The organism is Saccharopolyspora thermophila (assembly GCF_014646075.1).
GTDB lineage: Bacteria > Actinomycetota > Actinomycetes > Mycobacteriales > Pseudonocardiaceae > Saccharopolyspora > Saccharopolyspora thermophila.
This window is the reverse complement of sequence record NZ_BMMT01000006.1, coordinates 56,959-172,301: the sequence shown is the minus strand read 5'-3', so window position 1 is coordinate 172,301 and position 115,343 is coordinate 56,959. Positions and strand designations below refer to the sequence as shown.

Annotated in this window: 80 protein-coding genes and 1 riboswitch (2 of these 81 only partly in view); of the genes, 45 read left to right on the top strand and 35 right to left on the bottom strand. The window is 72.0% G+C overall.

The features are described 5' to 3' along the window. Both IEY17_RS11045 and IEY17_RS11040 read left to right on the top strand, forming a co-directional pair. On the top strand, positions 1 to 173 hold the 3' end of the coding sequence (locus IEY17_RS11045; RefSeq protein ID WP_188987242.1) for an LLM class flavin-dependent oxidoreductase. 745 nt of this gene lie to the left of the window's left edge; 173 of the gene's 918 nt are visible here — the last part of the coding sequence; its start codon lies beyond the left edge, outside the window; its stop codon occupies positions 171 to 173. A gap of 176 nt (positions 174 to 349) precedes the next feature. Then, complete coding sequence (locus tag IEY17_RS11040; RefSeq protein WP_188987241.1) at positions 350 to 805, top strand: DUF4442 domain-containing protein; 456 nt, start codon at positions 350 to 352, stop codon at positions 803 to 805. Positions 806 to 870: 65 nt separating this feature from the next. Here IEY17_RS11040 and IEY17_RS11035 read toward each other — a convergent pair whose 3' ends face one another. The 3 genes from IEY17_RS11035 to IEY17_RS11025 all read right to left on the bottom strand — a co-directional run bounded on the left by IEY17_RS11035 (position 871) and on the right by IEY17_RS11025 (position 3,121). After that, a complete protein-coding gene (locus IEY17_RS11035) occupies positions 871 to 1,068 on the bottom strand; it encodes a hypothetical protein (RefSeq protein ID WP_188987240.1) in 198 nt (65 codons plus the stop codon). A 311-nt stretch (positions 1,069 to 1,379) separates the two neighbouring features. After that, positions 1,380 to 2,219: a class I SAM-dependent methyltransferase gene (locus IEY17_RS11030; protein WP_229680034.1), complete on the bottom strand. Its 840-nt coding sequence runs from the start codon at positions 2,217 to 2,219 to the stop codon at positions 1,380 to 1,382. Then, on the bottom strand, positions 2,216 to 3,121 hold the full coding sequence (locus IEY17_RS11025; protein WP_229680033.1) for an NAD(P)/FAD-dependent oxidoreductase: 906 nt from the start codon (positions 3,119 to 3,121) through the stop codon (positions 2,216 to 2,218). Before IEY17_RS11025 ends, IEY17_RS11030 begins: the two co-directional genes overlap by 4 nt. A 65-nt stretch (positions 3,122 to 3,186) precedes the next feature. On the opposite strand from IEY17_RS11025, the gene IEY17_RS11020 reads away from it, so the two are divergent. The 3 genes from IEY17_RS11020 (at position 3,187) to IEY17_RS11010 (ending at position 5,800) form a co-directional block, all read left to right on the top strand. Beyond that, entirely contained in the window at positions 3,187 to 3,753 is a 567-nt protein-coding gene (locus IEY17_RS11020) for a helix-turn-helix domain-containing protein (protein ID WP_188987238.1), read from the top strand. A gap of 121 nt (positions 3,754 to 3,874) precedes the next feature. After that, positions 3,875 to 4,369 (top strand): GNAT family N-acetyltransferase, encoded by a 495-nt coding sequence (locus IEY17_RS11015; protein ID WP_188987237.1) that lies wholly within the window; start codon positions 3,875 to 3,877, stop codon positions 4,367 to 4,369. Positions 4,370 to 4,525: 156 nt separating this feature from the next. Then, positions 4,526 to 5,800: an SLC13 family permease gene (locus IEY17_RS11010; RefSeq protein ID WP_188987236.1), complete on the top strand. Its 1,275-nt coding sequence runs from the start codon at positions 4,526 to 4,528 to the stop codon at positions 5,798 to 5,800. A 123-nt stretch (positions 5,801 to 5,923) separates the two neighbouring features. Here IEY17_RS11010 and IEY17_RS25340 read toward each other — a convergent pair whose 3' ends face one another. The 3 genes from IEY17_RS25340 to IEY17_RS11000 all read right to left on the bottom strand — a co-directional run bounded on the left by IEY17_RS25340 (position 5,924) and on the right by IEY17_RS11000 (position 7,138). After that, a complete protein-coding gene (locus IEY17_RS25340; RefSeq protein WP_229680032.1) occupies positions 5,924 to 6,280 on the bottom strand; it encodes a hypothetical protein in 357 nt (118 codons plus the stop codon). A gap of 42 nt (positions 6,281 to 6,322) precedes the next feature. Then, positions 6,323 to 6,763 carry a hypothetical protein gene (locus IEY17_RS25335; protein ID WP_229680031.1) on the bottom strand — a complete coding sequence of 147 codons (441 nt, stop codon included), beginning with the start codon at positions 6,761 to 6,763 and terminating at the stop codon, positions 6,323 to 6,325. Between the two features lie 69 nt (positions 6,764 to 6,832). Further along, on the bottom strand, positions 6,833 to 7,138 hold the full coding sequence (locus tag IEY17_RS11000; protein WP_188987235.1) for a glycine-rich domain-containing protein: 306 nt from the start codon (positions 7,136 to 7,138) through the stop codon (positions 6,833 to 6,835). Positions 7,139 to 7,209: 71 nt separating this feature from the next. Here IEY17_RS11000 and IEY17_RS10995 point away from each other — a divergent pair, with 71 nt between their 5' ends. Then, positions 7,210 to 7,740 carry a hypothetical protein gene (locus IEY17_RS10995; protein WP_229680030.1) on the top strand — a complete coding sequence of 177 codons (531 nt, stop codon included), beginning with the start codon at positions 7,210 to 7,212 and terminating at the stop codon, positions 7,738 to 7,740. 97 nt (positions 7,741 to 7,837) lie between these two features. Here the strand turns inward: IEY17_RS10995 and IEY17_RS10990 are convergent, their stop codons facing one another. Continuing rightward, on the bottom strand, positions 7,838 to 8,677 hold the full coding sequence (locus tag IEY17_RS10990) for an endonuclease/exonuclease/phosphatase family protein (RefSeq protein WP_373289867.1): 840 nt from the start codon (positions 8,675 to 8,677) through the stop codon (positions 7,838 to 7,840). A 222-nt stretch (positions 8,678 to 8,899) separates the two neighbouring features. On the opposite strand from IEY17_RS10990, the gene IEY17_RS10985 reads away from it, so the two are divergent. The 4 genes from IEY17_RS10985 to IEY17_RS10970 all read left to right on the top strand — a co-directional run bounded on the left by IEY17_RS10985 (position 8,900) and on the right by IEY17_RS10970 (position 11,763). Beyond that, a complete protein-coding gene (locus IEY17_RS10985) occupies positions 8,900 to 9,145 on the top strand; it encodes a hypothetical protein (protein ID WP_188987233.1) in 246 nt (81 codons plus the stop codon). Between the two features lie 111 nt (positions 9,146 to 9,256). Continuing rightward, complete coding sequence (locus IEY17_RS10980; RefSeq protein WP_188987336.1) at positions 9,257 to 9,706, top strand: DUF4396 domain-containing protein; 450 nt, start codon at positions 9,257 to 9,259, stop codon at positions 9,704 to 9,706. A 221-nt stretch (positions 9,707 to 9,927) separates the two neighbouring features. Next, complete coding sequence (locus IEY17_RS10975; RefSeq protein WP_188987232.1) at positions 9,928 to 10,827, top strand: sigma-70 family RNA polymerase sigma factor; 900 nt, start codon at positions 9,928 to 9,930, stop codon at positions 10,825 to 10,827. A 63-nt stretch (positions 10,828 to 10,890) separates the two neighbouring features. Continuing rightward, the gene (locus IEY17_RS10970; protein WP_188987231.1) at positions 10,891 to 11,763 is read left to right on the top strand and encodes a universal stress protein; all 873 of its coding nucleotides are present in this window, start codon (positions 10,891 to 10,893) and stop codon (positions 11,761 to 11,763) included. 70 nt (positions 11,764 to 11,833) lie between these two features. On the opposite strand, the gene IEY17_RS10965 is transcribed toward IEY17_RS10970, so the two are convergent. The 4 genes from IEY17_RS10965 to IEY17_RS10950 form a co-directional block, all read right to left on the bottom strand. Beyond that, positions 11,834 to 12,853 carry an asparaginase gene (locus IEY17_RS10965; RefSeq protein WP_229680029.1) on the bottom strand — a complete coding sequence of 340 codons (1,020 nt, stop codon included), beginning with the start codon at positions 12,851 to 12,853 and terminating at the stop codon, positions 11,834 to 11,836. 6 nt (positions 12,854 to 12,859) lie between these two features. Continuing rightward, entirely contained in the window at positions 12,860 to 13,573 is a 714-nt protein-coding gene (locus IEY17_RS10960; RefSeq protein ID WP_188987230.1) for a Clp protease N-terminal domain-containing protein, read from the bottom strand. Positions 13,574 to 13,702: 129 nt separating this feature from the next. Further along, entirely contained in the window at positions 13,703 to 15,367 is a 1,665-nt protein-coding gene (locus IEY17_RS10955) for an FAD-binding dehydrogenase (RefSeq protein WP_188987229.1), read from the bottom strand. Positions 15,368 to 15,550: 183 nt separating this feature from the next. Beyond that, complete coding sequence (locus tag IEY17_RS10950) at positions 15,551 to 15,793, bottom strand: hypothetical protein (protein WP_188987228.1); 243 nt, start codon at positions 15,791 to 15,793, stop codon at positions 15,551 to 15,553. A gap of 51 nt (positions 15,794 to 15,844) precedes the next feature. Here IEY17_RS10950 and IEY17_RS10945 point away from each other — a divergent pair, with 51 nt between their 5' ends. The 8 genes from IEY17_RS10945 to IEY17_RS10910 all read left to right on the top strand — a co-directional run bounded on the left by IEY17_RS10945 (position 15,845) and on the right by IEY17_RS10910 (position 22,175). Next, the gene (locus IEY17_RS10945) at positions 15,845 to 16,219 is read left to right on the top strand and encodes an MmcQ/YjbR family DNA-binding protein (RefSeq protein ID WP_188987227.1); all 375 of its coding nucleotides are present in this window, start codon (positions 15,845 to 15,847) and stop codon (positions 16,217 to 16,219) included. A gap of 88 nt (positions 16,220 to 16,307) precedes the next feature. Then, entirely contained in the window at positions 16,308 to 17,057 is a 750-nt protein-coding gene (locus tag IEY17_RS10940; RefSeq protein ID WP_188987226.1) for a type VII secretion target, read from the top strand. Positions 17,058 to 17,075: 18 nt separating this feature from the next. After that, on the top strand, positions 17,076 to 18,149 hold the full coding sequence (locus tag IEY17_RS10935; RefSeq protein ID WP_188987225.1) for a CHAP domain-containing protein: 1,074 nt from the start codon (positions 17,076 to 17,078) through the stop codon (positions 18,147 to 18,149). Beyond that, positions 18,146 to 18,430, top strand: coding sequence for a YbaB/EbfC family nucleoid-associated protein (locus IEY17_RS10930; RefSeq protein ID WP_188987224.1), 285 nt, complete (start codon positions 18,146 to 18,148; stop codon positions 18,428 to 18,430). Before IEY17_RS10935 ends, IEY17_RS10930 begins: the two co-directional genes overlap by 4 nt. Beyond that, positions 18,430 to 18,846, top strand: coding sequence for a hypothetical protein (locus tag IEY17_RS10925; RefSeq protein ID WP_188987223.1), 417 nt, complete (start codon positions 18,430 to 18,432; stop codon positions 18,844 to 18,846). Before IEY17_RS10930 ends, IEY17_RS10925 begins: the two co-directional genes overlap by 1 nt. Positions 18,847 to 19,093: 247 nt before the next feature. Next, positions 19,094 to 20,710, top strand: a complete 1,617-nt coding sequence (locus IEY17_RS10920) for an AMP-binding protein (RefSeq protein WP_188987222.1) — start codon at positions 19,094 to 19,096, stop codon at positions 20,708 to 20,710. A 262-nt stretch (positions 20,711 to 20,972) separates the two neighbouring features. Continuing rightward, a complete protein-coding gene (locus tag IEY17_RS10915) occupies positions 20,973 to 21,464 on the top strand; it encodes a hypothetical protein (protein WP_188987221.1) in 492 nt (163 codons plus the stop codon). 51 nt (positions 21,465 to 21,515) lie between these two features. Beyond that, entirely contained in the window at positions 21,516 to 22,175 is a 660-nt protein-coding gene (locus tag IEY17_RS10910) for a response regulator (protein ID WP_188987220.1), read from the top strand. Here the strand turns inward: IEY17_RS10910 and IEY17_RS10905 are convergent, their stop codons facing one another. Beyond that, the gene (locus IEY17_RS10905) at positions 22,176 to 23,186 is read right to left on the bottom strand and encodes an Acg family FMN-binding oxidoreductase (RefSeq protein ID WP_188987219.1); all 1,011 of its coding nucleotides are present in this window, start codon (positions 23,184 to 23,186) and stop codon (positions 22,176 to 22,178) included. A gap of 169 nt (positions 23,187 to 23,355) precedes the next feature. On the opposite strand from IEY17_RS10905, the gene IEY17_RS10900 reads away from it, so the two are divergent. Continuing rightward, positions 23,356 to 25,032, top strand: a complete 1,677-nt coding sequence (locus IEY17_RS10900) for a sensor histidine kinase (protein WP_229680028.1) — start codon at positions 23,356 to 23,358, stop codon at positions 25,030 to 25,032. A gap of 116 nt (positions 25,033 to 25,148) precedes the next feature. On the opposite strand, the gene IEY17_RS10895 is transcribed toward IEY17_RS10900, so the two are convergent. From IEY17_RS10895 to IEY17_RS10885, 3 genes are all read right to left on the bottom strand, one after another. Beyond that, positions 25,149 to 26,792 (bottom strand): pyridoxal-dependent decarboxylase, encoded by a 1,644-nt coding sequence (locus IEY17_RS10895; RefSeq protein ID WP_188987218.1) that lies wholly within the window; start codon positions 26,790 to 26,792, stop codon positions 25,149 to 25,151. 23 nt (positions 26,793 to 26,815) lie between these two features. Then, a complete protein-coding gene (locus IEY17_RS10890; protein WP_188987217.1) occupies positions 26,816 to 28,171 on the bottom strand; it encodes a M20/M25/M40 family metallo-hydrolase in 1,356 nt (451 codons plus the stop codon). 282 nt (positions 28,172 to 28,453) lie between these two features. Further along, positions 28,454 to 29,191, bottom strand: a complete 738-nt coding sequence (locus IEY17_RS10885; RefSeq protein WP_188987216.1) for a hypothetical protein — start codon at positions 29,189 to 29,191, stop codon at positions 28,454 to 28,456. A gap of 266 nt (positions 29,192 to 29,457) precedes the next feature. Between IEY17_RS10885 and IEY17_RS10880 the strand changes: the two genes are divergently transcribed. Further along, entirely contained in the window at positions 29,458 to 29,694 is a 237-nt protein-coding gene (locus IEY17_RS10880; RefSeq protein ID WP_188987215.1) for a hypothetical protein, read from the top strand. A gap of 39 nt (positions 29,695 to 29,733) precedes the next feature. Here the strand turns inward: IEY17_RS10880 and IEY17_RS10875 are convergent, their stop codons facing one another. Then, on the bottom strand, positions 29,734 to 30,594 hold the full coding sequence (locus IEY17_RS10875) for a LuxR C-terminal-related transcriptional regulator (RefSeq protein ID WP_229680027.1): 861 nt from the start codon (positions 30,592 to 30,594) through the stop codon (positions 29,734 to 29,736). A gap of 185 nt (positions 30,595 to 30,779) precedes the next feature. Next, positions 30,780 to 31,136, bottom strand: a complete 357-nt coding sequence (locus IEY17_RS10870; RefSeq protein ID WP_188987214.1) for a MerR family transcriptional regulator — start codon at positions 31,134 to 31,136, stop codon at positions 30,780 to 30,782. 242 nt (positions 31,137 to 31,378) lie between these two features. Here IEY17_RS10870 and IEY17_RS10865 point away from each other — a divergent pair, with 242 nt between their 5' ends. Further along, entirely contained in the window at positions 31,379 to 31,837 is a 459-nt protein-coding gene (locus tag IEY17_RS10865) for an Hsp20/alpha crystallin family protein (protein ID WP_188987213.1), read from the top strand. 103 nt (positions 31,838 to 31,940) lie between these two features. Here the strand turns inward: IEY17_RS10865 and IEY17_RS10860 are convergent, their stop codons facing one another. The 6 genes from IEY17_RS10860 to IEY17_RS10835 all read right to left on the bottom strand — a co-directional run bounded on the left by IEY17_RS10860 (position 31,941) and on the right by IEY17_RS10835 (position 39,761). Continuing rightward, a complete protein-coding gene (locus IEY17_RS10860) occupies positions 31,941 to 32,879 on the bottom strand; it encodes a DnaJ C-terminal domain-containing protein (RefSeq protein ID WP_188987212.1) in 939 nt (312 codons plus the stop codon). Between the two features lie 101 nt (positions 32,880 to 32,980). After that, positions 32,981 to 35,266 carry a 5-methyltetrahydropteroyltriglutamate--homocysteine S-methyltransferase gene (gene metE, locus IEY17_RS10855; RefSeq protein ID WP_188987211.1) on the bottom strand — a complete coding sequence of 762 codons (2,286 nt, stop codon included), beginning with the start codon at positions 35,264 to 35,266 and terminating at the stop codon, positions 32,981 to 32,983. Positions 35,267 to 35,395: 129 nt separating this feature from the next. Then, positions 35,396 to 35,642, bottom strand: a riboswitch (cobalamin riboswitch). A gap of 111 nt (positions 35,643 to 35,753) precedes the next feature. Next, entirely contained in the window at positions 35,754 to 36,107 is a 354-nt protein-coding gene (locus tag IEY17_RS10850) for a universal stress protein (RefSeq protein WP_188987210.1), read from the bottom strand. Between the two features lie 15 nt (positions 36,108 to 36,122). Further along, a complete protein-coding gene (locus tag IEY17_RS10845) occupies positions 36,123 to 37,547 on the bottom strand; it encodes a sugar porter family MFS transporter (protein WP_188987209.1) in 1,425 nt (474 codons plus the stop codon). Positions 37,548 to 37,622: 75 nt separating this feature from the next. Further along, positions 37,623 to 38,642, bottom strand: coding sequence for a Gfo/Idh/MocA family protein (locus IEY17_RS10840; RefSeq protein WP_188987208.1), 1,020 nt, complete (start codon positions 38,640 to 38,642; stop codon positions 37,623 to 37,625). A gap of 363 nt (positions 38,643 to 39,005) precedes the next feature. Continuing rightward, the gene (locus IEY17_RS10835) at positions 39,006 to 39,761 is read right to left on the bottom strand and encodes a GntR family transcriptional regulator (protein ID WP_188987332.1); all 756 of its coding nucleotides are present in this window, start codon (positions 39,759 to 39,761) and stop codon (positions 39,006 to 39,008) included. Between the two features lie 161 nt (positions 39,762 to 39,922). On the opposite strand from IEY17_RS10835, the gene iolC reads away from it, so the two are divergent. The 7 genes from iolC to IEY17_RS10800 all read left to right on the top strand — a co-directional run bounded on the left by iolC (position 39,923) and on the right by IEY17_RS10800 (position 47,267). After that, on the top strand, positions 39,923 to 40,879 hold the full coding sequence (iolC, locus tag IEY17_RS10830; protein WP_188987207.1) for a 5-dehydro-2-deoxygluconokinase: 957 nt from the start codon (positions 39,923 to 39,925) through the stop codon (positions 40,877 to 40,879). A 21-nt stretch (positions 40,880 to 40,900) separates the two neighbouring features. Then, positions 40,901 to 41,782: a Cgl0159 family (beta/alpha)8-fold protein gene (locus tag IEY17_RS10825; protein ID WP_188987206.1), complete on the top strand. Its 882-nt coding sequence runs from the start codon at positions 40,901 to 40,903 to the stop codon at positions 41,780 to 41,782. A gap of 25 nt (positions 41,783 to 41,807) precedes the next feature. After that, entirely contained in the window at positions 41,808 to 42,704 is an 897-nt protein-coding gene (gene iolB / locus IEY17_RS10820; RefSeq protein WP_188987205.1) for a 5-deoxy-glucuronate isomerase, read from the top strand. Further along, positions 42,701 to 44,566: a 3D-(3,5/4)-trihydroxycyclohexane-1,2-dione acylhydrolase (decyclizing) gene (iolD, locus tag IEY17_RS10815; RefSeq protein WP_188987204.1), complete on the top strand. Its 1,866-nt coding sequence runs from the start codon at positions 42,701 to 42,703 to the stop codon at positions 44,564 to 44,566. The genes iolB and iolD overlap by 4 nt, the downstream gene beginning before the upstream one ends. A gap of 88 nt (positions 44,567 to 44,654) precedes the next feature. Further along, positions 44,655 to 46,148 (top strand): CoA-acylating methylmalonate-semialdehyde dehydrogenase, encoded by a 1,494-nt coding sequence (locus IEY17_RS10810; protein WP_188987203.1) that lies wholly within the window; start codon positions 44,655 to 44,657, stop codon positions 46,146 to 46,148. A gap of 43 nt (positions 46,149 to 46,191) precedes the next feature. After that, a complete protein-coding gene (locus IEY17_RS10805) occupies positions 46,192 to 46,503 on the top strand; it encodes a hypothetical protein (RefSeq protein ID WP_188987202.1) in 312 nt (103 codons plus the stop codon). Between the two features lie 227 nt (positions 46,504 to 46,730). Continuing rightward, positions 46,731 to 47,267, top strand: coding sequence for a hypothetical protein (locus IEY17_RS10800; RefSeq protein ID WP_188987201.1), 537 nt, complete (start codon positions 46,731 to 46,733; stop codon positions 47,265 to 47,267). Between the two features lie 19 nt (positions 47,268 to 47,286). On the opposite strand, the gene IEY17_RS10795 is transcribed toward IEY17_RS10800, so the two are convergent. Further along, positions 47,287 to 48,261 (bottom strand): SDR family oxidoreductase, encoded by a 975-nt coding sequence (locus tag IEY17_RS10795; protein WP_188987200.1) that lies wholly within the window; start codon positions 48,259 to 48,261, stop codon positions 47,287 to 47,289. Positions 48,262 to 48,369: 108 nt separating this feature from the next. Here IEY17_RS10795 and IEY17_RS10790 point away from each other — a divergent pair, with 108 nt between their 5' ends. Continuing rightward, positions 48,370 to 48,921, top strand: a complete 552-nt coding sequence (locus IEY17_RS10790) for a hypothetical protein (protein WP_229680026.1) — start codon at positions 48,370 to 48,372, stop codon at positions 48,919 to 48,921. Between the two features lie 11 nt (positions 48,922 to 48,932). On the opposite strand, the gene IEY17_RS10785 is transcribed toward IEY17_RS10790, so the two are convergent. Next, entirely contained in the window at positions 48,933 to 49,835 is a 903-nt protein-coding gene (locus IEY17_RS10785; RefSeq protein ID WP_188987199.1) for a LysR family transcriptional regulator, read from the bottom strand. Positions 49,836 to 49,916: 81 nt separating this feature from the next. Between IEY17_RS10785 and IEY17_RS10780 the strand changes: the two genes are divergently transcribed. After that, positions 49,917 to 50,897 carry a DMT family transporter gene (locus tag IEY17_RS10780; protein ID WP_188987198.1) on the top strand — a complete coding sequence of 327 codons (981 nt, stop codon included), beginning with the start codon at positions 49,917 to 49,919 and terminating at the stop codon, positions 50,895 to 50,897. Between the two features lie 53 nt (positions 50,898 to 50,950). Continuing rightward, positions 50,951 to 51,508 (top strand): class I SAM-dependent methyltransferase, encoded by a 558-nt coding sequence (locus IEY17_RS10775; RefSeq protein WP_188987330.1) that lies wholly within the window; start codon positions 50,951 to 50,953, stop codon positions 51,506 to 51,508. Positions 51,509 to 51,532: 24 nt separating this feature from the next. Here IEY17_RS10775 and IEY17_RS10770 read toward each other — a convergent pair whose 3' ends face one another. Next, positions 51,533 to 53,029, bottom strand: a complete 1,497-nt coding sequence (locus tag IEY17_RS10770; RefSeq protein ID WP_188987197.1) for an FAD-dependent oxidoreductase — start codon at positions 53,027 to 53,029, stop codon at positions 51,533 to 51,535. A gap of 180 nt (positions 53,030 to 53,209) precedes the next feature. Here IEY17_RS10770 and IEY17_RS10765 point away from each other — a divergent pair, with 180 nt between their 5' ends. Then, entirely contained in the window at positions 53,210 to 54,304 is a 1,095-nt protein-coding gene (locus IEY17_RS10765) for a DUF2267 domain-containing protein (protein ID WP_188987196.1), read from the top strand. Positions 54,305 to 54,477: 173 nt separating this feature from the next. Next, positions 54,478 to 55,002 carry a hypothetical protein gene (locus tag IEY17_RS10760; RefSeq protein ID WP_188987195.1) on the top strand — a complete coding sequence of 175 codons (525 nt, stop codon included), beginning with the start codon at positions 54,478 to 54,480 and terminating at the stop codon, positions 55,000 to 55,002. Between the two features lie 28 nt (positions 55,003 to 55,030). Here the strand turns inward: IEY17_RS10760 and IEY17_RS10755 are convergent, their stop codons facing one another. After that, a complete protein-coding gene (locus tag IEY17_RS10755) occupies positions 55,031 to 57,760 on the bottom strand; it encodes a sensor domain-containing protein (protein ID WP_188987194.1) in 2,730 nt (909 codons plus the stop codon). Positions 57,761 to 58,181: 421 nt separating this feature from the next. Between IEY17_RS10755 and IEY17_RS10750 the strand changes: the two genes are divergently transcribed. Further along, the gene (locus tag IEY17_RS10750; protein ID WP_188987193.1) at positions 58,182 to 59,789 is read left to right on the top strand and encodes an ABC transporter substrate-binding protein; all 1,608 of its coding nucleotides are present in this window, start codon (positions 58,182 to 58,184) and stop codon (positions 59,787 to 59,789) included. Between the two features lie 148 nt (positions 59,790 to 59,937). Further along, the gene (locus IEY17_RS10745) at positions 59,938 to 61,638 is read left to right on the top strand and encodes an NB-ARC domain-containing protein (RefSeq protein WP_188987192.1); all 1,701 of its coding nucleotides are present in this window, start codon (positions 59,938 to 59,940) and stop codon (positions 61,636 to 61,638) included. Here IEY17_RS10745 and IEY17_RS10740 read toward each other — a convergent pair. Further along, entirely contained in the window at positions 61,589 to 62,323 is a 735-nt protein-coding gene (locus IEY17_RS10740) for a helix-turn-helix transcriptional regulator (protein ID WP_188987191.1), read from the bottom strand. The two genes, IEY17_RS10745 and IEY17_RS10740, sit on opposite strands and share 50 nt — an antisense overlap. Before the next feature lie 160 nt (positions 62,324 to 62,483). Here IEY17_RS10740 and folE point away from each other — a divergent pair, with 160 nt between their 5' ends. Beyond that, positions 62,484 to 63,083: a GTP cyclohydrolase I FolE gene (folE, locus tag IEY17_RS10735; protein ID WP_188987190.1), complete on the top strand. Its 600-nt coding sequence runs from the start codon at positions 62,484 to 62,486 to the stop codon at positions 63,081 to 63,083. A gap of 101 nt (positions 63,084 to 63,184) precedes the next feature. On the opposite strand, the gene IEY17_RS10730 is transcribed toward folE, so the two are convergent. Continuing rightward, a complete protein-coding gene (locus tag IEY17_RS10730) occupies positions 63,185 to 64,015 on the bottom strand; it encodes a PhzF family phenazine biosynthesis isomerase (RefSeq protein ID WP_188987189.1) in 831 nt (276 codons plus the stop codon). A 157-nt stretch (positions 64,016 to 64,172) separates the two neighbouring features. On the opposite strand from IEY17_RS10730, the gene IEY17_RS10725 reads away from it, so the two are divergent. Continuing rightward, the gene (locus IEY17_RS10725; protein WP_188987188.1) at positions 64,173 to 65,114 is read left to right on the top strand and encodes an ornithine carbamoyltransferase; all 942 of its coding nucleotides are present in this window, start codon (positions 64,173 to 64,175) and stop codon (positions 65,112 to 65,114) included. A gap of 38 nt (positions 65,115 to 65,152) precedes the next feature. On the opposite strand, the gene IEY17_RS10720 is transcribed toward IEY17_RS10725, so the two are convergent. Continuing rightward, complete coding sequence (locus IEY17_RS10720; protein WP_268240323.1) at positions 65,153 to 67,027, bottom strand: AfsR/SARP family transcriptional regulator; 1,875 nt, start codon at positions 67,025 to 67,027, stop codon at positions 65,153 to 65,155. 307 nt (positions 67,028 to 67,334) lie between these two features. Between IEY17_RS10720 and IEY17_RS10715 the strand changes: the two genes are divergently transcribed. Next, positions 67,335 to 68,849, top strand: coding sequence for an amidase (locus IEY17_RS10715; protein WP_229680024.1), 1,515 nt, complete (start codon positions 67,335 to 67,337; stop codon positions 68,847 to 68,849). Between the two features lie 288 nt (positions 68,850 to 69,137). Here IEY17_RS10715 and IEY17_RS10710 read toward each other — a convergent pair whose 3' ends face one another. Then, positions 69,138 to 69,368 (bottom strand): hypothetical protein, encoded by a 231-nt coding sequence (locus IEY17_RS10710; RefSeq protein WP_188987185.1) that lies wholly within the window; start codon positions 69,366 to 69,368, stop codon positions 69,138 to 69,140. Positions 69,369 to 69,538: 170 nt separating this feature from the next. Between IEY17_RS10710 and IEY17_RS10705 the strand changes: the two genes are divergently transcribed. The 5 genes from IEY17_RS10705 (at position 69,539) to IEY17_RS10685 (ending at position 106,325) form a co-directional block, all read left to right on the top strand. Next, on the top strand, positions 69,539 to 91,366 hold the full coding sequence (locus IEY17_RS10705) for a non-ribosomal peptide synthase/polyketide synthase (protein ID WP_188987184.1): 21,828 nt from the start codon (positions 69,539 to 69,541) through the stop codon (positions 91,364 to 91,366). Between the two features lie 106 nt (positions 91,367 to 91,472). Beyond that, complete coding sequence (locus IEY17_RS10700; protein ID WP_188987183.1) at positions 91,473 to 101,447, top strand: amino acid adenylation domain-containing protein; 9,975 nt, start codon at positions 91,473 to 91,475, stop codon at positions 101,445 to 101,447. Between the two features lie 109 nt (positions 101,448 to 101,556). Further along, positions 101,557 to 102,318 (top strand): thioesterase II family protein, encoded by a 762-nt coding sequence (locus IEY17_RS10695; RefSeq protein WP_188987182.1) that lies wholly within the window; start codon positions 101,557 to 101,559, stop codon positions 102,316 to 102,318. A 14-nt stretch (positions 102,319 to 102,332) separates the two neighbouring features. Beyond that, on the top strand, positions 102,333 to 106,091 hold the full coding sequence (locus IEY17_RS10690; protein WP_188987181.1) for an SDR family NAD(P)-dependent oxidoreductase: 3,759 nt from the start codon (positions 102,333 to 102,335) through the stop codon (positions 106,089 to 106,091). Positions 106,092 to 106,115: 24 nt separating this feature from the next. Continuing rightward, the gene (locus IEY17_RS10685) at positions 106,116 to 106,325 is read left to right on the top strand and encodes an MbtH family protein (RefSeq protein WP_188987180.1); all 210 of its coding nucleotides are present in this window, start codon (positions 106,116 to 106,118) and stop codon (positions 106,323 to 106,325) included. A 188-nt stretch (positions 106,326 to 106,513) separates the two neighbouring features. On the opposite strand, the gene sbnA is transcribed toward IEY17_RS10685, so the two are convergent. The 4 genes from sbnA to IEY17_RS10660 form a co-directional block, all read right to left on the bottom strand. Next, the gene (sbnA, locus tag IEY17_RS10680) at positions 106,514 to 107,491 is read right to left on the bottom strand and encodes a 2,3-diaminopropionate biosynthesis protein SbnA (protein WP_188987179.1); all 978 of its coding nucleotides are present in this window, start codon (positions 107,489 to 107,491) and stop codon (positions 106,514 to 106,516) included. A gap of 116 nt (positions 107,492 to 107,607) precedes the next feature. Next, positions 107,608 to 108,642, bottom strand: coding sequence for a 2,3-diaminopropionate biosynthesis protein SbnB (sbnB, locus tag IEY17_RS10675; RefSeq protein WP_188987178.1), 1,035 nt, complete (start codon positions 108,640 to 108,642; stop codon positions 107,608 to 107,610). Positions 108,643 to 108,689: 47 nt separating this feature from the next. Continuing rightward, positions 108,690 to 112,889, bottom strand: a complete 4,200-nt coding sequence (locus tag IEY17_RS10665; RefSeq protein ID WP_229680023.1) for an amino acid adenylation domain-containing protein — start codon at positions 112,887 to 112,889, stop codon at positions 108,690 to 108,692. A gap of 153 nt (positions 112,890 to 113,042) precedes the next feature. Next, a complete protein-coding gene (locus tag IEY17_RS10660) occupies positions 113,043 to 114,026 on the bottom strand; it encodes a clavaminate synthase family protein (RefSeq protein WP_188987177.1) in 984 nt (327 codons plus the stop codon). A gap of 221 nt (positions 114,027 to 114,247) precedes the next feature. Between IEY17_RS10660 and IEY17_RS10655 the strand changes: the two genes are divergently transcribed. After that, positions 114,248 to 115,228, top strand: coding sequence for an ATP-binding cassette domain-containing protein (locus IEY17_RS10655; RefSeq protein WP_188987328.1), 981 nt, complete (start codon positions 114,248 to 114,250; stop codon positions 115,226 to 115,228). Continuing rightward, positions 115,228 to 115,343 carry the 5' end (the start) of an ABC transporter permease gene (locus IEY17_RS10650; protein ID WP_229680022.1) on the top strand. The gene runs 874 nt beyond the window's last position, so only the first 116 of its 990 coding nucleotides appear in the window; its start codon is at positions 115,228 to 115,230; the stop codon falls past the right edge of the window. Before IEY17_RS10655 ends, IEY17_RS10650 begins: the two co-directional genes overlap by 1 nt.

Sequence of the window (115,343 nt, the reverse complement as noted above, 5' to 3'; positions counted from 1 at the left end):
GGCGTTCGGAGACGATCGAAGCCGCGGCGATCGTCGGAACCCCGGACCACTGCATCGCCGAACTGCGCGCGGTCGCCGAAGCGGGCGCGGAGATGATCCTGTTTAGCCCCCTGTTCGACCACTCGCACCAGGCAGCACAGCTGGCAACCCACGTCATGCCGTACATCTCCTAGAACTGCTCGGGTCGTTCCCGGTGACCGTGCCGGTAGCGGAACCTCAGACGCCTTCTCGATCCGGGGCCCCGGTATGACCCGTTGGGAACGGCGCGTGTCGGTTTGCCTGTGTAGCCGCGGGCTCCTGCAGGATGGCCCGTTGCCGGCGATGTTACTTGTGAGTAACATCGCCGGGCATGAGTGCTGACTACAGCTGGGTGGCTGACGCGATGACGAAGGCCGTGCCGTGGGTGACCACAGCCGGGATCGAGTTCCGCGAGGTCGAGGCGGAGCGCGTCGTGTGCTCCCTGCCCGACCTGGAATCCCAGCGCAACCACGTGGGCGGGCCGCACGCCGCGGTGATGTTCGGACTGGCGGAGACGGCTTCCGGTGCGGTCGGGCTGGCCGCGTTCGCCGAGCAGATGGAGCGCGCCACGCCGCTGGTGGTCAACTCCGAGGTGCACTACCGCAAGCTCGCGGTCGGGCCGCTCACGGCCGAGGCCGTGCTGGACCGCCCGGCCGCTGAGGTCGTCGCCGAACTCGACTCCGGCAGCCGCCCCGAGTTCCCGGTGCGCTGCACGATCCGCGACTCCGCAGGGGAGACGACCGGCGAGGTCGTCGTCCGCTGGACGCTGCGCCCGAAGAAGTCCTGATCAGCGGTCAAACCTCGGCCTGGCCGGTGCGCTGCTGCTGTTCGGGGTGCTCGGCGTGGCGCAGCTCAGGGACTCGCCTGGTGCGGTGTCGCCTGGGGCGCGACGAGCGGCCAGGTCAGGGGTGCCTGGACGACGTCGGACCGCGCGGCGGCATCGGCCAGTTCCCGGTAGATGGCGCGCCGCAGGCTGCCCACGGTGCTGGCCCTGCGGCGCGAGGTGCGCGCCTGCGGGGTGCGCTCCGGTGGCGGGTCGTCTCGGAGCATTGCGGGCCCCTTCCTGTCGTCGCGCTGGCGGCCTCCGGTCAACTCCGCCGAACCCCGGATCGTGAACAGTTTTCGCAGGTCGGCGGTGTGTTGCAGGCCACCATGCACGCCGCGAGCCCCGTTTTCAAGGCACCTCGTGTAAACGCCCTGTTTCACGCCCTGCCGCCCGGATGACGGTGTGCACCGTCAGTTCGCAACGCTCGCGGCTTCGTGCCCGGCGCGGCTGCCATCCAGATGGTGCCGCGGTCAGGCGGGCTGGGGCGCCCCGCACCGAGCGACTCGGTGCGGGGCGCCTTCCGGTAAGGCGGGCGTCATGACCGCGGTTTGCGTCCGAAGTGGACCGTTTTGGCGGTCAGGTGGAACAGGTCCGCGCGGTGGTCGACGCCCGTCGGGTCGGCAGGGTCGAGCAGGCGGTCCAGTGTCGCGATGTCCTCGGCCGCCAGCTCGTCGGCGAGCATCGCCCGCTGCCGCTCCAGACAACGCCGAACCCAGCGCCTCGGTGCCCCGGCGAGCGGTGCCGGGTGGTCCACGAGGAAGGTCCGACTGCGGGCCTCGGTGAGACCGGCGGCGCGCAGCATGCCCGGCCAGTCCTCGACCACCCGCACCGAACCGGGCAGCTCCGTGCGCATCCGCGCGAAACGGTCCGCCATCGCCGCGTCCAGCCGCTCCTGCAGGCCGGGGCGGCCGAAGCCCACGTCCCGCGGCAGCCACCGGGCGGGCAGGCCGCCTTCGACGATGGCCAGCACACCGCCGGGTTCGAGCAGCGCGGCCAGCTGCTCCAGGACGGCCTGCTGGTCGCCCACATGGTGCACGACCTGACCCGACCACACCAGGTCCGCCGACGGCAGGTCGGCCAGCCCCGCCGGGAACTCCGCCACCCGGGTGTGCAGCCGGACTCCGAGCCGCCGGGCGCGTTCCTCGGCCCGGGCCAGCAGTTGCGGTGTGCCATCCACCGCGATCACCTCGGCGGCCGGGAACTCCGCCGCGAACCGGCACGCCGCGACGCCCGGCCCGCTGCCGATGTCCAGCACGCGGCGCGGGACCAGGTCGGCGAGTTCGGCGACGGCCTGCCGCACGTAGGGGCTGTGCGTCTCGCCTTCCAGTTCCAGCAGTTCCGCCATCGCTGCCCAGTCGACGCCGTCGTGGTTCACGCCGCACCCTCCAGCAGGTCCGCTTCGATCAGATCGGCGTTCAGCGCGATCGCCGCCTTGGCGCCGGCCGCCGCCGCGTTCACCACCTGCTCCGCGGGGTCGACGACGTTGCCCGCCGCCCACACCCCGGGCACGCTGGTCCGCCCGGTCGGGTCCACTCGGACCCAGCCGTTGTCGCGTTCGCAGCCCAGGTCGGCCAGCAGCGCGTCGTTGGGCCTGAAGCGGGGCGGGACGAACAGCGCGGAGCGGGCCGCGGTGGTGCCGTCCGCCAGCTGCACGCCGCGCAACGCGTCGTCCTCGACGACCAAGCCGCGGACCTGCCCGTCGACCACCGCCACACCGCGCGCGGCGAGCCGGGCACGGTCGGCGTCGGCCAGGTTCTCGGCGAACAGCACCACGTCGTCGGACCATCCCCGCAGCAGCAGCGCCTGGTGCACCCCGGCAGGTTGCCATCCCAGCACGCCCAGCGGCTGGTCCCGCACCTCCCAGCCGTGGCAGTAGGGGCAGTGCAGCACGTCGCGGCCCCAGCGGTCCCGCAGACCGGGCACGTCGGGCAGGTCGTCGCGCAGCCCGGTCGCCACGACCACGCGGCGGGTCCGCACCGCGCGGTCGGCCAGCTCGACCGCGAACCCGTCCCCGACGCGGCGCACCGCGAGTACCTCGCCCGGCTCGATCCGCCCGCCGTACCGCTCGACCTCCGCCCGGCCGGTCGCGCGCAGGTCCGCGGGCGCGATCCCGTCGCGGGAGAGGAACCCGTGCACGCCCTCGGCCGGGGCGTTGCGCGGCCGCCCGGAGTCGACCACCAGGACCCGGCGGCGGGCCCTGGCCAGCACCAGCGCGGCGGACAGCCCGGCCGCCCCGCCCCCGATCACCAGCACATCCACGTGTGTCACGTCGCTCATGGCCTCGACCATGCGCACCCGTACGCCGGATTGACAAACTTCTTTGCCGAAACTGCAATAGGGGCATGGATGAGGTACTGGCCGCTGTCGGCCCCCGGCTCAGGCACATCCGCCAGCAGCGCGGGTGCACCCTCACGGCGCTGTCGGAGAGGACCGGGATCTCGGTCAGCACGCTGTCCCGGCTGGAGTCGGGACAGCGCCGGCCGAGCCTCGAACTGCTGCTGCCGATCGCTCAGGCACATCAGGTCCCGCTGGACGAGCTGGTTGGCGCGCCGCCGGTGGGTGATCCGCGGGTGCGGCTGAAGCCGATCCGGCGCGGGGACGCCACCGTGGTGCCGCTGACCCAGCAACCCGGGGGGTTGCAGGCGTACAAGATGATCATCGGCACCACCCGCAGCGAACCCGATCCGCGCACCCACGAGGGCTACGAGTGGCTTTACGTGCTCAGCGGTCGGCTGCGGCTGGTGCTCGCCGACCACGACGTGGTGCTCAAGGTGGGGGAGGCCGCGGAGTTCGACACCCGCCTGCCGCACTGGTTCGGCAGCACCGGGGACGGCCCGGTGGAGATCATCAGCCTGTTCGGCCCGCAGGGCGAGCGCATGCACGTCCGCGCCAAACCCCGCGACCGCTAGGAGAAACGCCGCTGGAGATCCGCTGAGGACACCCCGCGACAGGACCGGGTCGAGCAGCGATAACGACCCTGATGCGGAAATCCGGCTGCCCGGCCGGCGCTCGCGCCGTAGCATGCCCGGCATGCGCGTCCGGGACTACGTCGAAGCCGACTGGCCGCGGGTGTGGCCCATCGTCCGGGAGGTGATCCGGGCGGAGGAGACGTTCCCCTACGACCCAACCATGACCTCTGAGCAGGCCCGCGACACCTGGGTGGTGGGGCCGCCGGGCGCCACGGTGGTCGCTGTCGAGGACGACCGGATCGTGGGGACCGCGCACATGCAGGCCAACCGGGAGGGACGCGGCTCCCACGTCGCCACCGCAAGCTTCATGGTCGCCTCCGGCGCACGCGGGCGCGGGGTGGGGACGGCGCTGTGCGAGCACGCCCTGGACTGGGTGCGGCGCCGCGGGTTCGCGGGCATGCAGTTCAATGCCGTGGTGGAGACCAACCACGCGGCCGTCGACCTCTACCGACGGCTGGGGTTCCAGATCGTCGGAACCGTGCCCGGCGCCTTCGACCATCCGAGGTTCGGCCGCGTTGGCCTGCACGTCATGTACCTCGAGTTCGGGCGTCCCTGACCGGACCGACGGGTCAGTGGCTGAACCAGTTCGCCAATCGAGGCTTGACTTCGGGCGGCTGCTCGCCGAAAGTGGACTGGCCAATCAGCCACTATGCCGCACGTCACACCGCTGGTCGGGGCGGGGAGGCGGCCTCGCGCGGGCAAGGAGGCAACGGTGCCGCCCGAGTTGATCTCAATCCTCGTACTGGTCGCGGCGTTCGCCGTGGCCACGACGCTGTCGGTGAACATGGGGGTGCTCGCGTTCGCCGCGGCGTTCCTGGTCGCCACCCTGGTCGCAGGGCTGTCCGAAGACGACATCTTCGCCGGGTTTCCGGGCGATCTGTTCGTCGTCCTGGTCGGCGTGACCTACCTGTTCGCCATCGCCCGGGCCAACGGCACCACCGACTGGCTGGTGCGGCAGGCGGTGCGCCTGGTGGGCGGGCGGATCGCGCTCGTCCCCTGGGTGATGTTCGGTATCGGCGCGGTGCTCACCGCCATCGGCGCGGTCAGCCCCGCCGCGGTCGCCATCGTCGCCCCGATCGCGCTCAACCTCGCCGCGCAGTACCGGATCAACCCGCTGCTGATGGGCGCGATGGTCGTGCACGGGACGCAGGCGGGCGGGTTCTCGCCGATCAGCATCTACGGCACCATCGTCAACGGCGTGGTGGCCCGCAGCGGCCTGCCGTCGAACCCGGTGGTGCTGTTCCTGGGCAGCTTCGCGGTCAACGCGGTGATCGCCGCGGTGGTGTTCGTGGTGCTCGGAGGACTCAAGCTGGTGCGCGCCGAAGCCCGCCAGCCCGCGCTGGTCGGCGGCGGAGCGGACGTCGTCGTCGACGAGACCGAGAACGTGCGGCTCGACCGCGACCGGGTGCTCACCCTGGTGGGACTGGCGATCCTGGTGGTCACCACGCTCGGCTTCGGCCTCGACGTCGGCCTGGTGGCCATGTCCGTCGCGGTGGTGCTCAGCCTCGTGTCGCCGAAGACGGCCCGCCAGGCGCCCGGCGAGGTTGCCTGGCCCACGGTGCTGCTGATCTGCGGTGTGCTCACCTACGTCGGTGTACTGGAGAAGATGGGCACCATCGACTACGTCGGGCACTCCGTGGCGGGCATCGGGATCCCGCTGCTGGCCGCGCTGCTGCTCTGCTACATCGGGGCGGTCGTGTCGGCGTTCGCCTCCTCGGTGGGACTGATGGGCGCGCTCATCCCGCTGGCCGTGCCGTTCCTGCTGCAGGGCAGCATCGGCCCCGTCGGCATGATCACCGCGCTGGCCGTGGCGTCCACCGTGGTCGACGTGAGCCCGTTCTCCACCAACGGGGCTATCGTCCTGGCCAACGCCAAGGGCGTGGACCGCGACGCGTTCTTCCGGCGGCTGCTGGTCTACGGAGCGATGATCGTCGCGATCGTCCCGGCCGCCCTGTGGCTGGTGCTGGTGCTGCCGAACCTCGGTTGACCCGGAATGCGACACCGCGCTCAACGCGGCGTTGCTGGCTCGCGCCGCGGGGCATCGGTGGCGGTTGCCGCACGTTGCTACTCCGAACGCCGGGTCTCGCGCCGGCCGTGGGGTTCGGAAGCGTCAGACGTGTATGTGGTGGCGGCTGGCGTTGGTGACGCAGTGCGCGGCGTAGTCGCGAGCGATGCGGGCGCGTCGGTGGGAGTGAGGGATCTGGCCGCTGGCGGCTCGGTAGGTCCACAGTCCGGCCACGTAGGAGGTGAGCGCGGCGAGGTGATCACGGGAGGTGGTGGAGAAAGATGGGACGGTGTGTGCCCATGCTTCGGCTTCGGCTGGGGTGTGTCCGGCGAGGATCAGGCGGATCACCAACAGGGCGGTGTCCACCCATGCGGCTCCCGCTGACGGCCAGCCCCAGTCGATCACGCGCACACAGTGGTCGTTGCTGATCAGGAATTGATCGACGTGGAGGTCGGTGTGCACCAGACGGTCACCGTCGACGCGGGCAGCGATCAGCCCAGCGGGTCAGGGTCTCGATATCGAGCCCTGGTCCGGGTATTCGGCGGCGGTCTTCGCCCACCAGTTCCCGCCGGACCATCGGTTCCGCAGGGGGCGTAGACCGGTTGCGGGTAGGGCAGCGATCTTGTCGACGGTGGTGGCCACCAGCGGCAGGTCCACCGAACCGGGGGTGAGGTCGGCCGGGCGTCCGCAGACGTGCTCGAATCCCACGACCAGCCAGTCACCGACATCAGCGGCGAACACGACGTCAGGAGCGATGCCGGCGGCGAGTTTCCCGGCGGTGATCTCGTTGCGCAGCCACCGCATGCGTAGGCTGACGCCCTTGACGCCCTTGCAGAAGAGGGTGCGTGGGTGCTCGGTCGAGTCCTGGTCCCGGTGGAGTATGGCGGCGAAGTCGTTGTTCTGGCCCCCCGGTGACCGGTGTGGCGGAGGCGATGGGGCCAACATTCCCCTGCACAGCGGCGCGAACCTGCTGCGGTAGCTCCTGCCAGGTGATCATGTTGGCCCCCGAGCGAATCAGCCGGTACGGGTCTCGGTGTTCTCGTTGCCGTCAACGCCGCTGGCGGTGCAGATGCCGTCCTCGTGGCAGCTGCCGCAGCTCGGAGCGTAGTCCTCGACCGTCCACAGATCGGGGTCCACCACGTACCCGGCCTGCTGGATTGCCTCGACCGTGGTGTCACGCACCATTACCGGGGTCTTGGCGTGCGTGGGCGCGCCGGGTTCGTCCTCGGGGACGTGGTGGATGAAGTGGCCCGCGACCTGATCGCAGAACGCGCGGTACTCACGGGTGTAGAGCAGGAACTGGTGCCAGCCGGTGTCCACGGTCGGCGACGGCGAGAGCTTGCGGCCCGGGAACTTCCCGCAGGCGGCCAGAAACGCCAGCGCCTGGGCTGGTGGAGCACTCCCTGGACCTGCTCGGTAGCAAGACTGATTCAGAAGGCGTCGTCGCACTCAGCGGGGCGGCACACCTTCGCGGGGCGATCATAAGTGCCCGTCACGGCAAAGCTGATCGGGCCTGTGAACACATCAAGGAGGCCCGCGAATCTGGTGCGCTTATTGGTCGCGAATCGCATGCTTACGACACCAGTTTCGGTCCTGGCAACGTCGAAATACACGATGTTGCGGTCTCGCTGGAGTTGGGTGATCCGGGTCGCGCTGCGCGGAATGGCTCGTCGTTGCGAATTCCATCTGACGTAACCGCTACCCGTGTGGGCCACCACTGGCAGGATGTCGCTCGGGCGTGGGTGCTCTCCGGTGAGCACTCCAAGGCGCTTGCCGCGCTGAACCGGGCCCGCCGAGTTGCTCCCCAGCTGACACGCTATCACCCGCAGGTGCATGAGACAGCGCGTGCGATCGCTCTTGCTGAGCGGCGGGAGTCTGGCAGTATCGCACACTTCACGGCGTGGCTCGGAATCCGTGTGTGATGGCGTCAAACCCTGACGCTCCGTCCGGAACGAGCGGGGCGTCTTGTTATGCGGGTCGGGGTGGCGGTTGGCTTCGGCCTGACTTCGGGGAGGACCGCTACGCGGGTTGAGTGGTGACCACCACCAGCACGGGCAGGTGGTCGGATGCCGGGGAGTCGAGCACGGCCGCGCGGGTGGGGCGGAGGGCGTCCGAGCACGTTACGTAGTCGATGCGCTTGACGGGTTCGGGCGCCGGGTAGGTATGGCCGCCCTGCGGCCCGTTGGCGGCGGACCAACCGTCGCGGACGCGGGCCAGCTCCGGGGCGTCGGGCTCGGCGTTGAAGTCGCCGAGCAGCAGCTGCCGGGCGCCCGCGCGGTCCTGGTCCAGGACGTCGATCGTCTCGGCGACCTGGATGCGTCGCACGGCCGGGTCGGGGCGGTAGTCGAGGTGGGTCACGTAGACGTGCACCGGGCCGCCGGGCACCGCCACGACCGCCTCGGCGAACCCCGGCATCGGCCGCGGAACCGGATTCTCCTCCACAGTGGACAGTCGGGTGAGCAGGTGGTTCTCGGTGCGGATCATGGGGAACCGGCTCAGCACGGCGACGCCGTAGCGGCGGCGCTCGATGCGCCCCGGTTCCGGGTCGAGGTCGTAGATGGGCGCGAAGAAGGTGTGCATCCCGGTCCGGCGGGCGAGCTCGGCGACCTGGTCGGCGTACCGGCTGCGCGCCGACCAGTGCACGTCGACCTCCTGTAACCCGACCACGTCCGCGCCGGAGGCGGTGATGGCGGCCGCGGTCCGCGCCAGGTCGAGCTGCCCGTCGACGCCGATCCCGGCGTGGATGTTGAAGGTGAGCGCCGAGAACCGGTGACCGGGGTCGGCGTGCGCGCTGCCGGGCAGCAGTGACGCCAGCACGGCGAGGACAACAGCGGCAACAGCGCGGCGCGAGGTGCTCACGAGTTCCGGAGCATACGGGCACCGGGTGACGCAGCGGTGGCGATCAGCTCCCCGCGCGGAGTCCATCTGGTGTCCGGCCACGTCACCGGAACGGCCTGCCTGCGGAGCTCGGGTGCGGATCCCCGGGTCGTGCACGGACCGGGACTTTTCGCCCTGCCGATCCGGGTGCGCCGCTGCGAGGATGGCGGTCTGCGGCTGGTCCGCACTGGGGAGGTGGGGACGGTGTCTCCCACATCGTTGGAGCTCAATCACCGGGAACGCGCGGCGCTGCGCGCTGTCGCGGCGGGGCGGGTGGAGATCACCTGCAGCAGCGAACCCGATCTCTACATCGACGGGGTGGCGTTCTGCGACCAGCAGACGGCCCACCGGCTCGCCCACGACGGCCTGCTGCGCCCGGTGCGGGACGGCAGGCTGGGTGACGTCGTGCTGGCCGAGTTGACCGGAGAGGGCACCGCTCAGCTCGACTGACGCCTTGCATGGTTTACCCCCTAGGGTATAAAGGGCGCGGCGGTGGCGCTCGCCACCGGCAGCCGACCGAGGGGGTACCCGGTGACCGAACACGTGCCCCACAGCCACCACATGACCAGCGGGCGCGCGCTCACGCGTACCGCGATCAGGGCCACGGCGCACTGCCTCACGGGCTGCGCCATCGGCGAGATCCTGGGCATGGTCATCGGCACGGCACTCGGCCTGTCGAACGCGGTCACGATCGTCCTGGCCGTGGTCCTGGCCTTCGTGTTCGGCTACAGCCTGACGATCCTGCCCGTGCTGCGCGCGGGCGTCGGCCTCGCTGCCGCCCTCGGCATCGCCCTCGCCGCCGACACGGTGTCGATCGCGGTGATGGAGATCGTCGACAACCTCGTCATGGTGCTGGTACCCGGGGCCATGGACGCCGGGCTGACCAGCCAGTTGTTCTGGGGTGCGCTCGCGTTCTCCCTGGCTGTGGCGTTCGTGGTGACCGTGCCGGTCAACCGCGTCCTGATCCGCCGCGGCAAGGGCCACGCGGTGGTGCACAAGTACCACCACTGACAGGACCTCCGTCACCCACCGGCGTGCCTTGTCCGAAGTGGACGATGTCATGTGCTGCGCAGGGAGTTCGCCCGACCCACTCTGTTCGCGCTGGAGTACGTGCCTCATGCAGGCACTGCCGCCGGACGGCATGCCCGCGGTCCGCGACAGCGACCGCGAATCCAGTTCGGTCACGCGGGCGCGGCCGGGTTCGTCAATGCTGGTGACGAACGGAGGACCTGATGGACGGACATGACTGGCTGGCGCAGCGGTTCGAGGAGCACCGCGGACACCTGCGCGCGGTGGCCTACCGCATGCTCGGCTCGACGAGCGAAGCCGAGGACGCGGTGCAGGAGGCGTGGCTGCGGCTGAGCCGCTCGGACACCAGCGACGTAGCGAACCTGGGCGGCTGGCTGACCACCGTCGTCGGCCGGGTGTGCCTGGACATGCTGCGCTCGCGCCGGTCGCGGCGCGAGGAGCTCGTGGGCGCACACCTGCCCGAGTCGACCGCCGACGACGGCGCCGCCCCCGAGGACGAGGCGGTGCTGGCCCAGTCCGTCGGCGTCGCCATGCTCGTCGTGCTCGACACCCTCGACCCGGCCGAACGCATCGCGTTCGTGTTGCACGACATGTTCGCGGTGCCGTTCGACGAGATCGCGCCGGTCGTCAGCCGAACCCCGGCGGCCGCTCGGCAGCTGGCCAGCCGGGCCCGCCGCCGGGTGCAACGCGCGGACGCCGCACCCGATGCCGATCCGGCCCGCCGCCGCGAGGTCGTCGACGCGTTCCTCGCCGCGGCCCGCGGCGGCGACTTCGAGGCGCTGCTGTCGGTGCTCGCGCCCGACGTCGTGCTGCGCGCCGACGATGTGGCGGTGCGGGCGGCGCAAGCGGACCCGTCGCACGCCGCACCACCGCTGTCGAAGCTGTTGCGCGGCGCGTCGGCCGTCGCCAACACCTTCAAGGGCCGCGCGCAGGGCGCCCGCCCCGCGCTCGTCGACGGTGCGATCGGAGCGGCGTGGGCACCGGACGGCAGGCCGCGGTCCGTCTTCGACTTCACCATCGTCGACGGCCGGATCACCGCGATCGAGGTCTTCGCCGACCCGGACGCGCTCGCCCAGCTGGAGGTGGAGATCCTCGACGCCTGACCGCGCGGATCGGCGGGTGCGGTCGTACGGTCGGCCCACGGGGCTTCTCGTGGTGGTGATCGGATGCGCAGGAGCGATGTGGTCGGCGTCGACGGCTCGGAGACCGCGTTGGAGGCTGTGCGGTGGGCCGCGGCGGACGCCGCCGCACACCGCGTTCCACTGCGGCTGGTGTGCGCTGTGCCGTTCGGCGGCACCGCGTCCGCGGAACTGCCACCAGGACGCGGCCTGGAGATCGTCCAGGCCGAACGGCAGCGCTGGCTGCTGCAGGCGGCCAACGCGGCCCGCGACGCGGCCGAGGGCGTCGAGGTCGAGCAGGAGCTGCGCCACGGCAAGCCGGCCCAGGTCCTGCTCGACGAGTCCGAGCGCGCGTGGCGGGTGGTGGTCGGCACCCGCGGGCTCGGCGAGTACACCGGCGTGCGGCTGGCGTTGGGCTCCACCGCGGAGCAGGTGGCGATGCGGGCCAGCTGCCCGGCGGTCGTCGTGCCCGGCGGCACCGAACCCGTCGAGGCCCTGCGGGGCCGCCCGGTCATCGTCGGCGTCGACGGCTCCCCGGTCGGCGAACAGGCCCTGGCGACGGCCTACGCGGAGGCCGCGATCCGGCGGGTCCCGCTGGTCGCGGTGCACGTGTGGAGCGACGTCGTCAGCGACGAGTGGCTGTCGCCGGATGTGCGGGACTGGGAGTCGATCAAGCAGGCCGAGGACCTGGTGCTCGCCGAGCGGCTGGCGGGCTGGCAGGAGAAGTATCCCGACGTGGCGGTGCAGCGCGTGGTCGTGCGGGACCGGCCGGTGCGGTTCCTGGTCGAGCACGGTGCCCTGGGCCAGCTCATTGTGGTGGGCAGCCGCGGTCGCGGCGGCCTCACCGGCATGCTCCTCGGCTCCACCAGCCGAGCCCTGCTGCACAGCGCGCCGTGCCCGGTGATGGTGGTGCGGGCCTGAGGCGCTCCGCTGAGGGGGGCGATGACCGTGGTAGGGCGCATCCCTGAACGCCCGAAGAGGCCCCGCTCCGTCACAGCGAGTCGAACCACTTGCGGGCGGCTTCGACCCCGCCGTCGGCCAGCGCGACCATCAGCGCGCTGCGCGCATGCGTGGCCGTCAGCCCACGCGCGCTGATCGCGCCCACGTCGAGCGCCAGCGCCGCGCCGATCGGGGCTTCGCCCGGTGCGGTCCGGGTGCGACCGGCGATCACCACCGGGATGTCCCAGTCGGTCAGGTCGCTGATCGTGGTGAGCAGGTCCACGGGCACGTTTCCCGCGCCGGTGCCCTCCAGCACCACCCCGCGGGCACCGGCGTCCACCGCGGTGTTCAGCAGCGCGGCGGGCATCCCCGGAAACACCCTGATCAGCGCGACGTCCGACTCGGGCTCGCCGGAAACCCGCGGCGGGCGGGCAGGAGGTGCGGCCGACACGAGCACCTCGTCCCCGGTGACGCGGCCCAGAACCGGTTGCGGCGCCGAGGAGAATGCCGCACGACCGGCGTCCGCAAGGGTCGCCCAGCGGGCGGCGTGCAGTTCGCCGTCACAGCACACCACGGCACCCGCGCCGCGCAGCGCCGGGGCGGCAGCGGCGGTCAACGCCGCGGCGAGGTTGCCGGGGCCGTCGCTGTCCGGGGCGTCGAGAGTGCGGCCAGCTCCGGTGAAGACGACGGCGCCGAGCGCGGCGGCCGGGCCCACCAGAAGATCGGTGAGGAACGCGGTGTCCTCGAGCGTGTCGAGGCCGTGGGTGACCACCACGCCGTCGAAGCCGTCGTCCACCAGCGCCGTACGGACCCGGCGGGCCAACCGCAGCATGGTCGCCGGGGTGGTGTCCCAGCTCGGCTCAGCCAGGACGTCCTCAACGTGCACCGGCAGCGCCGAACCGGACGCGGCCAGCAGGTCGGCGCCGGATGCGACCGCCGAACGCCGCGGCTGGTAGGCGATGGTGTCCCCGGTCGCCAGGAACAACAAGCGGTTCTGCACAGCACCCCCCAACCCGGTCGCCGGCACGACGGCGACCAGCAACGAGACCAGCAGGGATTTCAGGACGGCCACGACGGGTCAACCACCGAGGCCGACGTGCTCCTCCAACCGCGCGATCCGGTCGAGGAGCGGTTGCAGTTCCTGGCGGAGTGCTGCTGCCACCGTTGTCGCCGACTCACCGGCCGCCTGCGCCCGCAGGTGCACGTAGCCGGCCAACGCCGCGACCACGGCACCGCGCGTCGCGCGCAGCTCCGCCCCGGCGCCGCGCAGGGCGTGACCACCGGCGCCGTCGGGTTCGGCGATCAGACCCAGCAGCAGGTGTTCGCAGCCGACGTAGTTGTGCCCGAGCGCCACTGCCTCGATCACGGCGAGTTCCAGGGCGTTCGCCGCCGGACCGCTGAAGTGCGCGGCGGGTGCGTCGGTCGCTTCGGCCTGCCGGGGTGTGTCCAGCCGGGCCGGATCGATCTCCATGGCATGCAGCACGCGCAATGCCAGGTTGGTGCCTTCGGCGAGCATCCCGCGTAGCAGGTGCTCGGTGCCAACCTGCGCGGCACCGTCGTTGCGCGCCTGCTCGATGCCCAGCCGGACTGCCGCCCGGGCGCGATCGGTGAACTGCGACAACCGTTCGGTCGGGTCCGCCTCGTCGAGATCGCCGAGCGCGGCCGCGCGCAGTGCCATCACCCGCTTCGCCGACTGTTCCAGGGCACGCTGGCAGATCGCCGACACCGGCACTCCGGCGGTCCGGACCGCCTCGGCCAACTCGTCAGGCAGGTACACGTTGATCTTCGGCACGCCGCCTCCTCTGCTCTGTAACCCCATATATACCCCCAGTGCGGGGCAGGTGTCCACGACGGGTGTGGTCCAGACGCAGGCGGCGACGCGGTGTCGTGCCCGGAAGGCGCCGGGATTCCGCGACGCGGGTCAGGCGGTGCCCCGGGCCAGCGCGCGACCGGCCTGCCGACCGGAGAACAGGCAGCCGCCGAGGAACGTCCCCTCCAGCGCGCGGTACCCGTGCATCCCACCGCCGCCGAACCCGGCGACCTCACCGGCGGCGTGCAGCCCGGGCACCGGCTGGCCGTCGGCGTCCAGTACCCGGCAGGACAGGTCGGTCTGCAACCCGCCGAGTGTCTTGCGCGTCAGGATGTGCAACCGCACCGCGATCAGTGGGCCCGCGGCGGGATCCAGCAGCCGGTGCGGCGCGGCGGTGCGCACCCGGTCCGGCAGCGACCGGCGCGCGTTGCGGATCGCCATGATCTGCAGGTCCTTGGTGAACGGGTTGGCAAGCTGCCGGTCGCGGGCGACGATCTGCCGCTCCACCTCGGCGAGGTCGACCAGCGGCTCCCCGGTCAGTTCGTTCATGCCCGCGACGAGTTCCGGCAGGGTTCGCGCGACCACGAAGTCGGCGCCGTTGCGCACGAACGCCGCCACCGGTCCCGGCGCCCCCGGGCGCACCCGGCTGAGCGTGAGCCGGACGTTTTTGCCGGTCAGGTCCGGGTTCTGCTCGGAGCCGGAGAGCGCGAACTCCTTCTCGACGATCTTTCGGTTGAGTACGAACCAGGAGTGGTCGTAGCCGGTGGCGGTGATGGTCCGCAGCGCGTTGAGCGTGTCGAAACCGGGGAAGTTCGGCGCCGGCAGCCGTCTGCCGCGCGCGTCGAGCCACAGCGACGACGGACCAGGCAGGATGCGGATGCCGTGCCGCGGCCAGATCGGGTCCCAGTTCTCGACACCCTCGGTGTAGTGCCACATTCGGTCGCGGTTGACCACCCGGCCACCGGCCTTCTCGGTGATCCCGAGCATCCGCCCGTCGACGTGCTCGGGCACCCCGGACAGCATCCGCCGCGGCGGGTCGCCGAGGCGGGCGGGCCAGTTGGCGCGGACCAGCTCGTGGTTGGCGCCGAGCCCGCCGGAGGTGACCAGCACGGCCTGGGCGCGCAGGTCGAAATCGCCGACCGCGGTGCGCGAACTGGGCGTGCCGCGGGCCGCGCTGCTGGGTTCCAGGATCGCGCCGCGCACCCCGTCGACGACACCACCGGTCGAGGTCAGCTCGTCCACGCGGTGGCGGAACCGCAGCTCGACCCGCCCGCGGGCGACCGCCTCCCGCACCCGCCGCACGAACGGCGCGAGCAGCCCTGGTCCGGTGCCCCAGGTGATGTGGAAGCGCGGCACCGAGTTGCCCGGGCCGTCGGCGAGGAAACCACCGCGCTCCGCCCAGCCCACCAGCGGAAACCAGCGCACCCCGAGCGAGTGCAACCAGGCGCGCTTCTCGCCGCACGCGAAGTCCACGTAGGACCGCGCCCACCGGTGGCCCCAGTGGTCGGCGCCGCGCGGATCGTTGACATCGCGGTCGAAACCAGCGCTGCCCAGCCAGTCCTGCCATGCCAGCTCGGGGGAGTCCTCGATGCGCATCCGGCGCTGCTCGGGGGAGTCGACGAGGAACAACCCGCCGAACGACCAGAACGCCTGGCCGCCCAGGCCGGTCTCCGGCTCCTGGTCCAGCAGCAGCACCCGACGACCGGCGTCGGCCAGCTCCGCCGTCGCCACCAGACCCGCCAGCCCGGCACCCACCACGATCACATCAGCGTCCATCGCCCGCTCCACCACGTCCCGGTCCGTCCTGCACCGACCCTGCCAAGAGTGACAAGCTCGGGCAACGGGCAGCACCGTGGATGCCAACCGGGTTCATCACCGGACGACACGTGGAGGTGGTCGCCGTGGGAGCCGCGCAGCGGCAGCAGGTGGTCGAGGTTGCGCTGCTCCCCCTGGTCATGATCAGGCGGCCAGCTGACCGGCGAAGTCGAACTCGCCGTCTGCGGCTCCCGCGAGGAAGGCCGACCACTCGCCCTGGTTGAAGCGCAGTACAACCTCGGTGGCTAACGAGGTGACGAGCGTGTCCGTGCCGATTCTGGTGATGGTGGCGACCCCGTTGGTGGTGTCGGTGCGACCGTTGCGGGCATCGCTCAGGAATGCCGCCCACGCCGGGTGGGGAAAGGTGATTGTGCCTGCGTTGAGCACCCGCGGCGGCAGGTGGGTACTGACGCCGTGTTGGGGGCATAGGGTGGTGGGGTGACGCCTGAGGAGTTGAAGGCCGCCTGCCTGGGGTTCGCCGGGGCGCGGGAGGAGTTCCCGTTCGACGACAGCAACAGCGTGTTCAAGGTCAGCGGGAAGATCTTCGCGATCAGCCGGTTGGGCGCCACGCCGCTGCGGGTCAGCCTGAAGTGCGAGCCCGAGCTGGCCGTCCAGCTGCGCGGCGCGTACCCCGCCATCACTCCCGGCTACCACCTCAACAAGCGGCACTGGAACACCGTCGTCCTGGACGGCTCGGTGCCCGAGCAGCTGGTCCGGGACATGATCGAGGACTCCTACGACCTGGTGGTCGCCGGGCTGCCCAAGCGCGAGCAGGAGAAGCTGCGCTGGAGCACGCTCGCCCGCGAGGAGTGACCCCACCGCGCCGAGCGCGCACCCGTTTCCGTGCGCAAATCGTGAAAAACGGGGTCATGGTGCGGACCTTGGCGGTAATACTGATCGCGTGAGCAAGCTTTCAGCGGAGCAGATCGCCCAGCACGCCTACGACGCAGGCTTCCGGGGCGAGGCCCTGACCACCGCGGTGGCCGTGGCTCTTGCGGAGTCCGGAGGGAACACCCGTGCTCACAACCACGAGGGCCTGGACAACTCCTACGGCCTCTGGCAGATCAACATGCTCGGCGACCTGGGCCCGGCCCGGCGCCGGCAGTACGGCCTTGACTCGAACAAGGACCTGTTCGATCCAGACGAGAACGCCAAGGCCGCCTACCAGATCTGGAAGGACGACGGCGACCGGTCGTTCCGGCACTGGTCGACGTACGAGAACGGGGCCTACAAGAAGCACCTCGACGACGCGCGCAAGGCCGTCAGGCACGTCGGCAAGGGCAAGGGCAACGGCAAGGGCTCCGGGGGCGGCCAGCGCCCCGGCAAGCCCGGCGGCGACGGTTTCACCGTCCAGACCGAGTACCTGCGCACCTACGCCAAGCAGGCCGACGGCGTCGCCGACGGCCTGGAGGCGGTCGGCAAGAAGACCGTCCATGCCGTGCGCGGCATCGCCGAGGACACCTTCGGCCGGGTCGGCAAGGAGACCGGGTTCACCGACGCGCTCGGTGACTTCAGCGACAGCCTGAAGAAGCAGGTCACCGCCACCGGGACGAACGCGCGCAACCTGGGCAAGGCCGCCAGCGAGGCGGCGAGGACCTACGAAGAGGCCGACCAGGCGGCGGTTCGCGAACTCAAGGCCGCTCTGGGCTGACGGACGAGGGAGTCCACAGTGGATGTCTCAGGAATCGCCACGCGGTTCGCCGGCGAGCTGATCGCGCACCGGACCAAGCTCGAGGGCAAGGCCGGTGAGGCGCAGAACGCGCAGACCGCGCTGGAGTCGGCCGCCAAGGCGATCGAGGAGCAGCGCGACGCGCACCGCAAGGCTGCCCAAACCCTGCTGAGCAGGTGGGAGAGCAACGCCACCGCCGGTTTCCAGAAGCGCACCGACAGGTTCGACAGGGATCTCGAACTCACCGCGCAGGCCAGCACCAAGGGCGCCAAGATCGTCGCCGAGGTCTACCAGGCGTTGGAGGGCCGGCACAACACCGTCGGCAACATCGTCGAGGAGTTCATCACCACGGCGACGAAGCTGCTGCAGTCCGGGCTGGCCGCGGCCGGGATCACCGCTCCGGCCGGGCTGATGCGCGCGGTTGCCCAGGTCGCCGACCTCGCCGGCAGCTACATCAAGCAGTCCGGTGGCGAGCTCAAGGACGCCCGTGACGAGATGGTCGAGGCCGCGCGCAAGCTCCGCGCGCTGCAGCGGGACGTCGACTCCGACGGGGTCGCCGACCCCAGATCCGAGGCCAAGCAGCCCGGCAAGGACACCGGCAAGGGCGAGGGCGGCCAGAAGGGCAAGGACGAGCGCAAGGGCTCGGCCAAGGCCGAGAAGATCCTGGAGAACGCGCGCAAGCACCTCGGCTACCACGAGGGCGCCAACAACCGGAACAAGTGGGGGCCGACCGGACAGCCGTGGTGCTCCTACTTCGCCACCTCGATGTGGCAGGACGCCGGGGTGGACATCCCCAAGTACGGCTTCAGCGGCGACGTCTACAAGTGGGGCGAGAAGCACGGCACCGCCTACGACGCCGATGCGCTGGCCAAGCAGGCCCGCCCCGGTGATGCACTGCTGTTCGGCAGCGGACCGGACAGCCCCGCCACCAGCAAGCACATCGGCATCATCGAGAAGGTCGAGGGCAACAAGATCACCACGATCGAGGGCAACTCTGGCGACCAGGTCGCGCGCCGCACCTACACGCTGCCCAAGGACGCCGACAAGTTCTACGGAGGGGTGCACCCGAAGTGACGATCATCGGACGCGCGCAGCGCGACGGCGTGACGATCGCGGTGGCTCCCGGCGGCGCCCTGCGGTCGGTGGAACTGGAACCGGAGGCGCTCCAGCTCGGCGCCGAGCGGCTGGCCGCCACCATCAAGGACGTGGTGCGCCAGGCGGCCCGCGTCGCCAACCAGGCGGCCCGGCAGGCCATGGCCGAGGAGGTCGGCGAGCTCAGCGACGCGGAACTGGCCGTGCTGGGCCTGGACCCGCTGAGCGACGAAGACGACGCGACGGAAGCGGGGAGGGCGTGATGGACGCCGACGAACGGACCATCGACGACCTGATCGCCATCGCCGAGGGGATTCCGGAACGGCCGATGGACCTCGCCGCCAGCATGGACCGGATTCGTGGCACCGCGGAGGGCGAGGGCATCTCGCTGGAGGTGGACCTGCAGGGCATGCTGGTCGAGCTGGAGCTGACCGACCAGGCGCTCGCGCTCGGTCCCGAAGGGCTCGCCGCGGAACTGACCCGGCTCAGCGAGGAGGCGTCCTTCGACGCGCTGCAGCAGGGCCTGGTCGCCATCGAGGTCGGTTGCGGTGCGAAGGTCGCGACCGAGGTCGGCGAGTACCTCAACAGCCTCTTCGAAGAGCAGGAGGCGGAGGCGCCGGATGAATTCCAGGGCGAGGAACCCGCCCCGGAGTCCTGGACCAGGAAGGAATCCTGGTAGTACCGGGCATGCCCGGCGTGCGGAAGCGGACACCGGGCATGCCCGGCGTCATCCTGCGTGGCAGTGGCCGCCCGCGGTGGGCGGGACGTCCAGCTGCGGTCGGACTGGTGTGTGAACACGCCCGCCAACTCGGCCCCCTCCTGGCCTGAATGGGTGCGATACACCCCCTTTCGGGGGTAATCGGGAGGGGCTGGACGTGCCTAGTCTTTCCGCCTACTGCTCCGCACCACTGTTTTCGGGAGGCGACGTGACGTCGGTGCAGCTGTCCTACTCCTCGGGTGTGTCGGATGTGCCGCTGTTGGGCGAGACGATCGGGGCCAACCTCGATCGCACGGCGGCACGGTTCCCGGATCGCGACGCGCTGGTGGAACACGCCACCGGCCGCAGGTGGACCTACCGGGGACTCGTGGCGGACGTCGATGCGCTGGCGCTGGGTCTGCTCGACGCCGGGATCACCAAGGGTGACCGGGTGGGGATCTGGGCGCCCAACCGCGCAGAGTGGGTGCTGCTGCAGTACGCCACGGCGAAGATCGGCGCGATCCTGGTCAATGTCAACCCGGCGTACCGGGTGCACGAGCTGGAGTTCGTGCTCAACCAGGCGGGGGTGCGCCTGCTGGTCGCCGCGCAGCGGTTCAAGTCCTCGGACTACGTGGCGATGGTCGAGCAGGTCCGGCCGAAGTGCCCGCGGCTGGAACGCGTCGTCCACCTCGACAGTCCCGAGTGGACGGAGCTGGCCGCCGGCGGCGGGAACCCCGCCCGATTGACGGACATCCGGCTGTCCGCGGACGACCCGATCAACATCCAGTACACCTCGGGCACCACCGGCTTCCCCAAGGGCGCCACCCTGTCGCACCACAACATCCTCAACAACGGGTTCTTCGTCGGTGAGCTGTGCGGCTACACCGAGCAGGACCGGGTGTGTATCCCGGTGCCGTTCTACCACTGCTTCGGGATGGTGATGGGTAACCTCGCCTGCACCAGCCACGGCGCGGCGATGGTGATCCCGAGCGAGGGCTTCGACCCGGTGACGGCCCTGGCGGCGGTGGCCGCCGAGCGCTGCACGTCGCTGTACGGGGTGCCGACGATGTTCATCGCCGAGCTGGACCTGCCGAACTTCGAGGACTACGACCTCAGCTCGCTGCGGACCGGGATCATGGCCGGGTCGCCGTGCCCGGTGGAGGTGATGAAGCAGGTCATCGAGCGGATGGGGATGGCGGGGGTGGCCATCTGTTACGGCATGACCGAGACCTCGCCGGTGTCCACCCAGACCCGCGCGGACGACTCGCTGGAGCGCCGGGTGTCCACGGTGGGCCGGGTCGGCCCGCACCTGGAAGTCAAGATCATCGACCCGGACACGGGACTGACGGTGCCGCGCGGCACGGCGGGCGAGCTGTGCACCCGCGGGTACTCGGTGATGCTGGGCTACTGGGAGCAGCCGGAGATGACGGCCGAGGTGATCGACGCGGCCCGCTGGATGCACACCGGCGACCTGGCGGTGATGGACGCCGACGGGTACGTGAGCATCACCGGCCGGATCAAGGACATGGTGATCCGCGGCGGGGAGAACATCTACCCGCGCGAGATCGAGGAGTTCCTCTACACCCACCCGGACGTCCTGGACGCCCAGGTGATCGGGGTTCCGGACGCCAGGTACGGCGAGGAGCTGATGGCGTGGGTGCGCCTGCGCGAGGGCGCCGAGCCGCTGACGGCGGAGTCGCTGCGCGAGTTCTGCACGGGCAAGCTGGCGCACTACAAGATCCCCCGCTACGTCCACGTGGTCGACGAGTTCCCGATGACGGTCACGGGCAAGGTCCGCAAGGTCGAGATGCGCGAAGCCGCCAAGAAGCTCCTCGGCCTCGACTGACCCGGACCGGCCCCGGCACCACGCGATCGACGTGACGCCGGTGGCGATGGCGGCCAGTATCTCCTCGTCGACGGCGTGCCGTGATCTGGCTCGCGGATCCCGCCGTGGGGCACCGCGTCGGAGGGCCGGCGGGTTAGGCTCACGCGGATCGGCGTGGCCGGGAACCGTGCACGTCCGTCCGGGGGTTTCTCGCGACGGTGGCCCGGCTGCCGGGTGCAGCAGTCCGCGTCCCTGCCGGGGTGCGGGAGGTGGAGGAGGTCGGGTGGCACGAGTCGCGATCACTGGCCATCGGGGCCTTCCGGAACGGACCGCGACCCTGGTGGAGGAGGCGCTGCGCGCGTCGGTCCGCGCCGTCGGCGCCGATCTCGTCGGTGTGACGTGCCTGGCGGACGGCGCGGACACCCTGTTCGCCCGGGCGGTCCTGGACGCCGGTGGGCGCCTGGAGGTGGTCGTGCCCGCGGCGCGCTACCGGGACGCGCTGCCCGACGACCACCGCCCGGTCTTCGACGCGCTGCTGGCGGCGGCCGTGCGGGTGGTCCGGCTGGACCACGTGCAGCCGACACCGCAGTCCTATTTGGACGCGGGCCTGCGGATGCTGGAGCTGTCCGACGAACTGCTGGCCGTCTGGGACGGCGAACCCGCGCGCGGCCGCGGCGGCACGGCGGACATCGTCGAAGCGGCCCGTGCCAGGGGCCTCCCGGTCACGGTCCTGTGGCCCCCGGGGGCACACCGCGTCCCGCCCGCGGACGGATGACCGCCGCGCGCTCACCGGGACGTCTCGGCCCCCGGCTCCTACGCTGGGGACATGGACCGCAGCCGACCGGCGGGCACGATCCGGGTGTTCCTCGTCGACGACCACGAGCTGGTCCGCGTCGGCCTGGCCGACCTGCTCGACGCCGAGGACGACCTGGAAGTGGTCGGGCAGGCGGGGTCGGTGGCCGAGGCGCTGGCCCGCATCCCCGCGGTGCGGCCGGACGTGGCCGCGCTCGACGTGCGGTTGCCCGACGGCAACGGCGTGGAGCTGTGCCGGGAGCTGCGGTCGCGCATCCCCGACCTGCGCTGCCTGATGCTGACGTCCTTCACCGACGCCCAGGCGAAGTTGGACGCGGTGCTGGCCGGGGCGGCCGGCTACCTGGTGAAGGACGTCAGGGGCATGGAACTGTCGCAGGCGGTGCGCCTGGTCGGCAGCGGGCGGACGCTGTTCGGCGAGAAGGACCCGGCCGCGCTGGTCGAGCGGTTGCGTGCCGACCTGGACTCCTCGGCGGACCTGCCAAATCTGACCAGGCAGGAACGCGTCCTGCTCGACCTCGTCGGCGAGGGGCTGACCAACCGGGAGATCGCCGAACGCATGTTCCTGGCGGAGAAAACGGTCAAGAACTACGTGTCCCGCCTGCTGGCCAAGCTGGGCGTGCAGCGCCGCACCCAGGCCGCGGTCATCGCCACCCGGGCCCGCCGCCAGCGCTGATCACCAGCTCCGCTCGGCCGCGGCGTCGCAGATGACCACATCCGCCAGGCTGCGCCGCGGGGAGGCCGGGACCGGAGAGCCGTAGCCGATGCGCAGCACGGCCTGGGGCCACAGGCCGCCGCCGATGAGGCTGCGCAGCTCCTTGCGGGCTTGCGGGACCTCCACCAGCTGCGACAGAAACGACGCCGCCAGCCCCGCATCGGTGGCGGTCAACAGCACCCGCTGCATCGCCAGCCCCGCCTGCAACTGGGCGAACGTCGAGTCCCGGAAGGAGCCGAGCACGCAGATCAGCGGCTCGGGTTCGAAGTCCTTGCCCACCACCCGCGTCGGCGCGGTGCCGCCGCTGTAGTCCCGCAGCACCCACTCGTCCTGCGGCTCGGGCAGCGGGCCGCTGGTGTGCGCGGGTACGCCCTCGCGGCTGTCGGCGTCGCGACCGGTCCACTGCCGCCACTCGGCGACGAACGCGGGGTCGGCGCGCTGGGCCTCGTGGGCGGAGCGCACCAGGGCCTGCAGCGGGGCCAGCTGGGGGCGTTCGAGGACGGCCAGCCATCCGCGCTCGGCCTCGGCCGCCTGCCGCAGTCGGCTGCGCAGCACCGGGGAGACCGGGGTGGGCAGGAAGGGGCGGCGGTTGGTGCGGCGTCGGTGGATTGCGGCGGCCAGTACCCGGTCCACCGGGGTGGCCGGGTGCGGACCCGCCGGGCGCACGGTCGCCAGCAGGCCGCGCCTGTTGTGGTCGGGCAGCAGACGCACGTCCGGGCGCACCCCGGCCACCCGGACCATCAAGCGGAGGTTCAGCAGGGCTGCCCCGCAGGCGAGCATGAGCTCGCGGTCGTCCGGGTCGGCCGCGGGCAGCGCCCGGGAGAAGTCGGCGTGCAGCTCGATCGCGTCGGGGGTGCAGCGGAACCGCCACGGCTGGCTGTTGTACAGCGAGGGGGCCGCGGTGGCGGCCAGCAGGGCGTCGCGCACCTGGTCGGCCGTCAGCGAGGCCACGGGCGTCAGCTGGAGCTCCATCGCGATCCCTTCGGCTCGTTCCGGGTTCTTGTCAGCCTCGTGCCCGCGGTGGCGCGGCCGGTAGAGCCGATCGTCACCTGGCGGGGCGGTGCGGACGGCCCGGTCGTGTCACAGTGGACCTGTGAGCAGGGCGGACTTGCCGAGTCCGCGGGGGGCGTGGACCGGTCCCGTGGGGACGTCGTCCCTGGTGCGGCTCGGGGAACTCCTGGCGCAGGTCCAGGAGCGTATCGAGGAGATCGTCGGGATCCGCGAGCGGCTCGACGGGCTGCTGGAGGCCGTGCTGACCATCTCCTCCGAACTGGAGTTGGACACGCTGCTGCGCCAGATCGTGCGCTCGTCGATGCGGCTGGTCGACGCCCGCTACGCGGCGATAGGTGTGCTCGCCGAGGATGGTTCGCTGAGCCAGTTCATCTACGAGGGCATCGATGAGGAGACCCGGCGCCGGATCGGGCCGCTGCCCACCGGTGGCGGCGTGCTGGGCGTGGTCATCGAGGAGAGCGCGCCGCTGCGGCTGGACGACGTGAGCAGGCACCCCGCCTCGGTGGGCTTCCCGCCGAACCACCCGCCGATGCGCAGCTTCCTCGGGGTGCCCATCCGCGCGCGCCAGGAGACGTACGGGCGGTTGTACCTGGCCGACAAGCGCGACGGCGCGTTCACCGCGGACGACGAGTCCGTGGTGCAGGCGCTGGCCGCCGCGGCCGGCATCGCGGTGGACAACGCGCGGCTGTTCGACGAGGTGCGGCGGCGGGAGCGGTGGCTGGACGCCACCAGCGAGATCACCACGCAACTGCTGGCGGGCACCGACACGCTGGACGCGCTGCACCTGATCGCCGAACGGGCCCTGGAGCTGACCGCGGCGGACTACACGCTGCTGGTGGTGCCGGACGATGAGGAGAACCCGGCGGCGGCCGAGGAGCTGACCGTCGCGGTGTGCGCCGGGGACGGCATCGGCGACCTGGTGGGGCGCCGCCTCCCGGTCGCCGGGTCGACGTCCGGCCAGGTGCTCCGGGAGCGGCTGCCGCGCAACGTGACGCGGCTGGCGTTCGACTTCACCGGCGGTCTGAGCATCGGGTTCGGTCCGGCGCTGGCGGTGCCGATGCGGGCCGGGGACGGGTTGTCCGGGGTGCTGCTGGCCGTGCGGGCGTCGGGTGCCCAGCGGTTCGACGACCACGCGCTGCAGGTGGTGTCGTCGTTCGCGGACCAGGCGACGCTGGCGCTGCAGCGAGCCGAGGCGCAACTGGCGCGGCGCGAGCTTGACGTGCTGGCCGACCGCGACCGCATCGCCCGGGACCTGCACGACAACGTGATCCAGCGGCTGTTCGCCGTCGGGATGGCCATGCAGGGCACCCACCGGCAGGTGAAGTCGCCGGCGGTGGCCGACCGGTTGGCCGAGCACATCGACCAGCTGCACGAGGTGATCCAGGACGTCCGGGCGGCGATCTTCGACCTGCACGCCGGCCTGGCCGGGGCACGGCGGTTCCGGGACCGGGTGCAGCAGGTCGTCACCGACATGGTCGGGGACTCGCCGTTGCACCTGGCCGTGCGGATGTCCGGTCCGCTGGACGTGCTGCCGCCGCAGCTGGCCGAGCAGGCCGAGGCGGTCGTCCGGGAGGCGGTGAGCAACGTCGTGCGGCACGCCCGGGCGTCGGAGTTGTCGGTCGCGGTGAGCGCGGGGGAGGAGCTGGTGGTCGAGGTGACCGACGACGGCGTGGGCATCACCGAGCAGGTGGCCCGCAGCGGCCTGCGCAACCTCGCCGAGCGGGCGGCCGAGTGCGGCGGTGAGTGCGCGGTCGAGCGGCGCGCGACGGGTGGCACCCGGCTGCGCTGGACCGCACCGGCTCGCTGATCGCAGGCACGTCCGCACACCACACTCCGCAGAGCGACATGGATGCAGGCCCTGCGTCGCGGGATCTCGTCCCGCGACGCAGGGCCTGCCGCTGGTGGCCGTTCAGTTCGAACGGATCACATGAAGCCGCGGTTGGTGCCCAGCAGGACCTGCCACTCGTTGCTCTCCGACGCCTGGTACTCGACCGGCGCGGGCTCCACGCCCATGGCGGCCGCCGGCTCGAAGGCGTCGTCGGCCTTCAGGTCCGCCAGGAGGCTGTCGAGGGCCTTCCGGTCGAGCACGTGCGGCATCACGAACAGGTGACACATCGTGGTGTTCTCGCCGGTCTGCACGCTGGCCAGCGAGTACTTGCGCACGATCTTGTCGTTGGGGCGCGGGAACTGCACGCTCAGCGTGCCGTCCGTGTGCTCCACCTTCGACTCGCCAACCAGCTTCCGGAGCGCCTCGGCGGTCTCCTTGGCCAGCTGCACCGCCTGGACGATGCCCTCGACCTGCTCCTGTTCGGAGAACCTCGCCAGCTGGTTCCACAGCACGATCGAGGAGAACCCGTTGCGGGAACCGGCGAAGGTGGTGTCCGGCGAGGCGACGTAGGCGGCCATCGGCGGCGGCTGCAGCTGGAACTTGCGGCGGGTCATGTAGATCCCGCACGGCCACGGCGAACCCGGGTACTTGTGTCCACTGGTGACGATCGAGCTGACCTGTTCGACACGGAAGTCGAAGTCCGGGATGGTGAAGTCGACCTCGTCGGGCTTCAGCAGCCCGTCCGCCAGCGCCTTCTTGAGGAACGGCAGGTAGGACGCGCCCAGCGCGCCGTCGACGTGGATCCAGAACGCACGCCGCTTGTCCTTGATCGGCGTGCCGCCCTTGGTGTTCACGCTGAACTCGCGCTCGTTCATCGAGTAGCGGTCGAACACCTCGCGCTGCAGGCGCTGGGCGATCTCCCCGACGTTGTCGTAGGCGCCGCGGAAGGTGGTGCCCAGGTTACAGATCAGCAGGATCGGGTGGCCACGGCGGGCGAAGAAGTCGACCGTGGTGACGAGCCGGTCGATGTCGATGGAGCCGTCCCGGTTGGACGGGATCTCGGCGGGCCAGCCACCGGTGTAGCCGCAGGTCTCGTACTCGCCGAACTCGCTGTAGTACTTGGCGCCCACCTCACCGAAGGTGGGGATGGCCAGGGTGTGTGCCGCCTTGGCCACCGAGTAGTGCGTGTCCGCGGAGAAGAACGCCACCGGCTGCAGCGCGTTGGCCCGCTTGGCCGGGGTGTCCAGATAGGGCGCCCAAACCTCGGCCTGCGACATCAGCAACCCCGGGTCGGGGCCCGGGTTGGCCAGCAGGATCTTGCCGGACAGGTAGTCGCGGGCGTTGAGCAGCGCGTAGACGTTGCCCTCCGAGCAGCCCATCGACAACACGTAGCCCCACGCGCTCGTCCAGCCCTGCTCGCTGTTCTCGCTGGTGTAGGGCTTGATTCCCCACAACTGCGCGTACCGCTTGAGCACCGCCTTCTCCAGCGGCTTGGTGTGGGTGGCCAGGTTGGAGTTGACGTACGGGTCGCCGATGTTGTTGGTGTGCACCCCGAGGAACGGCGCGAGGTCCTCGCGGACCTCGGCCAGGTTCTGGTTGACCTGGTAGCCGAGGAAGTTCTGCTGGTAGTGGTCCAGGTATGCCTTGAGCTCCTTCAGGGCGGCCTTGCGGTCCTCGTCGCTGAGCCCCTTGCGGGGCAGTTCGAAGAACTCGTCGTCCAACTTCGGTGCTTTTTCCACGGTTCCTCCTTCTGGCGCGGCGCTCAGAGCTTGGACAGTTCGTCGAGGAAGAGGGCCTCGGCCAGGGTCATCCGCTCCAGCTCGCCGAGATCGACGCTTTCGTTTGGGGCGTGGATTCTGGCTGCGGGTTCCTCGCAGCCCCACAGCAGGACCGGGGCGTTCTCGTTGCGCGCCTGCAGCTTGTGCACCAGCGGGATCGACCCGCCCTGGCCGAGGCTGGTCACGGCGCGGCCGTAGGCGGTTTTCAGTGCCCACTCGGCCATGGCGTAGATCTTCGATCCGGTCTTGACCTCGAACCCCGAGCCGCCACCCCGGTCCACCACGTCGACCGACAGGAACCAGGGCCGGTTCCGGTTGATGTGCTCGCGCAACGCGGCCACCGCGGCGGCGGGCTCCTGCCCGGGCACCAAGCGGATGCTGACCCGGGCCGTGGCCTGCGGGCACAGCGCGTTGACCGAGTCCTTCGTCGTCGGCAGGTCGCTGTCGAGTCCGACCACGTTGAGGGACGGCTTGGTGTAGAGCCGTTGCGCCACGGATTTGGTTCCGATCAGCGGCACACCCGGCAGCACCCCGGCGTTGTGGCAGAAGGTTGTCGCGTCGGGGTAGTCGGCGCCCGTCCACTTCGTGGCCAGCAGGCCCGGAATCGCCACGTCCCCGGCGTCGTCGTGTAGGGTCGCCAGGATCCGGCAGAGCGCCATGAACGCGTCCGGGGCGGGGCCGCCGTACATCCCCGAGTGCACCGGCCCTTCGAGCGTCCGCACGGTGATGTCGGCCTGGGCGATGCCGCGCAGGCTCGTGGTCAGCGCGGGAGACCCGACCGCCACGCCACCGGTGTCGGCGATCACGTAGGCGTCGGCCACGAATCTGTCCTGGTTCTCGGGCCTGTCGAGGTACTCCTCCAGCGACCCGGTCCCGCTCTCCTCCTCGCCTTCGATGAGGAACTCCACATTGACCGGCGGCTTCGTGCCGAAGGCGCGCAGCATGCCGACGTGCATCATGATCCCGGACTTGTCATCGGCGGCGCCGCGCCCGTACAGGCGGCCGTTTTTCTCCTTGGGGTCGAACGCTTCGTCCTCGCTCCAGCTGCCCGGCGGCTGCACGTCGTAGTGGGCGTAGAGCAGGACCGTGGGCTTGATGGGATCGACTGTGATTGATCCGTGCACCAGGGGAGCGCTGTTCCCGAGCGAGATGGTCTGGGCGTTGTGCACACCCGCTTCGGAGAGCAGGGAGACGACCTTGTCCGCGGCCTTCTTCTTCTCCGCGCCAAGGTGGGACCTGATCCTGACGAGCGAGATGAGGTCCTTTTTCAGATCGCCCTGGAGCTGCGCGACTTTCTGCTTGAGATCTTCGACGTTCGAGGTACTGCTCTCGACGTCCATCAAACTCCTTCCGTGGCCACGTGGGACCACCGCACCGGTTCAGGGTGTTGGTAGCACGACTGCATGATCCTGTATCCCACAACGGAAGCGCTGAGGCGAGCCAGGGACGGCATCTTCACCCGCAAGTGATCATCGGGGAACCGAAAAGCGTAAGAGACGTGTACGCAAAGATACTTCGGATCAGCAGTCGAGGCGGATAAACAGAACATAGTGGACTGATCAGGGCTGCTGCGGTGGTGGCGCTGCCACAGCCCCGCGGGGCCGGTGCGGGAGAGAAAACCGTCACCGTCGGCGGTTGTGCGGGTCGCCCACGATCTCGGTGCAGAACAGGCCGTCGCCGGGGCCGGGTTCGCCGGTCAGCAAGTTCGCGGCACGCTGGTCGACCTCGGCGCACCGGACCGGGCGGTCGTCGACCAGCAGCGGCGCGCGCTGCGCGGTGGCGCCGGTGTAGGCGAGCACGTGCCGCGGTTCGCTGCCGTCCTCGAGCCGGATCCGCTCGGGGCCGTGCAGGCATACCAGCCGGTACCGGATGCCGCGGCCCTCGCACTCGTCGAACACCCGGCGCTGGTCCGCGGTCGCCAGCCAGACCGCGTGCCGCTCGACCACTCCCGGGGCAGCGACCAGCACGGCGGGCCGCTGAGCGTCCCTGATGCGCAGGCCGGCCGCCCACACCGCGGCCAGCCCGGTGCAGTCCGCTCGCAGCACCACGGCGGGGCCGCGCAGGCCGAGGTGATCCCGTAACCAGGTGATCTTGGCGGGGCAGGCGTTGGACCCGTAGGCCAGCACGGGGTGCCGGCCCCGGACCGGGGGTGCGCCGTGCTCGGCCAGCCACTGGTCCAGGCATGGCTCGGCGCTGCGACCGTCGCCCACCCGCCAGCCGGAGGGCGCGGTGGCGTCCGGTCGCAGCCGGTGCCCGCAGCCGTTGAGGTGCACGAAGGAGAAGTCCGGGCGGGCACCGGGGTAGGGGTGCTCGCGGTAGTCGGCGTCGGTGAACTGCGTGCCCGGCTCGGGGTGGTTCATGGTGCCTTTCAGGATGCCCCGGCACCGGCCGGGGCGCACCGTCAGCTGGTCGGACTCGTTTCGAGATTGCACTATCAGAAATTCACTTATGGAGGTCTTGCCCCCGCAGAAGAGCCTTGTGAGTCGCTTTGGGTAACTATGATGAAGTCACTTGTTTGTTGACGGACGATCCGCGGTGCGGCTACCGTGCCGTGTGGTGCTGTTGGTGACCGCTCGTCCGCCGGCGGTGCCGGGGGACTGATGCAAGGGCGAGGACGGTGGTGCGGATGACCGTGAAGTCGGGGCGGCCGGTCGGGCGCGGCGGGTCGGCGCCGGACCAATCGGGGTCCGAAGCGGGCTCCTCGCTCACCGGCGTGCTGGCGGCCACTGTCCTGGACGAGATCTACCGCAGGCTTGACGAGACCTACGCGTCCCTGGGGATCACGCGGTGGAACCAGCCACCGGCGGTGGCGTTGTGGCACGCGCGGTGCCTCGACCGGCAACCGCCCGAACCGCGGCGGTGACCCGGCTCGCCGGGCTGCCGGTTCCGCGTGGTGGAGCCGTCAGGGCAGCAGGCCGCAGCGGCGGGCCGCCACGACCGCCTCGTGCCGCGTGTGGACGTCGAGCTTGCGCATCGCGCTGCGCAGGTACGCCTTCACCGTCTCTGGGCGCAGCGACAGGCGCTGCGCGGTTTCGGCGTTGCTGCACCCCAGGGCCACCTGGGCGAGCACGTCCAGTTCGCGGCGGGCCAGCTGCGGCCCACGCCGCGTCGCCGTGCTCGTGAGGGTGGCCAGCCGCTGGCACGCGTCGTGCAGCCGCTCGCGTAACGCCGGGTCCTTGAGATCCTGGGCGATGGCGCGGAACTCGGCGTGCAGCTCCCGCACCTCCTCGATGGCCGCCCGGTCCGTCGGGCGCGGGCCGTCGACCTCCGCCGCACGAAGCAGCTGCAGCCGCCGGTCGACCTCGTCGCGGACGGCGAGCTCACCGGCCAGCTCCCGGGTGACGTCGGCGACGACATCGATCACCCTGTCGCCGAGCGGGGCGAGACCGCGCGCGGCGCCGTAGAGCACACCTCGGACCGCGCCGCGCACCGTCACCGGTGCCGCCACCACCGAGCTGAGCCCCTCGGCGAGCACCACCGCGTCGTAGTCGTGGCTGATCGTCGCCGCCGACGCGTAGTCGCGCACGCCCACCGGGCGGCGCCGGGTCATGACCTGGCCACCGAGTCCTGTCGAGGCCAGGACGCGCAGTCCCTTCAACCCGGTCGTGCGCACCCCCTGGAACTCGGAGAGCAGCAACGAGTCCGCGTCCGCCTGGCCGCCGAACGACACCGGGACCCCGGTCCGCTGCCGCACCAGCCGAACGGCGTGGCGGAACGCATCCCGGTCGTCTGGGCGCAACAACGCGTCGCCAGTGGCTCGCACGACCCCTCCTACCCCTTCCGGGGGTATTGGCGGACTGTGTGGCGCGGAGCATAACCCCGGGCGCAGCCGTGGCAAAGAAGCGCACACGGGCCCCAGGGTCAGGCGAATCTGGAGGACAGCGGACCTCGGTGTCCCACCTGGCTGATCGCGCTCGTTCGGCGGTAGGTCTGGCCGGGCGGTTGCATTCAGCGGGAGCGTCGGCGCGCACCGCCTTCTTTCAGGGCCTTCTCGAGTTCGGCGATGCGCGCCCGGGCGGCGTGCAACTCGCGTTCGAGCTCGACGATGCGGCACGTGGCGGTGAGCACCGTGAGCCCGTCGTCGAGCAGTTCCCGCACCCGCGCGGCGAGGGTCAGCTCAGTGCGGCTGTAGCGGCGGTGCCCGCCGGTGGAACGCTTGGGCGCGAGCAGCCCGGCGGCCTCGAGGCTGCGCAGGAAGTCGGGCGTGACGCCGAGCATCTCGGCCGCCCGGCCCATGGTGTAGGCGGGGTAGTCGACGTCGTCGAACGCGTCGGGCACGCGATGGCTGTTCACGGGACCGGGCATTGCGTCGCGTCCTCCGGTGGGCAGCGGGCCTGACTGGTGCTCACCAATATCTTGGATCCGTTGAACGAGATTTTCAAAGGCCACCGCGGTGGAAATCTTGGATTACCGGTCGCAGAATGAAGGTGTCACCGACCGAGCAATCCTCGTCCGAGGAGGTGAGGTCGAGGCGACGAGGTGTCCGGCCGGGCGGCCGAGCACCCGACCGGACCGCAGGAATTCTCGTTCCATGAGGAGGAGTGAGAATGGTGCTGCAGTTCGACCCGTTCCGTGACTTCAGCCGGTTGGCCAACGAGGTGTTGAGCGCGACGCGAGCACCGCAGGCGATGCCGATGGACGTCTACCGGCTCGGCGACCACTACGTGATCGAGTTCGACCTGCCCGGGGTGGACCCGGACTCGCTGGAGGTGACCACCGAGAACAACACGCTGACGGTGCGCGCCGAGCGGAAGACCCCGGCGCGGGGCAGCGAGCAGCGCGAGCCGAGCTACCTTGCCGCCGAACGGCCCCGGGGCACGTTCAGCAGGCAGCTGATGATGGGCGAGGGCGTCGACATGAGCGGCATCGCCGCCGACTACAAGGACGGCGTGCTGACGGTGACGGTGCCGGTGGCCGAGGAGGCGAAGCCACGCCGGATCGAGGTCGGCCGCGGTGGCGGCGAACCCAAGGTGATCGAGGGCTCCACCGAGCAGGCAGGCAGCTGATCGGTGCGAGCAGCGGCGGGGGCCGTCCCGACGGGGCCGGCCCCCGCTGGTTCGCGACGGTGGCCAAGCGGCTGTGCCGCTCGTTGCGGGTCCGCGCGAGCGCTCAGGAGCGGCGCAGTCGGCGTTCGAGGTCGTCACGCGGCCGCTCCGCCGCGGTGCTGGCCGCGTAGTCGCGCAACGCGCGCCGGGCGTCGCGGTGCAGATGACGCGGGACGGCGATCTCGACGGTCACCAGCAGGTCGCCCTGGCGACCGTCGAAGGCCCGGATCCCCGCACCGGGCACCCGGAACGCCGTGCCGCTGCACGTGCCGGGCGGGATCACCAGCTCGGCGCGGTCGACCAGCGTGGGCACCGAGATCGACGCGCCCAACACCGCTTCCGGGAAGGTGATCGGCACGGTGACGGTCAGGTCGTTGTCGCGACGGCCGAACACCGGGTGCGGCTCGACGTGCACGATTACGTGGAGGTCACCGGGTGGACCGCCGTGGCGGCCCGGCGCGCCGCGCCCCGCCAGGCGGATCCGCTGCCCCGGGTCGACCCCCGGCGGGACGCGCAGCACGACGTCCTCCGGCTCGCGCCCCGGAGCCGGCACCCGCAGCGGTGCCGCACCGCCCAGCGCGGCGGTCTCGAAAGCCAGGTGCAGGTCGACCTCCAGATCGGCGCCGCGTCGCGGGCGCAGCCCGGACGGCCGGTACACCCGTCCGAACACGTCGCCAAGCAGGTCGTCGACGTCGAAGACGTTGCGGCGCAGGCGCGGCCCCGGACCGAAGAAGTCGCCCAGGTCGAAGCCGCCCGCCCCGGGTGCCCCGGCGGAACCGCTCGCGGCCTGCCGCCGGGCCCGGTCGTACTGGCGCCGCCGCACCGGATCGGACAGCACCTCGTAGGCCGCGCGGACCGCCTTGAAGCGGCGTTCCGCCGCGACGTCCCCGGGGTTGGCGTCGGGGTGGTGCTCGCGTGCCAGCCGCCGGTAGGCACGCCTGACCTCCTGAGGCGAGGCGTCGGGGGACAGCCCCAGGTCCGCGTAGAAGTCGTGGTCGGCCATCGGGCACCCCTCCTCCCGGCACCCGGAAGCGGAGGGCTCAATCCCCGTTATACAGCGAGAACCGGGCCCGCGGGCGGTGCCGCTGCCCGCGGGCCCGCGGGTCACGCCAGCGACGCCCGCACCTGCGCGGCCGCGCGTACCAGGTTTTCCAGGGCTGCCTCGACTTCCGGGTAGCCGCGGGTCTTCAGCCCGCAGTCGGGGTTGACCCACAACCGCTCCGCGGGCACGGCCGCCAGCGCCGCGCGCAGCAGCGAGGCGATCTCGTCGACCTCCGGCACCCGCGGGGAGTGGATGTCGTACACGCCGGGCCCCACGCCGCGGGCGAAGCCGACGGCGGCGAGGTCGCCGAGCACCTCCATCCGGGACCGGGCCGCCTCGATGCTGGTGACGTCGGCGTCCAGGGCCGCGATCGCCTCGATCACGTCGCCGAACTCCGAGTAGCACAGGTGCGTGTGGATCTGCGTGGAATCGGCCACGCCCGAGGTCGCCAGCCGGAACGCGTTGACCGCCCACTCCAGGTACCGGCGGTGCTCCGCGGCGCGCAGCGGCAGCAGCTCCCGCAGCGCGGGCTCGTCGACCTGCACCACGCGGATGCCCGCCGCCTCCAGGTCGCGGACCTCGTCGCGGATGGCCAGCGCGATCTGCGCGGCGGTGTCGGCCAGGGGCTGGTCGTCGCGCACGAACGACCACGCCAGGATGGTGACCGGACCGGTGAGCATGCCCTTGACCGGCTTCGTGGTGAGCCGCTGGGCGTGGGTGGCCCACTCGACGGTGATCGGCTCGGGACGGGAGACGTCACCGTAGAGGATCGGCGGTCGCACGCACCGGGACCCGTACGACTGCACCCAGCCGTGGTCGGTGCAGGCGAACCCGCCGAGGTGCTCGGCGAAGTACTGCACCATGTCGTTGCGTTCGGGCTCGCCGTGCACCAGCACGTCGAGGCCGAGTTCCTCCTGCCGCCGCACCACGTGCTCGATCTCGTCGCGCATCCGCTGCCGGTAGGTGGCGCGGTCGATGCGGCCCCGGCGCAGCGCGGCGCGCGCCCGGCGCACCTCGCTGGTCTGCGGGAAGGAACCGATGGTGGTCGTCGGCAGTGGTGGCAACCGCAGGGACTCCTGGGCCACCCGCCTCGTCGCGTAGTCCGCGCGCCGGAAATGCTGGGGCCGCAACGACTTCAGCCGCGCCTGCACGCGGTGGTCGCGCACCAGGTCGGCTTCGGCACGGTCGGCGGCGATGGCGCGCGCGGCGGCCAGGTCGTCGGCCACCGCGTCCCGGCCCTCCCGCAGTGCCCGGCCCAGGACGACGACCTCGCGGACCTTCTGAACGGCGAAGGCCAGCCACGACTTCACTCGCGGGTCGATGCCCGCCTCCGCCTCGACGTCGTAGGGCACGTGCAGCAGCGAGCACGACGTGCTGACGGCGACCGAACCGGCCAGGCCGAGCAGGGTCGCCGCGGTCGACAGGGCGTCGTCGAGGTCGGTGCGCCACACGTTGCGCCCGTCCACCAGCCCCGCGACGAGGGTCTTGTCCTGAAGCCCGGGCAGGCCCGGCAGCCGGTCCACCTGGGACCGCCCGGCGACCAGGTCGACGGCGATCGCCTCGACGGGGGTGACCGCCAGCACGTCCAGGGCCTCGCCGAGGTCGCCGAAGTAGCCCGCCACCAGCAAATCCGGCCGCCGTGCCAGGCCGCCGAGCCGGTGGTAGGCGCGGCGCAGGGCGTCCAGTTCGGCGGGGGAGCGGTCCGCGGCGAACGCCGGTTCGTCCAGCTGCACCCACTCGGCCCCGGCCGAGTGGAGCTCGCCGAGGAGTTCGGCGTAGGCGTCGAGGAGCTCGTCCAGCTTGTCCAGCGGGCGGAACGAATCCGGGCTGCCCGCGGCGGGTTTGGCCAGCAGCAGGAAGGTCAGCGGGCCGACCAGCACCGGGCGCGCGGGCACCCCGGCCGCGGCGGCCTCCCGGTACTGCTCGATCGGGATCCGGTCGGCCACCCGGAACCGGGTGTCCGGCGCGATTTCCGGGACCAGGTAGTGGTAGTTGGTGTCGAACCACTTCGTCATCTCCAGCGGCGCGGCGGAGTCCGCACCGCGCGCCATGGCGAAGTAGGTGTCCAGCGGGCCCAGCCCGAGGGCCGCGTGGCGCTCCGGGACCGCGCCGAAGGTGACCGCGGTGTCCAGCACGTGGTCGTAGAACGAGAACGTGCCGCTGGGTACCGAGTCCAGGCCGGCGTCCCGCAGCGCCCGCCAGGTGTCCGCGCGCAGCTCGCGCGCGACCTCCCGCAGGTGCGCCTCGTCACAGCGCCCGGACCAGTAGTCCTCCAGCGCCCGCTTGAGTTCCCGGTTCGGTCCGATCCTGGGATACCCGAGCACGGTCGATCCGATGGTTGCTGTCAACGCCCTCTCCTCGCGAGCTCGACGACTGCTGCGCCGAGGTCTGCGCAAAAGGCGCGCGACCGACGGGCCCGCCATGGGCCCCTCGTCCGCCAGGTCCTCCCGCGAGACCTCGGACCAGCGCGCACCACCCGGGTGCGCGCACCGGTGGCAGGTCTTCGGACTCGCGGGCACTTCCCGGCACTGCGCCGGGTGTTCCTACTGGCCGTCGCTTCCCAGGCGCCGACGCGCCCAGTGCTGTCCCGGTCTCGCGACCGGTGACGGCGTTCGTTCCCGCTCACCGCTGCGGGGCAGTCCCGGATTCGCACCGGGTTCCCTCTTGCCCCGCCCGCCCCGGAACGCGTCCCGGGGCGGGCGGACCACCAGCAACCGCGAGGTTACCGCCTGGTGACGGCCGGCGGGACCGCGCGGTCGGCGTGCCAAGCCCGCGGCCTCGGGAACCAGCAGGTTCCCGAGGCCGTGAGATCGCACACGTCCGCTCATCAGTGGGCTAACCAGCCGCCTTGACCGCCAGGACCGGGACCTCGGCGTTGAGCAGCAGCCGCTGCGCGATGCTGCCGAGCACGAGCTTGCCCACCGGGGATCGCCGCTTCATGCCGATGACCAGCAGGCCCACCTCCGGGTGCTCGTCGAGCAGGTCCAGCACGTGGTCGGCGACTTCCACCCCGGGGCGGCGCTCCACCACCTGCACGTCGACGTGCTGCGGGAGGTCGTCGGCGGGGATCGGGTCGAGCCGGAGGTTGGCCACCAGCAGGTCCGTGCGGCGCAGCGCGGCCTCGGCCGCCGCGGTCCGCAGTGCGGTGCTGCCTTCCTCGGAATCGGTGACCGCGACGAGAACAGCCATGTCAGTTCCTCCTTGTCACGCCGCGCGGTACCTGGCGCGGGCCTCGTCCTCGAATTCCTCGAGGGTCTTGCCGCGGGTCTCGGGGACCGCGGTGGCCGTGAAGGCGATGCCGAGCAGGCCGATCGCGGCGAAGATGAAGAACGTCGGTGCGATGCCCAGCGCCGCGACGGTCGGAGGGAAGCCGAAGGCGACCCCGGCGTTGGCCGTCCAGAGCACGAACACGCACAGCCCCATCGCGAAGCTGCGGATCTTCAGCGGGAACATCTCGGACAGCAGCAGCCACACCAGCGGGCCGAGGGTGCCCTGCATGGAGAACACGAACGCCACGACGAAGACGAGGATGATGTAGGGCTTGGCGCTGCTGTCCGGCAGGAACATCGCCGAGGCGCCGACCAGCACGTGGAAGATGCTGATGAGCGCGAAGCCGCCGATGAGCATGGCGCGGCGGTTGATCTTGTTGATGAGCATGATGCCGACCGTGATGCCCAGGACGCTGAACAGGCCGTTGGCGGTGTTGGCGATGATCGCGCCGTTGCTGGAGAACCCGGCGGTCTGCAGCAGCTGCGTGCCGTAGTACATGATCGAGTTGATGCCGGTGAGCTGCTGGAAGATGCCCAGCACGGCCCCGATGATGACCAGTCGCCGGATCCACGGCACGGCGAGGTCGGACCAGCCGCCGGTGTGTGCCTGCCGGTCCTCCTCGGCGAGCGCGCGGACCTCGGCCATCTCGGCCTCCGCGCGCTCGGGGGAGCGCAGCTGTTTGAGCACGGTCAGCGCCTCGGCGTCGCGGTCCTGGGCGGCCAGCCAGCGCGGGCTTTCGGGGACGCGGAGCATGCCGAGGAGCAGGGCGATCGCCGGGAGGACGGCCACGACGAGCATGGAGCGCCACACCCCGGGGTGTTCGCCCCACACGTTGATGATGATCGCGTTGACGACGAACGCCGCGAACTGACCGGAGACGATCATGACCTCGTTACGGGTCACGACGCTGCCGCGCCGTTCCACCGGGGCCACCTCGGCGAGATAGACGGGGACGGTGGTGGAGGCGCCGCCGACGGCCAGGCCGAGGATGAACCGGAACAGGGCGAGCACCGGCCACGTCGGTGACAGGGCACAGCCGATGGTGCCGACGATGAACACGCCCGACAGCAGCAGGATGTTGTGCCGCCGTCCGTAGCGGTCGGAGAGCCGCCCGCCGATGGCCGCGCCGATCGCGGCGCCGAAGACCAGGATGCTGACCACGAAGCCCTCGGTGACGGCGGTCAGTCCGAGGTCGGCCTTCATCGGGTCCACCGCGCCGTTGATGACGCCGGTGTCGTAGCCGAACAGCAGACCACCGAAGGTCGCCACGAAGGCGACCATGCCCAGCCGTCGGCTGTGCGGGCCCGGGGTGTTGGCGGGTAGCGGGGTATGTGTGGGTGTCGTTCCGGTGGCGCTCATGGGAAAACCTCCGCCGTTGGAGTTTTCGAAGCTGGGGAAGGAAAATCGAGCTGCACTGCAGCGTCGGGTGTGGCGTCAGGCGTAGAAGTCGGGGCGGTCCACCAGCTCCACTTCGGTGCGCTGTCCGCTGGCCTGCGCCTGCACGCCCGCTTCGCAGGCCGCCGCCGCGGCGTAGCCGTCCCAGGCGCTCGCGGCAGCGCGGTCCACCTCGCCGCGGCGGGCGGCGTCGGCCCAGCGCTGCACCTCCCGGTCGAACGCGGCGCCGAAGCGGTCGCGGAAGTCGGCGGTGATCGCCCCGCCCCACTGACCGCCGCGGTGCAGGACGGGTCCGCGGTCGCCGCCGATGAGCGCGGTGCCCCGCTCACCCACGGCCTCGCAGCGCACCTGGTAGCCGAATCCGCAGTTGACGAAGATTTCCACGTCCACCAGCACGCCACCGGTCGTCTCGATGCTCACCACCTGCGGGTCCACCAGGCCCTCGGCGGCCAGCGCGGTGGAGCGCCCCGCGCGCACCGACACGGCGGTGAGTTCCTGGCCGAGCAGCCAGCGGGTGGCGTCGAACTCGTGCACCACCGAATCGAAGATCATCATCTGGCTGGTGAACCCGGGCGGGGCGGTGGGGTTGCGGTGCGCGCAGTGCAGCAGCAGCGGCCGCCCCAGCTCACCGGTGTCCAGCAGCCGCTTGAGCTCCGCGTACTCCGCGTCGAACCGGCGCATGAACCCCACCTGCACCAGGCGCCTGCCGCGGGCCTCCTCGGCCTCCAGGACCCGCAGCGAGGACTTCGGGTCCGGTGTCAGCGGTTTCTCACACAGCACCGGCACGCCGCGCTCGATGGCCGCCAGCAGCAGCGGTTCGTGCACCACTCCGGGAGAAGCGATCACCACGGCGTCCACATCGGATGCCGCGATGACCTCGAACGGGTCCTGCTGCGCTCGCGCGCCCGCGGTGTCGGCCACCTGCTGCGCCCGGTCCAGGTCCGGGTCGGCCACCGCGACGAGCCGGGCTCCGCTGATCCGCTCGTGGATCCGCAGCGCGTGGTCCGCGCCCATCTTCCCGGCGCCGACGAGACCGACGCGAAGATCCTGATTCGTCATGGGAAAAACCTCCTGTGCCGCGCACGGCATGTGTGGTGGTCAGCGGGCGACGCCGGCATGGTGCGATCGGCGGCGGCGCGCGACGGGGCGCGCCGGACCGGGTGCCGGTGTGAGTGGCGTGGGCCACGCGTCGCTGCTCGGCAGCCGGTAGTTTTCACCGCAGTGACGACCCTGTCAAGGATTAGTCCTGACATATTTACGTACGGATCTAGGTATGCCGGGTGGGCCCAGGAAGGCATACCGCATTCGCGAGCGGGTGCGCACTGGGCGTGACCGCACGCTGGCGTCAGGCAGGCGGCGGCGAACAGGCGACTGAGGTTCCGCCTGCGGGGAATGATCCGTGACCCTGGCGGCGACCGCAGGTCAGGTGTCGCCGCGGAGGGAGAGGTCGAAGGAGTAGCGCGAGGCGCGGTAGACGTGGGAGCCGTACTCGACGACCTTGCCCGCCTGGTCGTAGGTGGTGCGCTGCATGGTCAGCAGCGGCGCCCCGACCGGCTCGTCGAGCAGTTCGGCGTCGGCTTCGGTGGCCACCCGGGCGCCGATGGTCTGGTGCGCGGCGTGCATGCGCACCCCGGCGGCGCGCAGCAGCTGGTAGAGGCCGCGTTCCTCGAGTAGTTCGTCGGTCGGCTCGATCAGGCCCGCGGGCAGGAAGTTCTGCATGCGGGCGATCGGTTCGCCGCGGGCTGAGCGCACGCGTTCCAGGTGCAGCACCTGGTCCTGCTCGGAGATGCCGAGGATGTGCGCGATCTCCGGGGACGGTGTGATCACCTCGTTGGTCAGCACCTTCGTGGTGGGCTGCTGGTCGATCCGCGTCAGGTCGTCGAACAGGCTGCTCAGCTCCAGCGGGCGCTTGACCCGGTTGAACACGACCTGGGTCCCCGCGCCGCGCTTGCGCACCACCAGTCCCTTGTCCACCAGGGAGCCGATCGCCTGGCGGATCGTGGGACGGGACAGGCCCAGGCGGGCGGCCAGTTCGACCTCGTTGTCCAGCCGGGCGCCGACCGGCAGCGCGCCGGAGTCGATCGCTTCCTCGATCTGGCTGGCCACCTGGTAGTACAGCGGGACCGGGCTGCTGTGGTCCACGGTGATCTGCGTGGCGGGGTCCCAGGCGGGTTCCACGGATCGGCGGTTCGTCGAGGTCACGCGCCTACGGTAGCAAGACAACCCGACCTACTTAAGTAAGTATGTACGGACAAACTCTTGACACGGTTGAGGCGGGCCGAGTAGACAGAGAGGGACGACGCGCCCCGCCATCCCGTTTTCCACCGGAGGTCCCTGGAATGAGCAGCCCGTTCGACGTCATCACGATGGGCCGGATCGGGGTTGACATCTACCCGCTGCAAACCGGTGTGCCGCTGCCGCAGGTCGAGACCTTCGGCAAGTACCTCGGCGGCACCGCGACCAACGTCGCCGTCGCCGCCGCCCGGCTCGGCCACCGCAGCGCCGTGATCAGCCGCACCGGCGCCGACCCGTTCGGCGAGTACATCCACCAGGCGCTCAAGGGCTTCGACGTCGACGACCGCTGGGTGACCCCGGTCGCGCAGTACCCCACGCCCGTCACCTTCTGCGAGGTCTTCCCGCCCGACGACTTCCCGCTGTACTTCTACCGGCAGCCCAAGGCACCGGACCTGGAGATCCACGCCGACGAACTCGACCACGACGCCATCGGCAACGCACGCATCTTCTGGATGACCGGCACCGGCCTGGCCGAGGAACCCAGCCGCTCGGCCACGCTGGCGGCGCTGCGGTCCCGCGCCAAGCGCGGCACCACCGTGTTCGACCTCGACTGGCGGCCCATGTTCTGGCCCGACCACGAACAGGCCACGCACTGGTACCAGCAGGCCCTGCCGCACGTCACCGTGGCGGTCGGCAACCTCGACGAGGTCGAGCGCGCCGTCGGCAGCCGCGACCCGCAGGAGGCGGCCGACCGGCTGCTCGCCGCGGGTGTCGAACTCGCCGTGGTCAAGCAGGGTCCGAAGGGGGTGCTGGCCCGCACCCGCGACACCGAGGTCGTCGCACCGCCGGTGCCGGTCGAGGTGGTCAACGGGCTCGGCGCCGGCGACGCCTTCGGCGGGGCGCTGTGCCACGGCCTGCTCTCCGGCTGGGAGCTGGAGCGCACGATGCGCTTCGCCAACGCCGCGGGCGCGCTGGTGGCCTCCCGCCTCGCCTGCTCGTCGGCGATGCCCTACGAGCACGAGGTCGACGACCTGTTGTCCCAGCAGGCGCAGCGCGCCTGAGCGTCCAGGAAAGCGAGAACCGTGTCCACCCTGAGCATCTCCGAACTGACGCACGTCCGCGCCACGCGCCCCGAGGCCATCGCGGAAGCGGCGGCGGCGCGCACCCGACGCCCCCTGCTCGGCGACACCGGCCGCCTGATGATCGTGGCCGCCGACCACCCGGCGCGCGGGGCACTGGCTGCCGGCAGCAACCCGATGGCCATGGCCAACCGCGCCGACCTGCTGGAGCGCCTGTGCACCGCCCTGCAACGCCCGGGCGTGGACGGGGTCCTCGGCACCGCCGACATCCTCGAGGACCTCCTGCTGCTGGGCGCGCTGGAGGGCAAGGTCGTCATCGGCTCGATGAACCGCGGCGGCCTGGCCGGGGCGGCCTTCGAACTTGACGACCGGTTCACCGGGCACCGTGCCGCCGACATCGAGCGGATGCGGTTCGACGCCGGCAAGCTGCTGCTGCGGATGGACCCGGACGACCCCGGAACGCTGAACACCATGTGCGGCGCGGCGAACGCGATCAACGAGCTGGCCGAGCGCGGGCTGATGGCGATGGTCGAACCGTTCCTGTCCCGCCGCGTGGACGGCAGGGTCCGCAACGACCTGTCGCCGGAGGCCGTCGCCCGATCCATCGCCATCGCCTCCGGACTGGGCGGCACCTCCGCGTACACCTGGCTGAAGGTCCCGGTGGTCGACGACATCGACCAGATCGCCCAGGTCATGGAGGCCACCACGTTGCCGACCGTGCTGCTCGGTGGTGAGGTGTCCGCGGACCCGGCCGCCACCCACGAGCGCTGGCACAAGGCGCTGCAGCTGCCGAACGTGCGTGGGCTGGTCGTCGGCCGGACGCTGCTGTACCCGCACGACGACGACGTCGCGGGCGCCGTCGACGCCGCGGTCGCACTGCTGTGAGCGCACCGAGTTTGGAGGATCAGCGTTGACAGACAAGCGCTTCTACCGCCCCGCCGGAACGACCGCGCGCGGCGCGTACACCACCTACGTCGACCCGGAGTCGGCGGGCTGGGGCTACTCGTCCCTGCGGGTGCTCGAACTCGCCGCCGGCGCTGACCATGAGCTGTCCACAGGGGACAGTGAGTGGATCGTGCTGCCGCTGTCCGGCGGCTGCGTCGTCGAGTGCGACGGCGAGGTGTTCGAGCTGACCGGTCGGGAAAGCGTGTTCCGCGGTGTCACCGATTTCGCGTACGTGCCGCGAGACGCGCGGGTACGCATCAGCAGCGCGGCCGGCGGCCGGTTCGCGCTGACCGGCGCGCGCTGCGAGCGCCGGCTGCCCGCGCGCTACGGACCCGCCTCCGGCGTTCCGGTCGAGCTGCGCGGTGCCGGGCAGGCCAGCCGCCAGGTCAACAACTTCGGCGCGGCGCACGTCTTCGAGGCCGACCGGTTGATCGCCGTGGAGGTGCTGACCCCGGCCGGGAACTGGTCCTCGTTCCCGCCACACAAGCACGACGAGGACCGCGAGGGCGAGTCGCGGCTGGAGGAGATCTACTACTTCGAGATCGCCGACTCCCACGGCACCCCGGGCGTGGGCTACCAGCGGGTCTACCCGTCCGGCCCGGACCGCACCACCGACGTGCTCGCGGAGGTCCGCAGCGGTGACGTGGTGCTGATCCCCGACGGCTGGCACGGTCCGTCGATGGCGGTGCCCGGCTACGACATGTACTACCTGAACGTGATGGCCGGTCCGTCACCGGACCGGGCCTGGCTGATCTGCGACGACCCGGCGCACGCGTGGGTGCGCGAGACGTGGGCCGACCAGGAGGTCGATCCGCGGCTGCCGCTCTACCGCGCCCCTGAGACCGCCACGGAGGCACGATGACCACCCGACGGCTGACCGTTGCGCAGGCGCTGGTGCGGTTCCTGGCCAACCAGCACACCGAACGCGACGGCGTGCGCCGCCGCCTGATCGCCGGATGCTGGGGCATCTTCGGCCACGGCAACGTCGCCGGTGTCGGGCAGGCGATCCTGGAGTACGAGCGGGACATGCCGTACCTGCAGGGCCGCAACGAGCAGGCGATGGTGCACGCCGCGGTGGGCTACGCCCGGCAGAGCAACCGGATGTCCACCTACGCGTGCACCACCTCGATCGGACCCGGTGCGACGAACCTGGTCACCGGCGCGGCGCTGGCCACCATCAACCACCTGCCGGTCCTGCTGTTGCCCGGTGACATCTTCGCCACCCGGCCCGCCGACCCGGTGCTGCAGCAGCTGGAGGTCCCGTACGCGCGCGACGTGTCGGTCAACGACTGCCTGCGCCCGGTGTCGCGCTACTTCGACCGGATCTGGCGGCCGGAGGCGCTGATCCCGTCCGCGCTGGACGCGATGCGGGTGCTCACCGACCCGGTCGAGACCGGTGCGGTCACCCTGGCCCTGCCGCAGGACGTGCAGGCCGAGGCGTACGACTGGCCGGAGGAGTTCTTCGCCGAGCGGGTGTGGCGGGTGCACCGCCCGGTGCCGGACCCGCAGTCGGTCGCCGACGCCGCCGCGCTGATCCGCGCCGCGAAACGCCCGCTGATCATCGCCGGTGGCGGCGTGCACCACAGCGGCGCGGAGGAGGCCCTGCGGGTCTTCGCCGAGTCCACCGGCATCCCGGTGTCCGAGACCCAGGCGGGGCGGGGCTCGCTGCGGTTCGACCACGCGTGCGCGCTCGGGTCCATCGGGCACACCGGCACCGCGGTCTCCGACGACATCGCCCGGCAGGCCGACCTGATCATCGGCGTCGGCACCCGCTACTCCGACTTCACCACCGCCTCCCGCACCCTGTTCGCCAACCCCGACGTGCGGTTCGTCAACATCAACATCACCTCGTTCGACGCCCACAAGCAGGCGGCCGTCCCGGTGATCGGTGACGCGCGGGTGGCGCTGGAGCAGCTGACCGGCGCGCTCGAGGGCCACCGCGTGTCCGAGGACCACGTGCGCGAGTACCGCGCGGGTGCGCAGCGCTGGGCCGAGGTGGTGGAGCGCACCACCCGCAGCGCCGCGGGCGACGAGCGACCGGGCCAGGCCGAGGTGCTCGGGGTGCTCGACGAGGTGCTCGACGACCGCGACGTGGTGATCAACGCGGCCGGGTCGATGCCGGAGGACCTGAACAAGCTGTGGCGGGCCAGGGACCCGCAGCAGTACCACGTCGAGTACGGGTACTCCTGCATGGGCTACGAGATCCCGGCCGCGATCGGTGCGCGGCTGGCCGACCCGTCACGGGAGGTGTTCGCGCTCGTCGGCGACGGCACCTACCTGATGATGCCCACCGAACTGGTCACCGCGGTGCAGGAAGGCATCAAGATCACCGTGGTGCTGGTGCAGAACCACGGCTACGCCTCGATCGGCGGGCTCTCGGAGAAGGTCGGCAGCGAGCGCTTCGGCACCGCCTACCGCTTCCGCGAGGCCGACGGCACCTTCACCGGGCAACCGCTGCCGGTGGACCTGGCCGCCAACGCCGAGAGCCTCGGCATGCAGGTCCTGCGGGCCGCCACGGTGGACCAGCTGCGCAACGCGCTGCGCGCCGCCCGGGCGGCCGAGGAACCGACCGCGGTGTACGTCGAGACGGACCCGGCCAAGGCGCAGCTGCCGGCCGAGGCGTGGTGGGACGTCCCGGTCGCCGAGGTCGCGACCCGCGAAAGCACGCAACTGGCCCGTAAGAACTACGAAGACCAGGTACGCACCCGGCGCCACCACCTGTAGGGGTTGTGCACGCGGCGTGAGCCGCTTCCCGCGCCGCGACGCACACCGTCCGGAAAACTTCAGCCGACTCCGATCGCGAGGGAACGACGTGAGGACGATTCAGCATTTCATTGATGGCAAGCCTGCCGATGGCGCTTCGGGCCGTTTCGGTGTGGTGACGAATCCGGCGACGGGTGAGCAGACCGCCCGGGTTCCGTTCGCCGGCATTGACGAGGTGGACGCCGCGGTGGCCGCGGCGGCCAGGGCGTTTGAGTCCTGGAGCAGCATGTCGCTGGCCAGGCGCACCCAGGTGCTGTTCACCTTCCGCGAGGTGCTCAACGCCCACCGTGACGAGATCGCCGCGTTGATCACCGCCGAGCATGGCAAGGTGCACTCCGACGCGCTCGGTGAGGTCGCCCGGGGCCTGGAGGTCGTGGAGTTGGCCTGCGGTATCCCGCAGTTGCTCAAGGGCGAGTCCTCCACCCAGGTGTCCACCCGGGTGGATGTTGAGTCGATCCGCCAGCCGCTGGGGGTGGTGGCCGGGATCACGCCGTTCAACTTCCCGGCGATGGTGCCGCTGTGGATGTTCCCGCTGGCCATCGCCTGCGGGAACACGTTCGTGCTCAAGCCCAGCGAGAAGGACCCGTCGGCCACCGCGCGGCTGGTCGAGCTGGCGCACGAGGCGGGGCTGCCCGAGGGCGTGCTGAACCTGGTGCACGGGGACAAGGTCGCGGTGGACCGGCTGCTGGAGCACCCGGACGTGGCGGCGGTCAGCTTCGTCGGCTCCACCCCGATCGCCCGGTACGTGCACAACACCGCCAGCGCGCACGGCAAGCGTGTGCAGGCGCTGGGCGGGGCGAAGAACCACATGCTGGTGCTGCCGGACGCCAACCTGGACCAGGCCGCCGACGCCGCGGTCTCGGCCGCCTACGGTTCGGCGGGCGAGCGCTGCATGGCCGTGTCCGTGGTCGTCGCGGTCGACCCGATCGGCGACGATCTGGTGGCCCGGATCGCCGAGCGGGCCCGTAACCTGCGTATCGGGCCGGGGACCGACCCGGCCTCGGAGATGGGCCCGCTGGTCACCCGCGAGCACCGCGACAAGGTGGCCTCCTACGTGCCGAAGGCCCGCGAGCAGGGCGCCGAGGTCGTCGTGGACGGCACCGACCTGGTGGTGGCCGGTCACGAGAACGGTTTCTTCCTCGGCGTCAGCCTGCTGGACAAGGTCACCCCGGAGATGGACGCCTACCGCGACGAGATCTTCGGGCCGGTCCTGTCGGTGGTCCGCGTGGCCAGCTACGAGGAGGCCATCACGCTGATCAACTCCTCTCGCTGGGGCAACGGCACGGCGATCTTCACCCGTGACGGCGGCGCCGCCCGCCGCTTCCAGCTGGAGGTGCAGGCCGGCATGGTCGGTGTGAACGTGCCGATCCCGGTCCCGGTCGGCTACCACTCCTTCGGCGGCTGGAAGGACTCGCTGTTCGGCGACCACCACATCTACGGCACCGACGGCGTCCGCTTCTACACCCGCGGCAAGGTCATCACCACCCGCTGGCCCGACCCCAGCGACGGCGGCATCGACCTCGGCTTCCCCAGCAACAGCTGACCCGGCGGCGTCCGATGTGGATCGCGGGGAGACAATCGGACGCGTGGGTACGGACGTGCGACGGGAACTGCTGGACGCGGCGCAGGCGGTGGAGCGGCTGGCGGCGGTGTCGACCGCCGGTGACTGGCGGCTGAGCGGCCTGCTCGCCACCCGGCCGGAGGTGGTCGCCCACCGCGGCGACGGCAGCACCGAACACGTCGCGGAAGCCCGAGCCGACAGCGCTCGCTGGATCGTCGCGTTCTCCCCGGCCGTGGCGCACCCGCTGGCCGACTGGCTGCGCGCGGCGGCCGAGGCGGAGTGCGTCGACACGGCGGCGGTGGCCTTCGCCCGGGCCCTCCGCGCCCGGCTGCCCTGAACGTCCCCACCTCCCCGGCGAGGTGGGGACGTTGGCGCGTCGGCCGGGGCCGCGGGAGTCCGCAGGCGCCATACGCGGACCTCCCAGGTGCCCCGGCCGACGCGGACCTCGTTGACCGGAACGGTCCGATGTGGACGACCCCGGTCCGGATGGGCAGCGCCTCCAACCACCGGCCGAACTTGATGCCCGATGTCTTCCCGATGCGGGGACTGGGTAATCGGGTGGGCATGGGGCGGAACTCTTCAGCTGCCGTGCGGAAGCGGACTGCTCGGGTGCTGCGGCGCGGGGCGCTGCACGGCTTGTGCGCCGGAGCTGTCGGTGTCGCGGCGATGACCGCGGGGGAGAAGGCGGAGCAGGCGCTCACCGGGCGGCCGGATTCGCACGTGCCCGGGCGAACCTTCCGCCGCATGCCCGGTGCGGCGATGCCGCGGCGCGGCGCGAACCTGGCCATGCACGTCGGGCAGGGCGTGCTGCTCGGCGCGGTGCGTGGCATCATGGCCGACTCGGGTCTGCGGGGGCCGTGGGCGTCGTCGATGTTCGCCGTGGTGCGGCTGACCAACGACCAGATCGCCGAGAACGCCACCGGTACCGGCGCACCCCCGTGGACGTGGCCGCGGTCCGAACTCGTCATCGACCTGCTGCACAAGGCCGTGTACGCGTTCGCCACCGGCTTGGTCGCCGACCGGCTGGCCGCGCGCGACGCGCCTGGGCTGCGGCACGCGCGCCTGCGCCGCGGGCGGCAACCCGATGTCGGCCCGGTGTAGGCACTCCGGTGCGGACAGCTCAGATTCCGCTGCGCCTGCGCCGCATCGACACTGCCACCGCGGTGGCGAGGCCCACCGCGACCGCTGTGCGCGTGGTCGCGTGGCGCGGCTTGGTCCAGCCCCCGTGCGCCGCACCGGTGCCTTCGGTCGGGTGGTGCAGGTTGCCCGGGGTCGGTTCCGCTCGGCGGGTGTGGGCCAGGTGGGCGCGCTCCACCTGGAACGCCATGAGCTTCTCGGTGATGCCGGGGGCGATCCGGTGCAGCAGGACGACGCTGCGGCCCATCGGCCCGACCACCACCTCGCGCCGCGGCCGGCGTACCAGCCGGACGATGGCGCTCGCGACCCGCTCCGGTGCGTACACCGGGGGCATCGGCACCACCTGGCGGCCGGTGTAGTTCGCGGCCTGCGCGAACAGCGGGGTGTCGATGGTCGCGGGGAGGACCGAGCAGACGTCGATTCCGCGGACGCCGTCCAGCCACAGCTCCTGCCGCACCGACGTGGTGAGGGAGCGGATGGCGGACTTGGACATCCCGTAGGCGTGGGTGTACGGCTGCGGCACCACGCCGACCACCGACGAGACGTTGACCACCACACCCCGGCCCTGCTCGCGCATGACGGGCAGTACCGCACCCATGCCGTGCACGTATCCCATCACGTTCACGTCCAGGACCTGCCGGAAGTCGTCCAGCGGCGCCTCCTCGAAGGGGCTGAACAGGCTCAGTGCCGCGCAGTTCACCCAGACGTCGATGCGTCCGAAGGTGTCGACGGCCTTCCGCGCCATGTCGTGCACCGCGGTCGCGTCGCTGACATCGGTCGGGACCGCCAGCGCCCGGCCGCCGCGCGCCTCGCACTCGTGGGCCGCCTGCTCCAGCGCCGCACCGCGCCGGGCGGCCAGCACCACCGAACAGCCGTGCCTGGCGAATGCCGCCGCCGTGGCGCGTCCGATACCGCTGGACGCCCCGGTGACCACCACGACGCATCCCTTTGCTCGCATGGCGCACGGTTACCCGACCGTGCCCGGCGGAACACGTCGCAGGCTGTTTGTGCGGGGCGTGGTCCCGGGCACTTCGAAGGGGCCAGGTGCTCGGGAGGGAGACGGCCGATGTCGAGAAGTCTTCTGCGCGGTGCTCGGCTCGCGAGGCAGCGAACCGAGGAACCGCCGACAATCCGCTCGTCCGCGCCGCGGATGCTGGCGATCTATCTCAACGACCACTTCGCGGGGGCGACCAGCGGTGCGGCGCTGGCGAAGCGCGTGGCCCGCAACCACCACGCAGACGAGTTCGGGTCCCGGCTGACCGCCGTCGCCCGGGAGATCAAACGAGACCGCACCGCACTCCGGCAGATCATGCGTGTGCTCGGGGTCCGCCCGGCCCGATACAAGATCGTCGCCGCCTGGCTGGCGGAGAAGTTCGGCAGACTGAAGCCGAACGGCGGCCTGGTGCGGCGAACGCGCCTGAGCGCCCTGCTGGAACTCGAAGCGCTGTGCCTCGGCGTGCAGGGCAAGGCCGCGGGGTGGCGCACCCTGCTGGCGGTCCACGACCAGTACCCGCGGCTGGACGAGCAGGCGCTGCGCGGCCTGCTCGCCCGGGCCCACCACCAGTTCGACGAACTGGAGAACATGCGTGCCCGCACCGCGACCGCGTTGGGCAGCTGAGCGCCACCCGGTCACCCGCGCGCGGTTCGCTCGGGGCGGGAGCCGCGGGCGAGCGACTGGAGGATCTCGACGGTGCGGCGGGCCGCCGGGTGCTCGGCGATCGAGCGGCGCACCGCGACGCTGATCCGCCGGATCGGGGTCGGGGACACCACGGGGACCGCCGTCAGCCCCGGGGGCAGGTTCCCGATGCCGAGTTCGGGGATCACGGTGATGCCGATCCCGGTGGCCACGAACGGGATCGCGGTCTGGTAGTCGTGCATCTCGACGGCGAACTGCGGGGCGAACCCGGCTTTTGCGCAGGTGTCGAGGAGCACCTGGCGGCATGCCCCCTCGTTCACATCGTTGTCCACCCACCGCCGTTCGGCCAGGACGGCCAGCGGCACCTCCGGCAGCGCGGCGATCGGGTCGTCGTCCCGGACGACGGCCAGGTACGGGTCGTCGACGAGCCGGGTCACGGCGGCCAGCGGGCCCGGGGTGTTGCGCGGGTGCTCGACGAAGATGTCGATGTCCGGGTCGGCCCGCGTGATCTCGGTCATCCGCAGATCCAGCCGCAGCTCCGGGAACTCCTCGCGCAGCGTGGCCACGACCGTCGGCAGCCATGCGCTGCCCGCCGAACCGAAGTAGCCGATCGACAGGCTGCCGACCCGGCCGGCACGCAGGTCGCTGACGACGCCCTCCACCCGGCTGAGCGCCTCGAACAGCGGCTCGCTCTCGGCCGCGAGCGTGCGGCCCGCGGTGGTCGGCTCGATGCCCCGGCCAACCCGCTCGAACAACCGCAGCCCGGTCTCCCGTTGCAGCGCGGTGAGTTGCTGGCTCACCGCCGACGGTGTGTAGCCGAGCGCGGCCGCGGTCGCGCGGATCGAACCGGTCGCGATGACAGCCCGCAGCAGGCGGAGCCGGGCGACGTCCAGCATGGCCCGACTGTACAGCAGTGCTGAACCGTTGTGCAGAAATAATCGCTTGTTCTTGCGAATCGGGCTGGCGACGATGGCCGGGTGACCGGACAACTCCAGATCTCCCAGGCGGCTCCGCCGAAGACCGCGGACCGCGGCCGGGCAGCGGTGGCCGCCGCCGTGACCGTCGTGCTGTGGGCTTCGGCGTTCGTCGCCATCCGCGCCATCGGTCCCAGCCTCTCGCCCGCTCCCATGGCGCTGGTGCGCCTCGCCGTCGCGGCCGCCGCGCTGTCCGTGCTGGTGCTGGCCAGCCGCCGCCGCATCCCGCGCCTGCTCCCCCCGCGGCGCACCGTGGCGTTGGTGGCGGTGTACGCGGTGCTGTGGCTCGCCGGGTACACGGTGGTGCTCAACGCCGCGGAGCGGCAGGTCGACGCGGGCACGGCGGCGCTGCTGGTGAACACCGCACCGCTGCTGATCGCCTTCGGCGCGGGGCTGTTCCTGCGGGAGGGCTACCCGCGGCCGCTGATCGTCGGTTCCCTCGTAGCGCTCGGCGGGGTGGCCGTCATCGCCGCGGGATCCACCGGTCACCGCGACTGGATGGGGATCGTGCTCTGCGTGCTCGCGGCGTTGCTGTACGCGGCTGGGGTGCTGGTCCAGAAGGTGACCCTGCGGCGGGTGGACGGGCTCGTCGCGATCTGGCTCGGGTGCCTGATCGCCACCGCCGTGCTGCTGCCGTGGCTGCCGCAGCTGCTCGCCGAACTGCGGACCGCGCCGATCGGGGCGGTGCTCGGCACCGTCTACCTCGGACTGTTCCCGACCGCGATCGGCTTCACCACGTGGGCCTACGCGCTGCGCCGGATGGACGCGGGACGCCTGAGCGCCACCACGTACGCGGCCCCGGCCGTCTCGGTGGTGCTGTCCTGGCTCCTGCTGGCCGAGACGCCGACGGTATACGGTCTCGTCGGCGGAGTGATCTGCCTGGTCGGCGTCGCCATCTCCCGCCGCCGCCCCGAGGCCGTGGTCGCGCCGGCGGTGGCGAGGTCCACAAGAGACGGAAGTGGTCGCGGTAGCGTCGGGGTGTGAACGAGCCTCGGTTGCGCCGCTACTGGGACAGGTCGGCGCCCTCGTACGACCGGATGATGGGCTGCTTCGAGCGGTTCTTCGCCGGGGACAGCCGGGACTGGGTGTGCTCCCGGGCGTCCGGTGACGTGCTGGAGGTCGCCGTCGGCACCGGGCTGAACCTGCCCGGCTACCCGGTCGGGGCGCGGCTCACCGGCATCGAGTGGAGCCGGCAGATGCTCGCCCTCGCGCGACAGCGGGCGGCGCGGCTCGGCAGGCGCGTCCACCTCCTCCAGGCTGATGCCCAGGCCCTGCCGTTCCCGGACGCGTCGTTTGACACCGTGGTGTGCACCTTCTCCCTGTGTGCCATCCCGGACGAGCGGCAGGCCCTCGCGGAGATGGCGCGCGTGCTGCGCCCCGGTGGTCGCCTCGTGCTGGCCGACCACGTGGTGAGCACCTCGGGGCCGGTGCGGCTCGTGCAGCGGGTGCTGGAACTGGTCACCGTGCCGCTCGGCGGCGAGCATTTCCGCCGCCGCCCGCTGGAGCACCTGCGGGCCGCCGGGCTCACCGTCGAACACACCGAGCGGTTCAGGCTCGGCATCATCGAACGCCTCGTCGCCCGCAAACCGCGGTGAGAACCCGGTTCCAGGTCGCGTGGGTCAGGGCGGTGGTCCGGGGAGCTTGCGCTGCAGGGGGTGCGTCGCCGGTCCTTCCAGCACCGCGCCGTCGACGTCGAAGCGGGAACCGTGGCACGGGCAGTCCCAGGTGTTCTCCGCCGAGTTGAAGCGCACCAGGCACCCCAGGTGCGTGCAGCGCAGCCCGACGGCGTGTATCCCGCCGTCGTGGTCGCGGTACACCCCGGTGAGCCCGGTGCGGTCACGCATCACGCGCGCCTGCCCGGCCGGCACCTCGGCGGCCGAGACGACCTGCGAACGGGCCAGCCGGTCGCGGACCAGGTGCAGGCCCGTCCTGAGGTTGATGCGGACCAGCTGCGGAAGCGAGTACGGCGAGACCCGGTTCGGCGACAGCGCCTCGGCCCACACGTTGTCCCGCCCGTCGATCAGGTCGGCCAGCACGGTCGCGGCGAACGTCCCGCCGGTCAGGCCCCACTTCATGAACCCGGTTGCCACGAACACCCGCGAGGACATCGGGAGGTAGCGCCCGACCATCGGGAAGCGGTCGTAGGGCGTCGGGTCCTGGGCCGACCAGCGGTGCGTGATCTCGGCGACGTCCCAGTGCTGCGTGGCGAACTCCGCCAGCCGCTGGTAAGGGGCGTTGCTGTTCTCGCCCGTCGGGTGCCCTTCGCCGCACACGACCAGCATCTCGCCCGCGGAGCGCACGGAGCGGACCGGTTCGGCGGCGTTGATCGACAGCCCGCGCGGCGGGGTACCGTGGATGCGCGCCGCGATGCAGTAGGACCGCTGCGGCTCCAGCCTGGCGAAGTAGAACCCGCGGTCCCAGACCGGGTAGTGGGTGGCGACCACCACCTGGTCGGCCGTGGCGGCGCCCCGTTCGGTGGTGACCCGGCACGGCGATCCTTCCGTCAGCTTCAGCGCCCGGCTGCGTTCGAAGACCTCGCTGCCGTCGCCGGACACGGCGCGGGCCAACCCGAGCGCGTAGCGGACCGGGTGAAACTCCAGCTGGTCGTCCAGCCGCAGCGCGCCCGTGACCGGGAACGGCAGGTCGGTGCCGGAGTCGAGGGTCGTGGGCAACCCGGCCTCCCGGGTCGCCTCGGCCTCCCGCTCCAGCTCTCGCAGATCGCTGCCGGTGGCGAAGGTGTAGGCGGGGCGGCGCTGCAGGTCGCAGGTGATCTGCTCGACGTCGGCGATGCGGGCGATCTCGGCCACCGCGTGCGTGCTCGCGGTCGCATAGACCCGGGCCGCTTCCGCGCCGCGGTACGCCCGCACCGTGCTGTACACGGTGGACTGGAGTGCGGTCGCCTTGGCGGTGCTGTTCCCGGTGGCGCCGCAGGCCACGCGGTCCGCCTCCAGGACGGCCACCCGGGCGCCCCGGCGCTTGAGGTGCAGAGCCGTGGTGAGCCCGGCGATGCCCGCCCCGACCACGACCACGTCGAAAGTGCGTTCACCCCGCAGCACCGGGAAGACCGGCCGGTCGACGGCCGCCCACAGCGACTCCCTCGGCGAAGCAGCGTCCATGGTGCTGGAGTTACCCGCCACCGATCCCCGGTATGCAGACCGGGGCGCTGCCGCGATCAGGCACGACACGCCGCGGCTGGCTATCTCCCCGGTGCCGCCTGCCTGTGTGTGGGCCACAACCGCATCCGCGGCGGGGGTGGTGGGCACCCCGAGAGCGGACCGACTCGTGGAGGCGCGGACGTGACCGAGGACCGGGTAGTCGTGGGGCTCGTGGCCGATCCGGGGGCGCCGAGCTCGCTGGCGCGGCGGCTCGCGCGCGACCTGCCGGACGCCCTGGCGCGGGAGGTCACCGACCAGGTGACGTGGGACGTCCGCGCGGTCACCGACCCGATCCGGGTGGAGGCGGACGGCCGGATCCCGATCGAGGACCACGCGGGGGAGTGGCTGGCGCAGGAGGAGTGGGACCTCGTGGTGTGCCTGACCGACCTGCCGCGCCACAACCGCACCGGACCGGTGGTGGCCGACATCAGCACCCGGGAGGGGGTGGCGCTCGCCTCGCTGCCCGCCATCTCCTGGTTGCGGCAGCGGTCCCACACCCGCCGCGTGCTGGTGCACCTGGTCGGCGTGCTGGCCAGCGAGAAACTCCAGCTGCGGGCGAGCTGGGGGCGTCCTCCCGCCCGGTTGGGCCGGACGATCCGGCTGGTCGCCACGGAACCGGGCATCGAGCAGGTGGTGCTGTCCGGGCTGCGCGGGCGGTTCCGGTTGGTGGCCGCGATGGTGCGGGACAACGCGCCGTGGCGGCTGGTCGCGGGGCTGTCCCGGGCGATCGCCGCCGCTGCGGCCGCTGCGGCGTTCGGCGTGTTCTACTCCAGCATCTGGCAGATGGCCGACGCGCTCAGCACCGGGCGCCTGCTGCTGATCAGCGCGGTCGCGGTGGCGATGATGGTGGGCTGGCTGATCCTCGGCAACGGCCTGTGGGAACGCCGCCGCACGGGCTCCGAGACCGCGTCGCTCTACAACGTCACCACGGTGATCACCCTGCTCATCGGGGTGACCTGCTGGTATCTGCTGCTGTTCGGCATCACCCTGCTCGCGGCCGCGGCGGTGATCACACCGGAGTACCTGTCGTCCGTGCTCGGACATCCCGCGGACGCCACCGACTACCTGCAGCTGGTGTGGCTGTCGACGTCCATGGGTACCGTCGCCGGAGCCCTGGGCGCCAGCCTGGAGACCGAGGACGCGGTGCGCCGCGCGGCCTACGGCAGGCGCGAGTACGAACGCCGCACGCGCGCCCGCGCGCGGCAGCGCACCGAGGAGGATGGCTCGGACCGCTGAGAAGCTGTCTTCGGTCGTCGGGCGCACGGTGTTCCTGGTCCGCGGCGCCGGCCGCAGCCAGCGCCCGCTGTGGTTCCGCCCTCACCTCGGCGGCGGGTCTTTGCCCACGTCAACCGGCTCGTTACCGTGGTCGGGCGCCCCGACGCACCCCGGTGAGAAAGCGAGGTTCGGCCGTGTCCGCGGACCTGTCCCCGATCATCGCGGCCACCACGCGCTGGCTGGTCGGCGCCTACCCCGCGCCCGGCGCGGGGGCGTTCAGCCGCGCGCTCGCCGAAGTGCAGGCCAAGCAGGCCGTGACCGTCGCGGCGTGGCTGCGCTACCCGACCGCGGTGGACGCCGGGCTGGTCGTCATGGCCGGGCCGGGCGGCTCGGCGCATCTGGACCGGCTCGCCGGAGCGGCCGAGCACCACCCGGACGACGCCGAGCACGCGTGGCGCACCTGGGTCGACGAGGTGGTGGCGAGCTGGGCGACGTGCCTGCTCGCCGACCCGCAGCTGGCCGCCGAGGCGGTCGCCGCGCTGGCCGCCGAGCACGGTTCCCCGCTGTCGCACGGCTTCCGCCGCCTGCTCGACCCAGGTGAGCAGGACCGGCGGGCCGCCGCCCTGCTGCGCCATCCGGACCTGGTGGCCCCGGTGGCGGACCTGCACCGGGGCCACCTGTACGCCCGGCTGGGCGTGGACACCCAGACCGCCGCCTGACACAGGGACGTCAGCGCGGGGCCCGCGGTCAGGCCGCGTCCGGGAGCTCGTCGATGGGCACCGGACGGCCGAAGTAGAAGCCCTGGACCTCGTCGCAGCCCAGGCGGCGGATGGTGGCGAGCTGCTCGGCGGTCTCCACGCCCTCGGCCACCACGTTGAGGTTCAGCGTATGCGCCAGCGCGACGATGCTGGCGATGAACGGCTCGTTGGCCGTGCCGTCCCGGCCGGCGATGAACGACCGGTCGATCTTGAGCGTGTCCAGCGGCAGCCGGTGCAGCAGCGCCAGCGCGGAGTAACCGGTGCCGAAGTCGTCGATCGCGAGCTTGACGCCGAGCTCGCGCAGCCCGTTGAGCACCGCCTCGGCCGCCTCGGGATCCTGCATCAGCGTGCTCTCGGTGATCTCCAGGCACAGAGCCGATGGTGGCAGCCCGGTCTGCTCCAGGGCGTCGTGCACGGCGACCGCGAAGTGCGGGTCGTCGAGCTGGCGCGCCGACAGGTTCGCCTTCAGCTGCAGGGGAAGGGTCCGTTGCCTGCGGTGGGCGGCGATCTCCCGGGTCGCCATCCGCAGCGCGTGGATGCCGATGCTGTTGATCAGGTCGCTCTCCTCGGCCAGCGGGATGAACTCCCCCGGTGGGATGGTGCCGTGCACCGGGTGCGTCCACCGCAGCAGCCCCTCCACCCAGCCGACCCGGTGGGTGCGCAGGTTCACGATCGGCTGGTAGGCCATCCACAGCTGGCCCCGGGACACCGCGTGCCGCAGGTCCTGCTCCAGGTTCAGGCGGCGCTGCACCCGCTTGCGCAGCCGCACGTCGAACACGGCGGCACGGCCGCGCCCGAGCTTCTTCGCCTCGTACATCGCCACGTCGGCGTCGCGCAGCACGTCCGCGCCGGGGCGGGGGTCACCGGGCGGCGACAACACGATGCCCACGCTGGCGTCCACATGCAGCTGGCGGTCGCCCACGGTGATCGGGTCGGCCAGGCACCGGCGCACCTGCCTGGCCAGCAGCTGTGCCTTGGTCACGTCGTTCTCGTCGGGGGACAGCACCACGAACTCGTCGCCGCCGAGCCGGCCGACCAGCTCGTGCTGCCGCGTCAGCCGCCGGAGCCGCTCGCTGACCACGCACAGCACCTTGTCGCCGGCGCTGTGCCCGAGCGAGTCGTTGATGACCTTGAAGTTGTCCAGGTCGATGAACAGCACGGCGAGGTCGTGCCTGCGTTGGCGTGCGTGCAGGGCCGCGTCGAGGCGCCGGAGTAGCAGCGTGCGGTTGGCCAGGCCGGTCAGCGGGTCGTGCGTGGCGTCCCACTCCAGGCGTTCCCGGATCGCGCGGGACTCGGTCACGTCGGTGAACGACAGCACGATGGGGTGCGGTGGCTCGTCGTCGGGGTTGAGCGGGCGGGAGGTCAGCGACAGCCACACGCTGCTGCCGTCGCCGCGCCGGGTGCGCACCAGCTGGGCGGTCCGCTGCTTGCCGGTGCGCTGGCTGTGGGCGGGTGGGTGCGCGCGCGGTGGCAGCAGGCCGCCGGTCTCGTCGAACAGCGGCCACGACTGCGGCGGGGTGCCGACGAAGTCCTCCTCCCGGGTCCCCAGGATCTGCAGTGCCGCGGGGTTGGCGGACTCCACCAGGCCGTTGGCGCCCACCACGACGACACCTTCGGCGAGCGCGTCCACGACCGTGGCGAAGTGCCGCTGGGCCCGGCGCAGCGCCGTCTCGTCGGTGCACACGAGCACGTAGCCGCCGTCCATCTGCGCCGCGGACATGCTGATGGTCAACGCCGCGCCGTCGGCTCTGCGGTGCGTGGCCTCGGCGACCTGCCCGTCCTCCACCAGCACCGCCGGGTCCAGCGGGGCCCCGACGACCTCGTCGACCGGCTGCCCGAGCGCCTGCTCGGCGGGCCGCCCGTAGATGCGCGCCGCGGCCGGGTTCCAGCTGGTCACCCGCCCGTCGTGGGTGGTGGCGATGATGGCGTTGCTGACGTGCTCCACCAGCGCCGCCTGGTAGCGCAGCGCAGCCTCGGCGGCCCGGTCCGCGGTGATGTCGCGCATGATGACCTGGAACGCCGGCCGCCCCTCCCAGGTGATGCGCACCGCCACCACCTCCACCACGACCGGGTCGCCGTTGAGGCGGCGCAGTACGGCCCGGCCCCGTTCGGTGGCAGCGCCGGGGGCCGCCAGCGACGCCAGCTGCTCCCGCATCGCCGACCGGGAGTCCTCGGCGACGAAGTCGACGACGGGCCGCCCCACGATCTGTGTGCTGGACTCGGCGCCCAGCATGCGCACGGTGGCGGGGTTGACGTACACCGCGACACCGTCCTGGTGCACGCAGATCGCGTTCGGGCTCAGCTCCACCAGGTGCCGGTAGCGCTCGGCGAGGTCGGCCAGCTCCTGTTTGGGCTCCACGGCGCCGGTGATGTCGATGGCCACACCGATCAGCACGTCGCCGCGCCGCCGGGCGCGGAACCGGACCGGGCGCATCCACCCACCAGGCTGCTCGCAGCGCTGTTCCAGCTGGTGGACCTGCCAGGACGGGGCGATGCGGGCCGCCTCGACCAGCGGGGCGACCAGCTCGCACAGCCGCTGCCGCACCGCGTCCTCGGGGGCGCCCCGGACGCCCAGGACCTCGTCGAGCTCACAGCCCCACTCGGCTGTTCCGTCGGCGAGGTCGACCGACCAGTACACCGCCTCCGTCAGCGACCAGGCTTCCTCCAGGGGTTCGCGCTCCGAGGTCGCGAACCCGTTGGTCCAGTCGTGCCGGTTCATGGTCGTCCCGCTGTTTCAGCCGTTCGTGTGCTTCCTGACTACCCAGCGGGAGCGACCCACACACGACGGCGGCCCGGCGGCGGGACGGCCGTCGCCCACATGATCGGCTGGGGCAATGCCGAGCTGACGAAGAACGTTCGCCGAGATCGGCAGCTGCGGCTGCTGCGCACCGCCTCGTCGTCCTCAGTGGACACCGAGTGCGGTGACGTCGGTCGGTCGCGCCCCGCCCCGACGATCCCGCCGGGCGGTCGGCGCCGACGTCACCTGACCGGGTGATTCCTGGTAAAACCGCAGCACAGAAGCATTTCGAGTGCATTGCCATCTCCGTGCGCGATCTTGACTGAGGGACGCGGCGGCCGTTGGAATCCTGCCCGGGCCGGGACGTTCCGGCGGGCGTGACTCGGTGGGAAGGCGGGACAGGATGCGGATCAGCAGGTGGTCCGGGGTTCTCGCGGTCGCCGCGGTGCTGGTCGCGGGTTGTGCCGCGGGCGCTGGGGAGCATGCGGCCCCACCCGCACTGCCCGGCTACCTCGCCGTCGCCGACCGCACCGCCGAGCCCGGCGGTGCGCTGGAACTGCAGATGCCGGTCGACATCGGCACCGCGGTGGGCCTCGACCCGCAGCTGACCGACGTGGCCACCTCCTGGCAGCTGATGTCGCTGGTGTACGAGACGCTGGTGACGATGGGCCCCGGTTTCCGGATCGACCCGGGACTGGCCACGCACTGGGAGAACCCGGAACCCACCCGCTACGTCTTCCACCTCCGCGAGGGCGTGACGTTCAGCAACGGCCGGCTGATGACCGCCGCCGATGTGGTCGGCAGCATGCGTCGCCTGCTGTCCGGGCGCGGCGTGTGGCGGGTCCAGCTGGGCCCCGTCGAGTCGGTGAGCGAACTCGACCAGCGCACCGTCGAGTTCCGCCTCTCCCGCCCGTACACGCCGTTCCTGGCCGCGCTGGCCAACGTGCCCGCCGCGGTGCTGCCGATGGCCGAGATCGACAGCGGCGCGCTCGACCCGGCCCGCACCATGCTCGGCACCGGTCCGTTCGTGGTGGAGGCGCACCGCCAGCACGTCTTCTGGCGGTTCAAGCGCCGCGAAGGCTACTGGATGCCCGGCAGACCGGTGGTGGACATGGTCACCATCTCGATCGTGCCGCAGGAGCACGCCCGGATGTCCGCGTTGGAGAGCGGCGCCGCAGACATGGTCGTGCTGGGCGACGTCGCCGCCCCGCAGGTGCTCGGGGACGAGCGGAACATCGCGGTGCACGCCCAGGGCAACACGGACTTCTACTACCTGATGCTCAACACCCTGGCGCCCGGCTCGAAGTTCGCCGACCAGCGGATCCGTACGGCGATCGCCATCGCGTTGGACCGATCGCGGATCGCGGCGGTGGCCACCGGCGGGCTCGGCCGGCCGACCGGCGCGACCCCGGTCGACCTGCCCGGGGCCTGCGACCCCGCGCACCTGCCGTCGGCCACGGCCGGGTTGGAGCGTGCCCGCCAGCTGCTGCGGGAGGCCGGGGCCGTGGACCTGTCGTTCACGCTGACCGTCTTTGCCACCGAACCCGCCCCCGCCGTCGCCCGGGTCGTGCAGCAGAACCTGGCCCGTATCGGGGTGCGGGTCACCGTCGAGGAGCTCGACGAGGCCAGCTGGGCGGACAAGGTCTACGGCCAGGCCCCGGCCCGGTTCGACGCCGCGCTGTCCTGGTTCGCCGGGTACGCCGACGCGGGCATGGTGCCGCAGTGGTGGAATCCCGCCGCCGCCGGGTTCAACGGCGGTTTCATGCGTCCCAACCCCGCGCTCGACCGGGCCATCGAGGCGGCCAACACCCGCCCGGACGGCGCGGAGCGCACCGCGGCGCTGCGCGACCTGTGCATCGCGGTCGACGCGGACGCGCAGATGATCCCGCTGGTCACCAGGCCGGTGGTGATCGGCTACCGGACCGACACGGTCAGCCCGAGCCTGTACGCCACCGAGGGCTACGGCAACCCCTACCGCGCCATCGCGGAATTCCGCGCACTGTCTAAATAGGACGCCACAGTCCCCCGGCTTCAGGCAGTGATGATGTGGGTGGTGTGGGCGCCGCACGTCGCAAGACCGATGTCGGATTTTCGGATCGCGGAGGTCGGTCCGGCGCTACGATCATGGTGCAGGCGGGTGGGGTGGAGGAGGGCCGTTCATGGGGGATGAGCCGGAGGTACGCAACGAGCAGGGCGGCACGGTCAACGGCCCGGTGGCGCAGGTGGGCAACGTCTACGGGGGCCTGCACTTCGGCGGGCGCGCCGAGGAGCGGGCGGTGCCGCGGCAACTGCCGCCCGACGTCGCGGCGTTCGCCGGGCAGGCCGACGAACTGGCCGCGCTCGACGCGGTCCTCGCCGACTCCGCCCGCGCCGTGGTGATCTCCGCGGTGGACAACGCCCCGGGGCTCGGCCGGACCGCGCTGGCCGTGCACTGGGCGAACCGGGTGGCGCAGCGCTTCCCCGACGGGCAGCTCCACGTGGACCTACGGGGTTCGGGCGAGTGGCCCGCACGCCCCGCGGACGTGCTGCGCAGCTTCCTGGCGGCCCTCGGCGACCGGGACATCCCCGCGGACCTGTCCGCGCTGGAGGGCCGGTACCGGACGCTGCTGGCCGACAAGCGGGTGCTGGTGGTGCTCGACGATGCCCGGGACGTCGACCAGGTGCGGCCGTTGCTGCCCGGCGGGTCCACCTCGTTCGTCGTGGTGACCAGCCGCAATCCGCTCACCGGCCTGGTCGCGGAAGGGGCACGTTCGCTCGGCCTGGACGCGCTGACCCCGGGCGAGGCGCGCGATCTGCTCGCGCGGCGGCTGGGCGAGCAGCGGCTGGCTGCGGAGCCGCAGGCGGTGGCCGAGCTGGTCGAGCTGTGCGCGGGTTCGCCGCTGGCCCTGAGCGAGGTGGCGGCCCGGGCTGCGAACACCACCCTCGCCGATCTGGCGGGAGAGGTGCGCGTGGCCGTCGCGGGCACCGAAGGGCTCTCGGCGCGGACGGCGGCGGTGCTGGCGTGGTCGCGTGGGCGGTCCGAGCCGCCGGAACACCGGGACTGGGCGAAGCGCCTCGCCGGGCTGACGTGGGTGCGCAGCCGCCAGTTCCTGTTCGCCGCCGCCGCGGTGCTCGGGGCGACCGTGCTGATCGGCTCGACCGAGCTGATCGCCGCGTCCAGCTTCCTCGGTCTCGGTTTCTTCGCGCTCCGGCTGGCTCTGCTGGTCGCCGGTCTGGTGGTCATGGAGCAGTCGGGGCGACGCGGCGTGATCGGCGTCGGTCTGGCCGCCTCGGGTGTCCTCTACTTCCTGGTGGACGCTCTGGTTTCGGTGCACGGCTCGGCGGACGTGTGGAGCTGGTTGGAGCTGTTCGCGGTGATCGCCCTGGCCGCCGGGCTGGCGGTGCGGTGGGCGCCGTTCCGCGCCGTGCCCAGGCGGGTGCGGCTCGTGGCCCCGCCCCGGTACCCGCTGTCGTTCGTGGTGCTCGGGGCGGCCGCGGCCCAGTTCATCCTGCTGTTCGCGGCGTTTCCCGTCGAGTACGGCAGCACGACGGTCACCGAGGCCGCGGGTGCGCTGGCGGCGCTGCTGCCGGTGGTCGCGATCGGTGGTCTGTGCACGCTGGCGGTGCTGACCCGGACGCTCGACGAGGCGCAACGGACGTTCGCCGGGAGCGCCGTGGTGGCCTACCTGGGGCCGGAGGTGGTGTTCGGGCTCGGCTCGCTGCCGCTCGGGCGGCACTTCACCTATCTCGGCGGGGCACTGTGGGCGTCGGGGGAGACCTCGGCGCCGTGGGTGTGGTTCGCGGTGGCCCAGGCTCTGGTGAGCGCCGTGCTCATGACGTCGACCCTGGCTCTGCTGCGGCGGCGCGCCGAGGCGCGCTGACCAGGGCCACGCAGCACTCCCCGGGCCGCGGGTCGAGCACCGCGTCGGTGGTGCGGGCGTGCAGGCCGTCGAGGAACCCGGACAGGAACGCCTGGGTGAGGCCGCACACGAGTTCCGGTGCCCGGGCCGCCAGCGGGTGGAACGGGCAGTTGCGGAGCCGGACGCACGTCGGGGTCTCCCGGTCGGGTTCGAAGCCGTGCGCCGCGAGGACCTCCTCGGACCGGGTCAGCGCCCGCTCCACGCCCAACCGGCCGGGCCGGTTGCGCTGCCGTTCGGCGGTGCCGAGCTGATGCCCGCGCTCCCGCGCCACGCGCATGGCCGCCTGCGCCGCGGTCTCCCGCTCGCCTTCGGTGAGCACCGCGTCGAGCAGGATGTCGGCCAGCAGATCGTGCTGGCGGGGCGGGATGCTCACCCGGATGTCGGTGCGGGTCGGCTCGTACACCTTTGGCGTGCGCCCCACCTTGCGGATGCCGCCGACGGGCTCGAAGTGCGCGCACAGCAGACCGGCCGCGACGAGCTTGTCGAGGTGGAAGGCGGCGAGCTTGCGGGAGATGCCGACCGCCGCGGCGGCCTCGTCGCGGGCGACCGGCCGCCGGGCGCGCCGGATGAACTCATACATTCCACGCCGCAGTTCGTCGTCCAGCGCGGCGAGGGCCGCCACCGAGGATCGCTCGCCGGGAAGCATGCCCCTACAGTAGCGTCTTCGCACCCATTGTGATGGGTGCTATCGGGTGTGGTGCGAGCTTGACCACGTCCATTGACTCGGCGCGACGAATAAGACTAGCGTTCTTTGGTGAAAAAGCCCGCGGCGTCGCCGACCGCGATCGACCCGAGGAAGCACGCTGATGACCTCCGCACCGGCCCTGCACGTCGTCCACGAACCCGACGGGGAGATCGATCTCGCCGCCGCCGAGAAGGCCGCGGCCGACCTGCTGCACGCATTGGGCATCTCCACCGACGGTGAGAGCCTGCGCGACACGCCGGGCCGGATGGCCCGCGCCTACGCGGAGCTGTTCAGCCCGCGGCCGTTCGACCTGACCACCTTCCCGAACGAGGAGCGGTACGACGAACTGGTGCTGGCTCGGTCGATCCCGGTCCGCTCGGTCTGCGAGCACCACCTGCTGCCGTTCGTCGGCGTCGCGCACGTCGGCTACCTGCCCGGGGAACGCATCCTCGGGCTGTCCAAGCTGGCCCGCGTCGTCGAGCACTTCGCCTGCCGCCCGCAGGTCCAGGAGCGGCTGACCAAGCAGGTCGCGGACTGGCTGGCCGACCAGTTGCAGCCGAAGGGCGTTGGCGTGGTCGTCGAGGCCGAGCACACGTGCATGACGTTGCGTGGCGTGCAGGCCATCGGGTCCAGCACCGTCACCTCCACGCTGCTGGGCACCCTCCGCCAGGACCCCCGCTCCCGGCAGGAGTTCTTCGCCCTCACCGGCGTCAATTCCTGACTCGCCGGGAGTTGCCCCGCCCGGGGTACCGAGCGTGCAGACGAACTCGGGCAGGCCCCGGCCCATGTGCCTGATCCTGGTGCGGCGCGTGGCGATTCGCGTCAGATGCGGGTGGCCGCGCCGGTCACGGTGATGCGTGGGTCGTCGGGGTCGACGTCGACGACGAGTTCGCTGCGCCGGCCCATGTCCTCGCCCTGAACGATGGTCAGCCGCCGCGGTTCGCGGACCCGCCCGGTGGCGCGCAGGTAACCGCCGAAGGCCGCCGCCGCGGCACCGGTGGCGGGGTCCTCCACCACGCCGCCGACCGGGAACGGGTCGCGGGCGTGCACGGTGCCTGCGTTTTCCGGCCAGAACAACTGCACCGTGGTCCAGCCGCGGTCGCGCATCAGGTCGCCGAGGGCGTCGAAGTCGTAGTCCAGCTCCGCCAGGCGCTCGCGGGTGCGCGCGGCCAGCACGAGGTGGTCGTTGCCGGCGTACGCGACGTGCGGCGGCCAGTCCGGGTCCAGGTCCGCCACCGACCATCCCAGCGCCGCCAGCGCGCGGCCGAGTTCGTCCTCGGTCGCGGGCCGTGAGCTGCTCGGCACGCTGGTGAGGCTGGCGACGACGGTGTCCCGCTGCTGCGTGCGCACCCGCACGCTGCCCGCCTTCGTGTCGAAGACGAGGTTGCCGGGCCCGTCGCGCTCGGCCAGCGCCACCGCGGTGGCGACCGTGGCGTGGCCGCAGAACGCCACCTCGGCCAGGGGGCTGAAGTAGCGCAGCCGGTAGCGGTGGTCACCGGCCGGGCTGGCGAACGCGGTCTCCGAGTAGCCGACCTCGGCGGCGATCCGCTGCATGGCGGCGTCGTCGAGCCCGTCTGCGTCGAGCACGACACCGGCGGGGTTGCCGCCCGCAGGATCGGTGGTGAACGCGGCGTAGCGCAGGACGTCTGTCATGCACCCGACTCTGCCTGGTGCCGACCAGCGAGTCCACCATCCCCGGTTGTGCGGTTGATATGGCGCGGATAACGCGGCATGCCAGGCTGCTCATGCCGTGCTCTGGCCAGGGTCCGGAGCGCGGTCGAAATGATTCGTCCGAACGGAGGATGGCGTGATGGCAGCTCCCAGCGCGAGCCGCGGACCCGTGCGCGGTGATCTCATCTCGCTTGCGGACCTGGGGCTCGGCGAGATACGCGAGATCGTCCAGCGCGGCGTCGAGTTCTCCCGCGGCGAGCGGTCCGCGGAACCGCTGGCCGGGGCCGTCGTCGGCATCTACTTCCGCAAGACCTCCACCCGCACCCGGACCGCGTTCTCCGCGGCTGCGCTGCGGCTGGGTGCCCGGATCATCAGCTACGGGCCGGGAGATCTGCAGCTCAACACCGGTGAGACGATCGAGGACACCGCGCAGGTGCTGTCCCGGATGCTCGACGGCCTGGTGTGCCGCACCGCGGGCAGCACCGAGGAACTGCGGGCGCTGGCCGAACCGCCGGGCATGGCGGTGATCAACGCGATGAGCGCCCACGAGCACCCCACGCAGGCGCTGACCGACCTCACCACGATCCAGCGTCACCTGGGCGGAATCGACGGGATCCGGGTGCTCTATGTCGGCGAGGGCAACAGCACCGCGGTGGCACTCGCGCTGTCGCTGACCCGGTTCGAGCGCACCGAACTGCACCTGCGGACCCCGCCGGGGTACGGGCTGGCGCCGGCGGTGCGGGAGCAGGCCGAGCGGTACGCCGCGGAATCCGGCTCGGTGCTGCGGGAAACCCACGACATGGCCGAGCTGCCCAGTGACGTCGACATCGTCTACACGACGCGGTGGCAGACCACCGGCACCACCAAGCCCGACCCGGACTGGCGCCGCACCTTCGCCCCGTTCCAGGTCAACGAGCAGCTGCTCGACGGCTACCCGAACGCGTGGTTCATGCACGACCTGCCCGCGCACCGTGGCGAGGAGACGACCGCGGCCGTGCTGGACGGGCCGCGGTCGATTGCCTTCGACCAGGCCGGGGACAAGATGCACAGCGCGATGGCCGTGCTGGAGTGGGCGCTCTGACCGGACGCGCGGGGCGGCGCGGCCGGTCCGCGCGGCCCTCACATGACGAACCTCAGCTCCGCCTTGCCCGGTTTGGCCACCAGCCTGGGCGTGCGGGCGGTTTCGGCCGCCCGCACGTCGGCGCGGTGCAGTTCCGTCGCGAACGCGCTGAGCAGCGGCTGGAACCGGTAGCGGATCTCCTCGGAACCCATCGCGGGTACGCCTTCCAGCAGGTGAGCGTCCACCAGGCTCTCCACGAGATCCTCCGCCTCGTGCGGATCGAGTCGCAGGAGAGTGATCGCGTCGTGCAGACTGAACTCGGTGGTCTCCAGGCCGCCCAGTTGCCGGAAGGTGCGGGCCACGTCCGCAGGCAACTGCTGGATGCTGGACTGCAGCCGCCGACGCAGGCTCTGCTCGCCGTGCTCCAGGTGGTCCAGCCGGGTGCGCGGGTCGCGGAGCCGGCTGGCCAGCCGCTGCAGCGTCCAGTGCGGTTTGGCGATGAGCTTGGTTGCCGCGATGCGCAGGGCGGCGGGCAGCCGGTCGCACAGTTCGGCGATCTCGGCCAGCGCCCGCGGCTCGGCCGTGGCGCGGTTGCCGAGCAGGGTGCCGAGCAGGTCGACGGCCTCGGCGTGGCCGAGGGGCTGCAGCCGCAGCCACAGCGACGCAGCGACCAGTTCGCTGATCTGGTGGCGGCTGGTGACCACCGCCTTGCTGTCCGGCCCGGTGGGCAGGACGTGCTCGATCTGCCGGTAGGAGGCCACGTTGTCCAGCAGTATGAGCACCTTCCGCTGGTGTACGAGGCTGCGGTAGAGCGCGGCGGCCGCGTCCAGGTCGGCGGGGATGTCCGCGGTGGCCACGCCGAGCTGCCGCAGGAAGGTGTGCAGCGTGTCCCGCGCGTCGGACTCCGCGGGGCCGCGGCAGCAGCCGTGCAGGTTCGCGTGCAGCACGCCGCCGGGGAACCGGTCGGCCACCCGGTGCGCCCAGTGCACGGCCAGCGCGCTCTTGCCGACCCCGGCGGTGCCGGTGATGAGGCAGACGCGGGGTTGCGGCGCGGCGCACAGACCGTCCAAACGGGACAGTTCGGTGGTTCGCCCGGTGAAGGGCTCGATGTCGGCCGGAATGTCGCCGAGGCCCGCGGATGCTGCGCTGGTCGGCAGCTGCGGCGTCGGAACCCGCACCGACGGGTCGTCGTTGAGGATCGCCTCGTGCAGTTCCTGCAGCACCGGACCGGGTTCCAGGCCGATCTCGTCGATGAAGACCCGCCGGCCCTGGCGGAAGGTTTCCATCGCCTCGGCGCGGCGGCCCGCGCGGTACTGGGCGAGCATGAGCTGCGCCCGGGTCTGCTCGCGCAGCGGCTGCTCCTCGACCAGCGCGGTCAGTTCGCTGATCAGCTCACGGTGCCGCCCCAGTTGCAGGTGCAGGGCGGTGCGCTCCTCCTGGACGGCGAGTTTCTGTTCCTGCAGCCGTTCGACCTCCAGCTCCACTACTGCGGAATTGATGTCGCACAGTGCGCGGCCGCGCCACAGCGACAGCGCCTCGTCGTATGCCTCGGTGGCCTTGACCATCTCATTGCGGCGGGTCAGTGCCCTGGCTTCGGCGACGCGGGCGCGGAATGTCAGCAGGTCGATCACGTGGTCGCCGCGGCGCAGCATGTATCCGGGCGAGGAGGTCAGCACCACGTCGTCCCGATAACCCGCAGATCTGAATGTTTTTCGCAATTCTGCGACGCAGATCGCGACCTGGGTTCTGGCCGTTGCCGGGGGGTGTCCGTTCCAGATCGCTTCCGAGATCCGGTCGATCGAGACAACCCGGTCGGAATTGAGCAGCAACATGGCCAGCACGATCCGCTGCCGAGGGCCGCCTATCGCTATCTTCCTTCCTTTGAACTCGACTTGTAAGGGCCCGAGCAGCCCGAATTCGAGACGGTCGGTCATGGAGTCTTCTTCCTGTTGCTCCCTCGCGGGTCAGCAACTGATCCCGTGCGCAAAGAGCCCCCCGAGCGTGCCAGAAGGACACGTTGTCACTCTATCGGGTCAATGACTTGACCGTCCGTGAAACAGGGGGATTGACGCGTCCTCGTTCCGGTCGCTGATTCGGACAGCAGGCATGTTCCGGACGCCTTACGCCTCACGATAAGGACGCGACCTGGGAATATCGACGAGCCGGTCGGCGCCGCCCCGGTTCGGGGGCGCGGCGTTCCGATAGGGAACCGATAACGAACCGAAAGGATCTGTGGGAAAAGTGGGAACGCTGAGCTCGGCCCGCGCCGACGCGCTGGCCGAGGCGACCATCGCCGAGCTGCAGACCGCCATGGCCACCGGGCAGCTCAGCGCCGTCGAACTGGTCCGGTACCATCTCGACCGCATCGACCAGCTGAACCTGCGTGGACCGCAGTTGCGCGCCGTGCTCGAGACCAACCCGCAGGCGCTGGAGATCGCCGAGCTGCGTGACGCCGAGCGCCGACGCGGTCACCTCCGCGGCGCCCTGCACGGAATTCCGGTGCTGGTGAAGGACAACATCGAAACCGCAGACTTGATCCACACCAGCAACGGTACCGCCGCACTGCTGGGTGCGCGTCCCGAGCGAGACGCCACCGTCATCGCCAGACTCCGCGCGGCGGGTGCGATCGTGCTCGGCAAGACGAACAAGAGCGGGTGGATCAGCGGCTCCGCGGGGTGGAGCGCGCGCGGTGGCCAGGGCCGCAACCCGCACCAGCTGGACCGCTCGCCGCACGGGTCCAGCTCCGGGTCGGCCGCGGCCGTGGCCGCCGGGCTGTCGGTGGTCGCGTTGGGCACCGAGACCATCGGCTCGATCCTCGGCCCCGCCGGGGTGAACGGCGTCGTGGGTCTGAAACCGACCGTCGGGCTGACCAGCCGCGCGGGCATGATCCCGGGAGTGCGCAGCCTGGACACCATCGGGCCGCTGTGCCGCACCGTCGCCGACGCGGCCACCGTGCTGGGCGTGCTGACCGGCATCGACGAGCGCGACCCGGCGACCGCTGCCGGGCGGCACCGCTCGGACTACCGGGACTGCCTGGGCGCGGAAAGCCTGGCGGGAACCCGGATCGGCGTGCCGCGCGAGTCGTTCTTCGGCTACGACGACCATGCCGACGCGGTGGCCGAGCAGGCCATCCGGGTGCTCGCGGCGGCCGGGGCGACCATCGTGGACCCCGCCGACGTGCCGAGCGTGTCGCGGCTGCTGTCCGACGAGGGGCTGATGATGGCGCAGCTGCAGGAGGTCAAGCACCACCTGGACGCGTACCTGGCCGCGACCCCGGGCGAGCACCCGCGCAGCATCGCCGAGCTCATCGCCTACAACCGGGCGCACGCCGAGGTGGAAATGCCCTATTTCGGCCAGGAAACGCTGGAGCTGGTCGACAGCCTCAGCGGCGACCTCACCGATCCGGACTATGTGTCGGCCGTGCAGCGGATGCGCCGGTTGTCCCGTGAGGACGGCATCGACGCCGTGCTGCGCGAGCACCGGTTGGACGCGCTGGTGGCGCCCACCGGAGGGCCCGCGTGGAAGATCGACCTGGTGCACGGCGATCCGCCGGCGCGCGGCAGCGCGCTGATCCCGGGGCTGGCGGGCTACCCGGCGATCAGCGTGCCCGCGGGCGAGGTCCGCGGACTTCCGGTCGGTGTCACGTTCCTGGCCGGGGCGTGGTCGGAACCCGTGCTGCTGCGCATCGCCCACGCCTTCGAGCAGGCACACCCGGCGTGGTTCCCACCCCGGTTCCAACCCCCGTCAGTCGGGTGAGCCCCGTGCGCCCCCAAGCAGGCGCCCAGGATTCCCAATTTTAGGCGAACTTGGAAACCGTCCAGGCCGCGGAAGTTCCCAATTCCAGGCAAATTTGGGAGTCTTCCGGGGCATGGGTGTCCCGGGTTCAGGGGGTTGAGGTTCCCGGGTTGGGGGGTGAGCTTGGGGGCGTTGGGCTTTGTGGAGGGTGGCTCCGTGAGTCCCGATGGTGGGTGTGGGCGGAGGACCCGCTGGTGGGCGCCTCCCGTGGGCGGGCCAAGCGGGCGCGCCGCTGTCGAAGGCAGGTCCTCAGGCGGCCTCGGTCAGCACTCGGCGCAATTCCGCGATTTCCGCGTTGAGCGCACGCAACTCCGCCCGCATTTCCCGGGTCTCCGCGACGAGCTGGTTCGTTCGCTCCGTTTCCGCGTGTTGTTCACACAGCAGTCGCATTCGTTGGATATGGGCGAAGATGAGCAGTCCGAGCAGCAGCGTGCCGGACGCGATCAGCAGGCTGATGACCCCGGTATCCGGATTTCCCATCGCAGTCCTCTCGCGTGCGGGCGGCGTCAGCCGGATGCTACGCGGCCGCCGCGAGGGCCGCGCAGGGGCCCTACGCAGCGGAAATGGACACGATAACGACCCGAAATTCGTCGTCGTTAGCCTCGCGCCGGATAGCGAGGATTGTGTTCTTTTTCGAGGAGTGGGCTGGCATGAATGATCCGGCTGAGCGCGGCACGAACGGGCATGCCACCCTGGCCGAGCTGGTCGAGCGCAGTGTGCGACGCCAACCCGATGCGGTCGCCGTGCGGTTCGGCGACCAGCAGCTGCGCTACCGGGAGCTCAACGAGCGCGCGAACCGGTTGGCGCACCAGCTGATCGCCCGCGGCGTGCGCCCCGGCGACGTGGTGGCGCTGGCCCTGCCGCGCACTCCGGAGCTGATCGCCGCCCTGCTCGCGGTGGTCAAGGCCGGGGCCGCCTACCTGCCGGTCGACCCGGACTACCCGGCGGAGCGGATCGCGTTCATGCTGGCCGACTCCCGGCCCGCGCTGCTGCTGACCACCAACGAACTCGCGCCCCGCCTGCCCGAGTGCACCGCGGCGGTCGCGACCATCGCCGAGCTGTTCGCCGCGGATTCCCCGGACACCGACCCGGAACCGCTCGCCACCCCGCAGCACCCCGCCTACGTCATCTACACCTCCGGCTCCACCGGTCGCCCCAAGGGCGTGGTGGTGCCGCACGAGGGCGTGGTCAACCACATGCTGTGGCAGGCCGAGACCTGGGACCTGCGGCCGCAGGACCGGGTGCTGGCGCGCACCGCGATCAGCTTCGACGCAGCGGGCACCGAGGTGTGGTTGCCGCTGATCGTCGGCGCCTCGCTGTGCCTGGCCCCGGCCGACGTGGTCCGCGACCCGCAGCGCCTGGTGGACTTCGTCGCACAGCACCAGGTGACCGTCGCGCAGTTCGTGCCGTCGCTGCTGGCCGTGGCCGCCGATGTCGGCGAGAGGGAACTGCCGCTGCGCCTGGTGTTCGTCGCCGGTGAGGTGCTGCCGCCCGCGTTGGCCGCGCGCGTGGTTTCGACCTGGGGCGTGCGGTTGGCGCACCTCTACGGCCCCACCGAGGCGTCCATCGACGTGACCTACTGGGACTACGATCCAGCCATCGGGCAGCGTCCGCTGCCCATCGGACGTCCACTGTGGAACACCCGGGTGTACGTGCTGGACGAGCGGCTGCGCCCGGTGGCTCCCGGCGAGCAGGGCGAGCTGTACGTGGCGGGCATCCAGCTCGCGCACGGCTACCTGCACCGCCCCGGCCTGACCGCGCAGCGGTTCCTCGCTGACCCGTTCGGCGCGCCCGGCGAGCGGATGTACCGCACCGGTGACCTGGCCCGCTGGAACGGCGCGGAACTGGAGTTTCTCGGCCGTGCCGACGACCAGGTCAAGATCCGCGGGTTCCGGATCGAGCTCGGCGAGATCGAGTCGGTGCTGACCGGTTTCGCCGAGGTGTCGCAGGCCGCCGTGACGGTGCGCGACACCCCGGCAGGCGACCGGGCGATCGTCGCCCACGTGGTGCCCCGCCAGGACATCGGGGTGGACGTCCTGCGCAGCCGGGTCGCGGCGGCGCTGCCCGAGCACATGGTCCCGGCCGCGTTCATGGTCGTCGACCAGATGCCGTTGGCCCCCAACGGCAAGGTCGACCGGCGGGCGCTGCCGGACCCGTGGTCGGGGACCGGTGCGGGCCGGGCGGCGGGCAACGAGCGGGAAGCGGCGCTGTGCCGGTTGTTCGCCGAGGCGTTGGGCCTGTCCGCGGTGGGCGTCGACGACAGCTTCTTCGAGCTGGGCGGGCACTCGCTGCTGGCGGCCCGGCTGGCCGCCGGTGTCCAGGCCGAGCTGGCGGTGGAGGTGTCGGTCCGCGACATCTTCGAGGCACCGACGGTCGCGGCGCTGGCCGCGCGGCTGGCCGACGCGCCGCGGATCGCCGAGCCCGCCGCGCCCGTGGCGAGCGAGGCCGCGCTCTCGGTGGCACAACTGGGCTTGTGGTCCCTGCATCGGCTGGAGGGGCCCAGCGCCACCTACAACATCCCGCTGATCGTGCGGCTGGACGGGCCGCTGGATCCGAACGCGCTGTACGCCGCCGTGCAGGACGTGGCCGCGCGGCACGAGACGCTGCGCACGATCTTCCCCGAGGACGACGGACGGCCCTCGCCCCAGGTGCTCGACGTGGCGGTCGACGTCGAGTTCCGCGACGTGGCCGCGGCCGACGTGGACGCCGAACTGGTCCGCCAGGCCCGGTACGGCTTCGACCTGCTGACCGAGATCCCGTTCCGGGTGCGGGTGCTGTCCTCGGCCCCACACCGGCACGTCGTGTTGCTGCTGATGCACCACATCGCCGCCGACGGCTGGTCGGAGCGGCCGCTGGTGCGTGACCTCGCCGACGCCTACCGGGCCCGGCTGGAGGGGCGGGCCCCGCAGTGGACGGCGCTGCCCACCAGCTACGCCGAGGAGATGAGCCGGCGGCACGCGGCACTGGGCACCGAGGATGACCCGGACAGCCCGCTGGCCCGGCAGACCCGGTTCTGGGCCGAGCAGCTCGCCGACCTGCCGGAGCTGGTGGAGCTGCCCACCGACCACCCGCGCCCGGCCGCCGCCAGCCACCGCGGCGACGTGCTGCGGGTGCGGATGGACGCCGACCTGCACCGCTCGCTCGCGCAGCTGGCCAAGGCCACCGGCACGAGCACGTTCATGGTCGTGCAGGCGGGGCTCGCGGCGCTGATGACCCGCCTGGGCTGCGGTGCGGACATCCCGCTGGGCACCCCGGTGGCCGGCCGCGGATCGTCCGATGTGGACGACGTGGTCGGGTACTTCGTCAACACGCTGGTGCTGCGTACCCGCACCGGCGGTGACCCGGCGTTCCGGGAACTGCTGGCGCGGGTGCGGGAAACCGACCTCGCCGCGTTCGCGCACCAGGACGTGCCGTTCGACCGCGTGGTGGAGGCGCTCAACCCGGCGCGGTCGCTGTCGCACCACCCGCTGTTCCAGGTGATGCTGACCTTCGAAACCCTCGCCGCGGCGCGACCGGAGTTCCCCAACGCGCGGGCGGAAGTCGACGAGGTCCCGGTCGGGGTCGCCAAGTTCGACCTGGACCTGCGGCTGCGCGAGCACCACGACGCGGCGGGAATCCCCGTCGGCGCGGACGGGATCATCGAGTACAGCACGGACCTGTTCGACCGCGAGGGAGTGGAGCTGCTGTGGGAGCGGTTGGTGCTGCTGCTGCGCTCCGCCGTGCGGCGACCCGACGCGCGGCTCAGCGAACTGGACCTGCTCAACCCCGGTGAACGCCGCCACGTCCACGACCCCGAGCAGGTCGTGGTGCGCGGCGTCCGGCTGGACCCGCACCGGCCGCAGGCCGAACTGGCCGCGCACCCCGCCGTCGCCGACGCTTTCGTGCTCGGCCGCGACACCGGCCTGGTCGGCTATGTCGTGCCCGCGCCCGGGCTGGCCGTGCGCACCGCGGACCTGCGGGCGTACCTCGAACGCCGCGTCCCGTCGTACCTGGTGCCCACCGACCTGGTCGTGCTGGAGGAGATGCCGCGGGACGCTCGTGGCGACGTGGACCGCGACCGGCTGCCCGTGCCGGTGGCCGACGTGGCGGTGCGCGGCCCGCGCACCCCGCAGGAGGCGCAGCTCGCCGCGTTGTTCGCCGAGGTGCTCGGCGTGGACGACATCGGCGTGGACGACGGCTTCTTCGACCTGGGCGGGGACAGCATCGTCGCGATCCGGCTGGTCAGCCGCGCCCGCAGGGCCGGGCTGGTGCTCACGCCGCGCGACGTCTTCGAGCACAAGACCGTCGCCCGGCTCGCCGCGGTCGCCGCGCGCGACACCGGAGACGACACCGGCGCACCGGTCCACGAGCCGCACGGCGAGGTGCCGCTGACGCCGATCATGCGCGCCCTGCTGGACCGCGGCGGGGACATCGACGGCTATTTCCAGTCGATGGTGCTGCGCGCCCCGGCCGCGATGACCGAGGCCGACCTGGTCGCCGCGGTGGACGCCCTCGTCGCGCACCACGACGTGCTGCGCATGCGGCTGGCAGGCGACCACCTGGTGATCCCGCCGCAGGCGCGGTCGGGCTTCGTGCACCGCGTCGAGGTCGGCGACCGTGACCTGGACGCGGCCGTGGCGGAGGAGACCGCGCACGCGCAGTCGCGGCTGGACCCGCGAGCCGGGGTCGTGCTGCAGGTCGTCTGGCTGGACGCCGGGGACGAACCGGGCCGCCTGCTGGTGCTGGTGCACCACCTCGCCGTGGACGGCGTGTCCTGGCACGTGCTGGTGTCGGATTTGCGCGCCGCGTGGGAGGCGGTTCGCGCCGGGCGCCCGGTGCGGCTGGACCCGGTCGGCACCTCCTTCCGCCACTGGGCGCACGTGCTGCGCGACGCGGCGCAGGACCGGCGCGCGGAGCTTCCGCTGTGGAGGGACGTGGTCGGGCAGCGATCCGCTCCGCTGGGCGAGCTGGAGCTGGACCACGCCCGCGACACCCGCGGCACCGCCCGCACCCTGACCCGCGAACTCCCGGCCGACCTGACCCGGGCGCTGCTGTCCGATGTCACCACCGCGGTCCGCGGGCGTCCCAACGAGGTGCTGCTGGCGGGACTGGCCGCCGCGCTCGGCGAGGTGCAGGACCGCTGGGGCACCGGCGAGTCCGCAGTCGTGCTCGAGCTGGAGGGCCACGGCCGCGAGGAGATCGCCGACCGGCTGGACCTGTCCCGCACCGTCGGCTGGTTCACCAGCGCCTACCCGGTGCGGTTGGACGCCGGGGTGCGGCGACTGGAGGAGCTGGCCGACCCCCGCACCCGCGCCCGGGTCCTCAAGCGGGTCAAGGAGCAACTGCGCGCGGTGCCCGACAACGGCATCGGCTACGGCATCCTGCGCGACTCGCTGCCCGCGTTCACCCCGCAGATCGGGTTCAACTACCTCGGCCGGTTCGGCACCGGCGAGGCGGACGAGGACTGGGCGAGTGCCGGGGCGGTGCTGGGCGGCGGGGCCGACGCCGGGCTCCCGCTGTCCTACCCGCTGGAGATCGACGCGATCACCGAGGACCACCCCGCGGGGCCGCGGCTGGCGGTCACCTGCACCTGGGCGGGCCGACTGGTCGATGAGGCCCGCGTCACCGAACTCCTCAACGCCTGGTTCGAGGCACTGCGGCTGCTCGCCGCGCAGACCACCGACGCCGGTCTCACCCCGTCGGACCTGCCGCTGGTCGCGCTGTCGCAGAGCCAGATCGAGCAGCTGGAGCAGGACGGCCCGCTGCGCGACGTGCTACCGCTCGCGCCGCTGCAGGAGGGCCTGCTCTTCCACGCCCTCTACGACGAGCAGGCACCGGATGTCTACGCGGTGCAGGAGGTGTTCCGGGTCGACGGCGACCTGGACGCGACCGCGCTGCGCGAGGCGGTGGCCGCCCTGCTGCGCAGGCACGACAACCTGCGCGCCGCGTTCCGCTACGAGGGCCTGCCCCGCGCGGTGCAGGTCATCCCGGCGGAGGTCGAGCTGCCCTGGCAGGAGATTGATCTGTCCGGAGTGGACGACCAGGCGGCTGCGGTCGCCGAGCTCACCGCGGCCGACCGGGCTCGCCGGTTCGACCTCACCCGCCCACCGCTGCTGCGCTTCACCCTCATCCGGCTCGGCCCGGCCGAGCACCGCCTGGTGGTCACCAACCACCACATCCTGTTCGACGGCTGGTCGATGCAGACGCTGCTCGACGAGCTGTTCGCGATCTACCGCAGCGCGGGCGGCGCGCTGGGCCGCGTCGCGCCCTACCGCGACTACCTGTCCTGGCTGGCCGCCCGCGACCAGGACGCCAGCGTCGCCGCGTGGCGCGGCGCGCTGGAGGGCGTCACCGAGCCGACGCTGCTCGGTGCGGGCGGCACCGGCGGTACCGTGGTGACCCCCGAGCAGGTCGTGCTGGACCTGCCCGCCGACTTCGTCGACCAGCTCCAGCAGTGGATCCGCGGCCGCGGCCTGACCCTCAACACCGTCGTGCAGGGCGCCTTCGGGCTGCTGCTGGCCCGCAACCTCGACCGCGACGACGTGGTCTTCGGCAGCACCGTCTCCGGCCGCCCGTCGGAGCTGCCCGGTGTCGAGTCGATGATCGGCATGTTCATCAACACCGTGCCGGTCCGCGTGCGGCTGCGCGCCGAGGAGTCGCTGGGTGAGCTGCTGGCCCGCGTGCAGGACGAGCAGTCGCGGCTGCTGGACCACCACTACCTGGGGCTCAACGAGATCCAGCAGCTGCTGGGTACCGGTGAGCTGTTCGACACGCTCACCGTGATCGAGAACTACCCGCACGAGCCCGGCCAGTCCTGGAGCCCCGCGCCCGGCGTCGAGCTCACCGGCCTGGAGGACCACGACGCCACGCACTACCCGCTGACCCTGTCGGTCATCCCCGGGCAGGGGCTGCGGCTGCGGTTCGAGTACCGGCCCGACCTGTTCGAGCGCACCGCCATCGACCGCCTGTCGGCGCAGATGTTCGCGCTGCTGCAGGCGATCGTGCAGAACCCGGACCAGCCGGTCGCGGACACCGGTGTGCTCGCCGAGGACCAGCGGGTGCGCGCGGTCGGAGCCGCGGGAGCCGCCGTGGACAAGCAGGAGCTCAGGCGCGCCCCGCGCACCCCGCAGGAGGAGATCCTGTGCGGGCTGTACACCGACGTGCTGGGCGTCGCCGAGGTCAGCATCGATGACAGCTTCTTCGAACTCGGCGGCCACTCGCTGTCGGCGATCCGGCTGCTGAGCCGGCTGCGCACGATGTTCGGCGTCGAGCTGTCGCTGCGCCACCTCTTCGAAAAGCCCACGGTCGCCGAACTGGTCGAGGAGTTCGGCGCGGCCACCGGCACCCGCGTCGCGCTGACGCCGTTCACCCGGCCCGACCCGATGCCGCTGTCGTTCGCGCAGTGGCGGCTGTGGTTCCTGCACCGCCTGGAGGAGGACAGCGCCACCTACACCGAACCGCTGCTGCTGCGGCTGTCCGGCGAGCTGGACACCGACGCGCTGCGCGCGGCGATCGCCGACGTCGTCGCCCGGCACGAGACGCTGCGCACGATCTACCCGGAGACCGACGGCACCCCGCACCAGCTGGTGCTGCCGCCGGAGCAGGCGGTGCCGCACGTCGAGTTCATCCGTACCGACCAGGCGGGGCTGGAGCAGCACCTGCGCGACCTCGGCCGCCACAGCTTCGAGCTGTCCACCGAACTGCCGCTGCGGGTGTGTCTGTTCTCCCTCGGCGAGCACGAGCACGCGTTGCTCCTGCTGCTGCACCACATCGCCAGCGACGGCTGGTCCGACGCGCCGCTGAGCCGCGACCTGTCGACCGCGTACGCGGCCCGGCTGCGCGGCGAAGCTCCGCAGTGGACGCCGCTGCCGGTGCAGTACGCGGACTACACGCTCTGGCAGCGCGAACTGCTCGGCAGCGAGGACGACCCGAACAGCCTGGTCTCCCAGCAGCTGGCGTTCTGGGCGAAGGAACTGGCGGGCCTGCCGGAGCGGCTGGAGCTGCCCACCGACCGGCCGCGGCCGGCCGTGGCGTCCTACCGCGGCAGCGAGGTCGAGTTCACCATCAACGCCGATCTGCACCGGGGCCTGGTCGAACTGGCGCGGCAGACCGGCACCACACTGTTCATGGTCGTGCAGGCGGGCCTGTCGGCGCTGCTGACCCGGCTGGGCGCGGGCACCGACATCCCGCTGGGCAGCGTCATCGCCGGCCGCTCCGACGAGGCGCTGGAGGAACTCGTCGGGTTCTTCGTCAACACCCTCGTGCTGCGCACCGACACCTCCGGGCGGCCGACGTTCCGCGAACTGCTGGCCCGGGTGCGCAGGACCGACCTCGCCGCCTACGCCCACCAGGACGTGCCGTTCGAGCGGCTGGTCGAGGTGCTCAACCCGCCGCGGTCCATGGCGCACCACCCGCTGTTCCAGGTCATGGTGCTGTTCCAGAACAACGCCGAGGCCGAACTCAACCTGCCCGGGCTGCGCGCCAGCTTCCACGACATCGGGTCCGGTTCGTCGAAGTTCGACCTGGACTTCGACTTCCGGGAGGACTACGCCGACGACGGCACCCCGCTGGGCATGGCGGGTCTGATCGAGTACGCCACGGACCTGTTCGACCACGACACCGTGGCCGCGATGGGACAGCGGCTGGTGCGGCTGCTGGAGGCGGTCGTCGCCGACCCGGACCGCCGGATCGACGACATCGACCTGCTGTCCGCGGCCGAACGGCGCGCCCTGCTGCCCCCGCGCCCGGCGACTCCTGCGGGAAGCGGCACCGACGTTGCCGACACCACGACCATACCGGCGCTGTTCGAGGCGCAGGTGCGTCGCACCCCGGACGCCGTCGCGCTGGTCTTCGAGCAGCAGCGCCTGACCTACGCCGAGCTGAATGCGCGGGCGAACCAGCTGGCCCGCGAACTCGTGGCGCGCGGCGTCGGGGCCGAGCACGTGGTGGCGGTGGCGCTGCCGCGGTCCGCGGAGCTGGTGGTGGCGCTGCTGGCGGTGCTCAAGGCCGGCGGCACCTACCTGCCGGTGGACCCGGACTACCCGGCGGACCGCATCGCGTTCATGCTCGCCGACGCCGCCCCGACCGTGCTGCTCACCGACTCGGCGACCCGGCTGGACACCGAGGTGCCGAAGGTGGTGCTCGACGAGCTGGACCTGTCTGGGCGAACGGACGGTGACCTCGGCGCGGTGGTCGGCCCGGACAACGCGGCGTACATCATCTACACCTCCGGCTCGACCGGCCGCCCCAAGGGCGTGGTGGTGCCGCACCGCAACGTGCAGCGGCTGTTCACCGCCACCGACCACTGGTTCGGCTTCGGCCCACAGGACGTGTGGACGCTGTTCCACTCCTACGCCTTCGACTTCTCGGTGTGGGAGCTGTGGGGTCCGCTGCTGCACGGCGGACGGCTCGTCGTGGTGCCGCACCTGGTCAGCCGCTCGCCGAAGGAGTTCCTGGAACTGCTGGTCGCCGAGGGCGTCACGGTGCTCAACCAGACCCCGTCGGCGTTCTACCAGCTCGCCCAGGCCGATCGGGAGAACCCCGAACTGGGCGACCGGTTGGCGCTGCGGTACGTGATCTTCGGCGGCGAGGCCCTGGAGCCGTCCAAACTGGACGGATGGTACCGGCGGCACGCCGAGGACGCCCCGCGCCTGGTCAACATGTACGGCATCACCGAGACCACGGTGCACGTCACGTACTTCCCACTGGCGGCCGCGCACACCGCCGACCCGCGCAGCCCGATCGGCGCGGGCATCCCCGACCTCGGGCTGTACGTGCTCACCGAGTCGCTGCAGCCGACCCCGCCCGGGGTGCCCGGCGAGCTGTACGTGTCCGGTGCCGGGCTGGCCCGCGGTTACCTGAACCGGGCCGGGCTGTCCGCGCAGCGGTTCGTGGCCGACCCGTTCGGCCCGCCCGGCTCCCGTATGTACCGCAGCGGCGACCTGGTTCGGTGGAACAACCAGGGTGTGCTGGAGTACCTCGGCCGCGCCGACGACCAGGTCAAGATCCGCGGTTTCCGCATCGAGCTGGGTGAGATCGAGGCGCAGCTGCTGACCCACCCGGCGGTGGCGCAGGCCGCGGTGGTGGTCCGCGAGGACAAGCCGGGTGACAAGCGCCTGGTCGGCTACGTCGTCACCACCGGCGAGATCGACCCCACCGAGGTGCGGCGGCACGTCGCGGCGACCCTGCCCGACTACATGGTGCCCTCGGCGGTGGTGCGGCTGGAGTCGCTGCCGCTGACCGCCAACGGCAAGCTGGACCGCCGCGCGCTGCCCGCACCGGACCTGTCGGCGCTCGTCGGTGGCCGCGCCCCGCGCAACCAGCGCGAGGAACTGCTGTGCGGCCTGTTCGGCGACGTGCTGGAGGTCGACGGCGTCGGCATCGACGACAGCTTCTTCGACCTCGGCGGGCACTCCCTGCTGGTCACCCGCCTGGTCAGCCGCATCCGCTCCACCTTCGGCGTCGAGCTGCCGCTGCGCGCGGTGTTCGAGGCGCCCACCGTCGCCGGGCTCACCGAGCGGCTGGACGCCGCGGACGGCGCGCGGGTGGCGTTGCGGCCCATGCCGCGCCCCGACCGGCTGCCGCTGTCCTACGTCCAGGAAGGACTGTGGTTCCTGTCCCGGCTGGAGGGCCCGAGCGCGACCTACAACGTCCCGCTGGTGCTGCGCCTGACCGGTCACCTCGACATCGAGGCGTTGCGGACCGCGTTCGCCGACGTCGTCGCGCGGCACGAGTCGCTGCGCACGATCTTCCCGGAGCAGGGCGGCGTTCCACACCAGGTCGTGCTGCCGCCCGAGCAGGCGCAGCCGGTGCTGGAGGTGGTGGACGTCGACGAGTCGGAGGTGGCCGAGGCGCTGCGTGAGGCGTCGCGGTACCACTTCGACATCACCGCCGAGCTGCCGATCCGCGCCTGGCTGTTCCGCCTGGGCGGCGACCGCTACGCGCTGCTGCCGCTGATGCACCACATCGTCAGCGACGGCTGGTCGGAGTCGCTGCTGGGCAACGACCTGGCCACCGCCTACGCCGCCCGGCTGCGCGGCGAGGCCCCGGTGTTCCCGCAGCTGCCGGTGCAGTACGCGGACTACGCGCTGTGGCAGCGGGAACTGCTCGGCGACATCGACGACCCGGACAGCGCCATCAACCAGCAGATGGCGTTCTGGGCCGACGCCCTGCGCGGGCTGCCGGAGAAGATCGAGCTGCCCACCGACCGGCCCAGCCCCGCCGCCGTGACCTACCTCGGCGACGAGGCGCCGCTGCGCATCGACGCCGACCTGCACCGGGCCATCGACGAGCTGGCGCGCCGCACCAGCACCACGCAGTTCATGGTGATCCAGGCCGGTGTCGCGGCGCTGCTGACCCGGATGGGTGCGGGCACCGACATCCCGATCGGCATCCCGGTCGCGGGCCGCACCGACGAGGCGCTGGAGGAGCTGTTCGGCTTCTTCGTCAACACCCTGGTGCTGCGTACCCGCACCCACGGCGACCCGACGTTCCGGGAGCTGCTGGACCGGGTGCGCGAGACCGACCTGGCCGCGTTCGCGCACCAGGACGTGCCGTTCGAGCGGATCGTGGAGGCGGTCAACCCGGTGCGGTCGCTGTCGCACCACCCGCTGTTCCAGGTGATGCTGACCTTCGAGAACTTCGACGAGGTCGAGGTCGAGCTGCCCGGGCTGGAGGTGGAGCTGGAGGATGTCGTCGCGGGCGTGGCCAAGTTCGCGATGGACATCCGGCTGCAGGAGCGCTACGGCGCCGACGGCGCGCACGCCGGCATCGTCGGCGAGATCGAGTACTCCACCGACCTGTTCGACCGCGCCACGGTCGACTCTTTCGGCGAACGGCTGCTGCGGCTGCTGCGCAGCGCCACCGCCGACCCGGAGCGCAGGCTCGGTGAGCTGGACGTGCTGGCCCCCGAGGAGTTCCCGGCGGCCGACGCCCGGCACGTCGTGCTGGACGAGGCGGGCCGACCGCTGCCGCCCGGCGTGGTCGGCGCGCTGCACGTGGCCTCCGAAGGAGGTTTCGTGCCCACCGGCGACCGGGCTCGGTTGCGCGGTGGTGAGGTCGAGATCGTCGCCCGCGCGGGCCGGTGGATCCAGGTGCGCGGCATCGGTGTCTCGCTGGACGAGGTGGAGCGCATCCTCGGCGCGGCCGGCCCCGTGGCGGTGACGACCGACCCGGACGGCGCGGTGATCGCGTACGCCGTGGACGTGGCGGCGGTGCGCGCGCACGCCGAGGGGGTGCTGCCGGACTACATGGTGCCGTCGCGCTACGTCGCGCTTGACTCCATCCCGGTGGACGCCGACGGTCAGGTCGACCACGCGGCGCTGCCCGCGCTGGAGCGGCGTCAGACCCGCAAGGGTCCGCGGTCGCCGCGCGAGGAGATCCTGTGCGGGCTGTTCGCCGAGGTGTTGGGCCTGGAACGCCCGGTGGCGGTCGACGAGAGCTTCTTCGAGCTGGGCGGCCAGTCGCTGTCGGCCATCCGGCTGCTCAGCCGCGTCCGGGCGACCTTCGGCGTGCAGCTGTCGGTGCGCGCCCTGTTCACCGAGCCGACGGTGGCCGGTGTCGTCGCGCGCCTCGACGAGGCCGCGGACGCGCCGCGCACCCCGCTGACCGCCCGGCCGCGCCCGGCGCGCATCCCGCTTTCGGCCGCGCAGCAACGCCTGTGGTTCCTGTCGCGGCTGGAGGGGCCGAGTGCCACCTACAACGTGCCGCTGGTGCTGGAGCTGTCCGGCGACCTCGACGTCGGGGCGCTGGAGGCGGCGGTGCGCGACGTCTGCGACCGGCACGAGAGCCTGCGCACCCTCTTCCCCGAGGTGGACGGCGAACCGCACCAGCTGGTGGTGGAGGAGGTCCCGGGTCTGCGGATCGTCGAGGTGTCCGCCGCGGAGGTGACCGAGCGACTGGCCGCCGAAGCCCGCCACGCCTTCGACTTCACCACCGAACCACCGCTGCGGGCCACCCTGTTCCGGGTCGGCGAGCAGGAGCACGTCCTTCTGCTGCTGATGCACCACATCGCCACCGACGGCGGCTCGGAGGAGCCCTTCGCCCGCGACCTGTCGACCGCGTACGCGGCGCGGCTGCGCGGCGAAGCTCCGCAGTGGACGCCGCTGCCGGTGCAGTACGCGGACTACACACTGTGGCAGCAGGAGCTGTTCGGCAGCGAGGACGACCCGGACAGCCTGGTGTCCCGCCAGCTGGCGCACTGGCGGCGGGCGCTGGCGGGCGTGCCGGAGTGCCTGGAGTTGCCCACCGACCGGCCGCGGCCGGACGCGGCCTCCTACGAGGGCGACGAGGTCAACTTCGTCATCCCGGCCGACCTGCACGCCGCCCTGCTGGCGGTGGCCCGCAGGACCGACACGACGCTGTTCATGGTCGTGCAGGCGGCGCTGGCCGCGCTGCTGACGCGGCACGGCGCGGGCACCGACATCCCCATCGGCACCCCGGTCGCCGGGCGCGCGGACGAGGCACTTCAGGATCTGGTCGGGTTCTTCGTCAACACCCTCGTGCTGCGCACCGACACCACCGGCGACCCGACGTTCCGGGAGCTGCTCGGCCGGGTCCGGGAGACCGACCTGTCGGCGTTCTCCCACCAGGACGTGCCGTTCGAGCGGATCGTGGAAGAGCTCAACCCGGTGCGGACCCTGCGGCACCACCCGCTGTTCCAGGTCATGATGGTGTTCGAGAACGACGCCGAGCACAGCTTCGCGCTGCCGGGGCTGCGCACCGGCCTGCGCGACGTGGAGATGTCCGCGGCCCGCTTCGACCTGACCTTCCACCTGCAGGAGCTCGCCGGCGGTGGTGTCAGCTGCGACCTGGAGTACGCCGTCGACCTGTTCGACCGGGCCACCGTGGAGAAGCTGGCGCAGCGGTTCCTGGCGCTGCTGTCGGCGCTGGCCGCTGACCCGGACGTGCGGCTGCGCGAGGTGGAGCTGCTCGACGCGGAGGACCGCGCGATCGTGCTGCCCGCGGTGGCCGCCCCGGCCGCGCGGGCGACCGGGGCCGTGGCCGTCGTCGACATCGACCCGTCCATCGTGGACGGTTCGGTGGCGGCTCCGGTGGAGCTGCCGCGCACCGGGTCGGACCTGCTGGGCTGGCTGGACTGGGACGGCATCGAGGAAGTCGTCCTTCCGCACGCACTGCTGGACGAGCTGTGCCGGGTCGCCGTCGAGCAGGACTTCCGGCCCGAGAAGCTGTCCCGGGTCGTCGGTTTCGGCCCGGACCTGCCGGTGGTCGAGCACGTCGCCGCATTCCGCAGCCGGTTCCCCGACATCGTGGTGGAACTCGCGCGCGGGTGGGCACAGACCGGTGTCGTGACCACCGGCGGACCGGGGGCCGAACGGCCCGCGCCGGGGGTGGCGGTGTACGTGCTGGACGAGCAGCTGCGTCTGGTCCCGCCCGGCGTGTTCGGCGAGGTGCACGTAAGCACGCCGTGGTTGCGCGACGGGGTCGACAACCCCTTCGGCGACGGGCTCCTGCTGCGGACCGGGGCACGCGCCCGCTGGCGCCGCGACGGGACGCTGGAGTTCCCCGTCGAACGGGCCGCTGCCGAGGTTCGGCACGAGGACCGCGAGCCCACCGCCGAGGAGGAGGCGCTGCGCGGGCTGTTCGCCGCCGTGCTCGGCGTCGACGACATCGGCCTGCACGACAACTTCTTCGCCTTCGGCGGTCACTCGCTGCGCGCCACGAAACTGGTCGGCCAGATCCGCGCCGAGCTCGGCGTGGAACTGCCGGTGCGCGCCGTGTTCGAGGCGCCCACCGTCGCCGGGCTGGCCGCCCGGCTGCCCAGTGCGGGCCAGGCGCGACCGGCCCTGACGCGGCGGGAGCTGCCCGCGCGGGTGCCGCTGTCGTTCGCGCAGCGGCGGTTGTGGTTCCTGCACCAGCTGGACGGGCCGACCCCGACCCACAACATCCCGCTGGTGCTGGAGCTGTCCGGGCAGCTGGACGTCGAGGCGCTGCGCCGCGCGTTCGGCGACGTGGTGGCGCGGCACGACAGCCTGCGCACCCTGTTCACCGAGACGGACGGGGTGCCGCACCAGGTGGTCGTGGACCGCCAGGCGCCGTTCGAGGTCGTGACCACCGAGGAGCCGGGTGAGCAGCTGGGGGCCGCCGCACGGTACGCCTTCGACCTCAGCACCGAACTGCCGGTCCGCGCGACCCTGTTCACCGCGGGCGGTACCGACCACACCCTGCTGGTGCTGCTGCACCACATCGCCGGGGACGGCGCATCGACCGAACCGCTGCTGCGCGACCTGGCGCAGGCGTACACCGCGCGCGCCGCGGGCGGTGAGCCCGACTGGGCCCCGCTGCCGGTGCAGTACGCGGACTACGCGCTGTGGCAGCGGGAACTGCTCGGCGACGACGAACAGCCGACCAGCCTCGCCCAGGCGCAGCTGGCGTTCTGGCGGGAGCAGCTGGCGGGTCTGCCGGAGCGGCTGGAGCTGCCGACCGACCGGCCGCGCCCGGCCGTCGCGACCTACCGCGCCGGGGCCGTGGACGTCGAGCTGGACCGGGACCTGCACCAGGCCATCGTCGACTTCGCCGCGCAGCGGGGTGTGACGGTGTTCATGGTGTTGCAGGCGGGTCTGGTGGCGTTGCTGTCGCGGTTGGGTGCCGGGGTTGATGTTGCGATCGGTACTCCGGTGGCGGGTCGTTCCGATGCGGCGTTGGCGGATCTGGTTGGGTTCTTCGTGAACAACCTGGTGTTGCGGACGGATGTGTCGGGTGATCCGTCGTTTGCCGAGTTGGTGGGTCGGGTGCGTGAGACCGATGTGGCGGCGTTCGCGCATCAGGATGTGCCGTTCGAGCGGTTGGTGGAGGTGCTCAACCCGGTCCGGTCGCTGTCGCACCACCCGCTGTTCCAGGTGATGATGACCGTCCACGACGCGGGCGCTGACGACCTGGCCCTGCCGGGCCTGTCCGCGCGGGTCGAGGGCGTGGACACCGGCTCGTCCACCATGGACCTGTCGTTCGAACTGCGGGAGACCTTCGACGGCGGCCCGGCGGGCATCGTGGGCGACCTGGAGTTCGCCACGGACCTGTTCGACACCGACACGGCGCAGTCCCTCGCCGACCGGCTCTCCCTCCTGCTGCGCGAAGCGCTCGCGCGGCCCGAGCAGCCGATCAGCGCCCTGCAGGTGCTCTCCGACGCCGAACGCGACCAGCTCGTTGGCTGGAACGCCACCGAGCGCCCGCTGCCGGCCACGACGTTCGTCGAGCAGTTCGCCGACCAGGTGCGGGCGCAGCCCGACGCGACGGCGCTCATCACCGCCACGCAGGAACTCAGCTACGCCGAACTCGACCGGCGCGCCAACCAGCTGGCCCACCACCTGCTGGGCATCGGTGCCGGACCGGAGACGATCGTCGCGGTGGCGCTGCCGCGCACCCCGGAGTTGCTGGTGGCGTTGCTGGCCGTGGCCAAGGCCGGGGCCGCGTACCTGCCGATCGACCCGGCCCACCCGACGGAACGGCTCGCGCACATCCTGCACGACGCCGACCCGGCGGTGCTCATCACCGACGACGGCACCGAAATCCCGGCACCGTCGGCCACTCAGCGCCTCAACGTGTCCGAACTGGACACCGCGGTGTCCACCGAGACCGCGGAAGCCCCGGACGTGGTGCGGGATCCGCGGCAGCTGGCGTACACCATCTACACCTCCGGCTCGACCGGCCAACCCAAGGGCGTGCTGCTTTCCCGGGCGAACCTGGACAACTTCCTGGCTTCGATGCGCGAGGACATCGGCCTGGCCGCCGGGGACCGGATGCTCGCGGTCACCACCGTGTCGTTCGACATCGCCGGGCTGGAGCTGTACCTGCCGCTGCTGGTCGGCGCCGCGGTCGTCCTCGCCGACGAGGACACCGTCCGCGACCCGTACGCGCTGGGCGGTTTCCTCCAGCGCACCGCGGTCACCCACGTGCAGGCCACGCCGTCGCTGTGGCAGGCGCTGGTGGACAACGTCCCCGAGCAGGTGCGCGGGCTGCGGATGCTGGTCGGCGGTGAGGCGCTGCCAGCGGTGCTGGCCGAGCGGATGCTCGGGCTCGACGGCCGGGTCATCAACCTCTACGGCCCGACCGAGACCACGATCTGGTCGGCCGCCTCGGAGATCCGCCACGTCGACGGCCCGCCGCCGATCGGCCGCCCGATCGGCAACACCTCGCTGCACGTGCTCGACGCGAACCTGCGGCCGGTGCCGGTCGGCGTGGCCGGCGAGCTCTACATCGGCGGCCACGGCGTCGGGCGCGGCTACGCCCACCGCGCCGGGCTGACCGCAGAACGGTTCGTCGCCGACCCGTTCGGCGAGCCCGGGGCCCGCCTGTACCGCACCGGCGACCTCGCCCGGTGGCGGCGCGACGGCAGCCTGGAGTACCTGGCCCGGGTCGACGACCAGGTGAAGGTGCGCGGGTTCCGTATCGAGCTCGGCGAGATCGAGACCTGCCTGGCCGGACATGCCGACGTGGCTCGGGCCGCCGTCGTGGTCCGCGGCGCGGACGCGGACAAGCGCATCGTCGCCTACCTGGTCCCGCGGTCCGGTGCGGACCTCGACGTGGGCGATCTGCGGCAGTTCGCGCTGCGCCGGTTGCCCGAGTACATGGTGCCGTCGGCGTTCGTGGTGCTCGACGAACTGCCGCTGACCCCCAACGGCAAGGTTGACCGCAGGGCGCTGCCGGAACCGGAGCGCACCGGCACCGGCCGGGAGCCGCGCACCCGCCGCGAGGAACTCCTCTGCGGGCTGTTCGCCGAGGTCCTGGGTGTCGACCGGGTCGGCGTGGACGACAGCTTCTTCGAGCTGGGCGGGCACTCGCTGCTGGCCACCCGTTTGATCAGCCGCGTCCGCACCGAGTTCGGTGTGGAACTGCCGATCCGGGAGCTGTTCGTCACCCCCACGGTCGCCGGGCTGGCGGGCGTTCTCGACCAGGCCGACGCGGCGCGGTCCGGGCCGGTCGCCGGGCCGCGCCCGGCGCGGGTACCGCTGTCGTTCGCCCAGCACCGGCTGTGGTTCCTGCACCACCTCGAAGGGCCCAGCGCGACCTACAACATGCCGTTCGTGCTGCGGCTTTCGGGGGCGCTCGACATCCCGGCGCTGCGGGCCGCGCTGGCCGACGTGGTCACCCGGCACGAGAGCCTGCGCACCGTGTTCCCCGACACCGACGGAAAGCCGTACCAGCTGGTGCTGGACGCCGCCGAGGCACGGCCGGAGTTCCTGGTGCGCACGGCCGAACCCGAGCAGGCGGAGCGGGAGCTCGCCGAGGCGGCGCGCGAACCGTTCGACATCACCCGCGAACTGCCGATCCGCGCCACGCTGTGGCAGACCGGCGAGCAGGAGCACGTCCTGTTGCTGCTGATGCACCACATCGCCGGCGACGGCTGGTCGCAGGGCCCGCTGCTGCGCGACCTGGCGCAGGCGTACGACGCCCGTCGCGCCGGTGAAACGCCACAGTGGACGGACCTGCCGCTGCAGTACGCGGACTACGCGCTGTGGCAGCGGGAACTGCTCGGCTCCGAGGACGACCCGGGCAGTCTGGCGGCGCGGGAGATCGCGTTCTGGCGGGAGCAGCTGGCGGGCCTGCCGGAGCGGCTGGAGCTGCCGACCGACCACCCGCGCCCGGCTGTCGCCTCGCACCGAGGCGACCTGCTGGAGTTCACGTTGGGCGCCGAGCTGCACCGCTCGCTGGCGGACTTCGCCGCGCAGCGGGGTGTGACGGTGTTCATGGTGTTGCAGGCGGGTCTGGTGGCGTTGCTGTCGCGGTTGGGTGCCGGGGTTGATGTTGCGATCGGTACTCCGGTGGCGGGTCGTTCCGATGCGGCGTTGGCGGATCTGGTTGGGTTCTTCGTGAACAACCTGGTGTTGCGGACGGATGTGTCGGGTGATCCGTCGTTTGCCGAGTTGGTGGGTCGGGTGCGTGAGACCGATGTGGCGGCGTTCGCGCATCAGGATGTGCCGTTCGAGCGGTTGGTGGAGGTGCTCAACCCGGTCCGGTCGCTGTCGCACCACCCACTGTTCCAGGTCCTGCTGGACTTCCAGGAGGGCGGCGGCTCGGCACAACTGCCCGGGCTGCGCACCGCGATCGAGGGCGCGGAGACCGGGGTGGCCAAGTTCGACCTGTCGTTCAGCCTCGAGGAGGGCGCCAACGGCCTGGAAGGCATCGTCGAATACGCCACCGACCTGTTCGAGCGCGACACGGTGCGCACCCTCGTCGACCGCTACGAGCGGCTGCTCGCCGCGGCCGTGGCCGACCCGGACCGCCGGATCGGCGAGATCGACCTGCTCGACGACGCCGAACGCCACCGCGTCCTCATCGACTGGAACGACACCGCGCGCCCGGTCACCCCGCGCCCGTTCCCGGAGCTGTTCGCCGACCAGGTGCGGCTGCGGCCGGACGCGCCCGCGGTGGTCTTCGAGGACGTCACCCTCGACTACGCCGAACTCAACTGGCGGTCCAACCAGCTGGCGCACTGGCTGATCACCCGCGGCGCGGGACCGGAACGCCTGGTCGGCGTCGCCCTGCCGCGATCGGCCGACCTGGTCGTCGCACTGCTGGCGGTCCTCAAGTCCGGCGCGGCGTACCTGCCGATCGACCTGTCCTACCCGCGCGAGCGCATCGAGTACATGCTCGGCGACAGTCGCCCCGAGTTCGTGCTCACCGACGCGGCCAACACCGCCGTGTTCGCCGACGCCGACGTGCGGCTGGTCCTGCTCGACGGCGAGGACACCACCGCGGCGCTGCCGGGCATGCCCACCAGCGAGATCACCGCCGCCGACCGCGGCGTCCTGCCCGCGTCCGCGGCGGCCTACGTGATCTACACCTCGGGCTCCACCGGCCGGCCCAAGGGCGTGGTCGTCACCCACCACGGCATCGCCAGCCTCCTGGCCGCGCAACGGGAAACCCTTGGTGTGGACGGCACCAGCCGCGTGCTGCAGTTCGCCGCGCTGAGCTTCGACGCGGCGGCGTGGGAGATGTGCATGGGCCTGCTGTCCGGGGCCTGCCTGGTCCTGGCACCCGCCCACCGGCTGCTGCCGGGGGAGGCGCTGGCCGAACTCGTCGCGGAGCAGGGCGTCACGCACCTGACCCTGCCGCCGACGGCGCTGGGCGTGCTGCCCGACGACGCGCTGCCGCCGGGCACGACGCTGGTGGTCGCGGGCGAGGCGTGCCCGCCCGCGCTGGTGGCGAAGTGGTCACCCGGTCGCACGATGATCAACGCCTACGGCCCGACCGAGACCACGGTGTGTGCCACCATGAGCACCCCGCTGTCCGGGGAGGTCACCCCGCCGATCGGCGGCCCGATCAGCAACGCCCGGGTGTACGTGCTCGACGCCGCGCTGCGCCCGGTGCCGCCGGGCACCGTCGGTGAGCTGTACGTGGCCGGTGCCGGACTCGCGCGGGGCTACGCGCGCCGCGCCGGGCTCACCGCGGAGCGGTTCGTCGCCAACCCCTTCGGCGAACCGGGTGAGCGCATGTACCGGACCGGCGACCTGGCGAAGTGGACCGCCGACGGCGCGCTGGTGTACGCCGGTCGCGCCGACGACCAGGTGAAGGTGCGCGGGTTCCGCATCGAGCTCGGTGAGGTCGAGGCCGCGCTGGACCGGCACCCGGCCGTCGCGCGCGCCACCGCGCTGGTGCGGGAGGACAGTCCCGGCGACCGGCGCCTGGTCGCCTACGTCGTGCCGGACGGGCCGCGGCCCGAACCGTCGGACCTGCGGGCGGCTGCCGCGAGCAGGCTCCCCGAGTACATGGTGCCGTCCGCGTTCGTGCTGCTCGACGACCTGCCGCTGCTGCCCAACGGCAAGGTCGACCGCAAGGCGCTGCCCGCCCCCGACTTCACCGCGACCTCCGGTGCGGCACCCCGCACCCGGCGCGAAGAAGTCCTCTGCGGACTGTTCGCCGAGATCTTGCGGGTGCCGGCGGTCGGTATCGACGACGGGTTCTTCGAACTCGGCGGTGACAGCATCCTGTCGCTGCAACTGGTGTCACGGGCCCGTCGCGAAGGCTTGGTCATCACGCCGCAGGACGTGTTCCGCTGCCGCACCGTCCGCAAGCTGGCCGAGGCGGCGGGCGCCGACGACCTGGTGGCCGAGGAAGCCGACGCCGGCATCGGCGAGTTCCCGGCCACGCCGATCATGCACTGGCTGCGCGAGCACACCGAGCACATCGACGGCTTCAACCAGTCGATGGCGCTGCGGGTGCCCGCCGACCTCGGCATCGACCGGCTCACCACGGCCGTGCAGGCCCTGCTGGACACGCACGACGCACTACGCATCCGCCTCAACCCCGGCTGGCATCCGGAAGTCCTGCCGCGTGGCGCGATCCGCGCCGCGGACCTCGTCGAACGGGTGGACGTCGAGGGCCTCAACGCGGCGGATCTCGCCGAGGTCGTCGCCGCCCGCGGCACCGCCGCCCAGCAGCAGCTGGCCCCGGCAGACGGGGTGCTGGCCCGGTTCGTCTGGTTCGACGCCGGTCCGCGCACCGCCGGACGGCTGCTGGTGGTCATCCATCACCTGGCGGTCGACGGCGTGTCCTGGCGGGTGCTGTTGCCGGACCTCGCGATCGCCTGGCACACCGGGGGCAGCGGCCTGGAACCGGTGCGCACCTCGCTGCGCCGGTGGGCGCAGCGGCTGACCGCCGAGGCGGTCCGACCGGAGCGCGAACGCGAACTGGAGCTGTGGCAGTCCGTGCTCGGCGAACCCGCGCCCCGGCGCAGTCCGGGCACCGAGGCCGCCGAACTCGACATCGTGCTGTCCACAGCGGACACCCAGGCGCTGCTGACCGAGGTGCCCGCCCGGTTCCACGCCGGGGTCGACGACGTGCTGCTGGTGGCACTGGCCGTGGCCGTGCTGCACGTCCGCCGGTCGGGCGGGGACACGCGGACGGCGGTGGTGGTGGACGTCGAGTCGCACGGCCGGGAACCGGTCGTGGACGGCGACCTGACGCGCACCGTCGGCTGGTTCACCAACCTGCACCCGGTGCGTCTGGATCCCGGCCCGGTGCACACCGACGACCTGCTCGCCGGTTCCGCCGCGCTCGGCCAGGTTGTCAAGCAGCTCAAGGAACAGCTCCGCGAGATCCCGGACAACGGCATCGGCTACGGCCTGCTGCGCTACCTCAACCCGCGCACCGCCGGGGAACTGGCCGACCGCCCGGCACCCGAGATCGGGTTCAACTACCTCGGCCGGTTCCAGGGTGGCGGAGGACAGGAGGACTTCGCGGTCGTCGACGACCTGCCGCTGCCGCCCGGCCGCGACCCGCGGATGCCGCTGCCGCACCCGGTGGAGGTCAACGCGGTCACCGAGGACACCGCCGAAGGACCGCGGCTGTCGGCGACCTGGACGTGGGACACGTCGCTGGTCGACCGCGACCACGTCGCCGCCCTGGCCGAGCGGTGGGTGGAAGCGCTGCGCGCCCTGATCCGCCACGTCGAGGACCCGAACGCGGGCGGCGGCACCCCGTCCCTCGGCGACCTGTCCCAGGAGGAGATCGACGAGCTGGAAGCGGAGCTGGGACTGGAATGACCGCACGAGAACCTTACGCGCGGCGCCGTCCCGTCCGTTCCCACCGCCACCCCTCGAGCCCGCTCACCGCGGTCGCCGCCGCCGAGTTCCGCCGATTGGAGTCCCGATGAGCCCGTCGAGGCTGGAAGACGTACTGCCGCTGTCGCCCCTACAGGAGGGGTTGTGGTTCCACTCGCTGTACGACTCCGATGCCGACGAGGTCTACAACACGCAGCTGGTGCTGGAACTGGACGGTGACGTCGACCCGGAGCGCTTCCGGGAGGCGCTGCGCGTGCTGCTGCGGCGGCACGCGAACCTTCGCGTGGGGTTCCGCCAGCGCAAGGGCGGCCAGCCGGTCCAGTTCGTCATGCGCGACGTCGAACCCGACTGGCAGGTGGTGGATGTGACCGCCGCGGAGCTGGACGGATTCCTCACCGCCGACCGGACCCGGCGCTTCGACGTGCGCACCCCGCCGCTGCTGCGGTGCGCGCTGGTGCGGCTGCCCGACGGCACCTCCCGGCTGGTGATCACCAACCACCACCTGCTCCTGGACGGCTGGTCCGCGCCGCTGCTGGTCGACGAACTGTTCCAGCTCTACCGCAGCGGCGGGGACACCAGTGGGCTGCGTCCGGTCACCCCGTACAAGGAGTACCTGCGCTGGGTGTCCGAGCAGGACCCGGCGGTCGCCGAGCGGGCCTGGCGAAAAGCGCTGGACGGGCTGACGGCACCCACCCTGGTGGCCGAGCCCGGCCGTCCGGCACGGCTGCCGGAGCGGGCCTGGCTGGAACTGCCCGCGGGCCCGATCGACGAGCTGTGCCGACGACGCGGGCTCACGGTCAACACGCTGGTGCAGGGCGCGTGGGCGACCGTGCTGGGGCAGCTCACCGGGCGTGGTGACGTGGTGTTCGGCGCCACCGTGTCCGGTCGCCCACCGGAGATCCCCGGCATCGAGACGATGATCGGCCTGTTCATCAACACGCTGCCGGTCCGGGTGCGGCTGGACCCCGCCCGGTCGGTGGTGGACAACCTCGCGCGGCTGCAGGACGCGCAGGCCGAACTGCTGTCCCACCAGCAGATCAGCCTCGCCGAGGTGCAGCGGATCGCCGGGCTCGGGCCGCTGTTCGACACGCTGCTGGTGTTCGAGAACTACCCGCTGGACGCGCTCGCCGACGCTGACGAGCCCGGTCCGCGCATCACCGGGGTGGACGGCGGGGGAGCGACGCACTACCCGCTGGGCCTGGTGGTGTCCCGCACCGGCGACGGCCTGCAGTTCCGGCTGGACCACAGGCCGGAGGAGTTCGACGCCGCCGAGCTGCTGGGCCGCCTGCGCCGCTTCCTGGACGCCGCCGTCACCGACCCGGACCAGCCGCTGGCCCGGGTCGAGCTGCTCGACCAGGCGCAGCGTCACCGGCTGCTGCACGACTTCAACGACCACGAGGCCGCACCAGACGGCCCGGGTGTCGTGGAGCGGTTCGAGGAACGCGTGCGCCTGGCACCGGATCACCCGGCGGTCGTGCACGACGGCGGCACGGTCACCTACCGCGAGCTCAACGAGCGGATCAACCACCTCGCACACCACCTCATCGCCTCCGGTGTCGGGCGCGGCAGCCTGGTGGCGGTGGCGCTGCCCCGTTCCGTCGACCTGGTCGTCGCCCTGTTCGCGGTCGTCAAGACCGGTGCCGCCTACGTGCCGGTGGAACCCGACCACCCGGCCGAGCGCATCGAGTACCTGCTGCGCGACGCCGACCCCGACCTGCTGCTCACCACGCGCGGCACGGGTGTGACCGGGCGGCGGGTGATCCTGCTGGACGAGCCGCTGCCGCCGCTGCCGGTCACCGACCCCCGGGTCACCACCAGCGGTGCCGACCCGATGTACGTGCTCTACACCTCGGGTTCGACCGGCCGTCCCAAGGGCGTCGTCGTGCCGCGGAGCGCGGTGCTGCACCGGTTGACCGGCATGCAGCGGCAGTACCGGCTGGACGCCTCCGACCGCGTGTTGCAGAAGACCCCGGCCGGGTTCGACGTGTCGGTGTGGGAGTTCTTCTGGACCCTCACCGAGGGCGCCACGCTGGTGCTGGCCGCCGACGGCGGGCACCGCGACGTCGACCACCTGGTGTCGGTGATCCGCGAGCACGGGGTGACGACCGTCCACTTCGTACCGCCGGTGCTGCGGATGTTCCTCGACGGCCCCGGCGCGGTGGACTGCACCTCGTTGCGGCGGGTGTTCTGCGGCGGTGAGTTCCTGCCGGCTGACCTGCAGCAGCAGGTGTGGCGCACCCTCAAGGCGCGCCTGCACCACCTGTACGGGCCGACCGAGGCCACCATCGACGTCACGCAGTTCGACTGCGCCGCCGACGACGTGCAGGACCCGGCGCCGATCGGCCGCCCCGTGCCGGGCGCCCGGTTGTACGTGCTCGACGCGGCGCTGCGTCCGGTTCCGGTGGGCACCGTCGGCGAGCTGTACCTGGCGGGCACCCAGCTCGCGCACGGCTACCACCGCCGTGGGCCGCTGACCGCGGAACGGTTCGTCGCCGACCCGTTCGGCGAGCCGGGCAGCCGCATGTACCGCTCCGGCGACCTGGCCCGCTGGCGCGCCGACGGCGTCCTGGAGTTCGCCGGTCGCGTCGACGACCAGGTCAAGGTGCGCGGGGTGCGCATCGAGCTCGGCGAGATCGAGGCCGTGGCGCGCGAACACCCCGAGGTGCGCCAGGTGGCGGTGGTGGTGCGCGGCGAGCAGGGCCGGGAGCGGCTGACGGCGTACGTCGTCGGCCCGGCGGGCCCGTTGCGCGACCACCTGCGGCGCGCCCTGCCCGACTACATGGTGCCGACGTTGTTCGTCGAACTGCCGGAGCTGCCGCTGACCACCAGCGGCAAGCTCGACCGCAGTGCCCTGCCCGCACCGGACGAGGAACCGACCGGTCCGGAACGCGCGCCGCGGTCGCCGCGCGAGGACATCCTCTGCGGGCTGTTCGCCGAGGTCCTCGGCGTCCGCCGGGTCCGTCCCGGCGACAGTTTCTTCGAGCTGGGCGGGCACTCGCTGCTGGCGACCCGGCTGATCAGCCGCATCCGTACGGCGTTCGACGTGGAGCTGTCGGTGCGCGCGGTCTTCGAGTCGCCGACGGTGGCCGGGTTGGCCGCCCGGCTGGACGAGGCGGGCGACGCGCGGCCCGCGGTGCGGCCGGTGCCGCGCGACGAGCGGGTACCGCTGTCGTTCGCCCAGCAGCGGCTGTGGTTCCTGCAGCAGCTTGAAGGCCCGAGCGCCACCTACCACGTCCCGATGGTGCTGCGGCTTTCCGGACAACTGGACCAGGATGCGCTGCGCGCTGCGATCGGCGACGTCGTGGACCGGCACGAGAGCCTGCGCACGGTGTTCCCCTCGGTGGAAGGCGTGCCGCACCAGCAGGTGCTGGCCGCTGGCCCCGAGCTGCGCGTGGTGCCGGCCGACCGGCTCGACGAGCAGCTCGCCGAGGCGGTACGCGAACCGTTCGACCTGGCGGTGGACCCGCCGCTGCGGATGACCCTGTTCGAGGTCGGCCCCGACGAACACGTGCTGCTGGTGCTGCTGCACCACATCGCCAGCGACGGCCGTTCCAGCGGCCTGCTGGAACGCGACCTCGCCACCGCCTACGCGGCCCGCTGCGAGGGGCGCAGCCCGAACTGGCCCGCGTTGCCGGTGCAGTACGCCGACTACGCGCTGTGGCAGCACGAACTGCTCGGTCGCGAGGACGACCCGGACAGCCTGGTGTCGCGGCAGCTCGCCTTCTGGCGGGAACACCTCGACGGCATCCCGGTCGAGCTTGAGCTGCCCACCGACCGGCCCCGCCCGGCCGTGGCCACCAACCGAGGCGACGGTGTGGAGTTCGGCGTCAGCCCCGAGGTGCACCGCGCGCTGGTCCGGCTTGCCCGGCAGCAGCAGGCGAGCGTGTTCATGGTGGTGCAGGCAGCGATCGCGGCCCTGCTGACCCGGATGGGCGCGGGTACGGACATCCCGCTGGGCACCTCCGTCAGCGGCCGCGCCGACGAGGCGCTGGACGACCTGGTCGGGTTCTTCGTCAACACCCTGGTGCTGCGCACCGACACCTCCGGCGACCCGTCCTTCACCGACCTGCTGGACCGGGTTCGCCGCGGCGATCTGGCCGCCTACGCCCACCAGGATGTGCCGTTCGAGCGGCTCGTCGAGGTGCTCAACCCGGTCCGGTCGATGTCCCGGCACCCGCTCTACCAGGTGATGCTGGACTTCCACCGCGACGAGCGGTCCGAGTTCACGCTGGCCGGGCTCGCCGTGGAGCGGGAGCGTGCCGGCACCGACGTGGCCAAGGTCGACCTGACCTTCCACGTCGAGGAGTCCTACGACGAGCGCGGCGACGCGATCGGGCTGCAGGGCGTGCTGGAGTTCGCCACCGACCTGTTCGACCGGCGCACCGCGCAGGCCATCGCGGCCCGGCTGGTGCGCGTCCTGGAAGCGGTAGCGGCCGACCCGGACACCCGGATCGGCGACCTGGACGTGCTGCCCGCCGACGAGCGCGAGCGGCTGGTGCATGTGTGGAACGACACCGCGCACGAGGTGGTGCCCGCGACCCTGCCGGACCTGATCGAGCAGCAGGTCCGCCGTACCCCGCACGCCCCGGCCGTCGCCTTCGGCGACACCACGCTGGACTACACCGAGCTCAACAGTCGCGCCAATCGGCTGGCGCGACTGCTGATCTCCCGGGGTGTCGGCCCCGAGCGGTTCGTGGCCATCGCGCTGCCCCGCTCGGTGGATCTCGTGGTCGCGCTGCTGGCGGTGCTCAAGACCGGCGGCGCGTACCTGCCGCTGGACCCGTCGCACCCCGCGGAGCGGATCGGGTTCATGCTCGACGACGTCCGCCCGGTGCTCACCCTGACCGACCGCACCTGCGCCGAGCGGCTGCCGGCAACGGCCCCGCGGTTGCTGGTCGACGAACTCGATCTGTCCACCGTGGACGACTCTGACCCGGACCGGCAGCTGGCCGCGCGCAACGCCGCGTTCGTCATCTTCACCTCCGGGTCCACCGGGCGGCCCAAGGGCGTGGTCGTCCAGCACGACTCGCTCAACGTCTACCTGGCGTGGGCCCGCTCGGCCTACCCGGCGGTCGCCGGGCGCGCGCTGGTGCACTCCCCGGTGTCGTTCGACCTCACCGTCACCGGCCTGTTCGCCCCGCTGACCACCGGCGGTTGCGCGCAGCTGGTGGAGCTGGACGAGTCCGCGCAGCTGGACGGGCAGCCGACGTTCGTCAAGGCCACCCCCAGCCACCTGCCGGTGCTGCTGACGCTGCCACCGGAGTGCTCGCCGACCGAGCAGCTCGTGCTGGGCGGCGAGTCGCTGATGGGCGAGGTGCTCCAGCAGTGGCGGGTCCGCCACCCCGGTGCCACGGTGATCAACGAGTACGGGCCGACCGAGACCACGGTGGGCTGCACCGAGTTCCGAATCGAACCCGGCGACCGGGTGCCCGCCGGGGTGGTGACCATCGGGCGGCCGATCTGGAACACCCAGATGTACGTGCTGGACGCGGCGCTGCGCCCCGTCCCGGTCGGCGTCGCGGGCGAGCTCTACATCGCCGGGGACCTGGTGACCCGCGGCTACCTGAACCGGCCCGGCCTGACCTCGACGAAGTTCGTGGCCAACCCGTTCGGCCCACCGGGCAGCCGAATGTACCGCTCCGGCGACATCGCCCGGTGGAACGCCGACGGGATGCTGGAGTTCGTCGCCCGCGTCGACGACCAGGTCAAGATCCGCGGTTTCCGGATCGAGCTGGGCGAGGTCGAGACCGCGCTCAACCAGCACGGGTCCGTGCGGCACGCGGCCGCGATCGTGCGCGAGGACACCCCCGGCGACAAGCGGCTGGTCGCCTACGTGGTACCAGAAGGCGAATGCGATCCGGCGGCGCTGCGCGACCACGTGGCGGCGCGGCTGCCCGAGTACATGGTCCCAGCCGCGGTGGTGCTGCTGGACGAGCTGCCGCTGACCGCCAACCGCAAGCTGGACCGCCGCGCGCTGCCCGCGCCAAAGTTCGCCGGGGACGCCACCGGCCGTGGCCCCCGCGACGAGCGGGAAGCCGTCCTGTGCCGCCTGTTCGCCGAGGTGCTCGGTGTGGCGTCGGTGAGCATCGACGACGGGTTCTTCGAGCTCGGCGGGCACTCCCTGCTCGCCACCCGGCTGATCAGCCGGATCCGCGCGGAACTGGGCGTCGAGGTGGGCATCCGCCGCCTGTTCGAGTCGCCGACCGTGGCGGGTATCTCCGAGGCGCTGGGCAGCACCGGGCCGGCCCGCCCGCCGCTGGTGCCCGCGTCCCGCCCCGAGCTGGTGCCGCTGTCGCACGCCCAGCGCAGGTTGTGGTTCCTGCACCAGCTGGAGGGCCCGAGCCCGACCTACAACATTCCACTGGTGCTGCGCATGTCCGGGCGGCTGGACCGGTCGGCGTTGCGCGCCGCCGTCGAAGACGTGGTCGCCCGGCACGAGATCCTGCGCACGGTCTTCCCGGACGTCGACGGCACCCCGCACCAGTTGGTCCTCGACCCGGCCCCGGTCGTCCTGCACGAGGCCGACGACCTCGACGAGGCCGCCCGTTACTGCTTCGACCTGGCGCGCGAGACCCCGCTGCGGGTTTCGGTGCTCGGTGGCGGCACCGAACACCAGGTGCTGGTGCTGCTGCACCACATCGCCGCCGACGGCGCATCGCAGGCACCCCTCGTGCGCGACCTGGCCACCGCCTACGCCGCGCGGGTCGGCGGCTCCGCGCCGCAGTGGGATCCGCTTCCGGTGCAGTACGCGGACTTCACCCTGTGGCAGCGGGACGTCCTCGGCGACGAGGACGATCCGGGTTCGGAGGCGGCGCGGCAGCTCGCGTTCTGGCGCGACGCGCTGGCCGGTGCGCCGGAGCGGATCGAGATCCCCACCGACCGGCCCCGGCCGGCCGTCGCCAGCTACCGCGGCGACGCACTGGAGTTCGCCGTCGACGCCGCCACGCACGCCGGGCTGGCCGGGCTCGCGGTGGCGCACGACGCCACGGTGTTCATGGTCCTGCACGCCGCGGTGGCGGCCCTGCTGACCAAGCTCGGCGCGGGCGAGGACATCCCGATCGGCACCGCGGTCGCCGGTCGGTCCGACGAGGCCCTGGGCGAGCTGATCGGGTTCTTCGTCAACACGCTCGTGCTGCGCACCGACACCTCCGGCGACCCGCGGTTCACCGATCTGCTGGCCCGGGTCAAGCAGACCGACCTGGCTGCGTACGCGCACCAGGACGTGCCGTTCGAGCGGCTGGTGGAGGTGGTCAACCCGACCCGGTCGCTGGCGCACCACCCGCTGTTCCAGGTCGCGTTCGCGCTCCAGGGCGACGACGACGGTGCACTCCCGCAGTGGCCCGGCCTCGACGTCGAGGTCGAGGGCACCGGGGCCGGTGCGGCCAAGGTCGACCTCGCCTTCAGCCTCCGGGAGAACCGGGACGCCGACGGGCGACCCGCCGGGATCGACGGCGTGGTCTCCTACCGCACCGACCTGTTCGACGAGGCCACCGCCCGCTCACTCGCCGAGCGGCTCACCGCCCTGCTGCGGCAGGTCGTGGCCCGCCCGGCGCTTCGGTTGTCCGACGTGGACGTCCTGACCGGCGCGGAGCGCGCCGCGCTGGCGGTGCGGCCCGCGCCGCCGCAGGACCAGCCGAGTTGGCCGGAGCTCTTCGAGCGGCAGGTCCGGCGGGTGCCGGACAACACCGCGGTGGAGTTCGACGGCGGTGCCTGGACCTACGCGGAGCTCAACGAGCGGGCCAACCGGCTCGCGCACCACCTGATCGGCCGGGGCATCGGCCCCGGTGACGTGGTGGCGCTGGCGCTGCCGAAGTCCGGAAATCTGGTGCTGGCCATCACCGCGGTGCTCAAGACCGGCGCCGCGTACCTGCCGGTGGACGTGCGGTACCCGGCCGAACGTATCCGCCAACTGCTGGCCGGTGCCGACCTCGTCGTGTCCACTTCGGACGTCGAGGTGCCCGGATCGCCGCTGCTGCTGGACACGGATTGGGACGCCGACCAGCCCACCACCGACCCCACCGACGCCGACCGCACGGCGCCGCTGCTGCCCACCACCGCCGCCTACGTCATCCACACCTCCGGGTCGACCGGGCTGCCCAAGGGCGTCGTGGTGCCGCACGCCGGGTTCGCCACCCTCGCCCGGAACCAGGCCCGCTCCTACGGGGCGGGCGAGGACAACCGGGTGTATCAGTTCGTTTCCCCGAGCTTCGACGTGTCGGTGTCCGAGCTGTGCCTGGCGCTGCTGCATGGTGGCTGCCTGGTCGTGCCGCGGCACACCAGCACGGGGGCGGAACTGGCCGCCGAACTGGACCGCGCACGCATCACCCACCTGCTCATCCCGCCGTCGGTGCTGGCCACGGTGCCTCGGGTGGACCTGCCCCACCTGCGCGTGCTGATCACCGGTGCCGAGCCGTGCCCGGCTGAGCTCGTCGAGTTCTTCGGCCGCGGCCGCACCATGATCAACGCCTACGGGCCGACCGAGGCCACGGTGGACGTCACCTGCGCCCGGTGCGAGCCCGGCGACCACCCGACGCCCATCGGTCTGCCGCTGCACGGCGTGGCGGCCTACGTCCTCGACGCTCACCTGCGCCCGGTGCCGACCGGGGTGGTCGGGGAGCTCTACGTCGCCGGGCCGGGCCTGGCGCAGGGCTACCGCGACCGGTTCGGGCTGACCGCGGAGCGGTTCGTCGCCAACCCGTACGGGCCGCCGGGAACGCGGATGTACCGCACCGGCGACCTGGTTCGCCGCCGCGCCGATGGGCAGCTGGAGTACGCCGGCCGGGCCGACGACCAGGTGAAGGTCCGCGGATTCCGGATCGAACCCGGCGAGATCGAGGCCGTGCTCACCGCCCACCCCGAGGTGGCCCAGGCGCGCGTGGTGCTGCGCGAGGACCGCCCCGGCGACCGCCGCCTGGTCGGCTACGTCGTCTCGACCGCGGAACCGGCGGAGCTGCTGCGCCACCTGCGCGGGACGCTGCCGGACTACATGGTGCCCGCCGCGGTCGTCAGCGTCGACGAGTTCCCCCTGACCCCCAACGGGAAGCTCGACGTCGCGCGGCTCCCGCAGCCCATGACGACCGGTGGCGGCGGCCGCCAGCCGCGGTCCGTGCGCGAGCAGGTGCTGTGCGAGCTGTTCGCCGAGGTGCTGGGCGTGGCGCGGGTCGGCGTCGACGACGGGTTCTTCGAGCTCGGCGGGCACTCGCTGCTGGCCACCCGGCTGGTCAGCCGCATCCGCGAGGTGCTGGGGGCCGACATCGGCGTGCAGGCGGTGTTCCGCTGCTCCACCCCGGCCGACCTCGCCGGGCAGCTGGACGGCGGCGGGGACGGCTTCGACGTCCTGCTCACCCTCCGCGGCGGCGACGGCGTGCCGCTGTTCTGTGTCCACCCGGCTGCCGGGCTGTCCTGGTGTTACGCGGGGCTGCTGCGGCACACCGACATGCCGCTGTACGGGCTGCAGCTGCGCGGCGTGGACGGCCGGGACCGGCTACCGGCCACCCTCGACGAACTCGCCTCGGACTACGCCGACCAGATCCAGAAGGTCCGCCCGCAGGGCCCCTACCGCCTGCTCGGCTACTCCCTGGGCGGCAACATCGCCCACGCCGTGGCAGGCGAACTGCAGTCCCGCGGCGGGCACGTCGACCTGCTGGCCCTGCTCGATTCGTCCACTTCGGACATCGGTCTGGACGAGCAGGAGGTCCTGGCGCGCCTGCACGCCGATGTGGTGGGTGGGGTGGACGGCTCGGCGGACCCGCGCACCCGCATCGCCGAGGCGCTGGGCGAGGACGTCCTCGCGGCCTTCCCGCGCGAGCACCTGCCCGCCGCGGTGGACGCGATCGCCAACAGCATCCGCCTGGCGGCAGGCACCCGCCCGGAACCGATCGACGGAGACCTTGTGCTGATCACCTCGAACTCCAATCCGGACCTGCGCCCCGACTGGGAACCACACGTGCGCGGCCAGGTTCTGCTCGAGCGCGTCGACTGCACCCACGACGAGATGCTCGACCCGGAACCACTCGCGGAGATCACCGCCGTCATCGAAAACCACCTGGACCGCTCCCGCTGACCCCCTCGGACATCGTTTGTTTCGGGTCGCCGGGGAATGCCTGGGGTGGGGCGGCGGGCGAAAGTGTCGTGATATTGGGCTGATAAACGCAGTTCCTAGGGTCGGGAGCATGCTCGACTCGTTCACCGTGGAGTCGCCGTACGTGCGGCGTGCTCGGCGTCCCGACCGGCGGTTCCGGTTGTTCTGCTTTCCGCACGCCGGGGCCGGAGCGGCGGCGTTCGCCGAGTGGCCGGACCGGCTGCCCCCGGAAGTCGAGCTGATCGCGCTGCAGCTGCCCGGCCGCGAGGACCGGATCCGGGAGGCGCCGCTGACCGACCTGGACGTCGCGGTGCGCACCCTGGGCCTGACCATGCGGCCCTACCTGCAGGGGCCGTTCGCGTTCTTCGGGCACAGCGGCGGCGCGCTGCTGGCGTTCGAGCTGGCCAGGGCGTTGCGCCGCCGGGGCGGGCCGCAACCGGCGCACCTGCTGCTCAGCGGGCAGGCCGCCCCGGACGAGCCGCCGGTGGCCGAGCCGCTCCACCAGCTGCCGGACGACGAGTTCGTCGCCGCGCTGGCCGCGCTCGGTGGCACCGCGCGGTCGGTCGTCGACGACCCCGAGCTGATGCGGTTGCTGCTGCCCGCGCTGCGCGCCGACTTCACCCTTGGTGAGCGCTACGAGTACCGCAGCGAACCGCCGCTGGACGCGGCCATCACCGTCCTCGGTGGACTCGACGACGAACGCGCCCCCGAGCAGTCGATGCGGGCGTGGCAGAAGCAAACCAGCGGTGCTTTCCGGATCCGGCTGTTCCCCGGCGGCCACTTCTACCTCAACGAGCGGGTGCCGGAGCTGACCGAGGAGATCGGGCAGATCCTCCTCGGCGGGAAGCGGTGAGGAGGTCAGGCTCCATGGAGTTGATGGCACGGCTGTCCGAAGCGGTCCGGTCGCAGCCGGGCGTCACCGACGTCGCCTGCGTGGTCCGCCGCGAGGCCAGGTCGGCGGTGGCCGAGCGCGTCCCGGTCGAGGCACCGGTCGAGCCGGAGCCCACCGGAGACCTGCCCCTGGCCGAGGTGCACGGCGGGGACCTGCCGGTTGCCCCGGACGCACCGAAAACCCTGTCCGAGGCGCTGCTGCTGGCCGCTGAACTCGCCCCGCAGCGCGGCACGACGTTCCTCGCCGCGGACGGCCGCGAGAGCTTCCAGAGCTACGCCGACCTGCTCGCCGAGTCGCGGGAACTGCTCGCCGGACTGCGCGAGGAGGGCCTGCGGCCCGGCGACTCGGTGCTGTTCCAGTTCGCCGACAACCGCAACTTCGTCACCGCTTTCTGGGCCTGCGTGCTCGGCGGTCTGGTGCCGACGCCGTGCGGCGTGCCGCTGGGCTTCGACCGGGAGAACGCGGGCACCCGCAAGCTGCGCAACGCCTGGGAACTGCTGGAGCACCCGGTGGTGCTCACCGACGCCGCACTGCTGGACTCCGTCGGCGGACTGGGCCGCGACTGGCACCCGGACTTCACCGCGCGCAGCGTCGAGGAACTGCGCCGACCGGGCGCGGATCCCGAACCGTCCCGCATCGAGCCCGGCGACCCGGTCGTGCAACTGCTCACCTCCGGCAGCACCGGTGTGCCCAAGTGCGTCCGCCACGCCAATGCCAGCATCATCGCCCGCACCCTGGCCAGCGCCGCCGTCAACGGCTTCGACGAGCACGACGTTTCGCTGAACTGGATCCCGATGGACCACGTCGGCGGCGTGATCATGCACAACGTCAGCAACGTGGTGCTGCGCCACCAGCACGTCAACGCCGAAACCGACGCGTTCCTGGCCGACCCGCTGGTGTGGATGGACTGGGTGCACCGGTTCCGGGTCACCAACACCTGGGCGCCGAACTTCGCGTTCTCGCTGTTCAACGAGAACGCCGAGCGGATCGGCGACCGCGACTGGGACCTGTCCTGCCTGCGGCACATCTGCAACGGCGGCGAGGCCGTGGTGACCCGCACGGCGCAGCGGTTCCTGGAGCTCCTGCGGCCGTTCGGGCTGCCCGCCGACTCGCTGCTGCCGACCTTCGGCATGTCCGAGATCGCCTCCGGCACGATCTACTCGACGCTGTCCGCCGACGACCCGCAGCAGGGCACCATCAGCGTCGAGAAGTCCTCGCTGGGCGGCCGGCTGCGGGTGGTCGAGCCCCGCGACGACCCCGAGGTCATCACCTTCACCGAGGTCGGCAGGCCGCTGCCCGGGCTGAACATGCGGATCGTCGACGAGCGCAACCGGGTGCTGCCCGAGGACCACGTGGGCCGCCTGCAGTTCTCCGGCGCCACGATGATGACCGGCTATTACCGCAACGAGGAGGCCAACCGCCGCGCCCACACCGAGGACGGCTGGTTCAACAGCGGCGACCTCGGGTTCATCCACGACGGACGGTTGACGCTGACCGGCCGGGACAGCGACCTCATCGTCATCCAGGGTGTCAACCACCTGAACTTCGACATCGAGTCCATCGTGGAGCAGGTGCCCGGCACCGAGGTCACGTTCGTCGCCGCGTGCGGCGACTCGGGCAGCGGGGCCGAGGCGGACCGGCTGGTCATCTTCTTCGTGCCCGCCGACCCCGACGTGCCCGGCACGGTGGCGCGCATCCGGGCCCGGCTGGCCGGGGAACTGGGCGTGCAGCCCGACCTGGTGGTACCCGTGGAGCGCAGCAGCTTCCCGAAGACCGGCAGCGGCAAGATCCAGCGCTCCCAGCTACTCGCCGACCTGCACGCCGGGAAGTTCGACGACGTCCTGCGCGACCTCGACGCCGCCCCCGACGAGCCGGTCAGCAGCGCGGACTGGACCTTCGAGCGGGTGTGGATCCCGCAGGCCGCGGTGGCCGCCGAATCACCCGACGGCGTCCGACTGCTGTTCGCCGACGCCGAGCACGAGGAGCACTTCGGCGAGCGCACCGCGGTGGTGCTGCCGGGTACCCGGTTCGCCCGCGACGGCAACCGGTTCTCCATCGATCCGGACAACTCCACGCACTATCACCGACTGCTCGCGGAGGTGCGCCGCCAGTTCGGGCCGATCTCGGTGGTGCTGCACGCCTGGGCCACCGCACCGAGCCGGGACCTCACCGGCGGCCTGCGCGCCGGGGCGCACTCCCTGCGGCTGCTGCTGGCCGAACTGGCCTCGGCCCCGGACCGCCCGCAGGTCCTCGTCCTGACCACCGGCGGGCTGTGGGTCCGCGACGGCGACACCGTGGACGTGCCGAAAGCCGCGCTGCCGGGCCTGGTCCGCACGGCCGTGGCCGAGGCCGTCGTCCCGCGGCTGCGGCAGGTCGACCTGCCCGCGGCCGAACCCGAGCGGTGGGCGGGGATCGTCCGCACCGAACTGGCGGCGGCACCGGACGCCGACGTGGTCGCCCACCGCGGCGCGACCCGCCTCGTGCCCCGGCTCCGGCCCGTGGCGCTGGACCTGGACGGGACCCCCGACCTGGAACCCGGCGGGGTGTACGCGATCACCGGCGGGCTCGGCGGCATCGGACACCAGATCGCCGAGTACCTGCTGGCCACCTACCAGGTGCGGCTGCTGCTGATCGGGCGCAGCCCCGTCGTCGAGGGCACGGTGAAAGCCGAACGGCTCGCCGACCTGCAGACCCTCGGCGAGGTCGAGTACCGGGCACTGGACGTCGGCGACACCGCCGCCCTGCTCAGCGCCGTGGCGCAGGCCGAGCGGCGCTGGCAGCGCCCGCTGTCCGGGCTGTTCCACCTCGCCAGCAACGACGTCTCGCCGCAGTGGGCGCAGCTGGAGCTGCACACCCTCGCCCGCGCCACGCGCAGCGAGTTCGCCGAGACCTACCGGGCCAAGGTGTACGGCACGATGGCTGTCGCCGAGGTTCTGCGGGACCGCCCGCACGCCCTGCTGGTGCTGTTCTCCTCGGTCAACGGCGAGTTCGGTGGCAGCTCCTTCGGCGCGTACTCCTCGGCCAACAGCTTCCTCAACGGCTTCGCCGACCACTGGGGGCGCGAACTCGGGCGGCCCGTGCGCTGTCTGTCGTGGAGCATGTGGACCGACAGCGGCATGAACCGGGGCGCCCCGACCGCCGCGACGGCCTCCCGCGGGTTCGTGCCCATCGACGACGCCGGAGGGCTGGCGTCGCTGCTGGCTGCCCTGAGCCAGCACCGGCCCAACCTGTTGATCGGGCTGGACCGACGCAACGAGCACATCATCGCCGAACTAGCCCCCGAGCACCTGCGCAGCGCGGAGATCGTCGTCGCCTACACCGGTGATCCGGTCGACGAGCAGCAGCTACGCACCGAGACGGCGGCGCTGCTGGCGCGAAGCGACGTGCCGGTGCGCTTCACCCGCGTCGCGCAGATTCCGCGGGAACCCAGCGGGGAGGTCGACCGGGCCGCGCTGCTGGCGGTGGCGCGCGCCGAGTCGGCAGCCGGGCGCCGCCGTTACGTCGAGCCCGAGACCGAGCTGGAGCGGCGGCTGGCCGACATCTGGGGCGAGGTGCTCGGCCGCGACCGCGTCGGTCGCGACGACGCGTTCTTCGAACTCGGCGGCAACTCGCTGCGCGCCGCGCAACTGGTGGCCCGCATCAACGGCGCCCTGCCGGGCCGGGTCGCGGTCCACCAGCTCTACGACCACCCGACCGTCGGCCGACTGGCCAAGGTGCTCGAAGCCTCGAACTAGCCGAATGTCCGGAGAGGAAGCCAGATGACCAACCCGTTCGAAGACCCCGAAGGCCGCTACCTGGTCCTGGTGAACGACGAGGGCCAGCACTCCCTGTGGCCGTCATTCGTCGAGATCCCGGCCGGGTGGAGGAAGGTCCACGGTGAGGACACCCGGGACGCCTGCCTCGCCTACATCGAGCAGAACTGGACCGACCTGCGCCCGAAGAGCCTCATCGAAGCGATGGGCCGCTGACACGGCCAGCGCGTGCTGAGGGTTCTGGGGTGGCAAACCTGAGACAACGGAGTTCCTGCCAGTCAGCGTCAACCACGATCGCTGATGTGCGGGAACTCCGTTGACGTCCGTCAGCACTCGTCCACCGTACCGACACGTGACACGACAGCGGCGCGGGCCGCCCGGACATACCGGAAGGGGCCGGCCGGTCAGCCGCGGGTGGCGAGCTCGTCGGCGACGGGGGCGGTCTGGTAGACCTGCTGGACCCAGCTGGGTTGGTAGAGGGAGTCCAGGTAGCGTTCGCCGAGGTCGGGGGAGATGGTCACCGCGGTGACGTCCGGGCCGAGGTCGTGCTCGGCCAGCCACCGGGTGGCACCGCTGACGACCGTGCCGGTGGAGCCGCCGAACAGGAACCCGCGCGCGGCCAGGCGGTGGCAGGTGCGGACCGTGTCGATCTCCTCCACCAGCACCACGTCGTCCACGAAGGACTCGTCGAGCAGTGCCGGCCGGACCCCGGTGCCCAGCCCCGGAATCATCCGCGGCGCGGGCGGACCGCCGAAGGTCACCGACCCGACCGCGTCGATGGCCACCACGCGCACGTCCGGCCGGAACCGTTTGAAGTAGCGGGCGCAGCCCATCAGGGTGCCCGTGGTGCCCGCCCCCACGAACAGCACGTCCAGCCGCGGGAATGCGCGGTCGATGGACGGCGCCGTCGTCCGGTAGTGCGCCGACCAGTTGTCCGGGTTGGCGTACTGGTTCAGCCACAGGTAGCGGTCGTCGCTCTCGCACAGCTCACGCACGTGCGCCAGCCGGGCGGCCAGGAACCCGCCCTCGGGGTCCGGCTCGGTGATCGTGTGCACCTGACAGCCCAGCGCCTCCATCAGCTGCTTGGTGGCCAGGTTGCACCGCGAGTCGGTCACGCACACGAACTGGTGGCCCTTGCTGGCGGCGAGCACGCTCAGCGCCACCCCCAGGTTGCCCGACGAGGACTCCACCAGGATCGAGTCGGGGCGCAACGCACCGGAGCGCTCCGCCGCGGCCACCATCGCCTCCGCCGCCTTCAGCTTGATGGACCCGGCGAAGTTGAAGCCCTCGCACTTGAGATACAGCGGAACGCCGAGGGTGGGGCGGAGGTCGACGTACAGGTCGTCCTCGTTGAATTCGTGCGGCTGCGAGATGATGGGCACCGAATTCTCTTTCGTCTTGTCCGAAGAACTCCCGGCGAGCACGACCCGCGACCTTGCGCGGTCGATCCGCGGTGCGGGCGGTGCCACACACCACCCGCACCGCCGCGCGAACTCCCTCAGCCGTAGCGGCGCAGTTCGGCGAAGAAGTCGGGCACCACGGTCGGCTCACCGTGGGCCAGCACCTCGTCGTAGACGTACTTGCCGACGGCCAGGTCCAGCACACCCAGGCCGAACGGCGAGAACACCACCGTGCGGTCACCCGGAATCTTCAGCCGGCCGTCCAGGACGTCGTTGATGGTGCCGTCGAGGAAGTCGCGGTTTCCGGTGCGCTGCTCGGCCAGGTGCGGGGAGGTGTCGGCCTTCAGGCAGTGCTCCACGTCGTCGACGACGTTCACCGACGACAGGATGATCTCCGGCGACAGGTCGCGCAGCGACACGTGCAGCACCAGCGGGTGGTGCGCGAACCACGCCGGGTCGTGCACGTGCGGGGTGCCCGCGACGGTCGCGAAGACCACCAGGTCCGACGAGCGGATGAGCTCCTCGGCGCTGTCGTGCACGGTGATCCGCGGCCCGGACTCCACGCGCTCCAGGTACGACCGGAAGCCGGCACTGTGGTCGGCGGACAGGTCGTACACACCGATCTCGTCGAAGGTCCAGCCGGTGGCGTGCAGGTAGGTGTGCAGGTAGCGGGCGATCAACCCCACCCCGAAGAACCCGACGCGGCGCGGTCGGCCCCGGTCCCGGCTGAGGTGGTCAGCGGCCAGCGCCGCCGACGCCGCGGTGCGGGTCGCGCTGATGATCGAGCTCTCCAGGCAGGCGAACGGGTACCCGGTGTCGTGGTCGTTGAGCACCAGCACCGCGGAGGCGCGCGGGATACCCGCGGCGACGTTCTCCGGGAAGCTGGAGATCCACTTGATGCCGTCCACCGCGGAGCTGCCGCCGAGCGAGGCGGGCAGCGCGATGATCCGCGAGGTCGGCCGGTCGGGGAAGCGCAGGAAGTACGACGGCGGGTTGACCGTGCTGCCCGCGCCGTGCAGCCGGTAGGCCGCCTCGACGATGTCCACGACCTGCCGCTCGCGCCCGGCCAGCGCCTGCTGCACCTGGGCGCCGGAGATCACGGTGAACGAGGGGACCTTGGCTTGTTCGGACATGGTGAGTGGGAACTCCTGTCGTCGGTGGTTCGCGCCGGTCGGCGCGATCAGGACAGTGCCACGGTCGGGGCGCAGTCGGCCACCCGCACCGGGTCGCCCATCGCCACCAGCACCTCGCGGGAGCCCTCGTAGGGTTCGCGGCTGTGCGCCCGGGCAATGTTGTCCACCAGCATCAGGTCACCGGCCTGCCATGGTTCGCGCTGCGTGTGCTCCTCGTAGACCTTGTTGAGCAGGGCGATCACGTCGTCGCCGATCGGGTCGCCGTTGCCGTAACGGGAGTTGAACGGCAGTCCGTCCGGGCCGAACTCCATCACCAGGTAGTCGCGCACCTCCGGGTCGATGGTCCACTCGTTGAGAAACGCGACCTGGTTGAACCACACCCGCTTGCCGGTCTTCGGGTGGGTGAGGATCGCCGAGCGGCGCTGCCGGGTGCGCAGGCCGTCCGCGCCGTCCCACTCGAACTCGATGGCGTTGTCCCGGCAGTAGCGCTCCACCGCGGCGCGGTCGTCGGTGCCGAACGCCTCCTGCCACGGCACCCCGACCATCTCGTTGTAGTGGCGCAGCAGCTGCCAGCCCTCCCGTTCGAACCGCTCCACCAGGTCGGCGGGCAGCGCCTCCAGCACCGCGCTCGCGTCGGCCACGCCGGTCACACCGCCGGAGTCGGGGGCGTCGAGGCAGGAGAACAGCATCAGGCCCGGGATCTCCAGCGTGTAGCTGAGCTCGTGGTGCATGCACATCGGCTGGTTCGGCGGCCACTTCGAGGAGGAGTAGACGCCGTCCTCGTAGGTCCAGCGGCGGGCGAACGCCTCGCGTTCCTGCATCAGCGGCGCGGCGAGCTCCCGCGCCACCCGGCCGAAGTCGGCGGCGTTGGTCAGCCGCAGGCCACGGATCAGCAGCGCGCCGTGCTCATCGACCAGGGAGCGCAGTTCGGCGCGGTGCTCGGCGGTCCACGCGGTGGCGTCGGCCACATCGCCGACGCGCAGGACGGCCGGCTTGTCCGCGGCGGTGACAACGTCGAGTTCAGCGGAGGCCATCGGTCGTACCTTTCCGGTTGGCTGCGGGGCCGGGTTCTCGGTGGCGGGCCGCACCACGGCGGCCGCCTCGGTGGCGTGCGTGGCCAGGAAGTAGTGGCCACCGCCGGAGATTCGCCGCCGCTCCACGTGCTGCGCGACGACCTCCCACGGGCTCGCCAGCCCTTCGGCGAGGCCCGCGTCGCCTTCGGCGAACACCACGGTCAGCGGTGCGGACAGCCGCCGCGGGGGAGCGGTCTGGAGGTCGAGGAGGTACCGGGCGGCGACGCGCACGTCGTGCCGGTACGCCTCGGCGACGTTGGCGGCGTGCTCGGGCCGTAGCCGGTCGAGTTCGCGGAACGCGGCTTCGGCACCGAGGCGCTGTTTGATGTCCTCGGTGGACAGGGCGTCCAGTTCGGCGATGTCGCGCTGCAGCTCCTCGACCGAATTCAGGGCGCGCGCCCCGACGATCACCTGGTGCACGCGGGTTCCCTGCTGTTCCAGCAGCCGGGCCGCGTGCACGGCGAACGCCGCACCGGCCGAGTGACCCCACAGCGAGATCGTCTCCAGACCGAGCTTGCCGATCTCGGCGACCACGTCCGCCGCGGTCTGCTCCAGCCCGGCGAACGCTCCGGCGTCGGCTCCCAGGTCGTGCCCGGGCAACTGCACGGCGTAGGTGCTGATCCCGGCGGCACGCAGGGCGTGGGCGAAGGCGTGGAAGTTCACCGGGCCGCCCCCGGCGTAGGGGAAGACCACCAGCCCGTGCCGCGACCCGTCCGCCACGGACAGCTGTTGCAGGACGCCGGTGCCCGCCGCGGTGCGGCCGTCCAGCACCGCCGCGAGGTCGGCCAGCACCGGGTTGGCGGTCACGTCCTTCAGCGACACCCGCCGCTCCAGCTTGATGACCAGCTTCACCGCCGACAGCGAGGTGCCGCCGCGGTCGAAGAAGTGGTCGGTGCGGCCCACCTGGTCCACCGCGACGCCCAGCGCCTCGGCCCACTTCGCGGCCAGGTCGCGTTCGGTCGGCGTCCGCGGCGGCTGGTGCGCCGCGGAGTCCTCGGCGGCGCGTTCCGCGGCCAGCCGGGTGAGCGCCTTCTTGTCGGTCTTGCCGTTGGCGGTCAGCGGCAGCGCCTCGACGTGGTGGAAGTGGTCGGGAACCATGTAGTGCGGCAGGCCGCGGCTCAGCAACCGCTTGAACTCCTCCGGGTCCAGCCGTTCGGGGCCGGTGTAGAAGGCCACCAGGTTCTTGTTGCCGCCGCCGTCCTCGGTGACCACCACCGCGCCGTCGCGCACCCCGGGGACGCGCAGCAGCTGGTTCTCGATCTCGCCGATCTCGATGCGGAACCCGCGGATCTTGACCTGCGCGTCCCGGCGACCCAGGAACTCGAGCTTGCCCTCCGGCAGCCAGCGGCCGAAGTCGCCGGACCGGTACAGCCGGTTCCCGGGCCGGTGCGGGTCCTCCAGGAACGCGGCCGCGGTGCGCTCCGGGTCGTTGATGTAGCCGCGCCCCACGCACACCCCGGAGAAGACGATCTCGCCCGGCGCGCCCAGCGGCACCGGACGCAGGTCCGGGTCGACGACGTAGACGTGCGTGTTCTGCACCGGCGGCCCCAGCGGTACCCGGTCGCGGACCGGGACCTCGGTCATCACCTCGTGGTTGGTGTCGTCGGAGGTCTCGGTGAGCCCGTAGACGTTGGCCAGCTTCAGCCCCGGATAGGTGGCGAACCAGCGCTGGGTGAGCTCCTTTTTCAGCGCCTCGCCGGTGACCGAGACGCACTCCAGGGCGGGCAGCTCGCGCGGCGAGTCCTCCAGGTAGGTCAGCACCGTCTCCAGGTACGACGGCACCAGCTGCAGGATCTGCACCCGGTGCTCGGCGATCTTGTCGACGAAGCGCTGCACGTCGAGGATCACGTCCTGCTCGATCAGCACCGTGCGGCCGCCCACCAGCAGCGCGCTGACCAGCTGCCACAGCGAGATGTCGAAGCACTGCGGCGCCGTCTGGGCGACCACGGCGCCCTCGGCGATCCCGAGATCGTGGATCTTGGCGAACAGGTGGTTGATCATCCCGGCGTGCTCGCACATCGCGCCCTTGGGCTCGCCGGTGGAGCCGGACGTGAAGTAGACGTAGGCGAGCTGGTCGGCCGCGACCGGGACACCCGGGTTCGTGGTGTCACCGCCGATGTCGCGCAGCGGCAGCACCTCGACGTCGACGTCGGCGCCGTCGAGGTTCGCGGTGCGGCCGACCTCGGCCAGCGCGAACTGACAGTCGCTGCGGCGCAGCGTCCTGGCGATCCGGTCGGCGGGGAAGTCCGGTTCCACCGGCAGGTAGCAGCCGCCGGCCTTGAACACGCCGAGCACCGACGCCATCCAGTCGAGGTTCCGGTCGGTCACCACCGCGACCACGTCCTCCGCACGCAGGCCACGCGCGAGCAGGGCGTGCGCGATCTGGTTGGCGCGCTCGTTGAGCTGCCGGTAGGTCCACCGCTGGTCCCGGTACACGGCGGCGACCGCGTCGGGGTGGCGCTGCACCCGCGCCTCGAACAGCTCGTGCACGCGCTGCTCGGGCAGGTCCCGCCGCGGACCGGCCAGGCCGAAGATCTGGTAGTGGTGCTCCTCCGCCGACAGCAGCGACGCGGCGTTGTGCGGAGCGTCGAGGTCGGTGGTGAGCTGGTCGAGCGCCGCGAGGTAGTAGCCGCCGATGCGGTGCACCTGCGAGGCGTTGAGCAGGTCGGCCCGGTGCTGCAGGCGCAGCAGGCCCGTCTCGGCGGTGAAGCCGGTGCGCAGCACGACGTCCCCGAGCTCACCCGCCGCGGCGGTGAGGTCGAGGACGGTGTCGAAGACGGTCCCGCCGAGTTCGGCGGGCAGGTGCGCGCGGATCTCCTCGGCCACGTTGTGGACGCGCGCCACGAGTGCGCGCCACGAACCGTCCGGCAGCCTCACCGAGCAGGGCGCCGGATCGCCGCCGTCGACCAGGAACCCGGTCACCACCTGGGGTTCCCCGGTCACGGCGGCGATCACCTTCACATGCGCGGCCAGTGCGAGGGTGCTGACCGGCACGCCCAGCGCCTCAGCGGTGCTCCGCAGCCGCTGCGTCGTGGCCGCGGGCAGCTCCAGCTCGTGGCACGCGGTGCTCGGCGGTTCCGGTTCGGGGCCGTGCCAGCGAGGGATCGGGGTGAAGGCGGCGCCTTCCAGGACCTTCGTCCAGAACGCGCGCCGTTCGGCGGATGACCGGTTCAACCGAGGCTCTCCCTCCACTCGAGACTGGCCCCGGCGACGCTAACCGCGCCGCCTTTTGCCTCGTTATCGAATTTCTTTCCGGGCGATCTCGGCGGGAACCGATGCGGTCATCTCCACGGGAACCGCCGGGCCCGGGACGTGGCTGCGGTCGGATCAGTCGAGGACGTAACCGTCGGCGGTGCGGTGCGCGCGGGAGGCGCGGAAGTCCGCCAGCGAGAAGGTGCGCTGGAGCCAGCGGTCCTTGCCGTCGTAACGGGGCTGGAACGCGGTGCGTCCGTGCACCGTCACCCGGTTGTCCACAATGGCCATCGACCCCGGCTTCAGGTAGTGGGTGTGGGCGTTGTCCGCGAACAGCTTCTGCAACTCGTCCATCGCCTCGCGGGCCCGCTCGGTCAGCGGCTTGGTGGCGGAAAAGTCGATCTTGATGTCGGGGTCGTCGACCGCGCCGGTCAAAACGGCGTGCGGCGTGGCGTCGCCCTCCACCGCCCCGAACGACGGCGGCGGCTCGGTGACGAACTCGGCGCGGAACAGCGTTTCCCGCGCCGGGCCGCTGAGCAGGCCGAAGACCTGGCGGATGCAGGCGGTGCGCAGGCCCGCGACCGCCTCGTGGTCGGCGCGCAGGCAGGACAGCATCACGAAGTCCGGCCGGTGCGGGTGGAAGGCGTTCTCGACGTGGAACGACAGCAGCACGGATCCGGCGTTGCCCTGGAACTCCTCCTTGCCCGGCACCGGCACCACGTCCTGCACCAGCGCACCGGACTTCTCCGGCCGGAAGGCGGCGGGATCCCCCAGGCCGGTGGCGACCATCATCAGCACCGCCGCGGGCACGGTGGCGGTGCGCTGCACCGAACCCTCGACCATCGGGGTGTCCGGCACCTCACCGGGACCCAGCGGCAGGCCGTTGATCACGAGCGCGCCGGTGGTGCCGGAATCCCGGCGGAACCGCCGGATCGCGGTGCGCACCGGAGCGGGCAGCTGCTCCCACGCCTCGCGCGCCGCCGCTACCCAGGCCGGATCATCGACCCGGCCCCCGGCCACGGGCAGCAGGTCGAGCGCGATCTGCTCGATCTCCCGTGCGACGGGCGGCTCGATCGTCACCGTCTGCGCCGGCACCTCGGTGCGGACTGCCACCGACATACTCCACCAACCTTCCGGTTCGGCTGCGATCGCCCGCGTGCCGCGGCGACCCGTGGCGGTGAAGGTAGGCATGCCATTTTTCGCGCCGATATTGATTCCTTTTCCGATATCACCCCGATAAGGGCCGTGGCTACACTCGGAGGTCGCCAAGCCGAAGCAGCCGACGGAGGGTTCAGTCTCATGTGGACCGGAATGCGCCGCCGACCACGGAACCCGGCGTCATGACGGCGGCGGTGCTCGTCGAGGGACTGGTGAAGCAGTTCGGCGACCGCCGGGTGGTCGACGGCGTGGACCTGACCATTCCGGAGGGCACCGTGCTGGGCCTGCTGGGCCCCAACGGCGCGGGCAAGACCACCACCGTCCGGATGCTGGCCACGCTGATCCGCCCCGACGGCGGGCGGGTCCGCATCGGCGGCTACGACCTGGTGCGGCAGGCCAACCAGGTGCGTCGGCTGATCGGCCTGACCGGCCAGTACGCGTCGGTGGACGAGAATATCTCGGGTCGCGAGAACCTCTACATGATCGCCCGGCTGCTGGACCTGCCGCGGCGCCGCGCCCGGGAGCGTGTCGACGAGCTGCTGGAGCAGTTCGATCTGGTGGAGGCGGCGTCGCGCCCGGCGGGCAAGTACTCCGGGGGCATGCGGCGGCGGCTGGACCTGGCCGCCAGCATGGTCGGCAACCCGGCGCTGCTCTACCTCGACGAACCCACCACGGGCCTGGACCCGCGCAGCCGCAACAACCTGTGGGATTCGGTGCGCGCGCTGGTGGACGACGGCACCACCGTGCTGCTGACCACCCAGTACATGGAGGAGGCCGAGGCGCTGGCGGACACGGTGGTGGTGATGGACCGCGGCCGGGTGATCGCCTCCGGCACCAGCAGCGAACTGCGCGCCCGCGTGGGCGGCCAGGTGCTGCGCGTCCGCACCGCCCGCCCGGAGCACCTGGAGGAGCTGGCCCGCCGGCTCAACGGCATGCGGGTGCGCAACTTCCGGGTGGACTGGGAAAACCGGTTGGTGTCGGTGCCGATCGTCACCGAGGCCGAGCTGACTGCCGTGATCCATATGCTCGCCGCGTCCCAGCTGCCGATCGCCGGGGTGGACACCCACCTGCCGAGCCTGGACGAGGTGTTTCTGACGTTGACCGACAAGCCGCGCGAACCGGCCGACCCGGACGCCACGGTGGTGCTGCGGAGGGTGTTCTGATGACCGTGCCCGCTGCAGGCCCCCCGCCGCGCCGCGCCCCGGTCCCCCCGGGCCAGCGGCCGGGTCCTCCGCCACAGCCCCGCCCGCCGGGGCGCGCCCACGGCGCCCCGCCCCG

What these genes read in the sequence shown, in the direction of transcription:
- IEY17_RS11040 (WP_188987241.1), top strand. Translation starts at nt 350, where the DNA reads ATGAGTGCTGACTACAGCTGGGTGGCTGACGCGATGACGAAGGCCGTG.
- IEY17_RS11035 (WP_188987240.1), bottom strand. Translation starts at nt 1,068, where the DNA reads ATGCTCCGAGACGACCCGCCACCGGAGCGCACCCCGCAGGCGCGCACC.
- IEY17_RS11025 (WP_229680033.1), bottom strand. Translation starts at nt 3,121, where the DNA reads ATGAGCGACGTGACACACGTGGATGTGCTGGTGATCGGGGGCGGGGCG.
- IEY17_RS11020 (WP_188987238.1), top strand. Translation starts at nt 3,187, where the DNA reads ATGGATGAGGTACTGGCCGCTGTCGGCCCCCGGCTCAGGCACATCCGC.
- IEY17_RS11015 (WP_188987237.1), top strand. Translation starts at nt 3,875, where the DNA reads ATGCGCGTCCGGGACTACGTCGAAGCCGACTGGCCGCGGGTGTGGCCC.
- IEY17_RS25335 (WP_229680031.1), bottom strand. Translation starts at nt 6,763, where the DNA reads ATGTTGGCCCCATCGCCTCCGCCACACCGGTCACCGGGGGGCCAGAAC.
- IEY17_RS10980 (WP_188987336.1), top strand. Translation starts at nt 9,257, where the DNA reads ATGACCAGCGGGCGCGCGCTCACGCGTACCGCGATCAGGGCCACGGCG.
- IEY17_RS10975 (WP_188987232.1), top strand. Translation starts at nt 9,928, where the DNA reads ATGGACGGACATGACTGGCTGGCGCAGCGGTTCGAGGAGCACCGCGGA.
- IEY17_RS10970 (WP_188987231.1), top strand. Translation starts at nt 10,891, where the DNA reads ATGCGCAGGAGCGATGTGGTCGGCGTCGACGGCTCGGAGACCGCGTTG.
- IEY17_RS10955 (WP_188987229.1), bottom strand. Translation starts at nt 15,367, where the DNA reads ATGGACGCTGATGTGATCGTGGTGGGTGCCGGGCTGGCGGGTCTGGTG.
- IEY17_RS10925 (WP_188987223.1), top strand. Translation starts at nt 18,430, where the DNA reads ATGGACGCCGACGAACGGACCATCGACGACCTGATCGCCATCGCCGAG.
- IEY17_RS10910 (WP_188987220.1), top strand. Translation starts at nt 21,516, where the DNA reads ATGGACCGCAGCCGACCGGCGGGCACGATCCGGGTGTTCCTCGTCGAC.
- IEY17_RS10905 (WP_188987219.1), bottom strand. Translation starts at nt 23,186, where the DNA reads ATGGAGCTCCAGCTGACGCCCGTGGCCTCGCTGACGGCCGACCAGGTG.
- IEY17_RS10890 (WP_188987217.1), bottom strand. Translation starts at nt 28,171, where the DNA reads ATGGACGTCGAGAGCAGTACCTCGAACGTCGAAGATCTCAAGCAGAAA.
- IEY17_RS10885 (WP_188987216.1), bottom strand. Translation starts at nt 29,191, where the DNA reads ATGAACCACCCCGAGCCGGGCACGCAGTTCACCGACGCCGACTACCGC.
- IEY17_RS10880 (WP_188987215.1), top strand. Translation starts at nt 29,458, where the DNA reads ATGACCGTGAAGTCGGGGCGGCCGGTCGGGCGCGGCGGGTCGGCGCCG.
- IEY17_RS10870 (WP_188987214.1), bottom strand. Translation starts at nt 31,136, where the DNA reads ATGCCCGGTCCCGTGAACAGCCATCGCGTGCCCGACGCGTTCGACGAC.
- IEY17_RS10865 (WP_188987213.1), top strand. Translation starts at nt 31,379, where the DNA reads ATGGTGCTGCAGTTCGACCCGTTCCGTGACTTCAGCCGGTTGGCCAAC.
- IEY17_RS10860 (WP_188987212.1), bottom strand. Translation starts at nt 32,879, where the DNA reads ATGGCCGACCACGACTTCTACGCGGACCTGGGGCTGTCCCCCGACGCC.
- IEY17_RS10850 (WP_188987210.1), bottom strand. Translation starts at nt 36,107, where the DNA reads ATGGCTGTTCTCGTCGCGGTCACCGATTCCGAGGAAGGCAGCACCGCA.
- IEY17_RS10845 (WP_188987209.1), bottom strand. Translation starts at nt 37,547, where the DNA reads ATGAGCGCCACCGGAACGACACCCACACATACCCCGCTACCCGCCAAC.
- IEY17_RS10840 (WP_188987208.1), bottom strand. Translation starts at nt 38,642, where the DNA reads ATGACGAATCAGGATCTTCGCGTCGGTCTCGTCGGCGCCGGGAAGATG.
- iolC (WP_188987207.1), top strand. Translation starts at nt 39,923, where the DNA reads ATGAGCAGCCCGTTCGACGTCATCACGATGGGCCGGATCGGGGTTGAC.
- iolD (WP_188987204.1), top strand. Translation starts at nt 42,701, where the DNA reads ATGACCACCCGACGGCTGACCGTTGCGCAGGCGCTGGTGCGGTTCCTG.
- IEY17_RS10800 (WP_188987201.1), top strand. Translation starts at nt 46,731, where the DNA reads ATGGGGCGGAACTCTTCAGCTGCCGTGCGGAAGCGGACTGCTCGGGTG.
- IEY17_RS10795 (WP_188987200.1), bottom strand. Translation starts at nt 48,261, where the DNA reads ATGCGAGCAAAGGGATGCGTCGTGGTGGTCACCGGGGCGTCCAGCGGT.
- IEY17_RS10790 (WP_229680026.1), top strand. Translation starts at nt 48,370, where the DNA reads ATGTCGAGAAGTCTTCTGCGCGGTGCTCGGCTCGCGAGGCAGCGAACC.
- IEY17_RS10785 (WP_188987199.1), bottom strand. Translation starts at nt 49,835, where the DNA reads ATGCTGGACGTCGCCCGGCTCCGCCTGCTGCGGGCTGTCATCGCGACC.
- IEY17_RS10775 (WP_188987330.1), top strand. Translation starts at nt 50,951, where the DNA reads ATGATGGGCTGCTTCGAGCGGTTCTTCGCCGGGGACAGCCGGGACTGG.
- IEY17_RS10770 (WP_188987197.1), bottom strand. Translation starts at nt 53,029, where the DNA reads ATGGACGCTGCTTCGCCGAGGGAGTCGCTGTGGGCGGCCGTCGACCGG.
- IEY17_RS10755 (WP_188987194.1), bottom strand. Translation starts at nt 57,760, where the DNA reads ATGAACCGGCACGACTGGACCAACGGGTTCGCGACCTCGGAGCGCGAA.
- IEY17_RS10750 (WP_188987193.1), top strand. Translation starts at nt 58,182, where the DNA reads ATGCGGATCAGCAGGTGGTCCGGGGTTCTCGCGGTCGCCGCGGTGCTG.
- IEY17_RS10745 (WP_188987192.1), top strand. Translation starts at nt 59,938, where the DNA reads ATGGGGGATGAGCCGGAGGTACGCAACGAGCAGGGCGGCACGGTCAAC.
- IEY17_RS10740 (WP_188987191.1), bottom strand. Translation starts at nt 62,323, where the DNA reads ATGCTTCCCGGCGAGCGATCCTCGGTGGCGGCCCTCGCCGCGCTGGAC.
- folE (WP_188987190.1), top strand. Translation starts at nt 62,484, where the DNA reads ATGACCTCCGCACCGGCCCTGCACGTCGTCCACGAACCCGACGGGGAG.
- IEY17_RS10730 (WP_188987189.1), bottom strand. Translation starts at nt 64,015, where the DNA reads ATGACAGACGTCCTGCGCTACGCCGCGTTCACCACCGATCCTGCGGGC.
- IEY17_RS10725 (WP_188987188.1), top strand. Translation starts at nt 64,173, where the DNA reads ATGGCAGCTCCCAGCGCGAGCCGCGGACCCGTGCGCGGTGATCTCATC.
- IEY17_RS10720 (WP_268240323.1), bottom strand. Translation starts at nt 67,027, where the DNA reads ATGACCGACCGTCTCGAATTCGGGCTGCTCGGGCCCTTACAAGTCGAG.
- IEY17_RS10710 (WP_188987185.1), bottom strand. Translation starts at nt 69,368, where the DNA reads ATGGGAAATCCGGATACCGGGGTCATCAGCCTGCTGATCGCGTCCGGC.
- IEY17_RS10705 (WP_188987184.1), top strand. Translation starts at nt 69,539, where the DNA reads ATGAATGATCCGGCTGAGCGCGGCACGAACGGGCATGCCACCCTGGCC.
- IEY17_RS10700 (WP_188987183.1), top strand. Translation starts at nt 91,473, where the DNA reads ATGAGCCCGTCGAGGCTGGAAGACGTACTGCCGCTGTCGCCCCTACAG.
- IEY17_RS10695 (WP_188987182.1), top strand. Translation starts at nt 101,557, where the DNA reads ATGCTCGACTCGTTCACCGTGGAGTCGCCGTACGTGCGGCGTGCTCGG.
- IEY17_RS10690 (WP_188987181.1), top strand. Translation starts at nt 102,333, where the DNA reads ATGGAGTTGATGGCACGGCTGTCCGAAGCGGTCCGGTCGCAGCCGGGC.
- IEY17_RS10685 (WP_188987180.1), top strand. Translation starts at nt 106,116, where the DNA reads ATGACCAACCCGTTCGAAGACCCCGAAGGCCGCTACCTGGTCCTGGTG.
- sbnB (WP_188987178.1), bottom strand. Translation starts at nt 108,642, where the DNA reads ATGTCCGAACAAGCCAAGGTCCCCTCGTTCACCGTGATCTCCGGCGCC.
- IEY17_RS10660 (WP_188987177.1), bottom strand. Translation starts at nt 114,026, where the DNA reads ATGTCGGTGGCAGTCCGCACCGAGGTGCCGGCGCAGACGGTGACGATC.
- IEY17_RS10655 (WP_188987328.1), top strand. Translation starts at nt 114,248, where the DNA reads ATGACGGCGGCGGTGCTCGTCGAGGGACTGGTGAAGCAGTTCGGCGAC.